Source organism: Bradyrhizobium sp. USDA 3240 (assembly GCF_054063295.1).
In genome coordinates, this window is record NZ_JBSSGD010000002.1 from 2,762,313 (window position 1) to 2,874,469 (window position 112,157).

The 112,157-nt window shown below is 64.9% G+C and carries 104 protein-coding genes and 5 pseudogenes (2 of these 109 cut by a window edge); 52 read left to right on the forward strand and 57 right to left on the reverse strand.

Annotated features, from left to right (window positions below; genetic code table 11):
* Positions 1-584 (forward strand): annotated as a pseudogene (locus tag ACVIGA_RS13820) (ABC transporter ATP-binding protein/permease) (it extends 1,163 nt beyond the left edge of the window).
* A 176-nt stretch (positions 585-760) separates the two neighbouring features.
* Here the strand turns inward: ACVIGA_RS13820 and ACVIGA_RS13825 are convergent.
* The 4 genes from ACVIGA_RS13825 to ACVIGA_RS13840 all read right to left on the reverse strand — a co-directional run bounded on the left by ACVIGA_RS13825 (position 761) and on the right by ACVIGA_RS13840 (position 5,302).
* The gene (locus ACVIGA_RS13825; protein ID WP_223967116.1) at positions 761-1,750 is read right to left on the reverse strand and encodes a TorF family putative porin; all 990 of its coding nucleotides are present in this window, start codon (positions 1,748-1,750) and stop codon (positions 761-763) included.
* Positions 1,751-2,135: 385 nt separating this feature from the next.
* The gene (locus ACVIGA_RS13830; protein WP_456666807.1) at positions 2,136-2,537 is read right to left on the reverse strand and encodes a histone; all 402 of its coding nucleotides are present in this window, start codon (positions 2,535-2,537) and stop codon (positions 2,136-2,138) included.
* A 213-nt stretch (positions 2,538-2,750) separates the two neighbouring features.
* The gene (gene glcF / locus ACVIGA_RS13835) at positions 2,751-4,067 is read right to left on the reverse strand and encodes a glycolate oxidase subunit GlcF (RefSeq protein WP_223967114.1); all 1,317 of its coding nucleotides are present in this window, start codon (positions 4,065-4,067) and stop codon (positions 2,751-2,753) included.
* Positions 4,064-5,302 (reverse strand): FAD-binding protein, encoded by a 1,239-nt coding sequence (locus tag ACVIGA_RS13840; protein ID WP_456666808.1) that lies wholly within the window; start codon positions 5,300-5,302, stop codon positions 4,064-4,066. Before ACVIGA_RS13840 ends, glcF begins: the two co-directional genes overlap by 4 nt.
* Positions 5,303-5,617: 315 nt before the next feature.
* Here ACVIGA_RS13840 and ACVIGA_RS13845 point away from each other — a divergent pair, with 315 nt between their 5' ends.
* The gene (locus tag ACVIGA_RS13845) at positions 5,618-6,103 is read left to right on the forward strand and encodes a putative quinol monooxygenase (protein WP_375776965.1); all 486 of its coding nucleotides are present in this window, start codon (positions 5,618-5,620) and stop codon (positions 6,101-6,103) included.
* A 164-nt stretch (positions 6,104-6,267) separates the two neighbouring features.
* On the opposite strand, the gene ACVIGA_RS13850 is transcribed toward ACVIGA_RS13845, so the two are convergent.
* Positions 6,268-7,440: an acyltransferase family protein gene (locus ACVIGA_RS13850; protein WP_456666809.1), complete on the reverse strand. Its 1,173-nt coding sequence runs from the start codon at positions 7,438-7,440 to the stop codon at positions 6,268-6,270.
* A 359-nt stretch (positions 7,441-7,799) separates the two neighbouring features.
* Between ACVIGA_RS13850 and ACVIGA_RS13855 the strand changes: the two genes are divergently transcribed.
* Complete coding sequence (locus ACVIGA_RS13855; RefSeq protein WP_456666810.1) at positions 7,800-8,213, forward strand: hypothetical protein; 414 nt, start codon at positions 7,800-7,802, stop codon at positions 8,211-8,213.
* Here ACVIGA_RS13855 and ACVIGA_RS13860 read toward each other — a convergent pair.
* The gene (locus ACVIGA_RS13860; protein WP_375776968.1) at positions 8,210-9,703 is read right to left on the reverse strand and encodes an FAD-linked oxidase C-terminal domain-containing protein; all 1,494 of its coding nucleotides are present in this window, start codon (positions 9,701-9,703) and stop codon (positions 8,210-8,212) included. The two genes, ACVIGA_RS13855 and ACVIGA_RS13860, sit on opposite strands and share 4 nt — an antisense overlap.
* A gap of 248 nt (positions 9,704-9,951) precedes the next feature.
* On the opposite strand from ACVIGA_RS13860, the gene cycA reads away from it, so the two are divergent.
* On the forward strand, positions 9,952-10,344 hold the full coding sequence (gene cycA, locus ACVIGA_RS13865) for a cytochrome c-550 CycA (protein WP_456666811.1): 393 nt from the start codon (positions 9,952-9,954) through the stop codon (positions 10,342-10,344).
* A gap of 81 nt (positions 10,345-10,425) precedes the next feature.
* On the opposite strand, the gene poxB is transcribed toward cycA, so the two are convergent.
* Together poxB and ACVIGA_RS13875 are read right to left on the reverse strand one after the other, a co-directional pair.
* On the reverse strand, positions 10,426-12,162 hold the full coding sequence (poxB, locus tag ACVIGA_RS13870; protein WP_456666812.1) for a ubiquinone-dependent pyruvate dehydrogenase: 1,737 nt from the start codon (positions 12,160-12,162) through the stop codon (positions 10,426-10,428).
* An 83-nt stretch (positions 12,163-12,245) separates the two neighbouring features.
* Positions 12,246-13,229 (reverse strand): alpha/beta fold hydrolase, encoded by a 984-nt coding sequence (locus ACVIGA_RS13875; RefSeq protein WP_456666813.1) that lies wholly within the window; start codon positions 13,227-13,229, stop codon positions 12,246-12,248.
* 364 nt (positions 13,230-13,593) lie between these two features.
* On the opposite strand from ACVIGA_RS13875, the gene ACVIGA_RS13880 reads away from it, so the two are divergent.
* Positions 13,594-13,770, forward strand: coding sequence for a hypothetical protein (locus tag ACVIGA_RS13880; protein WP_165126306.1), 177 nt, complete (start codon positions 13,594-13,596; stop codon positions 13,768-13,770).
* A gap of 116 nt (positions 13,771-13,886) precedes the next feature.
* Here ACVIGA_RS13880 and ACVIGA_RS13885 read toward each other — a convergent pair whose 3' ends face one another.
* A complete protein-coding gene (locus ACVIGA_RS13885) occupies positions 13,887-14,543 on the reverse strand; it encodes a tetratricopeptide repeat protein (protein WP_456666814.1) in 657 nt (218 codons plus the stop codon).
* A gap of 105 nt (positions 14,544-14,648) precedes the next feature.
* Positions 14,649-14,774 carry a type B 50S ribosomal protein L36 gene (ykgO, locus tag ACVIGA_RS13890; RefSeq protein ID WP_002718645.1) on the reverse strand — a complete coding sequence of 42 codons (126 nt, stop codon included), beginning with the start codon at positions 14,772-14,774 and terminating at the stop codon, positions 14,649-14,651.
* Between the two features lie 475 nt (positions 14,775-15,249).
* Between ykgO and ACVIGA_RS13895 the strand changes: the two genes are divergently transcribed.
* The 4 genes from ACVIGA_RS13895 to ACVIGA_RS13910 all read left to right on the forward strand — a co-directional run bounded on the left by ACVIGA_RS13895 (position 15,250) and on the right by ACVIGA_RS13910 (position 18,372).
* Positions 15,250-16,134 (forward strand): amidohydrolase family protein, encoded by an 885-nt coding sequence (locus ACVIGA_RS13895; protein ID WP_375776972.1) that lies wholly within the window; start codon positions 15,250-15,252, stop codon positions 16,132-16,134.
* A gap of 164 nt (positions 16,135-16,298) precedes the next feature.
* Entirely contained in the window at positions 16,299-17,141 is an 843-nt protein-coding gene (locus ACVIGA_RS13900) for a dienelactone hydrolase family protein (RefSeq protein ID WP_456666815.1), read from the forward strand.
* Complete coding sequence (locus ACVIGA_RS13905) at positions 17,138-17,881, forward strand: haloacid dehalogenase type II (RefSeq protein WP_456666816.1); 744 nt, start codon at positions 17,138-17,140, stop codon at positions 17,879-17,881. The genes ACVIGA_RS13900 and ACVIGA_RS13905 overlap by 4 nt, the downstream gene beginning before the upstream one ends.
* Positions 17,882-17,886: 5 nt before the next feature.
* Positions 17,887-18,372: a YbaK/EbsC family protein gene (locus ACVIGA_RS13910; RefSeq protein WP_456666817.1), complete on the forward strand. Its 486-nt coding sequence runs from the start codon at positions 17,887-17,889 to the stop codon at positions 18,370-18,372.
* Positions 18,373-18,432: 60 nt separating this feature from the next.
* Here the strand turns inward: ACVIGA_RS13910 and ACVIGA_RS13915 are convergent, their stop codons facing one another.
* The 5 genes and pseudogenes from ACVIGA_RS13915 to ACVIGA_RS13935 all read right to left on the reverse strand — a co-directional run bounded on the left by ACVIGA_RS13915 (position 18,433) and on the right by ACVIGA_RS13935 (position 22,675).
* The gene (locus ACVIGA_RS13915) at positions 18,433-18,825 is read right to left on the reverse strand and encodes a hypothetical protein (RefSeq protein WP_456666818.1); all 393 of its coding nucleotides are present in this window, start codon (positions 18,823-18,825) and stop codon (positions 18,433-18,435) included.
* Positions 18,826-18,934: 109 nt separating this feature from the next.
* Positions 18,935-19,038 (reverse strand): annotated as a pseudogene (locus ACVIGA_RS13920) (tripartite tricarboxylate transporter substrate binding protein); the annotation flags it as partial.
* 74 nt (positions 19,039-19,112) lie between these two features.
* On the reverse strand, positions 19,113-20,006 hold the full coding sequence (locus ACVIGA_RS13925) for a hypothetical protein (RefSeq protein WP_456671018.1): 894 nt from the start codon (positions 20,004-20,006) through the stop codon (positions 19,113-19,115).
* Positions 20,007-20,544: 538 nt separating this feature from the next.
* Positions 20,545-21,549, reverse strand: a pseudogene (locus ACVIGA_RS13930) (Nal1-like putative serine protease); the annotation flags it as partial.
* A gap of 211 nt (positions 21,550-21,760) precedes the next feature.
* Entirely contained in the window at positions 21,761-22,675 is a 915-nt protein-coding gene (locus ACVIGA_RS13935; protein WP_456666819.1) for a LysR family transcriptional regulator, read from the reverse strand.
* Positions 22,676-22,799: 124 nt separating this feature from the next.
* Here ACVIGA_RS13935 and ACVIGA_RS13940 point away from each other — a divergent pair, with 124 nt between their 5' ends.
* The 3 genes from ACVIGA_RS13940 to ACVIGA_RS13950 all read left to right on the forward strand — a co-directional run bounded on the left by ACVIGA_RS13940 (position 22,800) and on the right by ACVIGA_RS13950 (position 25,295).
* A complete protein-coding gene (locus ACVIGA_RS13940) occupies positions 22,800-23,498 on the forward strand; it encodes a pirin family protein (protein ID WP_456666820.1) in 699 nt (232 codons plus the stop codon).
* A 90-nt stretch (positions 23,499-23,588) separates the two neighbouring features.
* Entirely contained in the window at positions 23,589-24,188 is a 600-nt protein-coding gene (gene wrbA / locus ACVIGA_RS13945) for an NAD(P)H:quinone oxidoreductase (protein WP_456666821.1), read from the forward strand.
* Positions 24,189-24,347: 159 nt separating this feature from the next.
* Entirely contained in the window at positions 24,348-25,295 is a 948-nt protein-coding gene (locus ACVIGA_RS13950) for a DUF5996 family protein (RefSeq protein WP_456666822.1), read from the forward strand.
* Between the two features lie 23 nt (positions 25,296-25,318).
* On the opposite strand, the gene ACVIGA_RS13955 is transcribed toward ACVIGA_RS13950, so the two are convergent.
* Both ACVIGA_RS13955 and ACVIGA_RS13960 read right to left on the reverse strand, forming a co-directional pair.
* Entirely contained in the window at positions 25,319-26,509 is a 1,191-nt protein-coding gene (locus tag ACVIGA_RS13955; RefSeq protein ID WP_456666823.1) for a GNAT family N-acetyltransferase, read from the reverse strand.
* A 27-nt stretch (positions 26,510-26,536) separates the two neighbouring features.
* The gene (locus ACVIGA_RS13960) at positions 26,537-27,496 is read right to left on the reverse strand and encodes a cupin-like domain-containing protein (protein ID WP_456666824.1); all 960 of its coding nucleotides are present in this window, start codon (positions 27,494-27,496) and stop codon (positions 26,537-26,539) included.
* Positions 27,497-27,686: 190 nt separating this feature from the next.
* Here ACVIGA_RS13960 and ACVIGA_RS13965 point away from each other — a divergent pair, with 190 nt between their 5' ends.
* Positions 27,687-28,778, forward strand: a complete 1,092-nt coding sequence (locus ACVIGA_RS13965) for a hypothetical protein (protein WP_456666825.1) — start codon at positions 27,687-27,689, stop codon at positions 28,776-28,778.
* Here ACVIGA_RS13965 and ACVIGA_RS13970 read toward each other — a convergent pair.
* Together ACVIGA_RS13970 and ACVIGA_RS13975 are read right to left on the reverse strand one after the other, a co-directional pair.
* Positions 28,775-30,094 carry an O-antigen ligase family protein gene (locus ACVIGA_RS13970; protein WP_456666826.1) on the reverse strand — a complete coding sequence of 440 codons (1,320 nt, stop codon included), beginning with the start codon at positions 30,092-30,094 and terminating at the stop codon, positions 28,775-28,777. The two genes, ACVIGA_RS13965 and ACVIGA_RS13970, sit on opposite strands and share 4 nt — an antisense overlap.
* Positions 30,091-31,086: a glycosyltransferase family 2 protein gene (locus ACVIGA_RS13975; RefSeq protein ID WP_456666827.1), complete on the reverse strand. Its 996-nt coding sequence runs from the start codon at positions 31,084-31,086 to the stop codon at positions 30,091-30,093. The genes ACVIGA_RS13970 and ACVIGA_RS13975 overlap by 4 nt, the downstream gene beginning before the upstream one ends.
* A 405-nt stretch (positions 31,087-31,491) precedes the next feature.
* On the opposite strand from ACVIGA_RS13975, the gene ACVIGA_RS13980 reads away from it, so the two are divergent.
* Positions 31,492-32,580: a radical SAM/SPASM domain-containing protein gene (locus tag ACVIGA_RS13980; protein ID WP_456666828.1), complete on the forward strand. Its 1,089-nt coding sequence runs from the start codon at positions 31,492-31,494 to the stop codon at positions 32,578-32,580.
* Between the two features lie 73 nt (positions 32,581-32,653).
* On the opposite strand, the gene ACVIGA_RS13985 is transcribed toward ACVIGA_RS13980, so the two are convergent.
* Positions 32,654-33,622: a glycoside hydrolase family 26 protein gene (locus ACVIGA_RS13985; RefSeq protein ID WP_456666829.1), complete on the reverse strand. Its 969-nt coding sequence runs from the start codon at positions 33,620-33,622 to the stop codon at positions 32,654-32,656.
* Between the two features lie 419 nt (positions 33,623-34,041).
* Between ACVIGA_RS13985 and ACVIGA_RS13990 the strand changes: the two genes are divergently transcribed.
* The 7 genes from ACVIGA_RS13990 (at position 34,042) to ACVIGA_RS14020 (ending at position 43,213) form a co-directional block, all read left to right on the forward strand.
* Positions 34,042-34,968, forward strand: coding sequence for a DUF6492 family protein (locus tag ACVIGA_RS13990; RefSeq protein ID WP_456666830.1), 927 nt, complete (start codon positions 34,042-34,044; stop codon positions 34,966-34,968).
* Positions 34,962-36,404: a lipopolysaccharide biosynthesis protein gene (locus tag ACVIGA_RS13995; protein WP_456666831.1), complete on the forward strand. Its 1,443-nt coding sequence runs from the start codon at positions 34,962-34,964 to the stop codon at positions 36,402-36,404. The genes ACVIGA_RS13990 and ACVIGA_RS13995 overlap by 7 nt, the downstream gene beginning before the upstream one ends.
* 4 nt (positions 36,405-36,408) lie before the next feature.
* On the forward strand, positions 36,409-37,227 hold the full coding sequence (locus ACVIGA_RS14000; protein ID WP_456666832.1) for a class I SAM-dependent methyltransferase: 819 nt from the start codon (positions 36,409-36,411) through the stop codon (positions 37,225-37,227).
* The gene (locus tag ACVIGA_RS14005) at positions 37,224-37,976 is read left to right on the forward strand and encodes a polysaccharide deacetylase family protein (protein ID WP_456666833.1); all 753 of its coding nucleotides are present in this window, start codon (positions 37,224-37,226) and stop codon (positions 37,974-37,976) included. Before ACVIGA_RS14000 ends, ACVIGA_RS14005 begins: the two co-directional genes overlap by 4 nt.
* A 150-nt stretch (positions 37,977-38,126) precedes the next feature.
* Positions 38,127-40,445 (forward strand): exopolysaccharide transport family protein, encoded by a 2,319-nt coding sequence (locus tag ACVIGA_RS14010; protein WP_456666834.1) that lies wholly within the window; start codon positions 38,127-38,129, stop codon positions 40,443-40,445.
* A gap of 65 nt (positions 40,446-40,510) precedes the next feature.
* A complete protein-coding gene (locus tag ACVIGA_RS14015) occupies positions 40,511-41,617 on the forward strand; it encodes a glycoside hydrolase family 5 protein (RefSeq protein WP_456666835.1) in 1,107 nt (368 codons plus the stop codon).
* A 93-nt stretch (positions 41,618-41,710) separates the two neighbouring features.
* Positions 41,711-43,213 carry a hypothetical protein gene (locus tag ACVIGA_RS14020; RefSeq protein ID WP_456666836.1) on the forward strand — a complete coding sequence of 501 codons (1,503 nt, stop codon included), beginning with the start codon at positions 41,711-41,713 and terminating at the stop codon, positions 43,211-43,213.
* Positions 43,214-43,274: 61 nt separating this feature from the next.
* Here the strand turns inward: ACVIGA_RS14020 and ACVIGA_RS14025 are convergent, their stop codons facing one another.
* The gene (locus ACVIGA_RS14025; protein WP_223967065.1) at positions 43,275-43,874 is read right to left on the reverse strand and encodes a 3-keto-disaccharide hydrolase; all 600 of its coding nucleotides are present in this window, start codon (positions 43,872-43,874) and stop codon (positions 43,275-43,277) included.
* 215 nt (positions 43,875-44,089) lie between these two features.
* Between ACVIGA_RS14025 and ACVIGA_RS14030 the strand changes: the two genes are divergently transcribed.
* On the forward strand, positions 44,090-44,560 hold the full coding sequence (locus ACVIGA_RS14030) for a cupin domain-containing protein (RefSeq protein ID WP_456666837.1): 471 nt from the start codon (positions 44,090-44,092) through the stop codon (positions 44,558-44,560).
* 56 nt (positions 44,561-44,616) lie between these two features.
* Positions 44,617-44,958, forward strand: coding sequence for a hypothetical protein (locus ACVIGA_RS14035; RefSeq protein WP_456666838.1), 342 nt, complete (start codon positions 44,617-44,619; stop codon positions 44,956-44,958).
* Here ACVIGA_RS14035 and ACVIGA_RS14040 read toward each other — a convergent pair.
* Positions 44,932-49,047: a bifunctional diguanylate cyclase/phosphodiesterase gene (locus ACVIGA_RS14040; protein ID WP_456666839.1), complete on the reverse strand. Its 4,116-nt coding sequence runs from the start codon at positions 49,045-49,047 to the stop codon at positions 44,932-44,934. The genes ACVIGA_RS14035 and ACVIGA_RS14040 overlap by 27 nt on opposite strands.
* A gap of 402 nt (positions 49,048-49,449) precedes the next feature.
* On the opposite strand from ACVIGA_RS14040, the gene ACVIGA_RS14045 reads away from it, so the two are divergent.
* The 4 genes from ACVIGA_RS14045 (at position 49,450) to ACVIGA_RS14060 (ending at position 54,194) form a co-directional block, all read left to right on the forward strand.
* Positions 49,450-50,502, forward strand: a complete 1,053-nt coding sequence (locus ACVIGA_RS14045) for an Ldh family oxidoreductase (RefSeq protein ID WP_456666840.1) — start codon at positions 49,450-49,452, stop codon at positions 50,500-50,502.
* Between the two features lie 24 nt (positions 50,503-50,526).
* A complete protein-coding gene (locus ACVIGA_RS14050; protein WP_456666841.1) occupies positions 50,527-51,891 on the forward strand; it encodes an LLM class flavin-dependent oxidoreductase in 1,365 nt (454 codons plus the stop codon).
* Between the two features lie 12 nt (positions 51,892-51,903).
* The gene (locus ACVIGA_RS14055) at positions 51,904-52,689 is read left to right on the forward strand and encodes a fumarylacetoacetate hydrolase family protein (protein ID WP_456666842.1); all 786 of its coding nucleotides are present in this window, start codon (positions 51,904-51,906) and stop codon (positions 52,687-52,689) included.
* A 320-nt stretch (positions 52,690-53,009) separates the two neighbouring features.
* Positions 53,010-54,194, forward strand: coding sequence for a serine hydrolase domain-containing protein (locus ACVIGA_RS14060; RefSeq protein WP_456666843.1), 1,185 nt, complete (start codon positions 53,010-53,012; stop codon positions 54,192-54,194).
* Positions 54,195-54,219: 25 nt separating this feature from the next.
* Here the strand turns inward: ACVIGA_RS14060 and ACVIGA_RS14065 are convergent, their stop codons facing one another.
* On the reverse strand, positions 54,220-55,140 hold the full coding sequence (locus tag ACVIGA_RS14065; protein WP_456666844.1) for a LysR family transcriptional regulator: 921 nt from the start codon (positions 55,138-55,140) through the stop codon (positions 54,220-54,222).
* Between the two features lie 186 nt (positions 55,141-55,326).
* On the opposite strand from ACVIGA_RS14065, the gene ACVIGA_RS14070 reads away from it, so the two are divergent.
* Together ACVIGA_RS14070 and ACVIGA_RS14075 are read left to right on the forward strand one after the other, a co-directional pair.
* Entirely contained in the window at positions 55,327-55,680 is a 354-nt protein-coding gene (locus tag ACVIGA_RS14070; protein WP_456666845.1) for a hypothetical protein, read from the forward strand.
* Positions 55,681-55,742: 62 nt separating this feature from the next.
* Positions 55,743-56,249 carry a hypothetical protein gene (locus tag ACVIGA_RS14075; protein WP_456666846.1) on the forward strand — a complete coding sequence of 169 codons (507 nt, stop codon included), beginning with the start codon at positions 55,743-55,745 and terminating at the stop codon, positions 56,247-56,249.
* 148 nt (positions 56,250-56,397) lie between these two features.
* On the opposite strand, the gene ACVIGA_RS14080 is transcribed toward ACVIGA_RS14075, so the two are convergent.
* Complete coding sequence (locus ACVIGA_RS14080) at positions 56,398-56,853, reverse strand: Lrp/AsnC family transcriptional regulator (RefSeq protein ID WP_456666847.1); 456 nt, start codon at positions 56,851-56,853, stop codon at positions 56,398-56,400.
* Positions 56,854-57,009: 156 nt separating this feature from the next.
* On the opposite strand from ACVIGA_RS14080, the gene ACVIGA_RS14085 reads away from it, so the two are divergent.
* Positions 57,010-60,486 (forward strand): indolepyruvate ferredoxin oxidoreductase family protein, encoded by a 3,477-nt coding sequence (locus ACVIGA_RS14085; RefSeq protein ID WP_456666848.1) that lies wholly within the window; start codon positions 57,010-57,012, stop codon positions 60,484-60,486.
* Here the strand turns inward: ACVIGA_RS14085 and mctP are convergent.
* From mctP to ACVIGA_RS14105, 4 genes are all read right to left on the reverse strand, one after another.
* Entirely contained in the window at positions 60,457-61,947 is a 1,491-nt protein-coding gene (gene mctP, locus ACVIGA_RS14090; protein WP_456666849.1) for a monocarboxylate uptake permease MctP, read from the reverse strand. The genes ACVIGA_RS14085 and mctP overlap by 30 nt on opposite strands.
* 10 nt (positions 61,948-61,957) lie before the next feature.
* Complete coding sequence (locus tag ACVIGA_RS14095; protein WP_194458551.1) at positions 61,958-62,143, reverse strand: DUF3311 domain-containing protein; 186 nt, start codon at positions 62,141-62,143, stop codon at positions 61,958-61,960.
* Between the two features lie 149 nt (positions 62,144-62,292).
* A complete protein-coding gene (locus tag ACVIGA_RS14100) occupies positions 62,293-63,264 on the reverse strand; it encodes a Bug family tripartite tricarboxylate transporter substrate binding protein (RefSeq protein ID WP_456666850.1) in 972 nt (323 codons plus the stop codon).
* A gap of 273 nt (positions 63,265-63,537) precedes the next feature.
* Positions 63,538-64,449, reverse strand: coding sequence for a LysR family transcriptional regulator (locus ACVIGA_RS14105; protein WP_223967041.1), 912 nt, complete (start codon positions 64,447-64,449; stop codon positions 63,538-63,540).
* A gap of 142 nt (positions 64,450-64,591) precedes the next feature.
* On the opposite strand from ACVIGA_RS14105, the gene ACVIGA_RS14110 reads away from it, so the two are divergent.
* The 3 genes from ACVIGA_RS14110 (at position 64,592) to ACVIGA_RS14120 (ending at position 68,317) form a co-directional block, all read left to right on the forward strand.
* Positions 64,592-65,740, forward strand: a complete 1,149-nt coding sequence (locus ACVIGA_RS14110) for an HlyD family secretion protein (RefSeq protein ID WP_456666851.1) — start codon at positions 64,592-64,594, stop codon at positions 65,738-65,740.
* A gap of 471 nt (positions 65,741-66,211) precedes the next feature.
* On the forward strand, positions 66,212-67,822 hold the full coding sequence (locus ACVIGA_RS14115) for an MDR family MFS transporter (RefSeq protein WP_456666852.1): 1,611 nt from the start codon (positions 66,212-66,214) through the stop codon (positions 67,820-67,822).
* Positions 67,823-67,858: 36 nt separating this feature from the next.
* Entirely contained in the window at positions 67,859-68,317 is a 459-nt protein-coding gene (locus ACVIGA_RS14120; RefSeq protein ID WP_194458547.1) for a carboxymuconolactone decarboxylase family protein, read from the forward strand.
* A gap of 150 nt (positions 68,318-68,467) precedes the next feature.
* Here ACVIGA_RS14120 and ACVIGA_RS14125 read toward each other — a convergent pair whose 3' ends face one another.
* The 7 genes from ACVIGA_RS14125 to ACVIGA_RS14155 form a co-directional block, all read right to left on the reverse strand.
* The gene (locus tag ACVIGA_RS14125) at positions 68,468-69,328 is read right to left on the reverse strand and encodes a D-amino-acid transaminase (RefSeq protein ID WP_456666853.1); all 861 of its coding nucleotides are present in this window, start codon (positions 69,326-69,328) and stop codon (positions 68,468-68,470) included.
* A 208-nt stretch (positions 69,329-69,536) separates the two neighbouring features.
* Complete coding sequence (locus tag ACVIGA_RS14130; RefSeq protein WP_223967036.1) at positions 69,537-70,268, reverse strand: amino acid ABC transporter ATP-binding protein; 732 nt, start codon at positions 70,266-70,268, stop codon at positions 69,537-69,539.
* An 18-nt stretch (positions 70,269-70,286) separates the two neighbouring features.
* Positions 70,287-70,979 carry an amino acid ABC transporter permease gene (locus tag ACVIGA_RS14135; RefSeq protein ID WP_456666854.1) on the reverse strand — a complete coding sequence of 231 codons (693 nt, stop codon included), beginning with the start codon at positions 70,977-70,979 and terminating at the stop codon, positions 70,287-70,289.
* Positions 70,980-70,981: 2 nt separating this feature from the next.
* Complete coding sequence (locus tag ACVIGA_RS14140; protein WP_456666855.1) at positions 70,982-71,713, reverse strand: amino acid ABC transporter permease; 732 nt, start codon at positions 71,711-71,713, stop codon at positions 70,982-70,984.
* Positions 71,714-71,865: 152 nt separating this feature from the next.
* On the reverse strand, positions 71,866-72,783 hold the full coding sequence (locus ACVIGA_RS14145; RefSeq protein ID WP_456666856.1) for an amino acid ABC transporter substrate-binding protein: 918 nt from the start codon (positions 72,781-72,783) through the stop codon (positions 71,866-71,868).
* A 28-nt stretch (positions 72,784-72,811) separates the two neighbouring features.
* A complete protein-coding gene (locus tag ACVIGA_RS14150; protein WP_456666857.1) occupies positions 72,812-73,675 on the reverse strand; it encodes an alpha/beta fold hydrolase in 864 nt (287 codons plus the stop codon).
* Positions 73,672-74,088 carry a hypothetical protein gene (locus ACVIGA_RS14155; RefSeq protein ID WP_456666858.1) on the reverse strand — a complete coding sequence of 139 codons (417 nt, stop codon included), beginning with the start codon at positions 74,086-74,088 and terminating at the stop codon, positions 73,672-73,674. Before ACVIGA_RS14155 ends, ACVIGA_RS14150 begins: the two co-directional genes overlap by 4 nt.
* 33 nt (positions 74,089-74,121) lie before the next feature.
* On the opposite strand from ACVIGA_RS14155, the gene ACVIGA_RS14160 reads away from it, so the two are divergent.
* Together ACVIGA_RS14160 and ACVIGA_RS14165 are read left to right on the forward strand one after the other, a co-directional pair.
* On the forward strand, positions 74,122-74,430 hold the full coding sequence (locus ACVIGA_RS14160) for a hypothetical protein (RefSeq protein ID WP_456666859.1): 309 nt from the start codon (positions 74,122-74,124) through the stop codon (positions 74,428-74,430).
* Positions 74,427-75,323: a glutathione S-transferase family protein gene (locus tag ACVIGA_RS14165; protein WP_456666860.1), complete on the forward strand. Its 897-nt coding sequence runs from the start codon at positions 74,427-74,429 to the stop codon at positions 75,321-75,323. Before ACVIGA_RS14160 ends, ACVIGA_RS14165 begins: the two co-directional genes overlap by 4 nt.
* Positions 75,324-75,558: 235 nt before the next feature.
* Here ACVIGA_RS14165 and ACVIGA_RS14170 read toward each other — a convergent pair whose 3' ends face one another.
* From ACVIGA_RS14170 to ACVIGA_RS14180, 3 genes are all read right to left on the reverse strand, one after another.
* On the reverse strand, positions 75,559-76,404 hold the full coding sequence (locus ACVIGA_RS14170) for an IclR family transcriptional regulator (RefSeq protein WP_456666861.1): 846 nt from the start codon (positions 76,402-76,404) through the stop codon (positions 75,559-75,561).
* Positions 76,405-76,590: 186 nt separating this feature from the next.
* A complete protein-coding gene (locus tag ACVIGA_RS14175) occupies positions 76,591-77,880 on the reverse strand; it encodes an MFS transporter (protein WP_456666862.1) in 1,290 nt (429 codons plus the stop codon).
* Between the two features lie 266 nt (positions 77,881-78,146).
* Positions 78,147-79,526, reverse strand: a complete 1,380-nt coding sequence (locus tag ACVIGA_RS14180; RefSeq protein WP_456666863.1) for a M20 family metallopeptidase — start codon at positions 79,524-79,526, stop codon at positions 78,147-78,149.
* A 240-nt stretch (positions 79,527-79,766) separates the two neighbouring features.
* Here ACVIGA_RS14180 and ACVIGA_RS14185 point away from each other — a divergent pair, with 240 nt between their 5' ends.
* Positions 79,767-81,155 carry an LLM class flavin-dependent oxidoreductase gene (locus ACVIGA_RS14185; RefSeq protein ID WP_456666864.1) on the forward strand — a complete coding sequence of 463 codons (1,389 nt, stop codon included), beginning with the start codon at positions 79,767-79,769 and terminating at the stop codon, positions 81,153-81,155.
* 243 nt (positions 81,156-81,398) lie between these two features.
* On the opposite strand, the pseudogene ACVIGA_RS14190 reads toward ACVIGA_RS14185, so the two are convergent.
* A pseudogene (locus ACVIGA_RS14190) lies at positions 81,399-83,064 on the reverse strand (thiamine pyrophosphate-binding protein).
* 324 nt (positions 83,065-83,388) lie between these two features.
* Here ACVIGA_RS14190 and ACVIGA_RS14195 point away from each other — a divergent pair.
* Positions 83,389-84,873, forward strand: coding sequence for a hypothetical protein (locus ACVIGA_RS14195; RefSeq protein WP_456666865.1), 1,485 nt, complete (start codon positions 83,389-83,391; stop codon positions 84,871-84,873).
* A 45-nt stretch (positions 84,874-84,918) separates the two neighbouring features.
* On the opposite strand, the gene ACVIGA_RS14200 is transcribed toward ACVIGA_RS14195, so the two are convergent.
* Both ACVIGA_RS14200 and ACVIGA_RS14205 read right to left on the reverse strand, forming a co-directional pair.
* A complete protein-coding gene (locus ACVIGA_RS14200) occupies positions 84,919-85,434 on the reverse strand; it encodes a GFA family protein (protein ID WP_456666866.1) in 516 nt (171 codons plus the stop codon).
* Between the two features lie 224 nt (positions 85,435-85,658).
* Positions 85,659-86,786: an alkene reductase gene (locus tag ACVIGA_RS14205; RefSeq protein WP_456666867.1), complete on the reverse strand. Its 1,128-nt coding sequence runs from the start codon at positions 86,784-86,786 to the stop codon at positions 85,659-85,661.
* 102 nt (positions 86,787-86,888) lie between these two features.
* On the opposite strand from ACVIGA_RS14205, the gene ACVIGA_RS14210 reads away from it, so the two are divergent.
* Complete coding sequence (locus tag ACVIGA_RS14210) at positions 86,889-87,272, forward strand: winged helix-turn-helix domain-containing protein (protein WP_456666868.1); 384 nt, start codon at positions 86,889-86,891, stop codon at positions 87,270-87,272.
* 281 nt (positions 87,273-87,553) lie between these two features.
* Here the strand turns inward: ACVIGA_RS14210 and ACVIGA_RS14215 are convergent, their stop codons facing one another.
* On the reverse strand, positions 87,554-89,050 hold the full coding sequence (locus ACVIGA_RS14215; protein ID WP_456666869.1) for an aldehyde dehydrogenase family protein: 1,497 nt from the start codon (positions 89,048-89,050) through the stop codon (positions 87,554-87,556).
* Between the two features lie 266 nt (positions 89,051-89,316).
* Between ACVIGA_RS14215 and ACVIGA_RS14220 the strand changes: the two genes are divergently transcribed.
* A complete protein-coding gene (locus tag ACVIGA_RS14220) occupies positions 89,317-90,168 on the forward strand; it encodes an SDR family NAD(P)-dependent oxidoreductase (protein WP_456666870.1) in 852 nt (283 codons plus the stop codon).
* 236 nt (positions 90,169-90,404) lie between these two features.
* On the opposite strand, the gene ACVIGA_RS14225 is transcribed toward ACVIGA_RS14220, so the two are convergent.
* Together ACVIGA_RS14225 and ACVIGA_RS14230 are read right to left on the reverse strand one after the other, a co-directional pair.
* Positions 90,405-91,196, reverse strand: a complete 792-nt coding sequence (locus ACVIGA_RS14225) for a substrate-binding domain-containing protein (protein ID WP_456666871.1) — start codon at positions 91,194-91,196, stop codon at positions 90,405-90,407.
* Between the two features lie 180 nt (positions 91,197-91,376).
* Positions 91,377-91,757, reverse strand: coding sequence for a hypothetical protein (locus tag ACVIGA_RS14230; RefSeq protein ID WP_223967008.1), 381 nt, complete (start codon positions 91,755-91,757; stop codon positions 91,377-91,379).
* A gap of 177 nt (positions 91,758-91,934) precedes the next feature.
* Here ACVIGA_RS14230 and ACVIGA_RS14235 point away from each other — a divergent pair, with 177 nt between their 5' ends.
* The 3 genes from ACVIGA_RS14235 (at position 91,935) to ACVIGA_RS14245 (ending at position 93,983) form a co-directional block, all read left to right on the forward strand.
* Positions 91,935-93,344 (forward strand): aldehyde dehydrogenase family protein, encoded by a 1,410-nt coding sequence (locus ACVIGA_RS14235; protein WP_456666872.1) that lies wholly within the window; start codon positions 91,935-91,937, stop codon positions 93,342-93,344.
* A 77-nt stretch (positions 93,345-93,421) separates the two neighbouring features.
* Complete coding sequence (locus ACVIGA_RS14240) at positions 93,422-93,706, forward strand: DUF2478 domain-containing protein (protein WP_456666873.1); 285 nt, start codon at positions 93,422-93,424, stop codon at positions 93,704-93,706.
* Positions 93,633-93,983 (forward strand): DUF2478 domain-containing protein, encoded by a 351-nt coding sequence (locus tag ACVIGA_RS14245; RefSeq protein ID WP_456666874.1) that lies wholly within the window; start codon positions 93,633-93,635, stop codon positions 93,981-93,983. The genes ACVIGA_RS14240 and ACVIGA_RS14245 overlap by 74 nt, the downstream gene beginning before the upstream one ends.
* A 206-nt stretch (positions 93,984-94,189) precedes the next feature.
* On the opposite strand, the gene ACVIGA_RS14250 is transcribed toward ACVIGA_RS14245, so the two are convergent.
* From ACVIGA_RS14250 to ACVIGA_RS14285, 8 genes are all read right to left on the reverse strand, one after another.
* Positions 94,190-94,396 carry a hypothetical protein gene (locus ACVIGA_RS14250; RefSeq protein WP_024581255.1) on the reverse strand — a complete coding sequence of 69 codons (207 nt, stop codon included), beginning with the start codon at positions 94,394-94,396 and terminating at the stop codon, positions 94,190-94,192.
* 156 nt (positions 94,397-94,552) lie between these two features.
* Positions 94,553-95,548, reverse strand: coding sequence for a hypothetical protein (locus tag ACVIGA_RS14255; RefSeq protein ID WP_456666875.1), 996 nt, complete (start codon positions 95,546-95,548; stop codon positions 94,553-94,555).
* Positions 95,545-96,666, reverse strand: a complete 1,122-nt coding sequence (locus tag ACVIGA_RS14260) for a GNAT family N-acetyltransferase (RefSeq protein ID WP_456666876.1) — start codon at positions 96,664-96,666, stop codon at positions 95,545-95,547. Before ACVIGA_RS14260 ends, ACVIGA_RS14255 begins: the two co-directional genes overlap by 4 nt.
* Positions 96,663-97,862 carry a hypothetical protein gene (locus ACVIGA_RS14265; protein ID WP_456666877.1) on the reverse strand — a complete coding sequence of 400 codons (1,200 nt, stop codon included), beginning with the start codon at positions 97,860-97,862 and terminating at the stop codon, positions 96,663-96,665. The genes ACVIGA_RS14260 and ACVIGA_RS14265 overlap by 4 nt, the downstream gene beginning before the upstream one ends.
* Complete coding sequence (locus ACVIGA_RS14270; protein ID WP_456666878.1) at positions 97,859-98,734, reverse strand: HesA/MoeB/ThiF family protein; 876 nt, start codon at positions 98,732-98,734, stop codon at positions 97,859-97,861. Before ACVIGA_RS14270 ends, ACVIGA_RS14265 begins: the two co-directional genes overlap by 4 nt.
* The gene (locus ACVIGA_RS14275) at positions 98,731-99,798 is read right to left on the reverse strand and encodes a hypothetical protein (protein WP_456666879.1); all 1,068 of its coding nucleotides are present in this window, start codon (positions 99,796-99,798) and stop codon (positions 98,731-98,733) included. Before ACVIGA_RS14275 ends, ACVIGA_RS14270 begins: the two co-directional genes overlap by 4 nt.
* A 300-nt stretch (positions 99,799-100,098) precedes the next feature.
* The gene (locus tag ACVIGA_RS14280; RefSeq protein ID WP_223966994.1) at positions 100,099-100,374 is read right to left on the reverse strand and encodes a YiaA/YiaB family inner membrane protein; all 276 of its coding nucleotides are present in this window, start codon (positions 100,372-100,374) and stop codon (positions 100,099-100,101) included.
* A 70-nt stretch (positions 100,375-100,444) separates the two neighbouring features.
* Complete coding sequence (locus tag ACVIGA_RS14285) at positions 100,445-101,140, reverse strand: PspA/IM30 family protein (RefSeq protein ID WP_223966992.1); 696 nt, start codon at positions 101,138-101,140, stop codon at positions 100,445-100,447.
* Between the two features lie 112 nt (positions 101,141-101,252).
* Between ACVIGA_RS14285 and ACVIGA_RS14290 the strand changes: the two genes are divergently transcribed.
* The 5 genes from ACVIGA_RS14290 (at position 101,253) to ACVIGA_RS14310 (ending at position 104,201) form a co-directional block, all read left to right on the forward strand.
* The gene (locus tag ACVIGA_RS14290; protein WP_223966990.1) at positions 101,253-101,861 is read left to right on the forward strand and encodes a TetR/AcrR family transcriptional regulator; all 609 of its coding nucleotides are present in this window, start codon (positions 101,253-101,255) and stop codon (positions 101,859-101,861) included.
* A gap of 240 nt (positions 101,862-102,101) precedes the next feature.
* Positions 102,102-102,311 (forward strand): cold-shock protein, encoded by a 210-nt coding sequence (locus tag ACVIGA_RS14295; RefSeq protein WP_097671727.1) that lies wholly within the window; start codon positions 102,102-102,104, stop codon positions 102,309-102,311.
* 233 nt (positions 102,312-102,544) lie between these two features.
* A complete protein-coding gene (locus tag ACVIGA_RS14300) occupies positions 102,545-103,663 on the forward strand; it encodes an acyl-CoA desaturase (RefSeq protein ID WP_456670806.1) in 1,119 nt (372 codons plus the stop codon).
* 43 nt (positions 103,664-103,706) lie between these two features.
* Positions 103,707-103,874, forward strand: a complete 168-nt coding sequence (locus ACVIGA_RS14305) for a hypothetical protein (protein ID WP_456666880.1) — start codon at positions 103,707-103,709, stop codon at positions 103,872-103,874.
* A gap of 90 nt (positions 103,875-103,964) precedes the next feature.
* Positions 103,965-104,201, forward strand: coding sequence for a hypothetical protein (locus ACVIGA_RS14310; protein WP_176529167.1), 237 nt, complete (start codon positions 103,965-103,967; stop codon positions 104,199-104,201).
* A 23-nt stretch (positions 104,202-104,224) separates the two neighbouring features.
* On the opposite strand, the gene ACVIGA_RS14315 is transcribed toward ACVIGA_RS14310, so the two are convergent.
* On the reverse strand, positions 104,225-104,596 hold the full coding sequence (locus tag ACVIGA_RS14315; protein WP_456666881.1) for a cupin domain-containing protein: 372 nt from the start codon (positions 104,594-104,596) through the stop codon (positions 104,225-104,227).
* 262 nt (positions 104,597-104,858) lie between these two features.
* Between ACVIGA_RS14315 and ACVIGA_RS14320 the strand changes: the two genes are divergently transcribed.
* Positions 104,859-105,182, forward strand: a complete 324-nt coding sequence (locus tag ACVIGA_RS14320; RefSeq protein ID WP_456666882.1) for a hypothetical protein — start codon at positions 104,859-104,861, stop codon at positions 105,180-105,182.
* A gap of 235 nt (positions 105,183-105,417) precedes the next feature.
* Here the strand turns inward: ACVIGA_RS14320 and ACVIGA_RS14325 are convergent, their stop codons facing one another.
* Together ACVIGA_RS14325 and ACVIGA_RS14330 are read right to left on the reverse strand one after the other, a co-directional pair.
* On the reverse strand, positions 105,418-106,242 hold the full coding sequence (locus ACVIGA_RS14325; protein WP_456670807.1) for an amino acid kinase family protein: 825 nt from the start codon (positions 106,240-106,242) through the stop codon (positions 105,418-105,420).
* A gap of 54 nt (positions 106,243-106,296) precedes the next feature.
* Positions 106,297-106,938 (reverse strand): annotated as a pseudogene (locus ACVIGA_RS14330) (amino acid kinase family protein); the annotation flags it as partial.
* 125 nt (positions 106,939-107,063) lie between these two features.
* On the opposite strand from ACVIGA_RS14330, the gene ACVIGA_RS14335 reads away from it, so the two are divergent.
* Together ACVIGA_RS14335 and ACVIGA_RS14340 are read left to right on the forward strand one after the other, a co-directional pair.
* Positions 107,064-107,762 (forward strand): ABC transporter permease, encoded by a 699-nt coding sequence (locus ACVIGA_RS14335; protein WP_456666883.1) that lies wholly within the window; start codon positions 107,064-107,066, stop codon positions 107,760-107,762.
* A 40-nt stretch (positions 107,763-107,802) separates the two neighbouring features.
* A complete protein-coding gene (locus ACVIGA_RS14340) occupies positions 107,803-108,651 on the forward strand; it encodes a substrate-binding domain-containing protein (protein WP_456666884.1) in 849 nt (282 codons plus the stop codon).
* Positions 108,652-108,920: 269 nt separating this feature from the next.
* Here ACVIGA_RS14340 and ACVIGA_RS14345 read toward each other — a convergent pair whose 3' ends face one another.
* Together ACVIGA_RS14345 and ACVIGA_RS14350 are read right to left on the reverse strand one after the other, a co-directional pair.
* Positions 108,921-110,225, reverse strand: coding sequence for an ATP-binding protein (locus tag ACVIGA_RS14345; RefSeq protein ID WP_456666885.1), 1,305 nt, complete (start codon positions 110,223-110,225; stop codon positions 108,921-108,923).
* On the reverse strand, positions 110,222-110,884 hold the full coding sequence (locus tag ACVIGA_RS14350; RefSeq protein ID WP_456670808.1) for a response regulator transcription factor: 663 nt from the start codon (positions 110,882-110,884) through the stop codon (positions 110,222-110,224). Before ACVIGA_RS14350 ends, ACVIGA_RS14345 begins: the two co-directional genes overlap by 4 nt.
* A gap of 267 nt (positions 110,885-111,151) precedes the next feature.
* Between ACVIGA_RS14350 and ACVIGA_RS14355 the strand changes: the two genes are divergently transcribed.
* Complete coding sequence (locus ACVIGA_RS14355; RefSeq protein ID WP_456670809.1) at positions 111,152-111,907, forward strand: COG4705 family protein; 756 nt, start codon at positions 111,152-111,154, stop codon at positions 111,905-111,907.
* A 57-nt stretch (positions 111,908-111,964) separates the two neighbouring features.
* A protein-coding gene (locus ACVIGA_RS14360) for a hypothetical protein (protein WP_456666886.1) crosses the window boundary here: on the forward strand, positions 111,965-112,157 show its start. It continues 206 nt past the right edge of the window; 193 of the gene's 399 nt are visible here — the first part of the coding sequence; it begins with the start codon at positions 111,965-111,967; the stop codon falls past the right edge of the window.

Genomic DNA, 112,157 nt, shown 5'->3' on the forward strand with positions numbered 1-112,157 from the left:
CTGACGGCTTCAGCCTTCGCGACAATGAACGAACCCTTGTCACCGGTCCCTCCGGCGCCGGCAAGTCCACGCTATTCCGCGCGGTGGCCGGCATCTGGCCGTTCGGCCGCGGCGCAGTCCAGGTCCCCGCCAACGCCAGCCTGATGATGCTGCCGCAACGTCCCTATCTGCCGATCGGCTCGCTGCATGATGCGGTGGTCTATCCGGGCCAGGCTGCGAGCTACGATGCGGGACGGGTCCGCGACGTCCTCGCCGCCGTCGGACTGCCGCAACTCGCGGCGCGGCTCGAGGAAGAAGCGCACTGGAACCGGATGCTGTCGCTCGGCGAGCAGCAGCGGCTCGGCATCGCCCGCGCGCTGCTGCATGCACCGCAATTCCTGTTCCTCGACGAGGCGACGGCCTCGCTCGACGAGCCGTCGGAGGCCGCGCTGTACCGACTGATCGCCGAGAAGCTGCCCGGCACCACGGTGGTCTCGATCGGTCACCGCGCGACGCTCAACGCCTTCCACCAGCGCAACGTGTCGCTGGTCCGCGACGGCGATCGCTTCACCTTGCGCGACAAGGTCAAGGCCGCCGCGTCGTAGGCGAGCCAACTTAGCTGCGAACGCGAACAGCCGGCCCGGAAGGCAGTCGGCTCCCTCTCCCGCTTGCGGGGGAGGTGCAGCCAGTCTGCCGCTTCAGTCTCGTCATCACCCGCGCCCGTAAAACAAAAGGGGCGGCAGATTGCTCTGCCGCCCCCCGTGATCCTCGGGTGAGGAAATTACTTCAGGTTGGACATCGCGGTCAGGTCGACCGAGAGCTTGGCGATACCGGCCGCGCCGCACCAGTTGGAGCCCGTGCCGAGCGGATTGATCGGGGTCACGTTGTTGGTGCCGCCCGCGGTGTAGTCGCTGGTGAAGGCGCTGCAATTGCCCTTCGACAGGTCGGTGTCGGAGTAGCGCAGATCGAGCGTGAACACCTTGTAGGTGAAGCCGATGCCGATGTTCCAGGTGTTGTAGTCGGCATACTTGATGCCGTTCGGGAACGCCGGGACGCCGTAGAAGCTGTCGGAGGTGCCGAGCCACTGCCGGCCGAACTCACCCGACACGTACATGCCGACGCCGCTGGTGCCGAACACGGTGCTCGGCGCGGTGTACTTGCCGATGATCGAGGAGTAGTTGCCCCAGGCGCCGGTGTTGAGGAAGTTTGGCGAGTAGTACTCGTTGATGGTGAACGCCCAGTTGTCGTTGATGGTCCAGGTCGCCTTGCCGTAGACTTCGAAGAACGAGACGTCCTTCTTCATGACGTTGCCGTTCGGCAGGAAGTTGAGGGCGCACTCGGCACCGACCGCCTTGCCGGCGGTGTCGAACGGTGCGCCGAAGTAGCAGGTTCCGCCCGGATACAGGTAACCCCAGACACCGATGTCGAAGGCAAAGGCGCCGAAGGTCGGGCGGATACCGCCGTAGACGTCGACTTCAGCCGCGGCGCGGTTGGCGAAGGAGATGCTTTCGGTCGAGGTGCCGATGTAGAGCTGCAGGTCCTTGTTGACGTTGTAGCGCGGCTCGAAATAGGCGGTGACCGACGGATTGTGGTTGGACTGGGTGACGCCGCGGAACACGTAGTCACTGACGATCCCGGCACCGAAGGCGATGTCCCAGGGATCGAAGGGAGCCGGCGGCGGCGCCTTGACGGCCTTCACCGCCATGTCAGCTGCCATTGCCGAGCTCGAAATCATTGCTAGCGCTGTTGCTAACAAAGCCAGTTTCTTCATGACGATCCCCATCTACTTTTCCAGACAGCCCAGCTCCGGTGGCCCCCCAGGGCGCGCGATAACGGACTGCAACTCAATCGCGTGCGTTCAATCTGAAACGCACCCCCATTTTGGAGAAGGCGAAAAGACATGCATCTGCCGACTTTTTAGGCGTTCTGGCAGTCTCGCCATACGTTGGTTGACGGGTGTTGCATTTGCACCACAAGACTGAGGCTCAAGTTCCGGTTGAACGACGCGCCCAATCCGGAATCGCGTAACGGTTTGACGCGCTGCGGGCGGCGCCGGCGGCGAATCGTGTCTCCGCAATACTACGGACCGCCGATACGGAAAAAGCCGCAGCGGCGTCCGCTGCGGCTTCGATCAGGTGAACCGATAGAAGGTTCGGCTAGTGGTGCTCGCTGTCGGAAGTGCCCCAGCTCGGCGTCGGCTCGTGGCTCGGCGTGGCCCAGCTCTGGGCCGGCTGCGGCGCAGGCTCGGGCGCCGGGGGTGCTGCGACCGGGGCGGCCGGCTTCGGCGCGGCGGCCTTCTTCGGAGCGCTCTTCTTGGCGGCCTTCTTCGCAGCCGGCTTCGCGGCCTTCTTGGGCGCGGCCTTCTTCGGAGCAGCCTTCTTCGCAGCTTTCTTGGCTGTCTTCTTGGCGGACTTCTTCGCCGATTTCTTTGCAGACTTCTTCGCGGCCTTCTTCGCAGTCTTCTTGGCCGACTTCTTCGCGGACTTCTTCTTCGCCGCTACCGCCTTCTTGGCCTTTTTGGCCTTCTTGCTTTTCTTCGCCTTCTTCGACTTCGCCATCGTGGTCCTCCTGTTGCCGCTGATTTGAGTCCACCGCGTATTGAAGTGATCGCTTGCCGGTCAGCAGCTGAACCTCGGGGAGAGGCACCCTCCACTTCGCTTGTCGGGCATGATGGCCGCGCGATCGCTTCGCGTCTGTGGCAGGGAAGCGCCGGTCCTTCAGTTTGCGTCAGGGCAAGGCTGGGGTCCGGATCATGCTCGAATGGCAGTCGATCAATTCAATCCTGGCCGGGGACCTCCTGTCGCCCAATCGAGAAGCTCAATCGTGTGCACCACAGGAACTGACGTACCGCCGGCAATCTGAACCATGCACCCAATATTGCCCGCAGCGATCATGTCCGGTTTGACAAGCGCAATATTGGCGACCTTGCGATCGCGCAATCTGCTCGCAATGTCGGGCTGGAGAATGTTGTAGGTCCCCGCCGAACCGCAACACAAATGGCTCTCAGGCACATCTTTCACCACGAATCCATTCTTGGAAAGCAATTCTTTCGGAAGTTGAGTGATTTTCTGTCCATGCTGCAACGAACAAGCCGAGTGATAGGCAACGGTGATGTCGCCCTTCTGCGTTGAAGGCGCGAGCTCGAGAGCTGAGAGATACTCGGTGATATCCTTTGCCAGCGCGGAGATTCGCTTGGCCGGCTCGGCGAATGTTTTGTCCTCGCGCAGCAGGTAGCCGTAGTCCTTGACAACTGTCCCACAGCCCGAAGTCGTCACCAGAATGGCGTCGAGCCCGTTCTGGTCCGCTTCCCTTTGCCACACCGAAATGTTGGCGCGAGCGCGCGCCAGCGCGTCGGCGTCCTGTCCCATGTGATGAGTCAGCGCGCCGCAGCATTGCTCGTCCTTGACCAGCACCACCTCGACGCCGTGCCGGGTCAGCACATTGATCGCGGCCTGATTGATGCGTGGCGCCAGCACCTGCTGGGCGCAGCCCTGCAGCAGCGCGACGCGGCCGCGCCGCCGGCCGGTCGCCGCAAACACGGTTCCCGCAGCCGGCCCCGGCGGCGGCAGACCGCGCGGCGCCAGCGCCAGCATCGCCTTGATCCGCCGCAGCAGGCCCGGGCTCGCCGCACCGACCGACGGCGTCGGCAGCAGTGCCGTGAACGGCCGGGCGAGCCCGGCCAGGATCATGCTGATCCGGAACAGGCCCGGCCGCGGCAGCACGTAGGCGAGCACCGAACGCAGCAGCCGCTCGGTCAGCGGCCGCTCGTAATCCCGCTCGATCCTGACCCGGGCCTGGTCGACGAGGTGCATGTAGTTCACGCCCGACGGACAGGTGGTCATGCAGGCGAGGCACGACAGGCAGCGGTCGATATGCTTGACCACGTCCGCCGTCGGCGGCTTGTCCTTCTCCAGCATCTCCTTGATCAGGTAGATGCGGCCGCGCGGACTATCGAGCTCGTCGCCGAGCAGCACATAGGTCGGACAAGTCGCGGTGCAGAAGCCGCAATGCACGCAGGCGCGCAGGATCTGGTCCGCTTCCTTGATGTCGGGATCGGCAAGCTGCGCCAGGCTAAACTCGGTCTTCATGCGCCCCCGCCTCGAATCATCCGGCCGCGGTTGAGGACCGACCTCGGATCGAAACTCGCCCTGATACGTTCGCCGAGCGCGGCAAGCCCGGCCGGCTGCGGCTGGAACACGTCGACCGCGCGGCGCACGTCCTCGGTGGCGCGGATCAGGGTGGCGTGCCCGCCGACCGCCTCGACCTGGCCGCGGACCAGCGCGACCTGCGCGTCGGCGCTCTGCGGTACCGCGGCCCAGATCAGCCCGCCGCCCCAATCGTAGATCACGTCGCCGCCGGTTAAGCGCGACAGCGCCTGGCCCAGCGCGCCGCCTGAGGCCGGCGGGCAAACGATGCGCCACACCGGCGAGGCCCCGAGCGTGCCGTTCGCGGCGAACGGCACCACGTCGCGTAGCGCGCTCCAGATCAAAGCCGACGCGTCGTCAGCGAGGCTGTCAACCGATCCATAGGACGACAATGTCTGGCTCAGCGAGGCCGCGCGGTGCGCCGCCGACGCCGAAATGCCCTCGAGCCGCACCAGCGTGACCGGCTGGCCGGAGGCTGCGAGGCCGGCGAGTGCACCGGTCCCGGACCGCAACGCCGAACCGGGCAGATGCGCCGCGCCCGACACGTCGAAGGGCGAACCGAGCGCTGCCGTCATCGCCTTGTTGGCGGCGACGTCGTCGAGCCCGCGCAGCACCAGCGTGCGCTCGGCTTCCGGCTTCGGCATCACCTTGAGCGTCACCTCGGTCATGACCGCGAGCGTGCCCCAGGAACCGGTGAGCAGCTTGCAGAGATCGTAGCCGGTGACGTTCTTCACCACCCGCCCGCCGGTCTTGAAACTGTCGCCGAACCCGGACACCGCATGCGCCCCGAGCAGGTGATCCCGGGCGCCGCCGGCCTTGATGCGGCGCGGACCGGCAAGGCCGGCGCCGATCATGCCGCCGATCGTGCCGGCTCCCGCGGTGCCGAGCAGCACGGACATGTCCATCGGCTCGAAGGCGAATTGCTGGTTCTTGGCGTCGATCAGCGATTGCACGTCGGCGAGCGGCGCGCCGGCCTGCACGGTGATGATCAGCTCGTTCGGCTCATAGGAGCTGACCGCGTTCAGCACCGAGACGTCGAGCACCGCATTGGTCGCCATCGGATGGCCGATGGCGCGTTTCGATCCATGACCAATGACCTCGAGCGGCTGCTCGCTGGCGACAGCCGCGCGCACCACCTCTTCGACGTCCTGGACGTCTCTGACTTTCAGCGTTTCCACCCGCTAGTCGGTAACGAAATTTGGCTCCGAGATCAAATGCGACGAACCCCACCGTCGCAACGTCGACGGAATGGCCCGGGAGCAGGGCTTGCCGCCCGACCGCGGCGGGAACGGCGGTCGGGCCGCCCTGATCGAGGTTTTGGCCACATCGCGCATCCTGCGTAAGCGGAGACGCAACACTTCGACCAATGTCGAACCATTTTCACGACATCGACATTTCGACCGTGGCCTAACCGAGTGCGCGGCACGATCCCCTATCTGTCGCGGTGCGGTTCGGCCGGCACGACGGTTGGCGCAAATCATCTGGAGGCGATCATGAAACGTTCGGAAGGCACGACCACGACGATGATGCTCACCCGACGATCGGCCATCGGCTCGTTCGCCGCGATCATGACGATCGCCGGCGTCTCGCCCTGGGCCGGATCGCAAGCTCGATCGGAGCAAAGCAACGGAGGAATGCAAATGAAGCACTATGCGATGAGCACTCGAACCATCAGCGATGTGATCAACACGTCAGGCCTTCTGGTGGTGGCGCAATGGGAAGCCAAGGAAGGCCAGGCCGACAAGGTCGCGGCAATTCTCGACGGTTTCCTGCCGGAGGCGCAGAAGGACCCCGGCACCAAGCTGTTCCTGATCGGCCGCGGCAAGGACAATCCGGCGCAATTCCTGTTCTACGAATTGTTCCAGGACGAAGCGGCGTTCAAGGCTCACGCGGAGAGCGCCTACTTCAAGACCTACATCGCGGAGCAGGCACTGCCGCTGCTCGCCAAGCGCGAGCGGACGCAATACGTATTGCTGTGAGCGACGGCGCCGCGGGGAGGATACCAATCCCTCCCCGCGCGCAGATCAGATCGATGCGCCGCTGTTGCCGAACCTTGCGCGCAACCCGACCCGCTCGGGCGACCTGCGCCAGAAGCCGATGAACGAAATCCGAGACCGAATTCGCAGCAAGTAATGGTTAGGGGTTACCGGCCGGAAAGAACGATCGGTCGAACCGGATTGATCGGCCCTGGAGGGACGACAGCCTCTCGTTCGGCCTGCTCGGGCGACTTGCGCCAGAAGCCGACGATCGAAATCCGCGACAGCACCGCGACCTCGAACGTCTCGACATGGCCGCGGAGCCCCAGCGCGTGTTTCTCGACGAGATGCCAGGACGCGACGGCGACGCCGAAGGCGAGCGGCAGGCTGATCAGGATGTTGAGATACCAGTGCTGAACCGGCGGGCCGAACGCGGCAACGCACTGCTGGATGACGAACCCATAGAGGTAGAGCCCGTAGGAGTAATCGCCTGACGATACGATCCAGCTCCGCCGGGGATTCATCAGGCCGAGATAGCACGCGGCATAAGCGGCCGGCACCGGAGCCAGCGCATCGCCGCGACCCGTGGCCATCCCGGCGGCGCACAGCAACAGCGCGACCAGGAACGCCGTGCGGTTGAATGGCACCTTGTCGCGCCAGAGATAGAAGCCGACACCGGCAAGGAAGCAGAACACCAGAAGATGCGGGCGAAGCTGGATCGGCACCTCCTCCCAGCGGTAGACGTCGTAGCTCACCAGCGCGACCTGAACGATCACCAGGAACACGAGGTACGTCACCCTGTTGAAGCAGATCGTGGTCACCGCGAGCAGCGCCAGGATCACGTAGCACCACAATTCATACGGCACCGTCCAGAGCTGGGCATTCACCACGTCCGGCATCGGATTGTGCAGGAAGACGCCCGGCAGCTCGTAATGGATGTCGCCGACCATGTTGAGAAAATAGGCGTGGAATTTCGGGTCGGCGACGTACTGCGCCAACGGCAGTTCGGTGAAGACCGAGCCGATGATGACCGCCGACAGCGTCGTCTCGACCGCGAGCGCGGGCCCGATCCGAAGCACGCGCAGGCCGAGGAAGGAAATCAGGCTCCTGCACCGCTGCAGGCTCGCCGTCACCAGGAAGCCGCTCAACGCGAAGAACAGCGCGAGGATCATCGCGATCAAGATGCGGAACGAACCCAGGATTTCCAGCGCCCGGCCAAGCCCGAGCGTGACGTTCAGGCTGTGCAGGCAGATGATCGATACCGCCAGCGCGATCCGCATGTAGTCGAAACCCGCGGGCCGATTGCGCGAAAGCGCCAGCTGATCAGCCAGGCTGGGCATCGATGTGGTCCCGAAGACATGCATCTTGGGAAAATACCGGGGAACAGTTGAAGGTCGTGTAAACGGGTGGCCGCCGCAATTGCAGCGACGCGCAACGGCAGCCCTGGCGGCTTGCCACGGCCACCGCGGCAAGCATCGGTTAAGGTTATCGGTCGGCTAGCGCGATCCGCTAAATTGGATCGATCGGCAAGGCGCTCGCAATTTTCCCGCGTCCGCGTGCGGCCGACGCCGATGCATGTTGGCCTTGGGGCCAATAGCCGGCGCGGCACCTGATGCCCCAAAAGGGCTGGCCGGCGTTATCGCCATTCGGCGACCGGTGATTTCGATCGCGGCTCAACCGCCGCAGGAGAACCGCCGCCATGAACATCAAAACAACAGCCATCGCGCTGCTCGCGATGATCGTGGCCCAGCAGGCGCGCGCCGCAATGCTCACCGACGCCGAGGCGACGTTCCTCGACCAGCTCGCCACCGCGGCCGCGGTGCTCGAACAACGATGCACCGGCTATGAAGCCAATGGTGCCGGCGGCGTTCAGCTCGGCGCCACGCTTCTCGGCAGCCCTGACGCCGCCATGGCCATGATCGGCGCCTTTGACGCGGCCATCAAGGCCAACGATGGCAACGACTACGACCCGCGCAAATTCCGTCCCGAGGTGTCCGAAGCGGCCGGCAAGACCTTCAAGCGAGTCCGGGCGGAGTTGATAGCGGACCCCGAACGGGCCTGCGCCGCCTATGGCGATGCCAGCGCGGCGCGCGGCCTGGTGAGACGGTACTAGAACCGCGGGATATCCGGAAAGGCCAGCTTGCCGGCGTGGACATGGACGCGGCCGAGTTCGGCGCAGCGATGCAGGGTGGGAAACACCTTGCCGGGGTTGAGCAGGCCCTGGGCATCGAAGGCGCATTTCAGCCGCTGCTGCTGGTTGAGGTCGATCTCGGTGAACATTTCCGGCATCAGGTCGCGCTTCTCGATGCCGACGCCATGCTCGCCGGTGAGCACGCCACCGAGCTCGACGCAGCAACGCAGGATGTCGGCGCCGAACGCCTCCGCCTTCTCGATCTCGCCCGGCTTGTTGGCATCGTAGAGGATCAGGGGGTGCAGATTGCCGTCGCCGGCGTGGAACACATTGGCGACGCCGAGGCCATATTTCTCCGAGAGCTCCCGAATTCGCGCCAAGGCCTTCGGCAACGCGCCGCGCGGGATGGTGCCGTCCATGCAGAGATAGTCTGGCGAGATCCGACCGACCGCCGGGAATGCCGCCTTGCGGCCTGCCCAGAACAGATTGCGCTCGGCCTCCGAGGTCGAGATCTGGCAGGAGGTCGAGCCGCAGCCTTGCGCGATCGCCTCGACCCGCTTGATCAGCTCGTCGACCTCGACCTGGGGCCCGTCGAGCTCGATGATCAGAAGCGCCTCGACGTCGAGCGGATAGCCGGCGTGGACGAAGGCTTCCGCGGCGTGGATCGCAGGCTTGTCCATCATCTCCATGCCGCCGGGGATGATGCCGGCGCCGATGATGGCGGCCACGCATTCGCCGGCCGCCTCGACCTCGGCGAAGCCGACCATCAGCGCGCGGGCCGTTTCGGGCTTCTGCAGGATGCGTACCGTGATCTCGGTGATGACGCCGAGCAGCCCCTCCGAGCCGGTGATGATGCCCATCAGATCGTAGCCGGCATTCTCGGCCGATTTGCCGCCGATGCGCAGGATCTCGCCCGACATCAGCACGATCTCGCAGCCCAGCACGTTGTTGGTGGTCATGCCGTATTTCAGGCAGTGCACGCCACCGGAATTCTCCGCGACATTGCCGCCGATCGAGCAGGCGATCTGCGACGACGGATCGGGCGCGTAATAGAAGCCGGCATGGGCGACCGCCTGGCTGATCGCAAGGTTGGTGACGCCGGGCTCGGTGACAACAACGCGGTTATCGAAGTCAATCTCGCGAATGCGCTTGAACTTGCCGAGTCCGAGCAGCACGCCATCGGCGAGCGGCAACGCGCCGCCGGATAGCGAGGTGCCGGAGCCGCGCGGCACCACCTTGATGCCCTGCGCTTGGCAATATTTGAGGACCTTCGCGACCTGCTCGGTGGTATCGGGCAGCACCACGACCATCGGCGGCTGCCGATAGGCGGTCAGGCCGTCGGACTCATAGGCCAGCATTTCGGCGGCACTGTCGATCACGCCCTCCCCCGGAACGATGGCGCGCAACGCGGCGACGATTTCGGCGCGGCGGGCAAGGACGGCCTGATCGGCCGCCGGCATCATGATGGACATCGCTGTTCCCTCGGAGCGCTCTGCGCTTCGTCGATTTGTTACGACAAATCAATCGGGTCTGCACCTGTTTCAGTCACCCTGTTTCAGTCACCCGGCCGAAGGTCGGATTGCCCCGTCCCGCAAGGACGAGTTCTCTCTCGGACAAGCGGGCGGCCATGAAACCTGTCAAAGTTTCGTGGCTTGTCCTGTCCAAGCCGGACATGCCACAAACCAAACACTCCCCCTCGGGACGAAACGAAGAGAACCCCATGAACCTAAAGACCTTGAGCGCGCTGGCGGTCGTCACATCGCTGGCCACCGCATCCTCCGCGCTGGCGCAGGATGCCGCCGCCGGCAAGACCTCGTTCAACAAATGCCTCGCCTGCCACGCGATCGGCGAAGGCGCCAAGAACAAGGTCGGCCCCGAGCTCAACGGCCTCGACGGCCGCCACTCCGGCTCCGCGCCGGACTACAATTATTCCGATGCCAACAAGAATTCCGGCATCACCTGGAACAAGGATCAGTTCCTCGAATACATCAAGGACCCGAAGGCCAAGATCCCCGGCACCAAGATGGCATTCGCCGGCATCAAGAACGAGACCGAGGCCAACAATCTGTGGGCCTACGTGTCGTCGTTCGACAAGGACGGCAAGCAGAAGTAATCGGCGGTATCGGACGTCGTCCGCCCTGTGCAAATGCCAGGGCGGACGGGGATGGCTTTCTGACTTGAGCTGCCGCCGCGATCAGCGCGGCAACAGATTGGTTTTTGCGAGATCGACCACCTCGTCGCCGCGGCCGCTCATCACGGCGCGCAGCACCCACAGGCTGAAGCCCTTCACCTGCTCCAGCGTGATGGTTGGCGGCATCGACAATTCCTGCGTCGCGGTCACGACATCGAGCACCGCCGGGCCGTCATGCGCGAGCACGCCGCGGATCGCACCCTCGAGTTCGCCGGGATCCTCCACCCTGACGCCGTGAATGCCCATGGCGCGGGCCATCGCCGCGAAATCCGGGTTCTTCAGGTCGACGCCGGTCTCGATGAAGCCGGCGGCTTTCATCTCCAGCGCGACGAAGCCGAGCACGCTGTTGTTGAAGATCACGACCTTCACCGGCAGCTTCGCCTGCGTCAGCGTGATCAAATCGCCCATCAGCATCGCAAAGCCGCCGTCGCCGGACATCGACACCACCTGCCGCCCCGGCTGCGCCGCCTGCGCGCCGATCGCATGCGCCATGGCGTTGGCCATCGAGCCGTGCACCCAGGAGCCGACCAGCCGGCGGCGGCCATTCATCTTCAGATAACGCGCGGCCCAGATCGTCGGCGTGCCGACGTCGGCGGTGAACACCGCATCCTCGGTCGCCTGCTCGCTGAGCAGGCGCGCCAGGTATTGCGGATGGATCGGCTTCTGCCCCGGTCTGCCGCGGGCAAGATCGTCGAGGCCGGCGCGGGCGTCCTTGTAATGCGCGAGGCTGGCGTCGAGAAACTTGCGCTCAGTCTTGACCGTGAGCTTCGGCAACAGCGCGGCGATGGTCTCGCCGACGTCGCCGACGATGCCGAGATCGAGCTTGCAACGGCGGCCGAGATTTTCCGGGCGGAGATCGACCTGGGCGATGCTGATGCCGGTCGGGAAGAACTGCTTGTAGGGAAAGTCGGTGCCCAGCATCAGCAGCACGTCGCAGCCATGCATAGCGGCATAGCCGGAGGAGAAGCCGATGAAGCCGGTCATGCCGACATCGTAGGGATTGTCGTATTCGACATATTCCTTGCCGCCGAGCGCATGCACGATCGGGCTCTTCAGCGTCTCGGCGAGCTTGAGCAGGCCATCATGCGCGCCGGCGCAGCCGCGACCGCAGAACAGCGTGACGCGCTTCGCGCCATTGAGCAGTGCGGCCAGCGCGTTCAATTCGGCTTCGGCCGGGCGCACCACCGGCACGGGCGGCAGCAGGCCCGCATTCGGCGCAATGTCGCGCTTCGGCGCCGGCCGCATCGCGACGTCGCCCGGCAGCACCAACACCGCCACGCCGCGCTTGCCTACCGCGGCGCGGATCGCGTTCTCGAGCATGTAGGGCAGCTGCGCCGGATCCGACACCAGCTCGCAATAATGGCTGCATTCGCGGAACAGGTCCTGCGGATGGGTCTCCTGGAAATAGCCGCCGCCGATTTCAGCGGAGGGGATCTGGGCCGCGATCGCCAGCACCGGCGTGCGGCTGCGATGCGCGTCGAACAGGCCGTTGATGAGATGCAGATTACCCGGGCCGCAGGAGCCCGCGCATACCGCAAGGTCGCCCGTGATCTGGGATTCGGCGGCGGCGGCGAAGGCCGCGACCTCCTCATGGCGCACATGCAGCCAGTCGATCGTGCCGCGTTTGCGCAACGCCTCGGTCAAGCCGTTGAGACTGTCGCCGACGACACCGTAGATGCGCTTCACGCTGGCCTGGGCAAGGGTTTCAGCGATGAGGTCGGCGATGTTGTCGATCCGCATGAGGCTTGTCCTTTGGGTGAGATCTATCGGGCCGCGCAGCCGCATGATGTTCGGCAGGATGCGACTGCGCAAGCCTCACCGGATCACAGATTCGCGGGCGCAATCCTGTCCGCTGTTGCTGCCGATTGGACCAACCGGTCAGCCGTCGCCTCGATCTCGGACACCACAAGATCGGGCGCGGCATATTGCACCATGTGGCCGACACCGGGCAGCACGATGAGCTTGGCGTTCGGCGCCGTTGCTGCAAGCGGCCGCGAATGAATGCCGGTCGAGACCGTCTTGTCGACGTCGCCCGCAATGATCGTGACCGGCGCCTTGATCTCCGCATAGCGCGGCGCCTGCTCGACCACGGCGGCCTTCAGCGTGACGAGGTCCCGCGCATTGGCGATGAACTCGTGCGGACGCAGCAGGAGCAACGTCTCGCTGTCGCGGACGAAATCGTCCGGCATCGGCTGCGGCGCGAACACGCCGCGCACGCCAGATGTCGTGACGAGATAACCGAGCGGCAAGGTGATCGTGTGCGCCAGCAACGGCCCGATCAGCGGCGTCGAGATCACATCATTGTAGCGGCCGGCACCGCCGCGCCAGGGATAGGCGACGGGGGCGAGCAGCACGAGGCCCGCGACGCGGTCCGGATGATCCAGCGCGATGCGCAGGGCGAGCGCGCCGGCCCAGGAATGCGCCACAACGATCGCCTGGTCGATGCCGAGCCTGGACAGTGCCTCCACGATCATCCGGCCCTGGGTCGCCGGCGTCGAATCCGCGACACGCGCGCGCGTGCTCCAGCCATGGCCCGGCCGGTCGATCAGGATCACCCGGCGCGTTTTCGCAATGCGGTCGCCGAGCGGCCGCATCGCGCACAGGTTGGAGCTTGCGCCATGCAGCAGCACGATCGGCGGCCCCGCTGCATCGCGCGGGCCGAGTTCGACCTCATGCAGCCGCCCGCCGGCCACATCGACCATGCGGCCCCGAGGCGGAAGGGCCCCCTGAATGAGGATGACGCCGATTTGCGTCGCCAGGGCCAACGCGAGCCCGGCGGCCGCCAGCGCAATGATTGCGGTCAACATCGAGGGGATCCGAAAGGTCTTGGGTATTTGAAGTGTCTTGGGCACCTGAAAATTACGACGAAGCCGAAGCCTGGTTTCGCGTCGATTTGCCCCCTGCCCGGGCATGCTCTTGTTCGGAAAGCCAATTGTCGATTTCCGGCTCGCGCCGGGGCGCGGAGTTGTCCACAATGCCCCCAGCCTGTGGATAGCGGGTTCATCCCACCGTCATTAGTAATTCCATAGATTGCCGGTGGCAATTTCGCCATCAGAGGCGAGGCTTCATCGAAACCGGGACGCACCCGGGATGCCTCTTGGCTTGTGCACTGAATCCACAGGAACCTGCGTCCGCACGACGAGTTCAACGGGAAGTAATCGGAGGAGTACCATGATTTCCGACCCTAGCGATGCGGCCATCGATCAGATCGTGGCGAGCTGCAATGGCGACCTGCGCGGCGCCCTGAAGGCACTGTTGCTCGTGAATGAGCACCTGGAGGCGGAGCTTCAGCAATTCTATGCTGCCGTGGCCGAGGACTGCGCGTCACGCGGCAAGTTCCTGCACTAGCCTGCCCTCCTGCGCCGGGCCATATCGCGAGCAAGCATCAAGCTCGCGAGCAATGTGCCCATTCGCGGCCATCGGCCCGCGATCGCGATCAATCGCACGCAATCAATTGAAGGCGATCAGATGTCGCGGCCTTCGACCTTCTCGGTCAGCTGCTTGACGATCTGCGGCACCTTCTCGAGGTAGGGATCGACCGCCAGCGCCTTGCGGAAGGCGTCCAGCGCGCGCTTGTCGTCGCCCATGTCCTGCATGATCATGCCGACACCGGCCAGCGCGCCGAAATGCCGGGGCTCGCGGGTCAAGACCTGCTGCAGGTCTCCCAGCGAACGGACGTAGTCGTTCTTGAGATAGTAGATCGTCGCGCGCCGGTTCCAGGCCTCGACATAGTCGGGCCGCAGCTTGATCACCGCGTCCAGAAGCTTCAGCGCCACATCGATATTCTGGGCATCCAGCGCAGCCTTGGCGCGCACCATCAGCAGCGTCGCGGTATCGCTCGGGGTTTGCAGCCACAGCGCCCAGATCCGCGCCTCGACGTGGCGGGCGCTGTCCTCATCGGGCGCGGCCTTCAGCGCGCCGAACAGGAAATCCAGCCCGCGGGTACGGTCGGCCGGAACCTTCGGCAGCTTGGTCGGGGCTTCCGGCAGTTTCTTCTGGGCCTTCGGCGGCGGGATCACCCGCGGATCGTCCTGCGCGGCGGCCGCGACAGACATGCCCAGAAGTGCCGCGATCACGATCGCCAGCCGGCGGTGGGTAGGCCCAAGGAAGTTGAATCCCATGACCCGAAGTCTAGACGCACAAAGCCGCGCTGCAAAGCAGCACGGCGTCAAAGACCTGTGAAAGCGATGTGTTGGGATCGGCGCAATCAGCCGATCCGCGCCGGATCAACCCTGGCGCGCCTTGAAGCGGCGCTGGACCTTGTTGATCACGTAGACACGGCCCTTGCGGCGGACCAGACGGTTGTTGCGATGGCGGCCGCGCAGCGACTTCAGCGAGTTACGGACCTTCATGGGACAATCCTGTTACTTCGAAAGGCCCGTGTTGGAGGCCGTACCTGATCAATGCCAATCGTCGGCAAAAGCCAATAGTTGGCGAAATGGGATTATCCCGACAAGCGGCCTACCGCGCGGGACGGCCGGGTTCTAAGCCATCGGACCGTTAAATGTCAACCGAGATGGGCCGATTTTCGGCCATATCGCGGCCTGGAACCGGTGCCGGTCATCCCGCCACGCCATTGAGATCGCATCGGAAACGCCGACCGTCGCGATATCAACGCCAACGCCCGGTCGCGCCGCCGCGCCCTGATGGTGGCTTCCTGGCCGGCGAATCGTGCTCGTGCGCCGGGCTGGCGCCCACCCAAGGACGACTTCGCGGCCAACCGGGCTCTCACCGCCACCACCTTTGATCAACTCAGACGGCTTGCGAAAATTGTTATATCATATAATTATTTTCCATCACCACCAAACACGCCGCCGGGGAAGCCGAATGCCCAAGCTCAAACTGCCCGACATCGAAAAGGTCACAGCGATCGACATCCACACCCACGCCGAGGAGCCGTGCGGGATGCATGGCGACGACGGCTATGACGATTTCCAGGCGCAGATGGCCGACTATTTCAAGTCGCCGCACAAGCATCCGCCGACCGTGCCGGAGACCGCGGCCTACTACCGCGCCAAGAACATCGCCGCGGTGATCTTCCCGGTCGATGCCGAACGCGAGACCGGTTTCCGCCGCTACAAGAATGAGGAGATGCTGGAGATCGCCTCCGACCATCTCGACGTGCTGATCCCGTTCGTCTCGATCGACCCGCACAAGGGCAAGCTCGGCGTCCGCGAGGCGCGCAGGCTGATCGAGGAATACGGCGTCCGCGGCTTCAAATTCCATCCGACCATGCAGGGCTTCTACGCCAACGACCGCATGGCCTATCCGCTCTATGAGGCGATCAACGAGGGCGGCGCGATCGCGCTGTTCCACACCGGCCAGACCGGCGTCGGCTCGGGCATGCCGGGCGGCATGGGGATGCGGCTGAAATACTCCAACCCGATGTACATGGACGACGTCGCGGCCGATTTTCCCGACCTCAAGATCATCCTCGCGCATCCCTCCTTCCCCTGGCAGGAAGAGGCGCTGTCGGTCGCGACCCACAAGCCGAACGTCTATATCGACCTGTCCGGCTGGTCGCCGAAATATTTCCCGCCGATCCTGGTGCGCTACATCAACTCGATCCTGCAGGACAAGATGCTGTTCGGCTCGGACTGGCCTGTCATCACGCCGGACCGCTGGCTCGCCGACTTCGCAAAACTCGACATCCGCGAGGAGATCCGCCCCAAGGTCCTGAAGGCGAACGCGCGCAAGATTTTGGGGATTTAGAGCATGATCCGGAAAAGCGCGAAGCGGTTTTCCCTCGCGACAAACGCGGAACGCGTTTGCGCGGAGATCATGCTCAAATAAGGAGATGAGATCATGATGCGATTCCGTGGAAGCGCATCATGATTTAAGGGAGTATCATCGGCCGCACGCTTGCGGGGCGGCCGATGAACAACCGGGCCGGACTTGCCATCCTCCTCGCCGTGCTCCTGGTCGGGAGCGCGGGCGGCAGGCCTGCGGCAGCGGCCGAAGCACCTTCCGTGCTGGTCGAGTTCGAAAGCCCGCTCAACAACGCGCAACCGCTGCAGGGCCTGTTACGCCGGCCGGAGCGACCAGGCCTCCTGCCCGCGGTGGTGTTGCTGCACGGCTGCAGCGGGCAGTGGCGGGAACTCGACGAGCGTTGGGGCAAACGGCTCGCGGCCTGGGGCTATGTCACGCTTACCGTGGACCGGTTCGGTCCGCGCGGCATCAGCAACACCTGCACCGGCGATGCCCCGGCCGCAACAGTTCACGACGCCTACCGCGCGCTGAGCTTCCTGAGCCGGCAATCCCTGGTCGATCCGACACGCATTGCCGTGATCGGCTTTTCGCAAGGCGGATGGCTCGCACTGCTCTCGGTCGAGCGCGGCGCGATCGAGGTCAACGCAACGGAAAAATTCCGCGCCGCCGTCGCCTTCTATCCGCGCTGCCTCGGCATCAAGGGCAACATGACCGTGCCGACCCTGATCATGGTCGGCGAACTCGACGACTGGACGCCCGCGAAAGAGTGCCGGAACCTGGCGGAAGGCCGCGACGATGACGGCATCTCCCGGCAGCAGGGCCTTGGCTATCCGATCGAGCTGATCGTCTATCCCGGCGCCCATCACGATTTTGACGAGCCGCAATATCGCATACCGGGGCGGCTGCTCGGTCATCACCTCGAATTCAACGAGCAGGTCCGCGATCAGTCCATCGACGCTCTCAGGAAATTCCTGTATGCGACCATTGGCGGGCAAGAGAAAACTCAATGAGCATCAAAGCAATCGTCTTCGACGCCTATGGCACGCTCTACGACGTCCAGTCGGTGGCCGAAATCACCGAGGATGCATTCCCCGGCTATGGCGACATCATCACCCAGGTCTGGCGCATCAAGCAGCTTGAATACTCCTGGCTGCGCACGCTGATGCGGCGCTACCAGGATTTCGCCACAGCGACCCGCGATTCCCTCACCTACACGCTGCGCTGCCTCGGCCTGCAATATGACGAAGCGACCTTTGCGCGCATCATCGACAAGTATCAGCATCTTGCGCTGTATCCGGATGCCGTCGCCGCGCTCGAGGCGATGAAGGACAAGAAGCTCGCGATCCTCTCCAACGGCAGCCCTGACATGCTGAATGCGCTGGTGCGCAATTCCGGCCTCGACCGCCTGCTCGATGCGACCATCAGCGTAGATGCCCACAAGGTGTTCAAGCCGGCGCCCGAGGCCTACACGCTGATCGAGGAGGCGCTGAACGTGCCGCCCGCGGAGGTCCTGTTCATCTCCTCCAATCCGTGGGACGCCTGCGGCGCCAAGGCGTTTGGACTGAATGTCGCCTGGATCGAGCGGGTCACGCCGGAGGCGATGGCGCTGGCCTGCGTCGAGAGCGAGACGGTCGCCCCATTGACGATGTTCAAGGCCCTGCGTACCCAGATGGACGAGCTCGGCGTGGTGCCCGATCACCGGATCCACGGCCTGTCCGAACTTCCTGCCCTGGTGTCTGCAAGGTCCTGAACGTCATGAGTCTCGAGTCCGTCCGCGCCTTCTTCGCCGAGAAGGCGCCCGAAATCTCCGTGATCGAATCCGCTGTGAGCTCCGCGACCGTCGCGCTGGCGGCGGAGGCCTATGGCGTCGAGCCGGCGCGGATCGCCAAGACGCTGAGCCTGCGGGTCGGCGATCGCGTGGTGCTGATCGTCGCTGCCGGGACGTCGCGGATGGACAACAAGAAGGTGAAGGCGGCGTTCGGCGGCAAGCCGAAGATGCTCGGCCTCGACGAGGTCGCCGACATCACCGGCCACGAGGTCGGCGGCGTCTGCCCGTTCGGGCTGAAGACACCGCTGCCGGTGTATTGCGATGTGTCGTTGAAGGCATTCGACATCGTGGTGCCGGCCGCGGGCTCGACCCATAGCGCGGTGCGCATCACGCCGGAGCGGATGGCCGAGCTGACCGCGGCCGAATGGGTCGACGTCTGCGAAGTCAGGTCTCAGGTAGAAGTTAGTCCGTAGGATTTTTGTTCTGACGCGTTTTCTTCATGCGAACCGGCATCCACTTCGCTTGAAAACGCTCTAATCCTCATCATCATCGGGCCGCGGCGGCGCAACCGGGGCCGGCTGCATCTGCGGCGGCGCGTGCGGTCGCTGTTGCATCTGCGGCTGAGGTACGCGTCCCTGGGTTTGCGCCTGTTGTTGCGCATTCGACTCGAACACCGCACGGCAGGAACTGCCAAGCAGTGCCGTGTTCTGCCGCAGGCAGGCGACGATCCGATTGGTGTCGGGAATTTGATCGCTGCATAGCCGCATCACGTCGGGCGTGCACGCCATCTGCTGTTCCCATGTTCCGCGATACTCCTGCGACAACGCAGGCGCCGCGGCGCCAAGGCCGCCGATCGCGATCGCTAAGCTCAGGACAATTCGCTCCGTCTGCATGCCCGTGCCTTTATTCAATGAGTTCGATTGCATCTGCGCACGCGGGTTCCGCGCGACGACTTGCTTCAAAAATGGCAAATGAATGCGGCCAAGGATCGTTCGTGCAGACAACTAAATGTGAAAGCGAATGAAACCGAGTTCCTTATTCGACTTCGCCGATCTTCTTCACAGCGCCGATCAAGCGCGCGCTGTCGTCTGCAACAAATTTTGAAAACTCCGGTGCGTCCGGATAAGCGACCGGACGCCCGCGGTGTCCAAGGCCCTGATCATCTCCGGCGCCTTCCGCAGCGCCGTCGCGGTCGACCTGGTCTCGTCGCGCCTTAGCGCCGACGCGCCGCCTTGCGCGTCTTTCCAAACGAGCGCTTCTTCGCCGCGCCGCGCTTGGTTGCGGTCTTTTTGCTGGCGGCTGCGCGGCGGACCGGGGCGGGCGCTGCCGGACGCTTGCGCGCCGCGGCCTTCTTGACCGCCTTCCTGGCCGAACTCTTGGCTGCTTTCTTCGCCGCCTTCTTCGCGGCCTGCGGGCGCGCGCGCCGTGCCGTCGACACACTCCGGCGACGTGCGCCGCCTCCGCCGATCGGAACGATGTGGTCGTCGGCATCGAGCGTGAGCTGCTGGAGCTGATATGCCGGCAGGAAGCTCGGATCGTTGTAGAGCTTGCTCAAACTGCCCTGATCGAACTTGCCGCCCTGCCCGCGATCCTCACCTGCGCCGGCCCGCCAGGCCGCTTCCCAAACCCGAGCCAGGGTCTTGGCGCCGTCCTGCATGCAGGCCGCCGTGGCATCCTTCAGCTTCGACCACAGCACGTCGACCTGGCCGCTCCCCATATGCGAGTTGAACAGATTGACGATCGTCATCGGCGGCAGCCGCTTCACGGTGCGCTGCATCAGCGCGACCACGGCGACCGCAGCGTCGCGGCCGGTCGGCGTGCCGCCCGCAGCGATCTCCGCGACGTCGCTGGTGCGGGCGTCGGGGATCATCTTGATGAGATCCTTGCCGTGGCGGCCGATCATCGTGGTCTCGTACACGCTGTGCACCTTGGCGTGCGACTTGTCGTTCGGATCGAGACCATGGTGGAATTGGGAGATGTGCAGCGGCTGGCAGGCATCGCCGATGTAGTGCGCGACGATTCCCGCGGCACAGACGAATTCCAGCTTCTTGTTGGCGGCAGCATATTCGACCATCTCGTCGAAGATCTGCCAGACCCGGAACGGCAACGCGCCGCGCCTGTCCTCGCCGATCCCTTCGTAGTAGTCGTTCCAGACTTTTGGATCGACGTTGCGCGTGGACTCGGCGCACAGATCCAGCAGCGTCTTTGCCGTCCTTGCCCGGCTTGTCCATGTCGGCGAAATGGTTGCTCTCGTCGGTGTGCCGGGTGAAGCGCCAGACCAGATCGGCGACGTCCGCCAGGGGCGCGAATGCGCCGCGCTGATATGGCTTGAGGTCTTGGAGCAGCTTGTCGTCGAGGCCGATATTGTCGGAATTGGCGTCCATCATGGCCGAGAGCTTGGGCAGCTTCGCATCGATCAGGCCGGTCGCGTAGGCGCCGATCTTGACGTGCCCCCATTCACCCCAATACTCGGTGTGGCCGGCGTTCCAGTCGCCGATCAGCTCGACATCGAGCTCGCGGCACAGCGTCGCCATGCAGATGCCGAGCGCGACCTGCATCGGAATCTTGCCGCCCGATCCGAACAATTCCTGGCCGCCCCATTCCAGCGCGAGGGGACTGAGGATGCGCGCGCCGCCAGCGTTCTTCTTCGCATCCGGATCGTCGAGAAACCAGACCGTGCCGGAATCGCCGGGATAGTTGTTGAGCGGCGTGTCGCTGTCGCGAGGACCGATCACGAAATCGCTGACATATTCCATGCCGCCGACGGTCTTGTAGCGATAGAAAAGTCCGATGATCTTGCCCTTCATCAATCCGCTGGTCGCACCGAACGCGATCAGCGGCTGGTTGATGATCTCGAGGCGGAAGGTGCCGACATTGAGATCGACGACGTCGCCGACCTGGCCGACACCGTAGACCTGCGCGGTCCATCCCTTGACGTCGTCGACGCGGATCAATCCGGCATCGAGATTGGCCACCACGCGCGCGCCGGGCCAGCCGGGATAGACGTCGCTGAAGGCGCGCTTGCCGAGTTGCAGCGCATCGCTGACGCCGAGACGACGCTCCGTGTTCTTGAAGCCCGCGAAGATCTCGCGTCCGGCTGCGCCGACCACGTGGCGGTTGGAGAGTGCAAACACGGTCTCGCCATTGGTGACGAGACAGCCGATCGAGCCGCGATGGATCTTGCCCTGGATCATGGTCTGGACCGGAAAGCCGCCGCCGACCAGATCGCTCTTGAACACCGGCGGATCGACGACGCCGGGGCTTTCCTCATTCGGATCGACCTTGACGACGCAGGTGGGCACGACGCGCCCGTCAGGTAGATACAGGAACGGAGGCACCAGCTGGTCCTGCTTCTCCGGATGGTTCTTCAAATCGGAGCGCTTCATCCAGTCCCGCACGAAGACGAGGATACAGGGCCACGACCAGTCCTTGACCGACGAATTGAACAGCGTGCGTGGTCCGAGCGCCTGCGGCTTGGAATGATGCCGCCGTTCTGTCGCGTTGCGGTCGTTGTCCCGGATCAGATAGCGGCCGATCGCCGTGGCGTAGACCGATTGCAGATGGGCCAGATGCACGTGATAGGCCTCGCGGGCATCGAGCAGATCCTTCACCGACAACGACGTGAAATCGTGCTTGGTCAGATCAATCATCTGGTTCCTCCGAAAATGCGCTTGGCGGCAACAGGTTCAGGACACAGAAATAGACGATCGCGGCAGCCCACGATCATGGGTTAGTTCACACAACTTATACAATTTAAAAGGGATGACACGAATGTGACGGGCCGCGCGGCGTTCAGCCTGCGTGTGCGGTGCCGACGACTTCCGGTGAGCGCGGCTCTCTATTTGCGCTGGGCGCGGCCTTTTACTTCCGCTGGCCGCGGCCTTTGGCGAAATGGCTGGCGAGGAAATCCGCCAGCACCTCGACGCGAGCGGGCCGCGGGCCGCCGGGCGGCGTGACGAGATGCACGGCGCCCTCCGGCTGCTTCCAGCCTTTCAGGATCACCTCGACCTCGCCGCGGGCGATCGCGTCGCCGACGATGAAGTCGGGCAGATCGGCGATGCCGAGACCGGCGAGCAGCGCGGGCATCACGGCCTCGCCATTGTTGACGCGCAACTGGCCGGCGGGACGCACGCTCGCCTGCTCCCCTGACGCGTTGGTGTAGTGCCAGACGCCCTGGGTCGAGAGATAGGCGTAGCCGAAGCATTTGTGCTCGGCGAGATGCATCGGATGGGTCGGCTGGCCGTGGCGCTTCAAATAGGACGGCGCCGCCACCGTGTAGCGCGGCATGCCGCACAGCCGCCGCGCTATCAGCGAGGAATCCGGCAGCCGCGCGATGCGCAGGCCGGCATCAAAGCCTTCGCCGATCAGATCGACGGTGGCGTCGCTCAGATGCAGATCGATCGCGACCTCCGGATAGGCCTCCATGAATTCCGGCAGCAGCGGCGCCACGGTCTTGATGCCGAAGCTCATCGGCACGGCGAGCCGCACCAGGCCGCGCGGCGTGGTCGATTGCGCCAGCGCCTCGTTCTCGGCCGCCTCGCCATCGGCCAGCAGCCGCGCGGCGCGCTCCGATAATTTCTGGCCGGCATCGGTCAGCGCCAGCCGCCGCGAGGTGCGGTTGAACAGCCGTGCGCCGAGCCGCTCCTCCAGGCGACTGACCGCCTTCGAGACCGTCGCCTTGGACAGCGAGAGCTCGGTCGCGGCCGCCGCAAACGACCGTAATTCCACGACTTTTGCGAAGATCGCAAGCGCCTCGAAGTCCGGCAGTTTCGACATGGCATCTGTCCCGATCACTCAATTTGGAAACAATGAGTTTCAATAGTTTCTATTTCTATACCACAGCCGGAGGCATATCCAAGGGTCAACGAGATCGAAACCAACCTATCAAACGGAGCACCACATGATCGAACTCAGACCATTCGCAGAGCTTGGCGGCGCCGACCACGGCTGGCTCAAGGCCAAGCACCACTTCTCGTTCGCGAGCTACTACGATCCCGCCAATGTCAGCCACGGCGCGCTGCGCGTGTGGAACGACGACGAGATCGCGCCGAACTCCGGCTTCCCGGCGCATCCGCACGCCAACATGGAGATCATCACCTATGTTCGCGAAGGCGCGATCACGCACCAGGACTCGCTCGGCAACAAGGGACGCACTGAGGCCGGCGACGTGCAGGTGATGAGCGCCGGCAGCGGCATCCGCCACTCGGAGTACAATCTGGAGCCGTCCAAGACCAAGATCTTCCAGATCTGGATCGAGCCGACGACGAAGGGCGGTCACCCAACCTGGGGCTCGAAGCCATTCCCGAAGGCGGACCGCTCGGGCAAGCTCGTCACCATCGCCTCCGGCATCGACGGCGACAACGACGCGCTGCCGATCCGCGCCGATGCGCGGGTGCTCGCCACCACGCTGAAGGCCGGCGAGAGCGCGGAATACGCCGCCGACAAGGCCCGTCACCTCTATCTGGTGCCGGCGGCCGGCAGCATCGAGGTCAACGGCGTGCGCGTCAATGCGCGCGACGGCGCCGCGATCCGCGATGAGGCCAAGCTGAAGATCACCGCGCTCGAGGATGTCGAGCTCGTGCTGGTCGACGCGGCCTGATCACCACTCACCCTGCATGCGCGGACCGACGTCCGCGCATGCCCCTCCCCCCGAAATCATCTTCCCCCGCAAAACCCAAAGGAGGCCATCATGGCCAAGGTTCTCGTTCTCTATTACTCCGCCTACGGTCACATCGAAGCGATGGCGAATGCCGTTGCGGAAGGCGCGCGCGAAGCCGGCGCCACCGTCGACATCAAGCGCGTGCCCGAGCTCGTGCCGGCCGAAGTCGCCAAAGCCTCGTACTACAAGCTCGACCAGCCCGCGCCGGTCGCAGAGATCAACGACCTCGCCAACTACGACGCGATCATCGTCGGCACAGGCACCCGGTTCGGCCGCATGGCCTCGCAGATGGCCAACTTCCTCGACCAGGCGGGCGGGCTCTGGGCCCGGGGCGCGCTGAACGGAAAGGTCGGCGGCGCCTTCACCTCGAGCGCCACCCAGCATGGCGGCCAGGAGACCACGCTGTTCTCGATCATCACCAACCTGCTGCATTTCGGCATGACGGTGATCGGACTGAACTACGGTTTTGCAGGACAGATGAAGCTCGACGAAGTCACCGGCGGCGCGCCCTACGGCGCCACCACGATCACCGGCGGCGACGGCAGCCGCCAGCCCAGCGAGAACGAGCTCGCCGGCGCCCGCTATCAGGGCCGCGCGATCGCGGAAGCCGCCAGAAAACTGCACGGCTAAACTGCGCGGCTGGGCTCCACGTCCGGCTCGATACGTGCGCGATAGGGCGGCACTCGGTGACGATTGCCGCCCTCGCTACTGCAACGGTTTCCGAGGTCATCGGGACCATTTTCGTGATATGCCGCAAGGCTCCTTGTCGGCGCAGCCCTGAGGTTTGCCATGACCAACGCACCGAAGACCCGCTGGCCGGAACTGCCGACCGCGGCGTGGCGCGACAGCTGCGCCACGCTTCAGCTCTTCACCCAAATCGCCGGCAAGATCCGGCTGGCGAAGTCGCCCTGGCTTAATCACTCCTGGCACGTCACGCTCTATGTCACGGCGCGCGGACTGACGACCTCGCCGATCCCGGATGGCGACCGCACGTTCCAGATCGACTTCGATTTCATCGATCATTTGCTGCGCATCTCGACCAGCGACGGCACCGAGCGGCAATTCGCGCTGGCCGGACAATCGGTCGCGAGCTTCTACGCGGCGATCATGGCGAACCTGCGCGAGCTCGGCGTCGACGTCGTCATCGACGAAACGCCGAACGAAATCCCCGACCCGATCCGGTTTTCGCAGGACACGCAACATGCCGCCTACGATGCGGACGCTGTGCGCCGCTTTCACCAGATCCTCGTGAACTGCGACCGCGTATTCAAGCAATTCCGGACCGGCTTTCTCGGCAAGGCGAGCCCGGTGCATTTTTTCTGGGGCAGCTTCGATCTCGCCGTGACGCGTTTCTCGGGCAGGACGGCACCGCGGCACCCCGGCGGCGTGCCGCATTTGCCCGATGAGGTGGCGCACGAAGCCTATTCGCACGAGGTCAGCAGCGCCGGCTTCTGGCCGGGCGGCGGCGCGATCGATTATCCCGCATTCTATTCCTATGCTTATCCGGAACCCGCGGGCTATCGCAGCACGCCGGTGCGACCTGATGCTGCATTCTTCAGCGAGGCGCTCGGCGAATTCATCCTGCCCTACGACGCCGTGCGAATGGCTGCGGACCCGGACAAGGCGCTGCTCGAGTTCCTGCAATCAAGCTATGAGGCAGCGGCCATCAATGCGAACTGGGACCGTGCTGCTCTGGAGTGCGCACCGGGCCAGCCGGGCGTGGTCAGAGGGGTCTAACGCCGGCGCGCCGTACAAACGGCTCAGTCATCTTCGCGCGAGGGGGGCGACTTGCCGAGCGCCAGCTTCAGCCGCGCGGTGAGCTCCGGATAGCGACGCAGCGCCAGCAGGGCGCGATCGCGCAGCGCGTGGGGTTGTCCGCGCCAGCTCAAGGGTGCGCCGAGATCGACCAGCGGCGTACGCTGCGGTCCGAACCGCCGCTTGTAGCTGTAATTGCCGATCGAGAAATCGAACTCCCGCACACCATCCTTGTGCAGCGCTGCGATTGTGCGATCGATGATCAACCGGCCCGGCGAACAGGCCGACCATTTCTCGCCCGCATTGCTGATGCGGATCATGACGTAGCGCGAGCCGGTGCGGATGCCGAGCAGCGTCGCCACCACTTCGTCGTGGGTTACAAGTGCGGTCATCACGGCATAGCCGCGACTGGTGCCTTCGCGCACGAGATCGCGATAGAAGGCGGTGCAGTCCGCATTGTCGAGTACGTAATTGAGTCCAAGACCATTCAGCCGCGCGCCCTGCTGCATTTCCGTGGTGGACAGAAGGTCGAGTGCCTCGCCGGTATCTGTGGCGACCCTGAACGCCGCGGACGGCTCGCGCGTGAACACGCGCCAGCTCCGCCCCAATTCCTTGCGGACCTTGCGGTCCAACTCGTAGCGCCAGGCATTGTGGTCGTCGCCGATGGTCAAGAGATTGCCGTTGACGACCGATGGTCCGACGCCATCGAGCAGCGCCAGCGGGTTGGGTCGCGTCGCGAGCTTGACCGGCATCTTGCGAAACCGGATGAGATCGGCCCCGCCGTGCGCCTTGCGCAGCGCGGCCTGCAAATCCCGCCAGAACTGCCATGCGGCGACGTCGTCGCGCGGCGCGGCGGGGCCGAGGATCGGCGCGTTGAAATCGGTAAGGTTGAGGTCGGCGAATTCGACGATGCGCAGGCTGCCTTGCCGGTGACAGATCAGCGGCAGCAGCGCCGCCCGCTCACCGGTCGCGGCATCGCTGACAAGGGCGATCAGCGGCTCGACGCCGTCGGTCGACGCGAAGGCGCGGTACCATGATGCATACCATTGCGGATGCTGGAACGCCGTGAGCGGCTCGAAAGTCCCCCAGCGGGCAGCCGCCTGCGCCCAATCGGAATCCAATTCGACGCGATAGCCGACCGCATAGGCGCCGACCCGCGCCCCGAATTTCTCAACCGCTGTCGTCAAGACCGTCATTCCAGCACCTGCTGCCGGCAAGCTCGCTTACGCCGCTTCCAACGCCGCCTTGGGCGAGTCCTTGGGCAGGTCGACGATCTTGCCGAGATCGCTCTCGTCGAGGCGGAAGTCGATCGTGCGCCGCACCGCGCGTTCGCGCTTCACCCACTTGCCGTCGCGTAGCAGCTTCTGCATCACCTGCTTGGCGAAGAAGGTCGGGCCGCGGATGCTGCGGCTGCGCGGCGTGTAGCCGAAGCGATGACGCAACATGCCGTTGGCGAGATGCAGGATCTGGGCGCGGCGGATGTCGTCGTTGACATTGGAGATCGTCATCGAGATGTTGACGGTATCGAGGTTCTCGACACGGTGCGGCGCATTGAGCGGCCAGTTCAGCATCTGGCCCGGTTCGAGATCGATCACCTGTGCATGCCAGTCGTACCAGGGCTCGTAGGGGATATCGACCTCGACGTCGAACAGCGCGATGTTCTCGAGGTGCTCCGGCCGGATGAACGGCTGCGTGCTGGGATAGATGTAGACCCGCTTGCGGCCGGCGATCTGGACCAGGCCCTGCCCCGGCAGATCGGCGTGGTAGTAGACCTGCGCATCAGGCGACGAGATGAGGATACCGGCCTGATGGGTCGGCGCATCGAAGCCGGGAACCTTGGCCGCGATCTCGCCGAACATCCGCTCGATCATGTCGCGGTAGCGGCGATCGATCGCGGTGACGTTGCGCAGGTTCAGCCACAGGCCGCCGCGCGAAATCGCCTCGATCACCTGATGGCCGCGCAGCCTGCCGATCTCGCCCTCGCGCCAGACCCGGCTCGATCCCTTGGCGCCGGTCTTGACCAGGCTGTAATGCTCGCGCGGATAGTGCTCGATCAGCTTGGCGAGATCATCCATCGAAAACGCCGGCTGCTTGTGCATGGTGTGCTCGAGCCGGATCGGCTGATGGCTCCAGAGCCTGGAATGGTCGTCATCCCAATTCGTGAAGATCTTGCCCGTCGTCATGGTCGCGCTCCTGGCTGCGCCGTTTCGCTTCATCCGATGTCCCGTTCCGGGACGAGCCGGCAGCTCTTGAGCAGGGATTGGCAAGAACGGTGCCGTCGCGTATGCGCGCGGGGTTACACAACGCTAATGTCTCGCCGATATGGCTAACCGCGACGTTTCCGGAGCCGGCCGCCGTGGCCGACAGGACTGAATGACTGAACCACCCCGATATCGCGCGCTGTTTCTCGGCGCCGGGCCGCAGATGCACTGCGGCGTCGGGCAATTCACCCGCCTGCTGCAGGAGACGCTCGACAAGATCGAGCCCGGCGCCAGCACGGCGTTAACCCTGACCCAGACCGACGGCACCATCGCCGAGACCTGGCGCGCGGTCGGCAGCGCCGACAGCGTGGTCTGCAACTTCCCGATCGTGGCCTGGAAGCGCGTGATTGCACGCCCGCTGCTCGCGCTGCTGTTTGCCCGGCTGCGGCGCCGCAAGGTTGTCTTGATTCAGCACGAATGGGCCGGCCTCAACGGCATCCGCCGGCTGACCTATATCCCCGCTTTGTGGCTCGCCAACACCATCGTGATGTTCTCGCCGCTGGTGCGCCGCGAACTCGCCGACGATCGCATCATGCGCGGCATGGTGCGGAAATGCGTGCTGGCGCCGCTGCCGCCAAACATCGCCGCGCCCGCCGGCTTTTCGGATTCGATGCTGCTGCAGCGGCTCGTTGCGGCACGCAGCAAAGGCCAGCTCATCGTCGGGCATTTCGGCTCGATCTATCCCGGCAAGCAGCCGAACGGGCTACTTGAGATCGGCGCGATCCTGAAGCAGCGGGGCCTGGAGCCCTTGATCGTCTATGTCGGCTCCTTCATCCGCGGCACCGACAACATCGAGCAGAAGTTCTATGCCCGCGTCGCCGAGCTGGGGCTGAAGGGCGACGTGATCGTTTCCGGCTATGTCGCGTCCGATCACGAGGTGTTCGGCCTGCTCGGTGAGATCGACGTGTTCTGCTACTCGCTCGCCGAGGGCCTGACCGCGCGACGCTCCAGCATCCTCGCCTGCGTGCAGTCCGGCCGGCCCCTGATCGTCACCGGCCCGGCGCTGCCGGACGAATTCGACCATCATCCACGCTTCAAGGAATTGATCGATCGCGGCGCCATCCTGCTGGTGCCGCGCGACGCCGACAGTGCGGCCTATGCCAACCGGATCGTCACGGCGCTGAAGCGGCCGACCGTGCCCGTGCCGTTCGATTTCGACGCCTGGTGGACGGACGTTGCCAACGCGGTCCGCGCACAGCTCTAGATCTCGCCGCGCATCCGGAACCGGGCCAGATAATGCAGCCCGAATACAGCGATCAGGAACGTCACCCAGATCGTGTCGGCGCGATCCAGGAAGAAGCTCTCCATCGACGACAGATAAAGCCCGAACAGCCAGATGCGCAGGAACAGCATCGTCAGCGGGGCATCATTGCCGCCGCCATCGGCAGCCTGGAAGTCGCGCAACGGCTTGACGACAACAGCCGCGATCAGCAGCACGAGACCCGGCAGACCGGTCCCCAGCGCGGTATCGAGATAGCCATTGTGGCTGTGCGAGGCGTAGCCCGCCCACTCCTTGCCTTCCTGCAGGTTCTGGATCGCGCTGGTGCCCCAGAACGACTCGAAGCCGTAGCCGGTCCATAGCCGCTGATGCAGCGATTCGAGGGCGAAGGCCCAGATGTCGGCGCGGCCGGTGAACGACGTGTCGATCGGCATCCGGTCGGCGATCGCGGCGAGCGTATCGCTCATCACGGTGCCGACGCTGAACAGATTGAGCAGCAGCAGCGGCGTCAGCAGCAGCAGCGCGCGGCCCCAAAGCGAGCGGATCATCGGCATCAGCGCGGTCAGCATCAGCACGGCGGCACAGAGCACGATCGCGCTCTTGCCGGCGGTGAAGAACAGGAACACCGCGGCGAGGGTGGTCACGGCGATGCCCGACAGCCAGCCGCCGGCCCGCATCAGATAGATGCCAAGGAAGATCAGCATCGCCATCATCGCGGCCGCGACGTTCTTGTGGCCGAACGCGCCGCGCCAGTTGCCGGCAAGCGCCGGTTCCTGCGGATCGGTGGCCTGGTGGATCGACAGATGCGGCGCCAGGAAGACGCCGAGGTAACACGTCACGAGCAGGACCAGCGCGGCTATGCCGAACCAGCGCATCAATTCGCCCTGCGATTTCGGCAACAGCAGCAGCGTCGCGGTCACCACGATGACGAACACCGACAGCGCCAGGCGGCGCAGCGAGGTGGCGGGATCAGACGACAGCACGACGGTGACGCAGATCCAGCCGACGAACAGCAGGAAGGCCGGCGTCAGCAGCGACTTCAGCGCCGGCAGATTGTCGCGCAAGGTCAGCGCCAGCATCGCGACCATCAGCACGCCGAACAGCGCGTAAAGCACCGCATCCTTGCCGGTGACCACGTCGCCGACATAGAAGCCGCTCAGATCCGCGAACGGCCGCAGCGAAATCCAGACCAGCAGGAGGATGCCGACAAAGAATGCGCCGCGGACGATGTCCATCACCGGCCGGCGCGCAATGTCGGCGATCAACGCCCGGCTTTCCGCGGTGACGGACAACTCACTCACGACGCGATCTTGGAGGCCGCATAGGGCTGCGGCTCGATGCCGAGCACGGCAAGCGCGCTGCCGACCGCGACCACCATCGGATGCATCGCAATCACCGCCTGTTGCTCGCGCAGCACGATGCGCGTGAAGCGATACAGCGAGAACGGCACCAAGCCGAACATCTTGGCCTTGACCGCCGCGCGCGACCACATTGTCTGCGCCGCCTTGCGCTCGATGTGATAGTTGATCGCGCCGATCCGCAATCCGCGCCGCACGATCCAGCCGAGATTGGTCCGGGTCGAGGGAACGGTCTCGCTGATGGCGGCGTCCGTGACCCAGAAGAAGCGAAAGCCGGCGCGGCGCGCCCGCGCGAAGAAATCGTGGTCGCCGCCGCCGAGGAAGTTGAAACGCAGGTCAAAGGCGGGCTGCCCGAGCTTGTCGAACACCGCGCGCCGGATCAGGCAGTTGCCGCAGCCATAGATCACCGGGACCGGACCGCTGGCGTGATAGGCCGGCGCAAACGCTGGATGGCGCTTGAGGCCGCCCTTGTGCTTGTCGTCGAAATTCGGCCACACGGGGCCGCCGACGATCTCGGCGCCGGAACTCTCGGCCGCCTGCAGCATCCGCTCCAGCCAATCGGGCGAGGCAACCTCGTCGTCGTCGATCATCAGGAAGTTCTGCGCGTTCGGAAACGTCTCGAGCGCGGTCTCGAATGCCGCGTTGATCGCCTGGCAATTGCCCTGCCGCGGCTCGACGATGCAGACACCGCGAAGCTTGCCGGAATTGAGGAACTCGGCTGCGACCGGCGCGCTCTCGCACCGCGCGGCATCGTTCTCGACCACGACGATCGCAAAGCTGCGCTCGGTGCGCTGCGCCACAATGGACTCCAGCGTCAGCCGCAGGTGCTTCGGCCTCCGGAAGCTCGGGATGCAGACGACGGTCTCAATGGAGCAATCCAGCGCGGGCGAGGTGGTGACCCAGGCGCGGTCCGCTACAGCAAGCTCAGTCGACATCTCCATGCCCTCCTGGCAATCGCGATCCGCACGAAGCACCGTCCCGGCACGGATCGGAATGGGACATGGCCGTCCCAAAGTGACCGGCGCGGGCAGCGATACGGCCGCGGATCGAACGTTACGGCGACCTCATGGCAAAATCCGCTCCAGGCGAGACCCGCGTTACCGCAACTTCGTCGCAAGGTTAATTTGAAGTCGAACGAAGCGATTCTGCTGGAATGAGCGGCCGCGTGGGAGTGAGGCCTCGCGATCGGCGTCACGCCGTTAGCTGATCCTTAGGGTTAAGAGCCGTCGCGCGCGCGTGCGGCGTACCTCGCGCTCCAGTTGGCATTCAATTTGCTGATCACTCCATAAATCCTCGATCGATCCGGTCGCAACAACGCAAAACACTGCCTGAGGTTCACCTTGAAAGCGCTCGACCTCGTCTCGCTCGGCACCAAGCACGTCCGCAACGCCCTCTCGGAAGAGCTCTATTTGCGCACCGGACGGGACGTCACCCGCCCGGCCGCGATCTTCGCCGAGGTGGTCGAACGCTGCAATTACAAGTGCCGCTACTGCGACTACTGGCGTCGTCCGAACTATCGCGACGAGATGTCGATCGACGAATGGCAGCGCGCGCTCGCGAGCCTGAAGGAATTCATCGGCGCCTATCACGTCGAGTTTGCCGGCGGCGAGCCCTACATCAAGAAGGGCTTCCTCGACCTGCTGCGGTTCTGCCGCGACAACGACATCCACTGGGGCGTCACCACCAATGGCGGCGCCTACCTCAACAAGAAGATCGTGGTGCAAACCGTCGAGGCGCACCCGTTCAACATCAACATCTCGATCGACTCAACCGATCCCAAGATTCACAACTACTCGCGCGGCGTCGAAAACTCGCTGAGCGACATCGTGCAGGGCATCCGCAACATCGCCGAGCAGCGCCGTGCCGAAGGTCTCGATTTCCCGATCATCATCAAGCCGGTCGTGCACCGTCTGAACTTCCGCCACCTGCCCGAAATGGTCGACTGGATCCAGCAAATCGGCGCCACCGCGCTGAGCTTCCAGCCGGTCGAGGAGGGCACGCAGGAGGTCGAGGACGAGCTGTGGATCGGCGAGAACGAGCTGGACGATCTCATCAAGGTCCGCGACGAGCTGCTGCGGCTGAAGCGCGAGGGCGCGCCGATCCTCAACGGCGAGGCCGTGCTGCGGGCCTGGCCGAACCATTTCCGCCGCGAGAAGGCACCGAAGGAAGTGATGCCCTGCCGCGTCGGCATGCGCAATTACTTCCTCCGCTCCGACGGTCGCCTGGAAACGTGCTGGTTCTTCAAGCCGATCGGCAACGTGCGTACCCAGACCGCACGCGAGATCTGGTACAGCGAGGAAGCCCGGGCCCGCCGCAAGGAGACCGTCGCCTGCGACAAGCTCTGCCTGTTCACCTGCCTCGCGCAGCGCACGCTACAGGACAAGCTGAAGATGGGCCTGACGCTGTTGACCAACACCAAGGCCGCCTGACTCAGCCAGAGAGGAACAGCAAAGCCCGGTCGGTCCGCGGGACCGATCGGGCTTTTGCTTCATCGCGTTAGGCTCAGCCCGCGAACAGCTTGCGGAACAAGCTCGCGGACTCCGGAAACTGGCCGCTATCGATCTGCGTCGGCCACAGGCCGTCGACATCGAAATAGGCCGCGTAGGCGATCGCAGCCTGATTGGTGGCGAACCAGTCGTGCATCTGCTGCACGAAAAACGCGTTGTCGCCGGATTGGCCGACGCCCCATTCCGGGTAGCTTATCAGCTTGCCGTGCTTCGCTGCGAACGTCCGCTGCCATTCGAGACCGAACGGCGCCTTGAGACAGGAATTGGTCCAGCGCTCCGCGGCGCTGCCTTCGGATTTGAAATCGTAGACGTCGAGACCGATGAAATCGACGACGTCATCGCCGGGATAGGCGGCGTCGGCCGGCATGTCCTGCGCTCCCCAGCCCGGGCACCAGTCGAATTTGAAACTGCGGGAATGGCGACGGAAGATTCCGACCACGCGGCGAAACGCCCTGATGTAATCGTCCTCGTGGCCCTTGGCGAACCAGCCCGAGTTGGAGATGTTCATCTCCCAGCCGAGGCGGATGATCGCCTTCGGATGCGCTCCTGCAATCGCGCGCGCGGCCGCCTCGAACTCGGCATCGTTCAGGCCGCCCGCGACATCGGTGAGCGGCGTGCCTGACATGGTGAGCGGTACCGACCACACCAGATTGCGCGCCGGATTGAGCTTCTTCCAGAGCCCCGGCACCCAATCGAGCTTGTGAAAGTCGTCCCAACTGCTCTGGCCATAGAAGTCGACGCCGAGCACTGACGACCGCGGCCGATTGAGCCATGTCTCCCAGGTCTGCAACACATGCTCGCGGCCGATCTCGCCCCAATTGACGAAGGCACCGGCGAACCGCGCCGACCCCGTCCCGAGCTGCGATCGGGCTGACGGCGCGGCCCGCGCGGTCGACGGTCCGCCCAGGGCAAGCGCCGCGACTACGAGGGCACCGCGCCGCGTGATCCCGCGATCAGTCGGCATCGTGCGCTCCGGCCGGCTCGCTTAAAGCGCGCGTGCCAAAAACACACAGCGCCGACAGTGCGGATGTCTCGAAATGGACTGATGGTGCAGCCCGCCGTTCGGCCGTGCCGCTTACCCACCGGAAATACCATCGAATCTGCATGTGCACCCGCCTGCGCCGACCACGTCGGCATTCGAGACGCCAGCACTGCAATATCCGGGCAACATCCCGGTCCAGCGTCAAAATCGCGCAGCCGGACGATGATTTGCAATCCGTTAACGGCCGCGGCGGGCCGTCATTTAGCAATCGTTAACCATCAACGCCGTCGATAAGGTCATCAAATTTCTCCGGCACCGATCTTGCTGAACTGGGGTTCAGGACAAAGTCCGGCGGCCACGATGTGCCGCCGTGAAACGGTGTCGCCGGAGAGAGTTACGAGATGAACCCTGTCGCGTTGCTGACCCCGACCTACGGGCGCGATCTGGAAATCTGCACGCTGCTCTGCGAGAGCGTGGATCGTCACGTCACGTCGTTCTCCAGGCACTATCTGCTGGTCCCGGATTGCGACCTGCCGCTGTTCGCGCCGCTGGCCAGCGAGCGCCGCATCATCATTCCGGCCTCCTCCTTCCTGCCTGACTGGCTGCGGCCGCTGCCGCGCATGATCCAGCGCAAGCGCCGCCAGTTCTGGTGGTCGCTGCGCGCCAAGCCGGTGAACGGCTGGCACGTGCAGCAGATACTGAAGATCGCGGCGACGATCGCGTTGCCCTATGAGCGGTTCTGCATCCTGGATTCCGACATCGTGTTCTTCCGCGATTTCGACCTTTCGCGCTTCCAGTATCCGAACACGATCCCGCTGCTGAAGATGGTGGACGCGGTCACCGCCGACCAGCCGCGCCATTCACGCTGGCTCGAGACCAGCCATCAGCTGATCGGCCTGCCGACGCCGCCGTTCCCGGCACCGGATTTCATCGGACACATCATCTTCTGGGACAAGCAGACCACGCGCGCGCTCGCTGAGCGCATCGAGGCCGTCTCCGGGATGAGCTGGATCGAGGCGCTGTGCCGGACCCGCGAGTTCTCCGAATATCTGCTGTACGGCTTCTTCGTCGAAAACGACGAGTCCGCCGCGCTGCGACACTCAGACGCACCGAAGACGCCATGCGTCAGCTACTGGGACGATCCGACCCTGAGCAAGGACGAGCTCACCCGGCTGCTGCTGCGCGCCAACCGGGACGATGTCGCATTCTCGATCGCATCGTTCTCGGGGACGCCGGTCGCGACAATTCGCGAGGTCGTGGCCGAGAGCGACGCCATCCTGGTGTCGTCGGCGGCCACAATGGTCTCGGAGATCGCCGCATCATGCTGATCGGACAGGCCAGCATCAACCTGACGGCCAACGTGCTCTCGGCGCTGCTCGGACTCTTCAGCGTGTTCATTTTCACGCGGCTGTTCGCACCGCATGACTATGGCGTCTATCTGCTCGGTGTCGGCTTCGCCTCGGTCATATCGGTTTTCCTGGTCGGCTGGTTTCGCAACCTGATCCTGAGCGGCCACGCCCGCAACGACGGCACCGACGTCCGCGGTCTGGTCGTGTCGGGTTACCTGATCTGCTGCCTCACCGCGCCGATCGCCTATCTGCTGGCCCGCCTCGTCGGCCTCGATGGCGCCGCCGCGCTCGCGGCCGTGGTCCTCGCTGTTGCAATCGGCCTGTTCGAGCTGACGCAGGATCTGCTGCGTGCGCGGCTGAAGGCGCTCTCGGTCATGAAGGCCACGCTGGTCCGCGCGGCCGCCCTGCTCGGCCTTGGCGTCGTGGTTGCGCTGGCCAGCCCGACCGGCGTGCTGCTGCTGCTCGCGGCCGCCACGGCCTATCTCGTCGCGGTGCTCGTGCAATCGCGCAGCGCATGGCGCGGCACCATCGTCAGTTTCGACCGGGCCGACCTGCGGTCGCTCGCCCGCACCGGCCAGCCGCTGACCTTGTCGCTGACGCTGCTCGCGATCTCGAGCGTGACCGACCGTTTCATGATCGCCAACCTGGTCGGCGCCGCCGATGCCGGCAAATATGTCGCGGCGCTCGACCTGGTGCGGCAGACCCTGATGATGCCGGCGATGAGCATGGCCGCGGCGTTCTTTCCGATGGCCGTGCAGATCCATGCCCGGCAAGGCGTCGCCGCAGTCACGAGCCATCTCGCCGATTGCCTCGAGCTGCTTGCCGGCGTCACGCTGCCGGCCTGTCTCGGCTTCGCGCTGATCGCCCCGCACGTCGCCAACATCATCCTCGGCGCGGACTTCCGCGCGGTTGCAAGCGAGATCATGCCGATCATCGCGATCGCCGTGCTGTTCCAGGTGCTGACGCAGCAATATCTGCATGCGAGCTTCCTGCTGTCGGGACGCAATTCCTTCTACCTGATCAACACCGCCTCGATCATCGCCGCGAATGTGATCCTGTCCTACCTGCTAGTCAGCCTCTACGGCACGATCGGCGCGGCATGGGCGCGGCTCGGCGCCGACGTCACGGGCTTTGTCTGCGCCCTGATCCTGAGCCGCTTCGCCTTCCGGGTTCCGATCCCGCTCGGTCGGCTCGCGCTGATCGCGATCGCCGCGCTCGCGATGGCGCTCACCGTCGGCGCGCTCGACCGCGCTCTCGACCTCGCCGATCTCCCCGCCAGCATCGTGCTGATCGGAGCCGGGCTCGTCGTCTACGCCGCGCTCTGCGGGCTGTTCGACATCGCGCGCCTGCGCGGCCGGCTGAAGCGGGGCCTTGTCATGTTCTACACCAGATCCGCAAACAGCAACGTTGGATGAGCCGATGAACAGATCCCTCGCGCTTGCTACGCGTCCCGCCCCGCTCGCCGAACTCCCGATGCCCGTCCCCGCTGAAATTCATCCGGAATCACTGCTGGCCTTGCCGCCCGGCGAAGCCAAGCAGAGCCTGCTCACGGTTCACAGCATCCTCGAGGCCCGGCTGCCGGCCGGTCCGCTCGCGATTTACGAGGCCGGCGGCGGCTCGACCAGCTATCTACCGCTCGGCGTGCTGCGTCGTTCGCATGTGACCGTCGTCGACATCGACGCCGATCAGATCCGCAACAACGGCTATGCGCAGGAAGCCATCCTCGGTGACATCCAGACCTATCGCTTCCCGTCGCAGCAGCGTTTCGACCTGATCATCTGCTACAACGTCATCGAGCACATCCCCGACGTGAAGGCCGTGCTGAGCGGGTTCTGCGAGGCGCTGAAGCCGAACGGCCTGCTCTTGATCGGCGCACCGAACCCGAAGTCGCTGTCGGGCGTCGTCACGAAATACTCCCCGCACTGGTTTCACGTCTGGTTCTATCGCCATGTGCGCGGCGAGAAGCACGCCGGGCTGCCGGGCGAGGCGCCGTTCCCGACCCATTTCCATCCGCTGGTGACCCTCGGCAACCTCGAGGCGTTCGCGGCCGGCCGCGGACTGCAGGTGATCTACCGGAAGAAGTACGAGAGCCCGCGCTATCCCGAGATGCGCCGGCGCAAGCCGCTGCTGGCCGCGGTGATCGACGTGGCGGCGAAAGCGATGAACGCGCTGCTACCGGGCAAGATCGACGTCCGGCACGGCGACTACCACGTGATCTTGCGGAAGCTCGGCTCATGAACGCATTGTGGTCGGAAGCCAGGGTCAAGGTCAGCCACCGGCTGGCGATGCATGTGCAGGTCGAGCGTTTTCGCCTGAACAATGCCACGCCGATGGTGACCTTCACCTTCGACGATCTGCCGAAGAGCGCGGCGACGTTCGGCGCCGACATCCTGGAATCCTACGGCGCCCGCGGTACGTTCTACGTGTCGGGCGGACTGGTTGGACTGGACGCACCGGACTGGACCACCGGCAGCGCCGACGACGTCATCTCGCTGCATCGCCGTGGCCATGAAGTCGGCTGCCACACGTTCTCGCACCGCCGCGCCTGCGATCTCGACGAGACCTCGCTGGCCGCGGAGATCGCGCGCAACCGGACCTATTTCCATTCGCTCGATCCGACCATGCCGGTCGAGACCTTCGCATACCCGTTCGGCTACGGCTCCTACGCGCGGAAGCACCAGTTGAGGTCGGAATTCCGCACCTGCCGCAGCATCGTGCCCGGCGTGAACAGCGGCGAGGTCGACCTGCAATTCCTCCGCGCCATGCCGCTGATCGACCGCCAGATGTCCCGCGACCGGATCGACATGGCCTTCGCCGAGGCGGCACACATGAACGGTTGGTTAATTTTCTACAGCCATGACGTCGCCGACACGCCGAGCCTCTATGGCTGTACGCCTGAGCTGATGACCTACGCGCTGGAGACGGCGGCGCGGCGCAATGTCCCTGTGCTGACGATGGCGGAGGCGTTCCGATGCGCCCGCGCTTAAACCCTTTGTTTGCCTTTCTGGTGAATAGTCGGCGAATGAGTATGGTTAATTTTTCGTGTTGCGTGTTTTCCGCGTCTCGTGCGCGTTGCGTGGCCCGAAAGAGTGCTCCTCAGCCGATGCGTGCGGCCATTCAGACGGAAGCTGGGGTCGATGCTTAGCTATGACCAGCCGATCAACCGGGCCAAACCGGAGCCGCGCCGGGCCGCGATCCCGGCCGGCTTCAACGTGCTCGAGCTGGCCCGGCTGCTGTGGGCGCGCAAGGTCGCGATGGTCTCAGCCGCACTGCTCTGCGCCTGCATCGCGGTCGCGGTCGGCAAGAGCCTGACACCGAAATATACCGCCGGCGCCCAGCTCTATGTCGACCCGCGCGAGCTGCAGCTGGTCGAGCGCGAGCTGACCCCGCGCGCCCAGGATGTCTCCGGCCTCTCGATGGTGGTCGAGAGCCAGTCGCGCCTGATCACATCCAACAACGTGCTGCTGCAGGTGATCCGCGACACCAATTTGGTGAAGGATCCGGAGTTCGGCGGTGGCGCCGCGAGCCGCGGCCTGCTCGCCTCGCTGCTCGGCCTGTTCGGCATCGAGCCGCGTACGACGGCGGAACAGCAACAGCAGATCGAGATGACTACGCTCGACACGCTGAACCGTCATATCAACGTCAAGAAGACCGATCGCACCTTCATTGTCGACATCGACGTGTGGTCGCACGATCCGGTCAAGGCGGCGATGCTCGCCAACGCGATTGCCAAGGCCTATCTCACCGAGTCCAAGCAGTCGCAGGCCGAGGCCGCGCGGCGCGCCACCCGCGACCTGTCCGGCCGGCTGAAGGAGCTACAGCAGCGCCTGCGCAACGCCGAAGAGACGCTCGCGACCTACAAGGCGCAGAACAACTTCGTCGGCTCGCAGGACAATCTGCTCACCGACCAGCAGCTCTCGGTCGGCAACCAGCGGCTGGCCGCGGCGCGGGCGCTCACGCTCGATGCGCAGGCCAAGTATGACCAGATCGAAGCCAGCCGCCGCGGGTCGATGGACGCGGGCGCGACCGCCGAGGCGCTGCAGTCGCCGACCATCGCCAATCTGCGCTCGCAATATGCCGATGCGAAGAAGCGCCAGGCCGAGCTGCAAGGCGAGCTCGGGCCGCGCCATCCGGCGCTGCGCCAGGTCGAGCAGCAGGTCGAGGACCTGCGCCGGACCATCAAGGAAGAGATCGACCGCTTTGCGGTATCCGCGAAGAACGATCTGACCCGGGCGCGCGACTATGAAGCCTCGCTCAACAAGGCGCTCGACGTTCAGAAGCACCAGAGCGTGCAGATGAGCCAGGCGTCGGTGCGGCTGCGCGAGCTCGAGCGCGAGGTCGATGCCAGCCGCGATGTCTATCAGTCCTTCCTCAAGCGCTCGCGCGAGACCGAGGAGCAGGAGAGCCTCAACACCTCGAGCGCGCGCGTGATCGGCGATGCGACGATCCCGCAGCAGCGCACTTTCCCGCCGCCGATGACCCTGCTCGCGATGATCGGCTTCATGTTCGGCGGCCTCGCCGCAGCAGCCTGGATCGTTGCAGCCGGTCAGCTGGCGCCCGGTGCCGATCCGATCCGTCCCAAACTCCAACCGAAACAGGATGCCGCGCCGGAGCGGCAACCCGTCATCGCCAAGGCCAGGCCGCCCGTGCTAGCGCCGCCCGCGGTACGGCCGGCCGCCGCTCTCATCGACAAGCCCGTGATCGAGAAGCCGCTGATCGCCGAGCTGCAGGAATCCGACGTCATGCGCACGCTTGGCGGCATCCTGACCGGCGACAATCCCGCCGACGTCACGCGGTTCGGCTGGCCGACGCTGCGGACCAGTTCGGCGCTGGGGCCGTTCTCCAACACGATGCGGCAGATCCATGCGGTGCTGGCGACCGGCGCCGCCCCGGAAACCGTTCCGGTGCTGGCCGTCATCGGCACCGCCGACGATTCGGACCGCAGCGTTGTCGCGCTCAACATCGCGCTCGTCGCCGCGCGCGACGGCGCCCGCGTCCTGCTGATCGACGCCGATGCAACCGTCCACGCCCTGACCGACAGGGTTGCGCATCCTGCCCAGAGCAAGCCGAGCCGGCTCGACTGGCTCACCATCGGCAACAAGGCGTCCCGCGCCATCAACACCGCAAACGGCATTGCCATCCTGCCGGCGATTCAGGGCAATCCCGCCAGGGCCAGCGAGGCGATCCAGAAGGCGATCGCACAAGCGCGCTCCGCCGGTGGCTACGATCTCGTGATCCTCGACGGCCCGCCGATGCCGTGGGGTGCGGACGAACGGCGGCTGTTCGACATGGCCGACGGGCTGATCGCGGCGCTGCCGGTGGATCGCGACATCAACGCGTCAATGGAAGACATCATCACCGCGCTCGGTGGCGCCGAGCGAAAGCTCGCCGGTGTCGTGCTCAACGAACTCCAGCCGACTGTCGCAAGTCCGCAACGCGACAAGCAGTATGCGTGAGCAACGCGCCAGCCGCGCCGCGTTCGGCGTCGCTGCTGCGACATTTATCGCGAGTTGATCCTCCAATGGCCCGGCTATCGATCCCCGCCATCATCGCCGCCGCATCCATTCTGCTGTCCGTCACCGCGCGGGCCTGCCCTGCCCTGATCGAAGGCGTGGCCCCGGACCGCATCAAGGCCTTGTCACGCGGCGTCAACGCCGATGGCTGGATCGTCGATCCGCGGTCGGCGCCGCCGCGTGGCCTGCTGCTCGAACTGCGCAAGGCCGGCCTGACCCACATCCGGCTGCCGGTGCCTGCCGACTTCGTCATGCCGCGCTTCGCCACCAAGGCGGAGATCGACAGCCGGCTGCAAACCGTCGATACCGCGCTGAAGACCCTGCTCGCACTCGGGTTTGCCGTGTCGATCGACCTGCATTCGGGCCAGCACTTCAACGCGCTGCACAAGGACGATCCACGCGGGGCGATGGCCGAGATGAAGAGCGCCTGGACCGCACTCGCGCAGGTCATGCAGCGCTATCCCTCCGATCGGGTGTTTGCGGAACTGCTGAACGAGCCGGAGGTCGATGCCGCGCAGTGGCAGGGCGAAGTCCGGAAACTGGCCGGCTTCATTCGCCAATTGCTGCCGCAGACCACGCTGATCACGGGACCGGTCAACTGGCAGCGCGCGGACTCGCTGCCGGGCTTCACCCCACTCGACGATCCGAATGTCGTCTATGCCATCCACTTCTACGATCCGATGGTGTTCACCCATCAGGCCCATTGGGATCGGAGCGAGCCGCTCCACGACGTCGTCGGATTGCCCTATCCGATCCGCGCCGACGACCCGAAGGTTCAACAGTTGCGGGAACAGCTGACCGCGCTGAACAAGCCCAAGGCGCTTGCGATGGTCGACCGCGCCGTCCAGGGCCGCAGCATCGACCAATGGCTCGAGCCCGCGGCCGCCTGGCAGCGGCAATACTCACGTCCGATCATCATCAACGAGTTCGGGGTGCTAAAGGCCGGCGCGCCGCGCGACAACCGGTTGCGCTGGCTCGCCGGCGTCACGGCCTACGCCCGGCAGCAGTGCTGGGGCTGGACCCATTGGGAACTGTCGCAGGGCTTTGGCCTGGCCGACGCCGTCACCGGCAAGGCCGACCGCGACGTGTTGAAGGCGCTGCTCGGGAGCCGCTGACCGATCTGGTTAACCGGTTCTTACACAATGCGCGGCTAGATCGGCGATTGCGGGTGTGGCACGCCACCCATCCGGTCATTTAGGTCAGAGCCTGTGCGAGCAGACATAGCCCCGCGGCCGCTGTTGGCCGGCGACCTCGTTCCTGCGCTCGGCATCGCCGTGGCATCGATCGCTTTCGCGCCGATCATGCAGGCTGCCAATGCCGGGCTCGCGATCGCCGTCGAAGGCCTGATCGGCTGCGCCATCGTGCTCGCGGCGCCGGCCTATGCGCCGTCGATCGCCATCTTCATCATCTTCTTCCAGAACCTGTTCGTCTCGATCCTGTCGTCCTACATCACGACCGAGCAAGAGATGGATTTCGTCAAGGGCTACAATTTCCTGATCTGCGCGGTGATGTGGCTGGTGACGCTGGCGCTGTATCTGTTGCGCGAGCGCAAGCATTCGCCCGAGATCGACCGGATCATGCATTGGGGGCTGATGACGCTTGCGGTGGTGGGAGTGTATTTCCTGCTCGGCGCCACGCAGGACGCGCATGCCGCCCTCGTCTATCTGCGCAACATCGCATTTCCGCTGTTTCTGTTTCAGCTCTCGCTGCTGACCGCCGCCACCTTCGAGATACGCATCACGCCGTTCCTGGTGACCGTCGCCACGCTGTTGATCGTCTGCGGCTATGTCGAACTGCTGTTTCGGGATTTCTGGCTCGAGATCACCAACGGCTACACGTTCTGGCACTTCGACGAGTTGAAGGCGACCCGCTCCGGGGCCTGGGAAGCCGAGATGCGCCAAACCGGCAATGTCCCGGTCGATCTGATCGACCGCTTCCGCTTCAGCTTTCTCAACAGCCCGTTGTTCGAGGATCTCGGACTGTCGTCGATCCTGCGCATCTTCGGACCGAACATGAGCCCGATCAGCTTCGGTTACGGGATCGCCTTCTCCATCCTGTTCCTGTTCGCGGTTGGATATCGCTGGCTGGCGCTGGTCGCGATCCCGCTGCTGATGTTCTGCAGCGTGAAGGGCGCGCTCATCCTGGTCATCTTCGTGGCGCTGGCCTGGACGGCAACCTGGCTGCTCGGCGCCACCGTCACCCTTGCCGTCGCGCTGGTCGGGCTCGTGCTGTACGCCATCGCGGCGATCCATATCGGTCTCCAGATCGGCGACTTTCACGTGATCGGCTTCATGGGCGGCTGGGATGGATTCCTGCACAACCCGATCGGCCGCGGCCTCGGCGTCGGCGGCAATCTCTCCGAAGGTTACTTCTCGATCGACTGGAACGCCGCGCAAGCGGCCGGCACGATGGACGGCGCGGTGGAGAGCGCCGTCGGCGTCCTGCTCTATCAGATGGGCATCGGCGCAGTGGTGCCGCTCGGCTTCTTCTTTGCGGTGGCGCTGAAGGCCTGGCGCCTTTACGCCTCGTCTGGAATCCTCATCCAGGGGCTCGCTGCGTTCGGCACGATGGTCGTGCTGGTAAACGGCATCTTCCAGGAAGAGGCGCTGTTTGCGCCGCCGGCGCTCGGGCTGCTCCTGTGCTTGACCGGCCTCGTGATCGGCCACCATTTGCGCACGCAAGGCGACGATCTGAAGGCTTTCGGCGGATAGCCCACGACACGCAGCCAAAAGCCCGGCCGCCGCGCGACCGGGCTCTCCTCGGCGTGGGTTGTCAGAGCGGCTTGATCTGCACCTTGCGGAACTTGACCACGCCCGAACCATACTGGAGCGCGATGTAGCCGTTGGCGTGCTTGGAATCCTGCGCGTCGACGGTCTTCTGGCCGTTCAGCGTCACGACGAAATGCGGCCCCTGCGCCGTGATCTCGTAGACGTTCCACTTGCCGGCCGCCTTCGGCATCGGATCGACCTTGCCGACGTCGACGATCGCGCCGGTGCCGTAGGTCGGATCAGGACGCTTGTCGAAGATGTTGACCTCGTAGCACACCTTCGAGTCGATCAGCTTGTTGCCTTCGCAGCGGATGAAGACGCCGCTGTTGGCGTCCTCGTCGGTCCAGAACTCCGCGCGGATCTGGAAATCCTTGTATTGGGTCTTGCTGACGAGATAGGAGAGATCCTTGCCGTCGAGCTTGTCGGCGACCAGCGCGCCGTCCTTCATGGCCCAATTGGCCTTGCCGACCTCGTCCCAGTCGCCCTGCTTGGAGCTGTCGAGCAGCGTGACCCAGCCGTCATCGCCCGATGCGGTGGTGGAAAATTGCAGCGCGGCCGCACCGATCACGAGTCCCGCCGCCAGTATCGACAGATGCTTCTTCAAGGTTATCCTCCCGTCTTTTGGTTGGCGCGCAACCTATCATCGTCTGCAGCGTCGTAAATGCGTTTTTCATATTGCAACTGCGTTGTGTCACGGCCCAATGCCGCAATCTTGAGAGCAGACATGCGCGGGCGCGTCTTGTCCGAGGCAAGCGGGAACTATTAGCATCACGCGACATACGGGCGCGGCAGTCGCCCGAACGAACTTCGGAGGATACGATGACGGCATCGAACCGGTCCTGGCGATACCTGATGATGCCGCTGGCGCTTGCCGGCACGCTGAGCGTCAGCTCCGCGGCCGAGCTCAATCCGGCCGCCGTCACCTACAAGCTGCCGGACCAGATTCCCTGGAGCGCGGTCGACGCGCGCGGCGCGCAGAACGCCGTCGTGGTCGGCGATCCCTCGAAGCCCGGCTTCTACATGGTCTACACCAAATGGACCAAAGGCAATCACTTCAGCCGTCCGCACTTTCACCCGAACGATCGCTATATCGTCGTGCTGAAAGGCACCTGGTGGGTCGGCTCGGGTCCGAAATTCGATCCCGATCACGGCACCGTGGCAATGCCGGCGGGAAGCTTCGTCACCCATTTCGGCAAGCAGGTGCACTGGGACGGCGCCAAGGACGAGGACGCCGTGCTGCTGATCATGGGCGAAGGCCCGGCCACCGCGACCGAGGTGGAACAGAAGTAGCCGCGTTGCGTAAGGTCCATGCGATGCTATCATCGCAGCCCAACGAAGGGCTTTCGATGCATCCCGCTGCCAAGCTGCAATTTGCCCGCATCGCCGACGAGTTCGCGCGCTGGCGCGCCATTGCCGAACCGGAACGGCCGCCGGCACCGGCGTGGTGGTGGGGACCGGCATTCGAGCTGCGCGATGCCCCCGAACCGCTGCCCTCCACCTTGTCCCGCCGGTTCCGCCTGCCCGACGGGGCGAGCTTTGCGGAGGCATCGGCGACGCTGCGCCAGACCCTGGCCGGCCAGGCGATCCCGTCCTGGCCCTATGATTTCTCGCGCGTGATCGCATCCACCGATTCCGACGTCCGCGACCTGCCGGTGCAGCCGTCAGACGACAGCGCGTTTCCGCCCTAGATCCGGCCCGGCCTCGCCGATCGCCTCTTCGTCGTCCAGCGACGGCTGCAACGGCGGCGACGTCAGCACCGGCGACGTCTTCAACAATTCGGCGAGATCGCGCGGCGGCAGCGGCCGGCTGAACAGGAAGCCCTGCATCTCGTCGCAGGCATGCGCGCGCAGGAACTCCTGCTGCTCGGAGGTCTCGACGCCCTCGGCGACGATGGTCATGCCGAGCGCCTTGCCCATGCTGATGATCGCCTGGGCGATCGCGACGTCCTCGGAATCATCGGGCAGATCGCGCACGAAGGAGCGATCGATCTTGATGGTGTCGATCGGGAACTGCTTCATCAGCGACATCGACGAATAGCCGGTGCCGAAATCGTCGATCGCCAGCCGAATGCCCCGGTTCTGGATCGCGTCGAGCACGCGGACCGCGCGCGTCACGTTGCGCATCACCATGCTTTCGGTGACCTCGAGCTGCAGCAGCGCCGGCGACATGCCGCTCTCCTCGAGCGCCTCGTCGATGTCGTCGAGCAGGTTCGGATCGCCGAACTGTCGCGGCGAGAGGTTGACCGCCATCGTCACCGCCTTGAGGCCGCGGTGCTGCCACGCCATGTTCTGCGCGCAGGCTTCCTTCAGCACCCAGCGGCCGATCGGCACGATCAGCCCGATCTCCTCGGCGAGCGGAATGAACTGCCCCGGCGACACCTTGCCGATCTCGGGATGGGTCCAGCGCAGCAGCGCCTCGACGCCGCTGATCTGACCGGTCGCCATGTCGACCTTGGGCTGATACTCGAGCGAGAACTGGTCGCGCTCCAGCGCGCGGCGCAGTGCGCTTTCCATCGTCAGGCGCTCGATCGACTGCGCCCTGACCTCGTTGGAGAAGAAACGGAAGCCGTTCTTGCCGTCCTCCTTGGCGAGATACATCGCCATGTCGGCGTTCTTGGTCAGCGTCTGCACGTCGGAGCCGTCGGTGGGATACGTCGCAATGCCGATCGAGGCCGTGGTGTGGCACTCGTGCCCGCTGAGCTGCATCGGCTGGCTGAGTGCGACCAGGAGATCGCCGGCGATGCGCTCGACGTCGTGACGTTCGGTGGTGTCCTCCAGGATGACCACGAACTCGTCGCCGCCGAGCCGCGCCACCACGTCGCTCGCACGCAACGATCCGCGCAGCCGCTCGGCGATCGCCACCAGCAGCATGTCGCCGGCGTCATGGCCGAGCGAATCGTTGATCACCTTAAAGCGGTCGAGATCGATGAACAGCACGGCGAGCTGCCGGCAATGGCGGTCCGCCGCCGAGATCGCGTGACGCAGCATCTCGTTGAAGGTCTCGCGGTTCGGCAGATTGGTCAGGCTGTCATGCGAGGCAAGATATTCAATCCGCTCATCGGCCTTGTGCTTCTCGTCGGCGCGGTCGAAGCTCTCGAGCGCGAACGCCAGATTGTCGGCGAGCCGCTGCAGCAGCTCGGCGAATTCCGGCGTGAACGTATCCTTCTCGATCGCGACGAAGATCATGACGCCGACGACCGATCCGCTGACGATCAGCGGAAACGAGGCACCGGACTGCGTTCCATCGAGACGCGCGCGCTCATGGAAAGCCGCAGTCTCGGTATCGGCAAAATAGTCGTTGATGATGCAGGCCTTGCCGGACCGGAACGCCCGGCCGCAGGCGCCGCGCCCCTCGGCGTGTGCCGCGCTGGTCGAGAGCGTCACCTGGCTCGCGCCGTCGGCGGCTGGGCCCGCGATCGCGACAATGCGGAGATAGTCGCTGCTCGGCTGCGCCAGCGCGATGGTGGTCGAGGTGAACTTACCGCCGGTCGCCGCCGCCTCGCAGACCAGCTGATAGAGCTCGGTACGGGACTTCGCCCGCATGATCGCTTCATTGGTCGCGCTCAGCGCCGCGAACATCCGCGACAGCCGCTCCTTCTGCTCGTCGGCCCGCGCCTTCTCGTCGGCGCGGTCGAAATTGGCCAGCGCAAACGACACGTTCTCGGTGAGCCGCTGCAGCAGCGCCATCATCTCCGGGCTGAAGGTGTTGAACTCACCGGAGAGGAACACCAGCGCGCCGATCGCCTCGCCGTTCTTGAGCAGCGGCAGGGCCGCGCCGGACTTGCTGCCGCTGTCGCGCACGACCGGATAGACATGCGACTCAGGGCCGAAGTCGCTGAGATAATCGTTGCTGATGCAGGGCCTGCGGGTGCGGACCGCAACGCCGGTCAGTGTCTGTCCCTCCGGACGCGTCGCATCGGCCGACAACCGGACTTCGCGGGCCCGTACCCGGTCGGGGCCGGAAGCAGCCACGTTCTCCAGGAAGACCTCACCCGGGCGCACCAGCCTGATCGTGGCCGAGATAAACTGACCGCCGACCGCCGCGGCATCGCAGACCAGATCGAACAGCTCGCTGCGGGACTTCGCCCGCATGATCGCCTCGTTGGTCGCGCTCAGCGCCGCGAACATCCGCCTCAGCCGTTCCTTCTGCTCCTCGGTGCGCGCCTTCTCGTCGGCACGATCGAAGCTGCCGAGCGCATAGGCGACGTTGTCGGCGAGCCGCTGCAGCAGCTCGGCGAACTCGGCCGAGAAAGTGTTGCGCTTGGCGGAGATGAACAGCATCACGCCGACCGGCTCGTCGTCGACGATCAACGGAAATGCCGCGCCCGATCGGGCATCCTCGCGGTCGATGACGTCGCGGAACGGGTTGGCGACGTCGCCCAGAAAATCGTTGTTGATGCAGGCGCGCCGGGAGCGGAACGCCTTGCCGCAAACCCCGCGCCCTTCGGGACGCGCCTCGCTGCGCGAGACGTTGAGGCGGCGCGCATTCTCGGCGGTCGGCCCCGCGACCGCCATCATCTCCAGGAAGTCGTCGCCGGGTTTTGCGATCAGGATGCTGGTGGAGTTGAACCCGCCGCCATGCGCGGCCGCGGCGCAGACCAGCTCGAACATCTCGAGCCGCGACCGCGCGCGCATGATCGCCTCGTTGGTCGCGCTCAGCGCCGCGAACATCCGCGACAGTCGCTCGCGTTCGGCATCGGCCTTGGCCTTCTCGGTGGCGCGGCCGAACGTGTCGAGCGCAACCGAGACGTTCTCGGCGATGCCCGCCAACAGCGCGATGATCTCTTCGTCGCGGGCCCAGGAGTTGCCGATGAAGAAGATCAGGACGCCGATGCTTCTGCCGAACCGGGTGAGCGGCAGCGCGACGCAGGCCATCAGGCCGCTCTCGCCGGCCTGCGCCTGCGAGGCGCCCGTCGATATCGGAATGTCGTGCTCGATGCACGGCCGTTTGGTCCGGAACGCCTCGCCGCAGATCCCCTTGCCGTAGAGATTGTCCGGATCGGTCGAAAAGCGCGTCTGCGTGATCAGGTCGAGCGCCTCGCCGGTGCCGGCGACGGGCTCGAGCCAGTGCGTGTCGGGCTCGGCCAGCAGCACCACCGTGGCGAAGGATTTTCCGCTGAACACCGCGGCGTCGCACACCCGCTGATAGAGATCGTGCTCGGTCTTGGCGCGGAGGATCGCCTCGTTGGTTGCGCTGATGGCGCCGAACATGCGGTTGAGCCGGCGCATCGCCCGCTCGCCGCTCTTGCGCGAGGCCTCATGGTCGAAATTGTCGAGCGCAAAGGACACGTTCGCCGCGATGCGCTCCAGCAGCGACACGATCTCCTCGCCGAGCGAGTCGACCTCGCGCCGGGTCACCATGAAAACGCCGACGCTGCGCCCGTTGCAGACCAGCGGCATCGCCGCGGCCGCGCCGACGCCAGCTGCCGCGAGACCGCTGCGCCAGGCCGCCGAACGGACATCGTTGAGGTAGTCGTTGCTGACGCTGGCGCTCTGATCGCGGAACGCCCGCCCGGCGACGCCCTCCCCTTCCGGAACGTTGGCGAGGATGGAAATCCTGATGCTGCGCAGACGCGCGACATCGTCGCCGCAACCGGCGGCGAAGGTCAGCCGACCGGTATCCGGCTCCAGCAAAAAGACGGTCGCGGCCAGGAAGCTCCCGCTCGAGAACGCGGCTTCGCAGACCTTTCCGTACAACTCTTCTGGTGATTTCGCGTACAGGATCGCTTCGTTGGTGGCATTCAACGCCGCGAATGTACGCCCGATGCTGGACTGCACGATCCCTGAAGGCCCCAGGGCCACCCCCTTCAATCTGCCGGGGAACATTGCCCGCGAGAGGCCTAAGTGATGGTTAGTGTATCCGGCAAGTTGTGAGACAAAGTAAACGGCTGACGAATCCCGGAGGCCGTTTTCCGGGATAATACGGACGCCCATGTGCCAGCCTGAGGCGGAGGGTTGCGGGACGCGGATTGCCGCCCCGGTTGCGCCTCCGGCGCGGCCAAATTCCGCAGCGCGACCGCGACCGTTCCATTCAGTGAAATCCCGGCCGGGAGCACCCTGCTGGCGGTATGGCGGACCGGATTTTCCGCCCTTGCTCGGCGGGCTGCGCTTTGAGACCATCAGCCTGACAACAGCAAGCAAGACCCGCGCATCACGCGGGCGCACCGCGAGGAAAATCCCATGCCGATCGTCCAGGCCGACCGTCTCACACGCATCGGCGCGGCGCTGCTCCGGGGCGCCGGCGCATCGGAGGAGGAAGCCAACGCGGTCGCCTCCGGCTGCGTCAACGCCAACCTCGCCGGCCATGACTCCCACGGCGTGATCGCGATCCCGACCTATATCGACCGCATCAAGGCCGGCCATATCGTCCCCGGCGCGAAATGGACCGTGGTGCAGGAGACGCCGACCACGACCGTGATCGACGGTCATTGGGGGTTCGGCTTCCACGTCAATGCCAAGGCGATGGAGATGACCATCAACAAGGCGAAGACCGCCAATGTCGCGGCCTGCACCGTGTTCCGGCAGAGCCATGTCGGCCGTCTGGCGCATTACCCGCTGATGGCGATGCGCGAAGGCATGATCGGGATCGCGGCCGCCGATTCCGGCCGCTCGCCGAAGCATGTCGCGCCGTTCGGCGGCCGCGAGGCTCGGCTTGGCACCAACCCGCTCTCGATCGCGGTGCCCTCCGATCTGGATGCGCCGTTCTATCTCGACATGGCGACCTCTGCGGTCGCGGCCGGCAAGATCCAGCTCGCGGTGGCGCGCGGCGAGAGCATCCCGAAGGGCTGGATCATCGATGCCGACGGGCGCGACACCACTGACCCTGCGGACTATCGCAAGGGTGGCGCGCTGCTGCCGCTCGGCGGCAGCGAAGGCTACAAGGGCTCGGGCCTTGCCGCGATGGTCGAGGTGCTGTGCGGCCTGCTCACGGGCTTGGGCTTCGGCGTCGAGCCGACCGGCCGTCACAACGACGGCTGCTTCATGGCGGTGTTCAATGTCGCGGCGTTCCGCCCCTTGCAGGACTTCAAGAAGGAGGTCGCCGATTTCGCCCGCTACCTGAAATCGACGCCGCCCTCGGAAGGGAGCCGCGGCGTGTTCTATCCCGGCGAAGTCGAACATCTGCGCGAAGTCGAACGGCGCAAGAACGGCATCGAGATCGAGGATGCGACCTGGGACAAGCTCAAGGCGCTCGCCGCCGGTTACAAGCTCACCGACGACCTCGATCTTCGCTGACGCATTCAGGTACAGGAGAACGACATGACACGGCAAATGGCGCTGGTCGGCTTTTTGCAGGCGCAGAACTGCACCAATCTGCCGAGCTCCTGGCGTCACCCGGAGTCGCGCGACGATTCGATGTCGGCGGACTACTATCAGGAGATCGCGCGCATCCTGGAGCGCGGCAAGTTCCACATGGCGTTCTTCGACGATCGCCTCGCGATGCCGGACCGCTACGGCAACGATCACGCCCACACCGTCGAATACGGCATCCGCTGCGTGAAGATGGACCCGATCGTGGTGCTGACCACGATGGGCATGGTCACCACCAAGCTCGGCCTCGCCTCGACCGCGTCCACCACCTATTTCGAACCGTTCGACGTCGCTCGCCGCTTCGCCACACTCGACCTGATGACAAACGGCCGTGCCGCCTGGAACGTGGTGACCTCGGTCAATGACGGCGAAGCGCTCAACATGGGCAAGGCGCAGCATCTCGACCACGATCCGCGCTACGACCGCGCCGATGAGTTCATGGAGGTGGTGCTCGGTCATTGGGATGCCTGGGAAGACGGTTCGCTGGTGATCGACAAGAAGAGCGGCCGGTTCGCTGATCCGGCCAAAGTGAAGCGGCTCGATCACAAGGGCCCATTCTTCACCTCGCGCGGCCCGTTCACGGTGCCGCGCTCGGCGCAGGGTCATCCCGTCGTGATCCAGGCCGGCGCCTCCGGCCGCGGCCAGCGCTTTGCCGGGCGCTGGGGCGAGGTGATCTTCACTGCGGCGCGCAACCTCGCCAACGCCAAGCAAGGCTATGACGCGATCCGGGGCGAAGCCGCCAAGGCCGGCCGCGATCCCGACCAGATGTTCCTCTGCAACCTGATCACGCCGGTCACCGGCGCGACCAAGGCCGAGGCCGAGGACCGCATGGCCGTGATCCAGAAGCTGCCGCTCGAGATCGACGCGCTGTCGCTGCTCGCCGAAGGCCTCAACTTCGACTTCGGCGCCAAACCGATCGACGAGCCGCTGACCACTGAGGAGTTGCAGGGCATGCAAGGCATGCTCGGCATCCGCGACGGCGTGCTGCGCACCTCGGGCAAGACCAATCCCTCGACCCGCGACTTCATCACCTTCTCCGGCCGCGGCCAGGTGCAGGACGCGATGGTCGGCGGCCCGAAGGAGATCGCCGACCGGCTGGAGGAAATGTTCGAAGGTCGCGGCTGCGATGGCTTCGTCATCGCGGCGAGCTATGTGCCGGGCTCCTACGCCGACTTCGTCGATCACGTGGTGCCCGAATTGCAGAAGCGCGGCCTGTTTCACAAGGACTACGCCGGCACGACGCTACGGGAAAACCTCGGACTGAAGCGCCCGGCGGCGGGCGCCTGGAAGACCCGCGCGCAGGCTGCGGAATAGAGGGACATCATCATGCGCTGGCTGAAATTCACCGCCGCGGGCACTACGTCTTGGGGCCTCGTCGAGGGCGACACCGTCATCACCGTGAACGGCGATCCGTTCGGTAAATGGAACAAGACGGCGAAGACCCACGCCCTGAAGGACGTCAAAATCGAGCTGCCGCTGATCCCGCGCACCTTCTACTGCGTCGGGCTGAACTATCTGAAGCACCTCAAGGAGGCGGCCGACAAGGCCGGCACCGTGCCGAACGTGCCCAATCGACCCGAGATCGGCTACCGCGCGCAGAACGCGCTGATCGCCCATGACGAGAACGTCGTGATCCCGGCGAGCGCGACCGAGAAGATCCATTACGAGGGCGAACTGGTCGTCGTGATCGGCAAGACCGCCAAGCACCTCACCGAAGCCAATGCGATGGACTGCGTGTTCGGATACACCATCGGCAACGACGTCTCCGAGCGCAACTGGCAGAAGGCCGATCGCGGGCTGTGGCGCGCCAAGAACGCCGACACCTTCAAGCCGATGGGCCCGTGGATCGAGACCGATGTCGATCTCGACCGCATGGAGACCGCGATCCGCGTCAACGGCAAGGAGACCGGCCGCTTCCGCACCAACGAGATGATCTTCGGCATCGTGCCCTTCCTGGTCGAGCTGTCGAAATACTTCACGCTGTCGCCCGGCGACGTGATCTGGATGGGCACCGACGGCGCCTCGCCGGACCTGAAGGACGGCGACGTGGTGGAGATCGACATCACCGGCATCGGGACATTGCGGAACAGGTTCGTGAAGGAGAGGGTGTGAGGCGGGTGGTCTGAGCCTGCGCGCGCCTCATCCTCAGTGTCGTCCCGGCGAAGGCCGGGACCCATACTCCGCAGCGGAAGTTGGGAGCAGGGCTCGTCGTTCCAGCGTCGAGAAACAATGACCAACGGTGGTTATGGGTCCCGGCCTGCGCCGGGACGACAACGAGTTTGTTGAGCGGATCGTGAGACACACATCCGCATTCTCGCGACATTGCCCGTCGGGCCATCGTGACGTCGTCACACAGCCATTTTCGTAACGTGACAGAGACAAGAGAACCGCAATACCGTGCGGGCCGCTCGCACTCATCAGGCAAGGCAACCATGCCGCTTTCGCGCCGAACGTTGCTCCAGGGCTCGCTGCTAGCAGCCGCAGGGATCGCCAGCAGGCCGTCGCCGGCCCTTGCCGACCCGCCGGCGGAGCTTCCGACATCGGAGCAACGCAAGCAGATGGCGAGCCTCGCCGCCGACTTCATGACGGAGTACGACGTCCCCGGTCTTTCCATCGCGGTTTCGATCAAGGGAAAGCCGGCTTATGTGGAGGCGTTCGGCGTTGCGGATCGGGAGAGCGGCGAGGCATTGACGCCGCAGCATCGCTTCCGCATCGCGAGCATATCGAAGCCGGTGACCTCGACCGGGATCTTCACTCTCGTCGAAGCGAGCAAATTGCGGCTCGGCGATTACGTATTCGGCGCGAGCTCCATCCTCGGCAACGACTACCCGACGACGCCAACCTTGCAAAGCCTGATGCCGCCAGGCTCATCCCGCTCGCCTGTCGAGCAGATCACGATCGAGCATCTGTTGACCCACACCACCGGGGCCTGGGGAAACCAGTCCCGCGACCCGATGTTCATGAACCAGGACTTGAAGCATCGCGAGCTGATCAACTGGACGCTGGAGCACATGCCGCTCACCAGTCCACCGGGCCAGTCCTACGCCTATTCGAATTTCGGCTACTGCATCCTCGGACGCGTGATCGAGAAGCTCAGCGGCCGGAGCTACGAGCAATACATCAAGGACGCGGTCCTGAGGCGATGCGGCATCACCGACATGCAGATTGCCGGCAATACGCTGCGCGAGCGGGCCAGCAACGAGGTCAAATATTACAGCCAGACCGGCGGCGATCCGTACCGGATGAACGTCGCCCGGATGGATTCGCACGGCGGCTGGATTGCGACGCCGAGCGATCTGACGACGCTGTTCGTCCATATCGACGGCTTCAAGGACACCGAACAGCTGCTCACCGACGACAGCCTCCGCGTCATGAGCACGCCCAGCGCCGTCAACCCCCGCTATGCCAAGGGCCTGTTCATCACCGCGAACAACAATTGGTGGCACAGCGGCCTGCTGGACGGAACGACGACGATCTCGGTCCGGACCGATGGAGACTTCTGCTGGTCCGCGTTCACCAATACCAGGTCGCGCGACGGCATGACCCGCGCCCTCGATTTGCTGGTCTGGCACATGGTCAAGACGGTGCCGGACTGGCAGCCGCAGAAGCGCGCGTAGGCCTCGACGTCATTCCGGACTGAGCTTAGCGCGCTGCCGCCGGTCTGCTCTTCACGTGATCGATGAAGGCGCGCAGCTTCGGCATGATCTGGCGGTGGCCCGGATAGTAGAGAAATACGCCCGGCGTTGTCGTCGCGAACGGCTCCAGCACGCGGATCAGCTTCTTCTCTTTCACCGCGCCGGCGACCAGCGGCGCGGGCACCTGCGCCAGGCCCACACCTTCGATGGCCGCGCCGACCAGCGTCGGGAAATCATGGCCGATGAAGGAGCCGGAGACGGCAAGCTCGATCGAACGGCCGTTGTCGTTCAGCGACCACGGTGCGAGCCCGCCGTTCGATCGTCGCAGCCTGAGGCACGTGTGTTCGCGCAGATCCTCCGGGCGCTTGGGCCGGCCGCGGCGCGCGAGATAATCGGGGCTGCCGACGACGGCGAACGGGAACGGCTTGGTCAGGCGCACCGCGACCATGTCCGGGTTGATGAACTGACCCATCCGGATGCCAGCATCGAAACCGCCGGCGGCGAGGTCGACCAGCTCTTCGCTGGCGGCGAGCTCGACCTCGATCTCGGGATACGCCTTGCAGAATGAGGCGATCAGCGGCTCCAGCAGGATCGGCACCACCGAGCGCGGCACGGTGATACGCAACAGCCCGGCCGGCTTCTGCCCGAGCTCGCGCGCCGCGCCGCTTGCAGCGACCAGCTCCTCGAACGCGGGCCTGGCGCGCGCCAGGAAGCGTTCGCCGGCTTCGGTGAGGCCGACGCTGCGGGTGGTGCGGAGGAACAGCACGGCGCCGAGCCGCGCCTCGAGCGCGCGCACCGCCTGGCTGATCGCCGACGGCGTCACCGCGAGCTCGGTCGCCGCGCGACGAAAGCTGCGGTGCTGGGCGACGGCCAGGAACGCCTCGACGCCATCGAGCGCCCCCTGCCTGACTGTGAAGTTCTGCTTCATGGCCCGTCAACATTATCGCGAATAGTCGCGCGCGGGAAGCCGCCCTACATCGGAGCCACTGGCAGCGCGACGCGCGCTGCTCCACGCGACATCACGACGGCAGTCGTGAACGGAGACCTGCGACCGATGAAAACAATCCGTCACACCCTCCTGGCCCTCACCCTCACTTCGACAGGCTTAACCTCCATGACCGCTCCCTCTCTTGCCCAAGCCCAAACACAAGCACAGCCCCCCTCCACCATCACCACCGGCGTGATGGTCATCCTGACCGTCAAGGTCGGCGTCACCCGCGAACAGGTGATGGCCGTCATGCCGGATGAAATCCGGCAGACCGTGCAGCTCTATCTCAGCGGCAAGGTTCGCGAATGGTATTCGCGATCCGACGGCCGCGGCGTCGTCTTCCTGCTCGACGCCAAGGATACATCCGAGGCGCACGCGATCATGGAGGGGCTGCCGTTGTCCAAGCTCGACATCATGGACCACGACTACATCGCGCTCGGCCCGCTGCTGCCGCTGCGCCTGCTGCTCGCCAAGCCGTGAACCCTCCGAGGTCGAACCCGATCGACGGGTTCGACCTCTCCCTCCGGATCGACAAACAGAGGATGCCGGCCGTGCCAGTCAGTCTCAACATTCCATTCCTGCTCAGCGTCGCCGGAGCATTTCTGACCAGTGCCGTGGTGGCCGCGACCTATGTCTGGCCGGCGCTCCGCACCTGGCCGCGCCATGAGGCGCTCCGGCTGCTTGCGGCCCTTCATGCCTTCCGGTTTCTCGGCATGAACTTCATGGTCACAGGCTTCGTGTCGCCGGAGGTGAACCCGGTGTTTGCCAGCGCGGTCGGCTGGGGCGATCTGACCGCTGCAGCGCTCGCGCTGCTCTCGATGGCAGCACTGTCGTGGCGCTGGCCGATCGCCATTCCGATCGTCTGGCTCTTCAACATCTGGGGCACGCTGGACCTTCTCAACGCCTACTACATGGGCGCGACGAAGAACGCGGATCCCGGCCTGTTCGGCGCCGGCATCTATGTCCCGGCGCTCTACGTGCCGCTGCTGCTGGTCAGTCATGTCATGGTGTTCATGATCCTGACGCGGGCCAAAGCGGCGGAAGCGTAGCGCCCTCCCTCGTCATTCCGGGGCTCGCGAAGCGAGAGCCCGGAATCCATCAAGCCGCATAGCTCGTGGAGGAATGGATTCCGGGCTCGTGCTGCGCACGCCCCGGAATGACGTGGGAGAGAGAGACGCGCGTGCCTCGAACGACAAACTAAAACGGCAGCGCCACGCCGGTCTTGATCTCCTTCAGGATTACGTTGGTGCGCACGTGCCGAATGCCGGGGATGCGGAACATGAACTCGTCGAGGAAACGGTTGTAGGCGTCCATGTCGCGCACGACCACGCGCAGATGATAGTCGGCATCGCCTGTTGTCGCGAAGCACTCCAGCACCTCGCGGCGCTGCGTCACGCGCGCGACGAACTCGTCGACGAATTTCGTGTCGTGCCGCTCCAGCGAGACGTGCAGGATCGCTGAGGTCGCAAAGCCGGCGTGCTCGCGCGCCACCAGCGCCGAATAGCCCGAGATGACGCCGGACTCCTCCAGCGCGCGGACCCGCCGCCAGCACGCCGAGGTCGACATCCCGACGGTTTCCGCCAGTTGCTGGTTGGTGGCGCGGCCGTCCTTTTGCAGTTCGACGAGGATTTTCTCGTCTAGCTCCTCGACCATCCAAAAACTCCGGTTTGGTAGAATCTACCGAATATCGATTCATATCATAGTATCCTACCATATTTTCGGCCTCAACCGAACAGATAGGTAAGACCTACCAAGCCCTCGGGCGTAGCCTTGTCCGGTCAGACATTGCGATTCCCGGAGGGGTCGGTCATGGGCCAGATGCCGTTGCTCGACGCCTACCAGCTGTCCGAGCGCTACAGCAGGGAACGCGGCCGCGTCTTCCTCACCGGCACGCAGGCGATCGTGCGCATCGCGCTCGATCAGATCAGGCGCGACCGTGCGAGCGGCCTCAACACCGCGGGCTTCATCTCCGGCTATCGCGGCTCGCCGCTCGGCGGCGTCGATCTCGAATTGTGGAAGATCGGCGAGCGGCTGAAGGAGAGCCGCATCGAATTCCTGCCCGCCGTGAATGAAGACCTCGCCGCCACCGCCGTGCTCGGCTCGCAGCAGGTCGAGACGCAACGGGATCGCGAAGTCGATGGCGTGTTCGGCCTTTGGTACGGCAAGGGCCCCGGCGTCGATCGCTCCGGCGACGCGCTGAAGCACGGCAATGCCTATGGCTCCTCGCCGCATGGCGGCGTGCTGGTCGTGGCCGGCGACGACCATGGCTGCGTCTCGTCCTCGATGCCGCATCAGTCCGACGTCGCCTTCATGAGCTGGTTCATGCCGACGCTGCATCCGGCCGATGTCGGCGAATATCTCGCATTCGGCGAATATGGCTACGCGCTCAGTCGATTTTCCGGCATGTGGGTCGGCTTCAAGGCGATCTCGGAGATCGTGGAGTCCGGCGCCTCGGTCGAGCTGCGGCCGCCGCGCGTCTTCGCGCAGCCGGATTTCGTGCCGCCGCCCGGCGGCCTGCATTATCGCTGGCCGGATCTGCCGGGCCCGCAGATCGAGGAGCGGCTCGAAGCGAAGAAGCACGCGGTCTACGCGTTTGCAAAAGCCAATCCGATCGACCGCCGCATCTACGACATCAGGGATGCGACCTACGGCATCGTCACCACGGGCAAGGCGCATCTCGATCTGATGGAGGCGTTGCGGCTGATCGGCCTCGACGAGGCCGCTTGCCGCCGCTTCGGCATCGACATCTACAAGGTTGGCATGGTGTGGCCGCTGGCGCTGCACGATGCGATGGAGTTCGTGAAGGGCAAGCGCGAGATCCTCGTGGTCGAGGAGAAGCGCGGCATCATCGAGAGCCAGTTCAAGGAATATTTCTACGACTATCCCGGCTCCAAGCCGGAGCGGATGGTTGGCAAGCACGACGAAACCGGCGCGCGGCTGATCTCCTGGACCGGCGAATTGTCGCCGCTGATGCTCGCCGACGTGCTGGCGCGGCGGCTCGATCCGATGTTTCCGGAATTGCAGCTCGCCCGCCGCGTCGCCGCGCTCAGGCCGGAGCAGGATCGCACGATCGCCGTCCCCGGCGCGACGCGGACGCCGTATTTCTGCTCGGGCTGCCCGCACAATACCTCGACAAAAGTGCCCGAGGGTTCGAAGGCGCTGGCCGGCATCGGCTGCCACTTCATGGCGAGCTGGATGGACCGCGAGACCTCGTCGCTGATCCAGATGGGCGGCGAAGGCGTCAACTGGGCGGCCTCGTCGAAATTCACCGGCAACAGCCACGTGTTCCAGAATCTCGGCGAAGGCACCTACTATCACTCCGGCTCGATGGCGATCCGTCAGGCGATCGCAGCCAAAGCCAACATCACCTACAAGATCCTGTTCAATGACGCCGTGGCGATGACCGGCGGCCAGCCGGTCGACGGCCCGGTCAGCGTTCAGGCAATCGCGCACAGCGTCCGGGCCGAGGGCGTCGCGCGGATCGCGCTGGTGTCGGATGATCCCGCGCAGTTCTCGCCGGCGGATTTACCCGCTGGCGTCACCATCCATCCGCGCGAGGAGATGGACGCCGTGCAGCGCGAGCTGCGCGAAATTCCCGGCGTCACCGTGCTGATCTATCAGCAGACCTGCGCCACCGAGAAGCGGCGGCGGCGCAAGCGCGGCACGATCAAGGATCCGGCGCGTTTCGCCTACATCAACGACCTCGTCTGCGAGGGCTGCGGCGATTGCTCGGTGGAATCGAACTGCCTCAGCGTCGAGCCGAAGGAGACGCCGTTCGGCCGCAAGCGCAAGATCAACCTCTCGACCTGCAACAAGGATTTTTCCTGCCTCAACGGCTTTTGCCCGAGTTTTGTGACGATCGAAGGCGGCAAGCGGCGGGCGAAGGGCGCAAGCGCGATCGATCCGCTGGCGCGCGCCGCGGCACTGCCGGCGCCGGAGCTCGCGCCGCTCGACAAGCCCTACGACCTGCTGGTGACTGGCGTCGGCGGCACCGGTGTCATCACGGTCGGCGCGCTGATCGCGATGGCCGCGCATCTCGAGGGCCGCGGCGTCTCGGTGCTCGACTTCACCGGCTTCGCGCAGAAATTCGGCCCGGTGCTGAGCTATCTGCGGCTCGCGGCTCTGCCCGAGGCGCTGCACCAGGTGCGGATCGACCAGGGCGCGGCGGACGCGCTGATCGGCTGCGATCTCGTGGTCAGCTCGTCGGCCAAGGCCTCCGGCACCTATCGCATGGGCATGCGCGCCGCGGTCAACCTCGCTGAGATGCCGACCGGCGACGTGGTTCGCTTTCGTGATGCCGACCTCGCCTCGCCGGTTCGCCGGCGCGCCATCGAGCGGGTGATCGGACCAGGCAACGTCACCGCAATCGACGCCAATGCGCTCGCGGAGCGGCTGCTCGGCGATAGCGTCTACGCCAACATCATGATGCTCGGCTTCGCCTGGCAGCAGGGCCTGGTGCCGGTGTCGCTCGATGCACTGACGCGCGCGATCGAACTGAACGGCGTCACCATTGAGCGCAACAAGCAGGCGCTGGCCTGGGGCCGGCTCGCCTTTGCCGATCCGGATTTTCTGCCGAAGGCCAAGAACGCCGACGCCAACACCCGGGAGACGCTGGAGCAGATGATCGCGCGGCGCGCAGACTTCCTTCGTGACTATCAGGACGAGGCCTATGCCGCGCGCTATCGCGCCACGGTCGACCGCGTCCGTCACGCCGAAGCCGCGCTCGGAAACGAGACGTTGACCGACGCCGTCGCCCGCTCACTGTTCAAGCTGATGGCCTACAAAGATGAGTACGAGGTGGCGCGGCTGCATATGCAGACCGGCTTCCTCGAGACCCTCAAGCGCGAATTCGATGGCGACTTCACGGTGCAGTACCATCTCGCGCCGCCGCTGTTGCCGGCACGGCTGGATGCGCGCGGCCGGCCACGCAAGCGCGCATTCGGCCAGTGGATCCAGACGCCACTCCGCTTACTGGCGCGGCTCAAAGGACTGCGCGGCACAGCGTTCGACGTATTCGGATACACGGCGGAGCGCCGCGCCGAGCGCGAGCTGATCGGCTGGTACGAGGCGCTGATCGAGACCCTGCTCGGCAAGCTCGATGCCGCGCGGCTGCCCGATCTCACAGCGATTGCAAAAGCGCCGATGGAGATCCGCGGCTATGGGCCGGTGAAGGACGCCGCGATCGAAAAGACCAAGGCGGAGGTGGCGCGGTTGACCGCGCTTCTTACCTCCGCCCCGTCAGATACGCACGACGGCTCAAGCCGCCGCGCCGTGCTTGGCGGGTGAGATCAAGCCCACCACGACGGTCGCAATCACGGCCACCACGATGTTGAGCAAGAGCGCGCCGAGGCCGACGTAGAAGCTGTAGGTGGCATCGCCGAGCGAGATGCTGGCGAGCGGCTTCAGCCCGTTGCTCCAGGCCGTGTACGTGCCCCAGCCGATGCCGACCGCCCAGCCGAGCAAGAGCGCTTCGGCGCGGAACCAGACGGTGAACAGGCCGAACACCAGCGCCGGCAGCGTCTGCACGATCCAGAGGCCGCCGAGCAGCTGCAGGTCGAGCGCATATTGCGTCGGCAGGAACAGGATGAAGGCGAGCGCGCCAACCTTCACCACCAGCGAGGTGATTTTCGCCACCGACGCCTCACCGGCATGCGAGATGTCCGGATTGACGTAGGACTTCCAGACATTGCGGGTGAACAGATTGGCCGCGCCGATGCTCATCACCGCCGCCGGCACCAGCGCGCCGATCGCGATCGCCGAGAACGCAAAGCCCGCGAACCATTCCGGGAACAGCGTCTTGAACAGCATCGGCACCACGTCGTTCGGCGACGTCACCTTGATGCCCGCGGCATAGGCCATGTAGCCGAGCAGTGCAATCAGGCCGAGCAAGAGCGTATAGGCCGGCAGCAGGATCGCGTTCTTGCGGATGGTATCCGCCGACTTCGAGGCGAAGATGCCCGTCAGCGTGTGCGGATACATGAAGGCGGCCAGCGCCGAGCCGAGCGCCAGTGTCGCATAGGGCAGATACTGCGAAGGCTTCAGCGTCAGGCCGGTGGCGCCGCCCTTCGCCGTGAAGGCGTCGTTGGCCGCCGAGAACACCGCGCCATAGCCGCCGAGCTTCGAGGGCACCACGACCACCGCCGTCAGCACAACGATGTAGATCATGATGTCCTTGACGAAGGCGATCAGCGCCGGCGCGCGCAGGCCGGAGCTATAGGTATAGAGCGCGAGGATCACGAAGGCGGCGATGATCGGCAGTTCGCCGGTCAGGCCCATCGCCTTGATCACGACCTCCATGCCGATCAGCTGCAACGCGATATAGGGCATGGTCGCGACCAGGCCGGTCAGCGCCACCGCGAGTTCGAGGCTGCGCGAGCCATAGGCGCCGTGCACGACATCCGCAGCGGTGACGTAGCCGTTGGCATGCGCCTTCTTCCACAGCACCGGCATGACGGCGAACACGAAGGGGTAGACGATGATGGTGTAGGGCAGCGCGAAGAAGCCGTAGGCGCCGACTGCGTAGACCAGCGCCGGCACCGCGATCACGGTGTAGGCGGTGTAGAAATCGCCGCCGACCAGGAACCAGGTGATCCAGGTACCGAACTGACGGCCGCCGAGACCCCATTCATCGAGATGCTCGTTGACCGGGCCGGATTTCCAGCGCGCCGCGAAGAAGCCCATCACGGTAACGAGGGCGAAGAAGAAGATGAAGACGGAGAGCGCCACCCAGGCGATATGATCGGTCATGGCTGCCCCCTCACCGCTGCTCGTCGGCGTCGGGCTGCCGGCTGCGATAGACCAGCCAGATCAAGAGTGATGAGATCGGCACCCAGGCGAGCTGGTACCAGTAGAAGAAAGGAAAACCGAACAGCGACGGCTCGAGGAAATTATAGAACGGCACCCACAGCAAGCCGATAAACGGCAGCAGCAACAGAATCCACATGGCTCACTCCCCAGCCCGAGGGTTGATCCAAACCGGCGGTGTTGCCGGCGTCCCGTCATCAACGACCCCAGGAACCATTCGTTGCGTCTAGAATCACGGTTGCGGCATGGCGATGCAAAAAGATGTGATCGCCGTGCCGGGCAGGCAGCCTACTCGGCTTTGATGCCGGCGTCCTGGATGACCTTGCGCCAACGCGCCTCCTCAGCCGTGAAGTAGCGGTCGAGCTCGGCCGGGGGCTGTGCCACCATCACGAGGCCCTCATTGACGCTGAGCTTCCTGAAGGCCTCGGCCTGCACGGCCTTGGCCGCTGATTTGTTGAGGCGGTCGATGATGTCGGGCGGCGTGTTCGCAGGTGCGTAAAGGCCGTACCAGGATTCCGCTGAATAGCCCGGCACACCGGCTTCGGACACCGTCGGCAATTGCGGGAACGATGCCGAGCGCTCAGCCGAGGTCACCCCGATCGCGCGCAGCTGACCGGCCTCGACCAGCGACGCACAGCTTGCCACCGTCGTGAACATCACCTGGATCTGGCCGCCCAAGAGGTCGGTGATGGCAGGCGCCGCGCCCTTGTAGGGCACAGTGGTCAGATTGACGGACGCCATGTGCTTGAACAACTCGCCGGCCAGATGCGCCGAGGTGCCGGTGCCATAGGTCCCGTAGGACAGTTTTTCCGGATCGGCCTTCGCAGCCGCAATCAGATCGGCGATCGACTTGATCGGCGAAGCAGGATTGACCACGACGACATTGAACGAGCGCGCCACCAGCGCCACCGGGGCAAAATCCTTGTGGGCGTCGTAGGGGAGCTTGGCGTAGAGGCTCGGATTGACCGCGTTGGCGAAGGTCGCCATCAGCAGCGTGTAGCCGTCGCCCGGGCTGGCCGCGACGCTTTGCGTGCCGATGATGGTGCCCGCCCCCGGCTTGTTCTCGATGATGACGGCGACGCCGAGATCCTTCTGCATCTCCTGCGCCAGCGTGCGCGCGACGACATACGTGCCGCCGCCCGGCGCGAACGGCACCACGATTTTCACGATGTGGTCGGGGTAGCCTGCGCGCGCCGGAGCCTGCAGCAGCACATTTGCTGCGATCGCGAACAGGATGGAGGTGAGGACACGAAGCGGCATGGCAGGTCCCGGGCGGGTAGATGAGCTGTTCCTCTCATACACGCGAACGCCATGCGTGGAGTGCCGGGCGGTCATGACAAGTGGCAGAATCGCTACGCGCTGCCGGTCCCGTCATCCTGAGGTGCGAGCGGAGCGAGCCTCGAAGGATGGACGGCCAGCAGCCGGGCCGATTCATCCTTCGAGGCTCGCAAGAGCTCGCACCTCAGGATGACGGGAATAGAATTGGCAGCGCGGCGTTAGCAAGGCGCAAGCGTGCCCACCCTGCGCACTGCCTCACGAATACGGATTGATCAGCTTCTGCTGCTCGGTGGCGTGATGCACCAGGAGATCGATGAAGACGCGCACCTTCGCCGAGAGGTGATGGCGGTGCGGGTAGATCGCGTTCATCGTCAGCTCGACCGGCCGGTATTCGGGCAGCAGCCGAACCAGCTTCCCCGCTTCGAGTTCATCCCGGACCAGGAAGCCCGCCGCGAGGAACACGCCGACGCCGGCGAGCGCCGCGAGCTTCAACGTCTCGCCGCTGTTGGAGACGAGATTGCCCGTCACCTTCACTGCTGCCGGCGCGCCCTTGCGGTCGACGAAATGCCACTCGTCGCCGAACGGATAGTTGATATGGCGAACGCAGTTGCGGGTCGCGAGGTCGGCGAGCAGCTCCGGCTTGCCGTGCGCCTCGACGTAATCATGCGAACAGCACAGCACGTGCCGCCAGGTGGCGATGCGGCGCACGATCAGCGCGGAATCGCGCGGCGGGATCATCTGCACGGCGAGATCGAAATTTTCGTCGAGCAGGTCGGCCGAGCGTTCGCCGATCATCAGGTCGACCTTGACCTCGGGATAGGCGGCGAGGAACCCGGTCACCGTCGACGACAGGAACTGGACCAGATGGGTGTTGGTGAAGATGCGCAGCGTGCCGCGCGGCACCGATTGCTGCGCGCCCGCGACCTCGTCGGCCTGCTCGATGTCGGCGAGGATCTGGATGCAGCGGTCGTAATAGGCCTGGCCGACCTCGGTGAGGCTGACCTTGCGCGTGGTGCGGTTGAGCAACCGGGCCCCGAGCCGGTCCTCCAGCGACTGGACGTGGTTGCTCACCATGGTGGTGGACATGTTGAGCTTGCGGCCGGCGGCGGAAAAGCCGCCGGAATCCACGACCCGGACGAAGGCGGTCAAACTGGTCAGGCGATCCATGTAACAAGGTCCGGATTATCAGCGCTGGCTTGATAATGCTTCCAGTTTTATCGGGATTATCACAGCGGGGAGGACATTGCATCTAAGGGCCGTATCCGGCGCCCTTTCTGGAAGGACGCGAATGTTCGGCCAGGAGACAATCATGTCGACCACGACCTATATCCCTGAAGAATCAGCCAAAATCGGCCTTCGCCCGTCGCGGCGCACGGTCAAGCGGGTGGCGCTCGGGCTTGCCGCCGTGCTCGGCGTCGCCGTGGCCAGCGACTTTGGCTACGACTACCTCACCACCGGCCGCTACCTCGAATCCACCGACGACGCCTATGTGAAGGCGGACTCCACGATCATCGCCCCGAAAGTGTCGGGCTACATCGCCCGCGTGCTGGTGACCGACAACCAGCCGGTGAAGGCCGGCCAGCTGCTGGCCGAGATCGACGACCGCGACTACCGCACCGCGCTCGGACAGGCCAAGGCCGACGTCGACGCCGCCGATGCCTCGGTGCGTAACCTCGATGCCCAGCTCGAACTGCAACAGCCGGTCATCGACCAGAGCACCGCCGATGTCGAAGCTGCCGAAGCCAACCTGAAATTCGCCCAGGAAGAGCAGAGCCGCTACGACGGGCTGATGAAGTCCGGCTCCGGCACCATTCAACGCGCGCAGCAGACCGACGCGGCGCTGCGTAGCAATACGGCGCAGCTGCAGCACGCCAAGTCGGCACTGTCAGCGGCGCAGCGCAAGGTCGATGTGCTCACCACGCAGCGCGCCCAGGCTGTCGCGCAGGCCGACCGGGCCCGCGCGGTCGAGCAGCAGGCCGAGCTGAACCTGTCCTACGCGCGGATCACCGCGCCGGTCGACGGCACGGTCGGCGCCCGCACGCTCCGCGTCGGCCAATATGTGCAGGCCGGCACCCAGCTGATGGCCGTGGTGCCGCTCGATGCGGTCTATGTGGTCGCCAATTTCAAGGAGACCCAGCTAACGCACGTGCGCAACGGCCAGCCGGTCGAGCTTACCGTCGACAGTTTTCACGGCACCACGCTGAAGGGCCATGTCGACAGTCTGTCGCCGGCCAGCGGCCTCGAATTCGCGCTGCTGCCGCCCGACAATGCCACCGGTAACTTCACCAAGATCGTGCAGCGCGTGCCGGTGAAAATCGTGCTCGACGACCACAGCCTCACCGGTCTCTTGCGGCCGGGCATGTCGGCGATCCCGACCGTCAACACCAAGGCAACCGTACTGGCCGAGCGGGAAGAGAAGCGGCGGCTGGCGGCGGCGGCGCGGCCGAGCGGCGGCTAGCGTTCAACGACCAACGTCCTGCTACGCGCGATCGATCACCCACTCGGTGGTCGATCGCGTTTTGCTGCGCCTCCCTGCTACGCCACTCCTTCGTGCCACGATCACCGGCGGAAGGGCTCCCTCCCCCCTTGTGGGGGAGGGTTGGGGAGAGGGGTGCCGCTTGCGCTGACGCTTGTTGGTTTGCGATGACGCCGCTGCCGCCGGCCACGGGTACGGCACAATTGAAGCAGCTCTCGCGAATTTCTGTCGTCAGCGCCCGGGGCCACCCCTCTCCCACAAGGGGAGAGGGAGCCTGAGAGGCGTGCTCACCTCACCAGTCGACACCGCAGACCAAGCGCAATGACGAGCCACTGGCCGCAGTTGCCGCCATCGTCCCGATTATCAATTGCCGCCGGACAATCCTTCCAGTCTTTCCCGGATTATCGAAACCGGCCGCCTAATCCATGTTGTGGGGCAGCAAGGACGCCCCCAATGACCGCATTCCAGCCCACAGCCACTCCTGCCGATCTCCCCGCCCCGGCAGCCCCCGCAGCACCCGCGATCCCGACCAAAACCTGGATCGCGGTGGTCGGCGCCACGCTCGGCGCATTCATGGCGGTGCTCAACATCCAGATCGTCAACGCTTCGCTCGCCGACATCCAAGGCGGCATCGGCGCCGGCATCGATGACGGCGGCTGGATCTCGACCTCCTATTTGATCGCCGAAATCGTGGTGATTCCGCTGTCCGGTTGGCTCGCGCAGGTGTTCTCGGTGCGCATCTATTTGCTCACCAATGCGTTCCTGTTCCTGGTGTTCTCGGGCGCCTGCGCGCTGGCGCAGGACCTGCCGCAGATGATCGCGCTGCGCGCCGTGCAGGGCTTCACCGGCGGCGTGCTGATCCCGATGGCATTCACGCTGATCATCACGCTGCTGCCGAAGGCGAAGCAGCCGATGGGGCTGGCGCTGTTCGCGCTGTCGGCGACCTTCGCGCCGGCGATCGGCCCGACCATCGGCGGCTATCTGACCGAGAACTGGGGCTGGCAGTACATCTTCTATGTCAATCTGGTGCCCGGCGCCGTGATGATCGCGATGCTGTACGTCTCGCTCGATCCGAGCCCGATGAAGCTGTCGCTGATCCGCCAGGGCGACTGGCTCGGCATCATCACCATGGCGATCGGCCTCGCCGCGCTGCAGACCGTGCTGGAAGAGGGCAACGAGGACGATTGGTTCGGCTCGCCCTTCATCGTCCGCCTGTCGGTGATCGCAGCGGTCGCGTTGGTCGCCTTCCTGATCGTCGAGTTCACCGTCGCGAAGCCGCTGCTCAATCTGCGCCTGCTCGCCCGCCGCAATTTCGGCTTCGGCATGCTGGCCAACTTCCTGCTCGGCATCGCGCTGTACGGCTCGGTGTTCATCCTGCCGCAATACCTGTCGCGCATCCAGGGCTACAACGCCGAGCAGATCGGCATGGTGCTGGCCTGGACCGGCCTGCCGCAGCTCGTGCTGATCCCGCTGGTGCCGCGGCTGATGCAGCGCTTCGACCCGCGCATCGTCATCGGCATCGGATTTGCGCTGTTCGCCGGCTCCAACTTCATGAACATCTACATGACCAACGACTATGCGGCCGATCAGCTGCTGTGGCCCAATGTGGTCCGTGCCGTCGGTCAGGCGCTGGCATTCGCGCCGCTGTCGGCGGTTGCGACGGCCGGAATTGAGGCGGAGAATGCCGGATCGGCGTCGGCGTTGTTCAACATGATGCGCAACCTCGGCGGCGCCATCGGCATCGCCGCGCTGCAGACACTGCTGACCAAGCGCGAGCAGTATCACTCCAACGTGCTGATGCAGTCGGTCTCGATGCTGGAACAGGCGACCCGAACGCGGATTGAGGGATTGACCCAGTATTTCCTGAACCACGGCGTTGCCGATCCGGCCGCCGCCGCCCACCGCGCAATCGCTGCGATCGGCAATGTCGTGCAGAAGCAGGCCTACATCCTCGCCTTCAGCGACACCTTCTATCTGCTCGGCGTGGCGCTGATCGTCGCACTGGTGGCGGCGCTGTTCCTGAAGAAGCCGGGCCAGCTCGCGGGCGGCGGAGGTGCACACTAGCCTTTCTTGTTGAACCCCCAACCAAGGAGAATGACCATGAAACCCCGCATGAATTTCTACCAGGCCGCCCCCGAGACGATCAAAGCGCTGGTTGCGGTCGAAGGCCAGATCACTGCGAGCGGCCTTGAGCAATCGCTGATCGAGCTGGTGAAGACCCGCGCCTCGCAGATCAACGGCTGCGCCTACTGCATCAACATGCACACCGAGGACGCCCGCAAGCATGGCGAGACCGAGCAGCGGCTCTATCTGCTCAACGCCTGGCGCGAGTCCCCTCTCTACAGCGAGCGCGAGCGCGCGGCACTGGCTTGGACCGAAGCCCTGACGCTGGTTGCAGAGACCCATGCGCCGGACGCCGACTACGAGGCGGTGCGGGCGCAGTTCACGGACAGCGAGCTGGTCAACCTGACCACGCTGATCGGCGCCATCAACGCCTGGAACCGGATCGCCATCGGCTTCCGCGCGGTGCATCCGGTGAAGGTGAAGGTCGCGGCGTGAGGGCGATACTGTCCGCCATACACTCCACTGTCATGCCCCGCTTCATGCGGGGCATCCAGTACGCCGCGGCCCCTCGGCTCAAGCGCCGCGGTCTCTGGAATACTGGATCGCCCGGTCGAGCCGGGCGATGACAGCGCGAATGGGGATAGTTCAAACCGCCGTCGCGCGGGCGAACTCGACATAAATCTCGCGCAGGCGGTCGGTGATCGGGCCGACCTTGCCGCTGCCGACCTGCTTGCCGTCGATCGCGACCACGCCCTGCACGAACACCGAGGCGCTGGTGATGAAGGCTTCCTTGGCGGCGAGCGCTTCCTCGACCGTGAAGGCGCGCTCCTCGATGCGAAGCTGGCGCTCCTCGGCGAGCTTGACCACCGCCTTGCGGGTGCAACCGGGCAGGATCTCGTTGCCGTTCTGCCGGGTCACGATGACGTCGTCCTGGGTGATGATGAAGGACGAGGACGAGCCGCCCTCGGTGACCTTGCCGTCCTCGATCATCCAGGCTTCGCCGGCGCCGGCCGCGGCGGCAGCCTGCTTGGCCAGCACCTGCGCCAAGAGCGCCACGCTCTTGATGTCGCGCCGCTCCCAGCGGATGTCGGGCACCGTGATGACATTGATGCCGGTCTTGGCCGACGGCGCGTTGATGATGTCCTTTTCCGAGATGAACATCACAAGGGTCGGCTTGACGTCGGCCTTCGGGAAGGCGAAGTCGCGCCCCTTGTCGGCGCCGCGAGTGACCTCGAGATAGACCATGCCGTTGACGAGGTCGTTGCGCTTGACCAGCTCCTTCTGGATCTCCTCGATCCGCTCCAGCGTCTCGGGGAGCGCAAGCTGGATCTCGCCGACCGAGCGCTTGAGCCGCGCCAGATGCGAGGCGTTGTCGATCAGCTTGCCCTCGAGCACCGCCGCCACCTCGTAGATGCCGTCGGCGAACAGGAATCCGCGGTCGAACACCGAGACCTTGGCCTCGGAGTGCGGCACGAACGAGCCGTTGACGTAAGCGATCTTTTCCACGCGAGTTCTCCTGCGGACGAAGGACGGGTTTTCAGGCCTTCGTATACGCAAATTGTTAACGGGGGAAAACCCTCACCGGACGTCATTCCGGGGCGCGCCACTTGGCGCGAGCCCGGAATCCATACTCACGATGGTGGTTATGGATTCCGGGCTCGCCTCTGCGAGGCGCCCCGGAATGACGACGGGGAGAGGTCAGCGCCTCTGCGCCTCAGTGCTGCAAGATCTTCGACAGGAACTTCTGCGCGCGGTCGCTGCGCGGCGTGCCGAAGAAATCGGCCTTCTTGGCGTCCTCGACGATCTCGCCGCGGTCCATGAAGATGACGCGGTCGGCGACCTTGTTGGCAAAGCCCATCTCGTGGGTCACCACCATCATGGTCATGCCCTCGCGGGCGAGGTCGACCATGACGTCGAGCACCTCGCTGATCATTTCCGGGTCGAGCGCCGAGGTCGGCTCGTCGAACAGCATCGCGATCGGGTCCATCGCCAGCGCGCGGGCGATCGCGACGCGCTGCTGCTGACCGCCGGACAATTCGGCGGGAAACTTCTTGGCATGATCCGTCAGCCCGACGCGCTCCAGGAGCTTCATGCCCTTGGCGGTGGCATCGTCATGCTTGCGCCCCAGCACCTTCTCCTGCGCGAGGCGGAGATTGTCGATGATGCGCAGATGCGGGAACAGCTCGAAGTGCTGGAACACCATGCCGACGCGCGAGCGCAGCTTGGGCAGGTTTGTCTTCGGATCGTTGACCTTGATGCCGTCGAGCGTGATGTCGCCGTCCTGGATCGGCTCCAGCGCGTTGACGCATTTGATCAGGGTCGACTTGCCCGAGCCGGACGGGCCGCAGACCACGACCACCTCGCCTTTGGCGACGCTGGTGGTGCAGTCCTTCAGCACCTGGAAGGTCGGCCCGTACCATTTATTGACGTGATTGATCTCGATCATGATGGCTCAGCTTGTTGTTCAGCGAACAATGGCGATCCGCGACTGCAGGCGACGGACGCCGAAAGACGCGACACAGGAAATGACGAAGTAAACCAGCGCGGCGAACAGGTACATTTCGACCAGCCGGCCGTCGCGCTGCGCGACCTTGCTGGCGGCGCCGAGGAAATCCGGGATCGACAGCACGTAGACCAGCGAGGTGTCCTGGAACAGCACGATGGTCTGCGTCAGCAGCACCGGCAGCATGTTGCGGAACGCTTGCGGCAGCACGATGTAGCGCATCGACTGCGCGTAGGTCAGGCCGAGCGCGCTGGCCGCGGCCGGCTGGCCCTTCGAGATCGACTGGATGCCGGCGCGCATGATCTCGGAGAAATACGCCGCCTCGAATGCGACGAAGGTGATCAGCGAGGAGGCGAAGGCGCCGACCGAGATCGGCCGCGACGCGCCGGTCAGCCACTGCCCGATGTAAGGCACCAGGAAGTAGAACCAGAAGATCACCAGCACCAGCGGCAGCGAGCGGATGAAGTCGACATAGAAGCCCGCGATGCGCCCGAGCACCTTGTAGCTCGACAATCGCATCAGGGCGATCAGGGTGCCGAACACGAGGCCGCCGAATGCCGCGAGCGCCGTCAAGGTCAGCGTGAAGCGCATACCCTCGAAGAACAGATAAGGCAGCGAGCGGCGGATGACGTCGAGATCGAGATTGCCGAGCATCGTTATTTGCCCGTGATGTAGCCGGGGATCGCGACATAGCGCTCGAGGAAGCGCATCGCGGTGACCACGACGAAATTGAGAAGAAGATAGAGCACGGTTGCCGCGGTGAACGCCTCGAACACCTGGAACGAGAATTCCTGCATCGAACGCGCCTGGCCGGTCAGTTCGATCAGGCCGATGGTGATCGCGACCGCGCTGTTCTTGATGGTGTTGAGGAACTCGGAGGTCAGCGGCGGCAGGATGATGCGGAACGCCATCGGCAGCAGCACATAGCGATAGGTCTGCACCGTGGTGAGGCCGAGCGCGGTCGAAGCCTGCTTCTGGCCACGCGGCAGCGAGCCGATGCCGGCCTGCAATTGCACGGCGACGCGCGCCGACATGAAGAGGCCGACGCCGACCGCGGCGGTCCAGAACGGCGCGTTCGGCAATTGCTTCAGCCACAGCCCGGCGGATTTCGGCAACAGCTCGGGCAGCACGAAGAACCACAGGAACAGCTGCACCAGCAGCGGCATGTTGCGGAAGAACTCGACCCAACAGAAGCCGATCCACGACGCCGTCCGCGACGGCAGCGTGCGCAGCACGCCGATCACCGTGCCGGAGACCAGCGCGATGATCCAGGCGAGCACCGATACCTTGATGGTGACCACCAGTCCCGCCAGCAACATGTCGAGATAGGTGCCGGTCCCCATCGGGTTCGGCTCGAGAAAGATGTGCCAGTTCCAATTGTAGTTCACGGGTCCCCCGCGCTCTCGCGCCGATCACGCATTACGCCGACATCACGGGCGGCGTCTATGCAAATGTCCGGCCATTCTCCTCCAAAATGGCCGGACACGCTTATTTTCGGGACCCGCCGCCGAACGGCGACGGGTCATGCGCAGCACTGCGATCAGTTCACCAGATACGCATCCGGATCCGGCGAGTCCGACGGCTTCGCAAACTGCTTCTTCATCTCCGGTCCAGCCGGCGAGTTGAGATTGAGGCCCTTCGGCGGGATCTTCTGGGTGAACCACTTGTCGTAGATCTTCTGGCCCTCGCCGCTGGTGTAGAGCGCCGCGGTGGCGGCGTCGACGACCTTCTTGAACGGCGCGTCATCCTTGCGCAGCATGATGCCGTACGGCTCCGGCTTGGAGAACGCGTCCTTGGAGATGACGTAGTCATCCGGCGACTTCGAGCCGGCGACGAGGCTCGCGAGCAGGATGTCGTCCATCACGAAGGCGACCGCGCGGTCGGTCTCGACCATCAGGAAGGCCTCGGCATGATCCTTGGCCGGGATGATATTGACGCTCAACCCACGCGCGAGATTGGCCTCAGTGAGCTGCTTGATGTTGGTGGTGCCGGCGGTCGAAACCACCGTCTTGCCCTTCAAATCGTCGATCGAATTGATCTTGTTCGCCTTCTTCGTGACGTAACGGCTCGCCGTCAGGAAGTGGGAGTTGGTGAAGGAAACCTGCTTCTGGCGCTCGGCATTGTTGGTGGTCGAGCCGCATTCGAGGTCGACGGTGCCGTTGGCCATCAGCGGAATACGCGTCGCCGAGGTCACCGGGTTGAGCTTGACCTCGAGCTTCTCGAGCTTCAGCTCCTTCTTCACGGCATCGACGATCTTGTAGCAGATGTCCATCGCGTAGCCGACGGGCTTCTGGTTGTCGTCGAGATAGGAGAACGGGATCGAGGAATCGCGATAGCCGAGCGTGATCGCGCCGGTGTCCTTGATGTTCTTCAGGGTGCCCGTCAGCTCCTCGGCCTGCGCCTGGCTCACGCCGAGCGCGGCGGCGAGCGCGAAGCCGATCAGATATTTTGATGTCATACGTCTACTCCTTCGTGGAAACGTCGATTTAATGCGTGAGAATGTCGGCGAGGACGGGTGCGATATAACGGCGAAACTGGTCCGGATTCTCGCTCATCGGAAAATGACCGAGCTTTTCCATGATCGTGACGCTGGCGCCCCCTATTGCCGCTGCCGTCCGCCTCGTGTCCTCAGGCGTGCAGGAGAAATCATACTCGCCCGTGAGGAGATAGAGCCTGCATACTTTAGTATCGATTGACGCGACCCGACCGCGCAGGTCGCCGTCGACACGGTAGAAATAGAGGTCGCCCTTGAACACGCCGGGGCCGCCCTGCTTGTAGGCCCACAGCGTTTCCATCCGCGCAGGCGCCGGGCTCTGCGGCGCGATCAGCCCCGACACCAGCGCGGCGCAGACTTCGCCGCCGTGAACGTCGGGGCGGTTGAGCCAGTCGGTGTCATACCACGGCGCCTGGAAATCAGCGGCCTCGAGCCCGATCCGCGCGCGGAACTCGGCGGCATGTTCGATCGCAAGGTTGAGCACGATGCGGCCGCCGATCGAGCAGCCCATCACGACAGGCTTCTCCAGCCGCAATGCACGGCAGAAGGCGCGGATGGTTTCGGTGTAGCGCGCTGTGGTGAGTTGGTATTCATCGCCGGCCCAGCTTTTCGGCGGATTCGACTTGCCATGCCAGGGCATATCGAAGGCAATGACGCGGAAATTTTCGGCAAATTGCGCGTCTACGAGCAGGTGCCGCCACTGCCGCGCGTCGGATCCCGCGGTGTGCAGGCAGACCAGCGGAATGCCCTTGCCGTTCTCCTCGAAATAGATCCGGTGCAGTTCGCTGCCGATCTCGACGTGAACGTAGCGGCCGACCATCGGCTCGATATGGCCGTTCATGATAGCGCCACTCATGCTACAGCCGCCGCGAAATGCTGCCGCGGCAGCGCCAGCAGGTCCTTGAAGTATTGCAGGTGCGCCATGAAGGGATGCAGATCGCCTTCCAGCACCGCCTCGCCGCGCTTGGTCAGCGCCAGGAGATCGTGCCAGCCGGGTTTCGGCTCGGCCTGCCAATAGGCCGCCCAGGCCTGCGGCGTCGCGCGATAGGCGAAGCGCCACGAGCGCATCAGGACCGGTGAGGGCACGAGCTCGACGATGCGGCCGCCACGGATCGCGGCGTGAAACGGCCGCGCCATCGGGCCGAGCAGGCAGTCGCAATCGAGCAGCCGCCCGCGCGAGACCAAGAGAGGTGCCTGGTCGAGCAATGCGGGAATGCCGGCAAACGCCGTCGTCACAGCGTCGTCGGTGGCGTCAGGCGATAGCGTCATCTGGCGGGGAAGTTTTCCTGCGGCGGACGTCCCATGATGACCGGAAGGGCGCGATCCCGCAAGGCGCCGATGCCCTTGGGTTCCCTGGATTATACGCTTGACCAAACGCGGCTTGCCGGTCAGGGCGCGGGGCGGCGCACCCTCCCCGCACGCCTTGTTCGCCGCGACCTCGGCAGCATAGAATGCCTGCGCCCCGCGTGGCCTCGCAAGATGATCCTGGATCAGCATCCGCTTTCGCCGTTCACACAGACGCGCAGGATCGCGCTCCGCGAGAGGGACGCGCGCTTCGAGACCGCGCGCTTCGCCCAGGCCGCAACCAGACCGAAAGAGAGCAAGTCATGACGGTCGATCACAACGCCCTGATTCTTCACCAATACGACATCTCGCCGTACTCCGAAAAAATCCGCGGCGCGCTCGGCCTCAAGGGCCTCACCTGGTGGGCCTGCAACCAGCCGTCGATCATGCCCAAGCCGGACCTGATCGCGCTGACCGGAGGTTACCGCCGCATCCCGGTGCTGCAGATCGGCGGTGACGTCTATTGTGACAGCGAGCTCATTCTGGACGAGATCGAGCGCCGCTTTCCCGCTCCGTCGATCTTTGCATGCGGCCGGGCCACCGCGGAGACCTATCGTCTATGGGCAGACGAGAAGCTGTTTCCGACCGTCGTGGGATTGCTGTTCTCCGGAGATTGGGATGTCAGCGAGGCCTTCATCGCCGACCGCTCGGCGCTGCGGGGCCGGCCGTTCGATCCCGAAGCGTTCCGCGCGGCCATACCGAGCTTGACCGACGCGCTGCATCGGCACCTGCGGCTGCTGGAGATGCAGCTCGAGAACGGCAACGCCTTTCTGGCAGGCGAGCAGCCGAGTGCGGCCGATCTTCAGGTCTTCCACAACCTCGCGTTCATCCGCTGGGGTAAGGGAGGGACGACAGCGTTGCTCGACCAGCATCCGGGCCTGCGCGCCTGGGAGGCGAGAATGCGCGCGATCGGACACGGCATACGTCATGACATCGGCAAGGACGAGGCGCTCAAAGTAGCCCGCGAAGCGCCGATCTCTGCGGCGGTTGGCGGCGCGCGCGTGAGCTACCAGATCAATGACGCCAATTCGTCGCCGATCGCGGGCAGGTTGGTTGCAGAGGACGCGCAGCGGGTGTCGATCCTACTGGAAAATCCGACTGTCGGCACCGTCGTGGTCCATCTGCCGGCGACCGGTGGTCGGCTGCATCGCCTCGATTGAACCGCTTGGTTCCTGACGAAGCGCTACAGTGATCTTGCGTGGGGTTGCCTGGTGCTCTCCGCGCCGGCGCTGTGCTCCCTCGCCCCGTTCTTACGGGGAGAGGGTTGGGGTGAGGGGCCGCCTCCGCACACGTGCTGACAGTGGCATTTGCGGAGGCTCCCCCTCACCCGCAACGCATCTGGCGATGCGTTGCGGCCTCTCCCCGCACACGGGGAGAGGCGAAGAAGAGTGCAGCTCACCCCGCCTTCACCACACGCCCGGCCTTCGGCGCCTGGGCCATCGCGCGGGCAAGCACCTGGGCTTCCTTCTTCAGCATGTCGGCGAGCTCGCTTTCGCGGCGGCGGATGCGGTCGGTGGCTGCGCCGATCGAGAGTGCGGCGACCACCTCGCCGGCATCGTCGCGGACGGGAACGCCGACCCCGCCCATGCCGGGGAATGCGGCGTCGAGCAGCACGGTGTGGCCGGCCTTGCGCGCCACCGCAATCCGCTCGCGCAGGAATTTCGGCGTGATGCGCGGCGATTTCGCCAGCCGCGGCACGATCACCTCGATCACGGCCTCGATCTCGGCGTCGGGCAGCCAGACCAGGAGCGCCAGCGCACCGGCGCCGACGCCGAGCGGACGGCGGCTGCCAATCTGCAGATAGTTCGGCTGCAACGGATGGCTGCCGACCGAGCGCGCCAGATAGAGCGCCTCGACCCCGGAGCGCACCGACAACAGCGCCGTGTCCGCGGAGCGCTCCGACAGCCGCAGCAGGCTCGGCTGCGCCAGTTCGGCGATGTCGACCGAACGCCGCGCGCCGACCGCCATCACCCGCGCCTCCTGGCCGAGCTCATAGGTCTTGGCGCCGGTGACCCGGCTGACGAAACCTTCCTCGATCAGCGAGTTGAGGATGCGCAGCGCGGTCGCCTTGTTCAGCGAGGTGGTGTCGGCGATATCGGTCAGCCGCAGCGGCGAGCGCTGCGCCAGCACACGCAGGATCGCGCAGACCTTCTGGATCGCGTTGAACTTGTCGGGTTGGCCCGGCTCCGACGGCGGCCTCTTGCGGCTGGTCCGTGCGGTCGCAGTCGTGGAGGCGTTCATGCCGTAATCTTCCTTGCCTCAATTGCAAATCCTGAACCGGGCACGACGAGGGACGTGCCCGGCGGACATCATCCTAAGACGGATGACGCGCGCCGGACATCGTATACTTTCGTCAGATGAAACTTTGATTGCGACTATCTACGCTGCTTTGCAGCAACAAGGATATTTGAATTTCGCTTCACGAAATCAAGCCAACCGCAGCCGGCGGATGGTGAACAGCGACCATAGGCTGAGCAGGCAGACACCGGTGAGGTAGTAGCCCGGAGCGAGCTCTCCGATCGGCGCGAAGCCGCCCATCCAGGTCATGATCGCCGGTCCCATGCCGCCGAACAATGTGACGCCAATATTATAGCTGAGGCCGAGCCCGGTCGCACGCGTCGCCGCCGGAAACAGCTCCGACATCAGCGCGGCGAGCGGCCCGTAGTACAGCGACTTGAGGATGCCGAGCCACAGCACGCCGATCAGGATGATGACAGGCGTCGGCCTGCCCGTGAGCAGCAGGAAGGCCGGGAAGATCGAAACCAGCAGCAGCAACGCGAACAGGATCATGTGGGTGGTGCGCCCGATCCTGTCGGAGACGAGGCCCGCGATCGGCGCCAGCAACGCGACCGCCGTCTGCGCGGCGAATGCGGCGATGAAGCCGACCGACGGCGCGAGGTTGAGCGTCTTCACCACATAGGTCGGCATGTAGACGATCAGATAGTTGACCGCGGTCGACACGGCGAGCGCGCCGATCGCCAGTATCGTTGCGAGCTTCTGCCGCGCGAACACTTCCCTGACCGGCGAGTCCTGCCTGCCCGCCGCCGGTGGCGGCGTCGCATCGTCGACATGGTTGCGGATGTAGATGCCGACCGGGCCGATCAGCACGCCGAACAGGAACGGCAGCCGCCAGCCCCAGGATTGCAGGTCGTCGGGGTTCATCAGCGAGGTCAAGAGCGCACCGAAGCCTGCGCCGAGCAGGCCGCTGACGCCCTGGCTCGCGAACTGCCAGCTCGCCACGAAGCCGCGCCACTCCGGCATGTGCTCGACCAGGAACGCGGTCGAGGAGCCGAACTCGCCGCCGGCGGAAAAGCCCTGCACCAGCCGCGCCAGCATCACCGCGATCGGCGCCAGGATGCCGATGGTCTGATAGGTCGGCATCAAAGCCAGCACCAGCGTGCCGAATGTCATCAGCACGATCGACAGCATCAGCGAAGCCTTGCGGCCATGCCGGTCGGCATAGGCGCCAAGCACGATTCCGCCGATCGGGCGGATCAAAAACGACAGGCCGAAGCTGCCGAAGGTCAGCAGCAGCGAGGTGGTCGGATCGTTGGCCGGGAAGAACGCCTTGGAGAGATAGACCGCGAAATAGGCGTAGACCGAGATGTCGTACCATTCGAGCGCATTGCCGACCGAGGTCGCGACGATCAGGCGGGTGATGTTTTTCTTGGTGGTGGCGGTCGTGTGCTGAGCGTCGGCTGGCGTTGATAGTGTCATTACATTTGTCCTCGCCTGTGAAGGCACCGGATTTTCGACTCGTCGCTACTGGTCTTCCTCATCATCCCCGTCATCCTGAGGAGCGCGTAGCGCGTCTCGAAGGATGCACGGCCCCGCTGGTGGCCGTCGACCCTTCGAGACGCCGCTTCGCGGCTCCTCAGGGTGACGGGGAAAATGTGGATGCCCGGATCAGCTCGCGAAGCCGCGCTTCACGCTTTCGCTCCCGTATGACGAAAGCAAGAATGCAAGCTCGGCGCCCTTCACCCCTAGCGCTTTGCCTCGCCGAGATCCCAGAACAGCCCGGCCATGATGGTCAGCGCCTCCTCGGTCACCGGCAGCAGGATGTGCTCGTCGGGGGCGTGCTGCGAGCAGCCCGGATAGGAATGCGGCACCCAGATCGTCGGCAGGCCGAGGCCCTCGGAGAACACGTCGTTCGGCAGCGAGCCGCCGAAGTTCGGCAGCACCGCCGGTGCCTTGCCGGTGGTGGTGCGGATCGAGTTCGCCGCCCAGTCGATCCACGGACTGTCCATGTCGGTGCGTGAGGCGCCGAAACGCTGCGCGCCCGAGACCTCGACCATCGGAAAGCCGTTCTTGTGCAGATAGTGGCGCACGCCATCGATCACTTCGAGATATTTCGTGCCGACGACGAAGCGGAGCTGCAGCACCGCGTTGGCCTTGCCCGGAATTGCATTGGCGGGCTTGTCGATATTGCCCGACGACATCGCCAGCACTTCCAGCGTGTTCCAGGCATAAAGCCGCTCGGCGGCGGTCAGGCCCTCCTCGCCCCAATCTTCCGCCAGCGCCGGTTCATCCGCCGTCGGCTTGATTTCGACGTCGGCGAGTGCGGCGCGAACGCGGTTCGAGATCGGCGGCGGTTTCAGGATCTCGAGCTTCATGCGGCCCTTGCCGTCGACCAGGCTCGCGATCGCATTGACCAGAATCGTCGCCGGATTGGCCAGCACGCCGCCCCAATTGCCGGAATGGTTGCCGCCCTCGCGCAGGTTGACGTCGAGATGGATGCGGTTGCCGCCACGGCAGCCGAGGAAGATGGTCGGCCGGTCCGCCGACAGCCGCGGCCCGTCCGAGGCAATGAACAAATCGGCCTTCAGCTCCTCGCGATGCGCCTCGCAGACCTCGCGCAGATCGGGCGAGCCGATCTCCTCACCGGTCTCGATGATGAATTTGGCGTTGAAGCCGAGCTTGCCGCCGCGCGCCTGCTTTACCGCACGCAACGCGGCCATGTTGATCGAATGCTGGCCCTTGTTGTCGGCGGTGCCGCGGCCGTAGACGCGGTCGCCCTTGACCGTGGTCTGCCACGGATTGAGCCCGTCGCGCCATTCGCCGACCATGCCGTCGACGACGTCGCCATGGCCGTAGGTCAACACGGTCGGCCGTGCGGCATCCTCCTGGTAGTCGGCGATCAGATAGGGCCCGCGGCCGGTCGGCGACTCGATCAGCCGGGTCGTGAAATCGAGCTCGGCGAAGGCCGGCTGCAGATTCTCGACCAGATAGGCGCGCAGCGCATCGGCCTTGTCGGCATTCAGGCTCTCGGTCTGGTAGCCGACCCTGCGGTCCAGCTCCTGCAAGAACTGTCCCGATTGAAAATGCTCTCGCACGCTTGCGATTGCGTCGGCCCGTGTCGCCATGATTGTTCCTTCGTCCGGTCGCGTCTTGGCATGCCCCCACTGGAACGCGACGCTTTGCGCCCCGATCATGCCTCTGGAGGCCGGCAACCTATCGGGATCGGCGCGCCACCGGAAGGGTGTGAATCGCGAAGGGGGCCTTGCCAAAACGTGGGAAGTCGCAACAAAGTTGATGTGGGACGCCCGGCATTCGACCGGGCCGCATTCGAAGCGGCGCTCAAGGTTTCGACCAAGGTTTCGACAATGACAAAACAAATCCGGCTCAACGCCTTTGCCATGAACTGCGTGGCGCATCAGTCGCCGGGGCTATGGACCCATCCGCGCGACCGCACCAAGGACTACAACAAGCTGTCCTACTGGACCGATCTGGCGAAGACGCTGGAGCGCGGCCGGTTCGACGGCCTGTTCCTCGCCGACGTGCTCGGCGTCTACGACGTCTATGCGGGCAATCCGGATGCGGCGCTGCGCAACGCGGCGCAGACCCCGGCCAACGAGCCGTTGATGCTGATCCCGGCGATGGCCGCGGTGACCGAAAATCTCGGCTTCGGCGTCACCAGCAATCTCTCCTTCGAGCCGCCCTACCCGTTCGCACGGCGGATGTCGACGCTCGATCACCTCACCGGCGGCCGGGTCGGCTGGAACGTGGTGACCGGCTATCTCGATTCCGCAGCGCGCGGTGCCGGCAAGGACAAGCAGACCGCGCATGACGACCGCTATGAGCTCGCCGACGAATATATGGAGTTGGTCTACAAGCTCTGGGAAGGCAGCTGGGAGGACGACGCCGCAATCCGCGACGTCGCGCGCGGCATCTTCACCGATCCTGCGAAAGTGCATCGCGTACAGCACGAGGGCAGCAACTACCGCCTCAACGCGATCCATCTCTCCGAACCGTCGCCGCAGCGCACGCCGGTGCTGTACCAGGCGGGCACCTCGCCGCGCGGCCGGCAGTTCGCCGCCGAGCACGCCGAATGCGTGTTCATGTCGGGACCTTCAGCAAAGGTGATCGGCCCGCGGGTGTCGGCAATCCGCGAGCTCGCCGCCGAGAAGGGGCGCAACGCCGCCGAGATCCTGATGTTCTCGATGATGTGCATCGTGGTGGCGCCGACCGAGGCCGAAGCCAAGGCGAAATACGCCGAGTATCGCAGCCATATCAGCCATGAGGGCGCGCTGGCGCTGATGTCGGGCTGGACCGGCGTCGACTTCTCGACCTATTCCCTCGACCAGGAAGTGCGTCACGTGCAGAACGACGCCGGCCGCTCCGCGATGGACAACGTCACCCGCGCCGATCCCGATCGGGTCTGGACCGTGCGCGAGGTTGCCGAGCATGTCGGCATCGGCGGCGCCGGCCCCGTGGTGGTCGGCTCGCCCGAGCAGGTCGCCGACAAGATCGAGCAATGGTTCGAGGACACCGACGTCGACGGCCTCAACGTCGCGTTTGCGATCTCGCCCGGCGATTTCGAGGATATCGCCGACATGCTGGTGCCGGAGTTCGTCAAGCGCGGCCGCTACAAGCGGGAGTATGCCAAAGGCACGCTGCGCGAGAAGCTGTTCGGCGCGGGACGAGCGAGGCTGGACTCGACGCATCCGGCGGGGCGATATCGGGTAAAGTCGCAGGCAAACGCAGCGGAGTGATTGTCTCCGTCATTGCGAGCGAAGCGAAGCAATCCATCGCTCCGCGTGTGTGGATCAATGGATTGCTTCGTCGCTTCGCTCCTCGCAATGACGGGTTACGCACAGCTGCCCATCCCGTCATCCTGAGGTGCGAGCGGAGCGAGCCTCGAAGGATGCACGGCCACCAGCCGGGCCGTCGACCCTTCGAGACGCGCTTCGCGCTCCTCAGGGTGACGGTGATGGAGGAGAGCGCGCATCGCGCACTCAATTCACCGAATTGCTCACCATCACCTCGATCAGCTTCGCGCCGGGACGGCTGAACGCGGACTTCATCACGCTCTTCAGCTCCTGCGGGTCCGTCACCTTGATTGCCTCGAGCCCGAGCGAGCGCGCGACGCCGGTAAAATCGACCGGCGGGTCGATGAAGTCCATCCCGACATAATTGTCGTCGCCGTGGAAGGCGAGCAGCCGCTGCTTGATGATGCGATAGCCGCCATTGTTGACGATGACGAAGGTCAGCGGCAGCTTGTGATTGGCCGCGGTCCACAGCGACTGGATCGAATACATCGACGAGCCGTCGCCGGAATAGCACACCACCGGGCGTTGCGGATTGGCGAGGCTGACGCCGACCGCGGCCGGCAGGCCCCAGCCGATACCGCCGGATGCGAGCGCGTGATAGCCGTAGCGGTCGCGATGCGGGCGCAGCGCGAGGATCTGCCGCGACGAGGTCAGGCCCTCGTCGACCAGGATCGCGTTATCCGGCATCGCCTCCACGACCTGCAGCGCCAGCCAGTCCGGATCGATCGGCGATTTCAGGTTCGCCTTCGCGATCTGCTCGACGAGCGCCTTGCGCTTCGCCGCCCAGTTCTTCGTCGATAGCGCCGCGAGGCCCTGCTTCGCACGCGTCTCCAGCGCGCCGCCGCCGAGCTCCTTCAATGCCGGGACCAGCGCGCGCAGCGTTTCCTTGACGTCGGCCTTCACCGCGATCTCGGCGCCGTAGTTCCTGGCGAGATCGCTGTCGATCAGGCCGACCTGCACGATCGAGAGCCCGTCCGGCAGCGGATCGACCTCGCTATAGACCGACATCCGCAGCGGATCGCCGCCGAGTGCGATCAACAGATCATGCGGCGCCAGCACATCGCGGGCGACCTTCTGCAGCCGCGCGATCGCGCCCATGAAGCTCGGGCTTTCGGAGAGGAAGTGCGAACCATAAGGCGTCGGCGATTGCCAAGGCCGGGCAGCCCAGCGTCTCGGCCAGATCGGCAGCCTCGCCCAGCGCGTCGCTCTTGACGATCTCGTCGCCGACGACGATCACCGGACGCTCGGCTTTCAAGATGCGCGCGGCCAGCGCCTTCAACGAATCTTCCGACGGCCGGACGCGCGTGTCGACCCGGGTGGAGCGGCCGAGCTCGATGCCGGCCTCGGCGTTCAGAATGTCGCCGGGCAGCGAGATGAACACCGGTCCCGTCGGCGGCGTGGTCGCGATCTTGGCGGCGCGGCGCACGATGCGCGGCAGGTCCTCGAGCCGCGTCACCTCGACCGCCCATTTCACCAAGGGCGTGGCCATCTGCACCAGCGGGCCATAGAGCACCGGCTCGGTCAGGCCGTGGCCCTGTTCCTGCTGGCCGGCGGTGAGGATCAAAGGCGTACCGGTGAAGCTCGCATTGTAGAGCGAGCCCATCGCATTGCCGAGGCCGGGTGCGACATGGACGTTGCAGGCGACCAGCTTGCCGGAGGCGCGGCTGAACCCATCGGCCATCGCGACGACCAGGCTCTCCTGCATCGCCATCACATAGGTGAGGTCAGGATGATCCTTCAGCGCATGCATGATCGGCAATTCGGTGGTGCCGGGATTGCCGAACAGATGCGTGACGCCCTCGTCCTTCAGCAGCGCCAGGAAAGCCGAGCGGCCGGTAATGCGATTCTTCATGTTCCCTCCAGGCCTGCCGGCGCGTTGGCCGACGGCGCCGGGGGAGATGACCAAACTTGCGCCTGGGGAGCAATCGAGCGGCCGGTCATGGCCGCATTCCGCTGGCGCGCGCCTGGCTCTCCGGGCTTTTCACTCCGCCGGTCAGTCCCTCGAAAGCCGGCGTTGGGCAGACGTGAACCTCGACGGCAGCCATCGAATTGCGCGGCCGACTTTAACGCTACTTTAGCCAGAGTGCCGTAAAGCGACGATGGTTTGCCTTCATCAAGCACATAGAACAGCATGCAGGGCCCGCAGTTGGCTCGCTTCGATCGCGGGGGTTCAGTCATGGACGCGCTGGCGGCCTGGAACGGAACCAGGCTCGATAGAGGACCGGGAACGATCGGGCGCGAGAAGCCGGGTCTCTATGTCTTCCTGATCGCAGTCACGTCTCTGTACTACCTGTCGAACGGGCCGCTCCTGCTCGGCCACCTTGATCTCGGATGGCACCTCGCCGCCGGAGACCTGATCAGGGAGCGTGGCAATGTCCCCTTCCAGGATCCATGGTCATTCACCCTCGGCGACAGGCAATGGTACAATCTGTCCTGGCTCTGGGACGTGATCGCCAGCGTGGTGTTTCAATACACGGGGTATATCGGTCTCACACTGTCAGTCATTGCATGTGGCGCCGTCATCACCGCATATCTTGCATCGATCTGCCTGCGCAGCGGCGCCTCGACGCTCGCGGTTGGCATTTCCGTTCTCGCCGCGTGCGTGCTCTACCCGGCGTTCGTGACCGCGCCGAATTCCTATCTCGCCGCTTCGCCGAACACCCCGACCATGCTGTTCTGCGTCGTTTTCTACGCAGAGTGCCTGAAGCGAACCAGATGGTTCCTGCTGCCGGTGATGATGGTGCTTTGGGCCAATCTGCATGGCGGCTTTGTGCTCGGGCTTTTCATCATCGGCCTCTTTGGCGCCGCGTGCGTGCTCAGGCGGGACTGGGCAGGTCTTAGGATCTACAGTTTCGCAGCAGCCGGCTGCCTTGTCGCAATCCTGATCAATCCTCTCGGCTGGCGCATCTACGACGGCGTCACCACCACGCTGGGCCATTTTGCGCAGGCGAACATCACCGAGTGGTGGTCTTACTCCGCGAACTTCAGCGTGCCCGGGAGCATTCCCGGCATCGTCTATATCGCGATATTTGCCGCGTTCGAGCTGCGCCACCCTGCTGCCTCGCCCGCTCCTCTGGAGTCGCGGCTGCTGTCCTGGCTGGTCCTGTTGCTGGGATTCTATCAATACCGGTACATGTCGTTCTTCTTCATGTTCGCAACGGTGCCGCTCGCGCTTCACATCGACCGGGTGCTGCCCAAGCAACTCAACGACCTCAAGGTCCAGGGCTCGCTCCTGGTTGCCGGCATCGTCGCAATGTGCGCGCTGCCGCTGACCTTGATGTACGTCAGACCGGCGCTCGCGATGCCGCAGCTGCTCTCGGAGCAGGATGCGCGCTATCTTCAAAGCCATTTTCCGCATGCACGGCTGCTGAACCACTGGAACGTCGGTGGCCTCCTGATCTTCTACACACGTGGCGCCGTGCCGGTGTTCGTCGACGGCCGGTCGGCCACCGCCTATCCCGATGAGCTGCTGCGCGACTATTTCAGCCTGATCAAATGGGAGATCGACGAGACCGCATGGGACGCCGTCCTCGCCAAGTACAAGATCGATACGGTGCTCTGGGTGAAGGCGCACGAACCTCTGAAGAGGTTCCTCGTGGACAAGAGAGGGTGGACTGAGGACTACGTAGGGACGGAAGAGGTCATCTACGTGAAGCACTGACGCAGCCAGAGCATCGGTCCTGATTCAATCAGCACCGAATATGCCCTAGAACATCCCCTCGCGCTCGCTGCGCTTCTTCTTTTTCGAACGCTGCCAGACCACGCCGGGATAGCCCTTCAGCGGCACCAGTGGCTCGCCGGTGTAGGCCCACTCCTGCAATTCCTCGATCGCGATGTGATAGAGCGGCTGTCGGCCGGTGCGCCCCGAAAACAGCGCGCGCGGGATATTCACCATGTGCGGCGACCGTGCGCGCTCGTAGATGATGGGCGTGCCGCAATTGGCGCAGAAGCTGCGCGCGGTCTTGCTTTTCGCGTCCTCATAGCGCGAGAGCTCGCTCTCGCCTTGCGTGATACGGAAGCGCTTCTTCCAGCTGCCGACATAGGTCGCATAGACCGCGCCATGGGCGCGGCGACTCGTGGCGGTGTGATCGTGCCAGGCCCAGCGCGCCGGCACATCGATCTCGAACCGCACCTTGCCGCACAGGCATTGGCCGGCCGCAGGCTTCGCCAGCGCCACGGGCTTTGATTTCTTTGTCGGCTCGAACTCGTCGTCCGGAAACATCGGGAGCTCTCCGGCTTTGTCCGCCGTCATTGCGAGCGAAGCGAAGCAATCCATCTATCGCGCGTGAGGAGCGATGGATTGCTTCGTCGCTCCGCTCCTCGCAATGACGAGGAAGGAAGCATTGTAGCCCGGACGCAGCGAAGCGAAATCCGGGGACGGTCGATCCGCCGACAAAAGGCCCCGGATTGCGCTGCGCCTCATCCGGGCTACGAAGCTGCGAAGACTTACGCCCGCGCCAACTCGTCGTGGGCGGGATAATCCGTGTAGCCCTTCTCCTCGCCGGCATAGAAGGTCGCGCGGTTGTACTTGGTCAGCGGATAGCCGCGCTGCAGGCGGCGCGGCAGGTCCGGGTTGGAGATGAAATAGCGGCCGAACGCGATCGCATCGGCATGACCTTCGGCGACCGCGCTCTGCGCGCTGTCGCCGACGAAATTGCCGGCCGTGATCAGCACACCGCTCCACATCGGGCGGTACAGCACCATCGCGGACGGCACGTTCTGCCAGTCGACCTCGGCGCGGCCGGTGCCCGAGGCGCGCGGCTCGATGAAATGCAAATAGGCGAGCCCGAACTTGTCCAGCGCCTTGATGGCGTGGCTGTAGAGCGGCATCGGGTCGGCCTCGCCGCTGCCATTGGCAATGCCGTAGGGCGACAGCCGCACGCCGACGCGGTTGGCGCCCCAGACCTCGGTCACCGCCTGCGCCACTTCCAGCAGGAAGCGGACGCGGTTCTCGATCGAGCCGCCATACTGGTCGGTGCGCAGGTTGCTGCGCGATTGCAGGAACTGCTCGATCAGATAGCCATTGGCGCCGTGGATCTCGACGCCGTCGAAGCCGGCGGCGAGCGCGTTCTTCGCGCCCTGCCGGTAGGCCTCGACCATCACGGCGACCTCGCCGGTCGTAAGCGCACGCGGCGTCTCGTAGTCGACCACCTTGCCGTCCGCCGTCATGCACCTGAACTCGGCGGGGATCGCGACCGCCGACGGCGCCACCGGCAGCGCGCCATCGGGCTGGAACGAGGAATGCGAGACGCGGCCGACGTGCCAGAGCTGCAGGAAGATCAGCCCGCCCTTGGCGTGCACGGCATCCACCACCTCGCGCCAGCCCGCGATCTGGGCTTCGCTGTAGATGCCGGGGACGCCGGGATTGCCGAAGCCGGTGGCGACCACCGGCGAGGCTTCCGCGATCAAGAGGCCGCCGGGCGTGGCGCGCTGCGCGTAATATTCCGCGTTCATCGGCCGCGGCGCGAGGCTCGGCCGCGCCGCCCGCATCCGCGTCAGCGGCGCCATCACGACGCGGTGCTTCAGCTCATAGGGACCGACCTTGAGCGGCGAAAACAGCGATGGAGAACTCATGCCTACCCCGATTATTCTTTGTGATGTCCCGTTATGTCACGGGTTCATCTTGTTCGCAAAAGCAGGTAGTGGCAATCTAGCGAACAGACAAGCAGGCTTGCCATGTCGAAACCGAGCGCCACATTGCTCCCCTCATTGAGCGTCCGCATCGATCTCGATGCCGAAGACCGCATCGGACCGGGCAAGATCCTGCTGCTCGAGCAGATCAGGGAATGCGGCTCGATCTCGGCCGCCGGCCGCGCCATGGACATGAGCTACAAGCGCGCCTGGGACCTGGTCGACGAGATCAACCGCATCTGCCGCCAGGCGGCGGTGGAACGCCAGACCGGCGGCAAGAACGGCGGCGGCGCGGTGCTGACCCCGTTCGGCCTCTCCTTGGTGGCGCGCTACCGCAAGATCGAGCGCGATGCGGCTACCGCCGTGCGCAAGGATCTCGAGGCCCTGCGCAGCGACATCGGCAAGCCGAAGAAGGCCGCGGGGCGGTAAGGGCAAGAGCCGACGGCCGTTGCAGGGGCGCTTACGAAAATATCGAAAACAACCCCATGCACAGTAGCCGGCGGCGGGCCGGCGTTCGACAAGGCAACTTGACGCGTCGGGCAAATCAGGGATATATTTCTAATATTCAGAAATCATGCGAGCGTTGGGGTGAGGGGGTTCCCTCCGCGAGCACGCTGAACATTGAGACCTGTACCCCCTCACCCGGATTGCATCTGTCGATGCAATCCGACCTCTCCCCGCAGGCGGGGAGAGGTGAGAAGAAGCAAGCGCTAGCCCGTCTTGATCCAGACCGCCTTGACGTTGAGATACTCCTCGACGTGCTGCTTGCCGGACTCGCGGCCGTAGCCGCTCATCTTGTAGCCGCCGAACGGCACCGCCGGATCCATCGCCTGGTAGCAATTGACCCAGACCGAGCCGGCGCGCAGCGCCTTAGCGACCTGGTGCGCCTTGCTGACATTGGTGGTCCACACGCCCGAACCGAGGCCGAAGGTGGTGGCATTGGCGCGCTTGATCAGCTCGTCCGGATCCTTGAACGAGATCGCCGAGATCACCGGGCCGAAGATCTCCTCCTGCGCGATGCGCATGTTGTCCTGCACATTGGCAAACACGGTCGGCTGCACGAAATAGCCCTTCGACAGCGCGCCCTCGGTGAGGCGGCCGCCGCCGGCCAGCGCCTTGGCGCCTTCCTTCTGGCCGATGTCGAGATAGCCGGAGACGCGGTCCATCTGCTGCTGCGACACCAGCGGCCCAATCTGGGTGTTGGGGTCGAGGCCGTTGCCGACCTGCAGCTTCTTGCCGAACTCGGCGACGCGGCCGACGAACTCGTCATAGACCTTCTGCTCGACAAACAACCGCGTGCCGGCGCTGCAGATCTGGCCGGAATTGGCGAACACCGCCATCGCAGCGCCCGGCACCGCGGCGTCGAGATCGGCGTCGGCGAACACGATGTCCGGCGACTTGCCGCCGAGCTCGAGCGAGACGCGCTTGAGGTTGCCGGCCGACGCACGGATGATCGATTGTCCCGTGACGTGCGAGCCGGTGAAGGCGACCTTGTCGACATCGGGATGCGAGGCGAGCGCCGCGCCCGCGGTCTCGCCGTAGCCCGGCACGACGTTGACGACGCCGGGCGGAATGCCGGCCTCCATGCAGAGCTCGCCGATGCGCAGCGAGGTCAGCGGCGATTCCTCGGCCGGCTTCAGCACCACGGTGCAGCCGGTCGCGATCGCGGGGCCGATCTTCCAGATCGAGGCAGTCAGTGGACCGTTCCAGGGGATGATGGCGCCGACCACGCCGATCGGCTCCTTCAGCGTGTAGGAGAAGATCTCGCCGGGCAGCGAGTTCTCGATGGTCTCGCCGTGGATCGCGGTGGCCTGCCCGGCGTAGTAGCGCAGCATGCCGAGCGCGCGCAGCTTGTTGCCGCGGGTGCGGCTGATCGGCGCGCCCATGTCGAGCGTGTCGAGCTGGGACAGTTCCTCGAAATTGGCCTCGACCAGCTCGGCGAGCTTGAGCAGCATGTTCTGCCGCTCGAACGGCTTCACCTTGCTCCACGGCCCTTCGAAGGCGCGGCGCGCGGCCGCAACCGCGCGGTTGATGTCCTCTGCATCGCCCTCGGCGACGGAGGCGAGCAATTCGCCGGTGGCGGGGTTGTGGGTTTCGAATTTCTTGCCGGAAGCGGCGTCGACCCATTTGCCGTCGATCAGCATCTGCTTGTAGGAGCCATCGGCATAAGGATGGCGCGTGATCGGAATAGCCTGCGAAACAGCCATGTTTGCACTCCCTGTAAAATGTCGGCTGAGGTGTTTTGGAAGCGTTATATCGGCGATTCTACAGCGCGGCCGCGAAACCGTAAAGCGAAGCAAGCGTTGTCGAGGGTGGCGCGCATGAAAACCTCCCATGCACCCGCGTGCATGGTGGGTGCGATATGCTAGGTAAGGGTCTTCTTGTGTGACGCGTTTTCTTCACGCGAACCGGGAACCACTTCGCTTGAAAACGCTATGCTAACCTCAGCCACAGATGTGTCCGGAGACCGACGATGCCTCACCCCGTGATATCAGCCAATCATGTTGCCGTGATCACCGGAGGCGCATCCGGCATCGGGCTTGCCGCCGCGACGCGGTTTGCCGAAGCCGGCATGAAGGTCTGCATCGCCGATCTCGGCGATGACAGGCTGAAGGCGGCTGCAGCAAAACTGTCATCTGCCGCACCTGGCGGCGCCGCCGACATCATGACGGCTGCGGTCGATGTCAGCCGCGCCGATGAGGTCGCAGGCCTTGAAGCCGCCGTCGCGAAAAAATTCGGCGGCACCGACATCCTGATGAACAATGCCGGCATCCAGCCCGGCAGCGCGATGTTCGGACCTGCGGACAATTGGCAGCGCATCCTCGGCGTCAACCTGTGGGGCGTCATCAACGGCACCCAGGCGTTCGCGCCCAACATGATCAAGCGCGGCCGGCCGGGGCTGATCATCAACACCGGTTCCAAGCAGGGCATCACCACGCCGCCGGGCGATCCCGCCTACAATGTCTCCAAGGCCGGCGTGAAGGCGTTCACCGAGGCGCTGCAGCACGAGCTGCGCAACACCGACGGCTGCAAGATCACGGCGCATCTCCTGATCCCCGGCTTCGTCTTTACCGGGCTGACCGCGCGCGGCCGCACCGAGAAGCCGGCCGGCGCCTGGACGTCGGAGCAGACCGTCGACTTCATGATCGAGCACCTCACAACCGGCGATTTCTACATCCTCTGCCCGGACAACGACGTGCCGCGCGCGCTCGACGAACGCCGCATCCTGTGGGCCGCCGCCGACATCGTCGAGAACCGCCCGCCGCTGTCACGCTGGCATCCGGACTTTGGCGACGCGTTCGCGGCGTTCGTGAAGGGGAAGTGATCGTAGGATGGGTGGAGCGCAGCGATACCCATCATGTCGCCATGCACGCGATGGGTATCGCTGCGCTCCACCCATCCTACGCGGCTATTCATCCCGTCACCCTGAGGAGCGCGAAGCGCGTCTCGAAGGGTCGACGGCCCGACTGGGGCCGATTCATCCTTCGAGACGCCGCTTCGCGGCTCCTCAGGATGACGGGACGAATAGCTTTGTAGGATGGCTCCACCCATCCTAAGCAGCTACTTGCCCGCCGGCAGCGCGACTGGAACGAAGCCGAACGCCTTCAGTGTCGCCTGCCCCTGCGGCGACATCAGATACATCGCGAAATCCGCCGCACCGGCCTGCGCCTTGCGCGAGACGGTCAGCCCGTATTCCGGTCCGACCACGAGCTCCGGCGGCAGCGCGACCGACTTGTATTTTGCGGAGTCGCGCACGATCTGCTGCGCGCCCGAGCAGTAGTAGACCAGGAGATCGATTCGGTGCTGGTCGATCGCAGCCAGCAGATCACTGACAGTCATCGTCGTGGCGGGGCCGCCGAACAATTGCTGCGCCTTCTTCGACAACGTGTCGAAAGCGCCGGGGTGCATCGCGTCGACCTTGCGGAACATCTCCCAAGTGTAGTCGCCGGACGGATCGGAGACCGGCGTCGATGTCGCAATCTTGATCTCAGGCTTGAGCATCGCCTCGACGAGATGATCGGTGTCCAGCGGACGATCGGCCGACGTGACGACGCACATCGCGTTCTTCGTGAACAGCATGCTGGGCCCGGAAATGCCCGCATCGGTGAGCGCCTGCGCATGCGGCAATGCCGCTGACGCGAACACATCGAAGGCCTCGCCCTTCTGCAACCGCTCGCGCAAGCCGCCCGAAGGTCCAAACACCGGCGCGAAGCTGTGGCCGCACTGCTTGCCAAAATCCGCGAAGACGGCAGCAAACGCGTCCTTCAGGCTGCCTGCTGCCATCACCTTGAGCTCGGCTGCCGAGGCCGCGGACGAAAGACCAATCAAGAGGGCTATCAACAATGCGCGCATCGATAAACTCCAGTCGCCGTCATTCCGGGGCAGCCCGAAGGGCTGAGCCCGGAATCCATCGCGCCACGAGGCCTGCGGCTCTATGGATTCCGGGCTCGCGCTGCGCGCGCCCTCAGGTGCGCAATCGCGCACCGGGGAATGACGATGGATGAATTTGCGCTGGATGTCACCGCGTCCGGACTAATTCGCGCGCACCCGCACCGGCGTCTCCGGCTGCGACACCAGCGCCTCGCCGAGTTCGCTCTGCTGAGCGCGCGGGATCGAGAAGCAGACGCTGAAGCCGTCCGACGTCTTGAGCGTCATCATGCCATGGGCCGGATCGGTCGACTGCTCGAGCACCCATGAATCCAGCGGATAGGCGTAGCGCAGGCTCTGGTCGCCGAAACGGGTCTGCAGCGCCTTGCTGATCAGCCCGGGCAGCGTCATGACCAGCGCGCCGACCTGGTTGATCGACAGGCGGATGGTTGCGGGCTCACCCTTGCCGTCGACGAATCCCAGCGAAATGGCGCAGCCATCGGGCGCGACCTCGCAGGTGGTGAGCTCCTGGGTTTCGATCTGCATACCGGCACTCCGGATCATTTCTTCGTTATATTCGTAAAGATATATCGCTCGGCCGGCCGCCGTCCAGCCGTTATTGGGGGACCATCTTTGGCCGTGGCCCGCCCGCCGCAATCGTGATATATGACGAGATATAGCGAGGCCCGCGAAGGGCCCGTTTGACCAGGGAGAGCAAAGCCTATGAGTGATTACAAGCTTCTCATCGACGGCAAGATGGTACCCGGCGACCAGACCATGTCGGTGCTCAATCCGGCGACCGAAGAGGTGGTGGCGCAATGCGCCCGCGCCTCCAAGGAGCAGCTCGACAAGGCCGTCGCCGCCGCGAAGGCCGCCTATCCCGCTTGGGCCGCCACGCCGATGGAAGAGCGTCGCAAGCTCATCATCAAGATGGCTGAGGCGATCGAGGCCAACACCAACGAGCTCGCACACATCCTGACCAGCGAGCAGGGCAAGCCGCTCGCGGATGCCACCGGCGAGGTGATGGGCATGGCGGGCTTCTTCCGCTACCTCGGCTCGCTCGACCTGCCGATGCGCGTGGTCGAGAATTCCGGCGACCGCAAGGTCGAGGCCTATCGCCGCCCGCTCGGCGTGGTCGGCGCGATCATTCCCTGGAACTATCCGCTGCTGATCCTGGCATTCAAGCTGCCGTCGGCGCTGCTCGCCGGCAACACCCTGGTGGTGAAGCCTGCGCCCACCACGCCGCTGGCCTCGCTGCGCTTTGCCGAGCTGGTCAAGGACATCCTGCCGAAGGGCGTGCTCAACTTCATCGCCGATGCCAACGATCTCGGCGATCACATGACCAAGCACCCTGACATCCGCAAGATCTCCTTCACCGGCTCGACCGCAACCGGCCAGAAGGTGATGGCGAGCGCGTCGCAGACGTTGAAGCGGATCACGCTCGAGCTCGGCGGCAACGACGCCGGCATCGTGCTCGACGACGTCGACCCGAAGAAGGTGGCGCCCGGCATCTTCGAGGGCGCGTTCCAGAACTCGGGCCAGGTCTGCCTCGCCATCAAGCGGCTCTATGTGCACGAATCCGTCTACGACGAGATCTGCAACGAGCTGGTCGCGATTGCAAAGAACACTGTGGTCGATGACGGCTCCAAGCAGGGCACCAAGCTCGGCCCGCTGCAGAACAAGATGCAGTACGAGAAGGTGAAGGCGTTCCTCGACGACGCCCGCAAGAACGGCAATGTGATCGCCGGCGGCGCCGCGATGGACCGTCCCGGCTATTTCATCGAGCCGACCATCGTGCGCGACATCAAGGAAGGCTCCAAGCTGGTCGACGAGGAGCAGTTCGGCCCGGTGCTGCCGGTGATCAAATATTCCGACAAGGATGATGTGATCCGCCGCGCCAACGCCACCACCTACGGCCTCGGCGCGTCGGTCTGGTCGTCCAACATCAAGCGCGCCCATGAGGTCGCGACCCAGATCGAGGCCGGCACGGTGTGGATCAACAAGCACCTCGACATGGCCCCGAACATTCCGTTCGGCGGCGCCAAGCAGTCGGGCATCGGCACCGAATTCGCCGAGGAAGGTCTTGCCGAATTCACCCAGCTGCAGATCATCAACGGCCCGCCGGCCGCCTGATCCGACAACATGCGGCCGCGACGCCTACCCCCTGGCGCCGCGGCCGCCTCTCTTCTTAACAACGAACAGAGCCCATCATGTTCGATGCCCAATGCGACCTTGCCGCCCTGGTCTATGACGACAGGGACGATCCCGACGCCGTCCTGCGCGACTTCGCCGGCGAGCTGAAGGCGCACGGCGCGCGCGTGGTCGGCATGGTGCAGACTGGCCAATGCGCGGATTCCAGCCTGTCGGCGGTGCTGGTCCACAGCGGCGAGACGCTGCTGCTGGCGCAGCCGCCCGCTCCGGGTGCGACCGGCTGCAAGCTCGACCTGTCGCGGCTGCAGGACGCCGGGCGTCCGCGTCGCCGACGCGCTCGCTGAAGGCGCCGATCTCGTCATCGTCAACCGCTTCGGCAAGCGGGAACGCGACGGCAAGGGCCTTGGCTTTGTGATCGAGCGCGCGCTCGATGCCGACATTCCCGTCGTGATCGCGGTGTCACGCCAAAGCTTTGCCGACTGGATCAAGTTCGCCGGCGGCATGAGCGTGAAGCTCGCCTGCGACCGCCACGCGCTGGATGCCTGGTGGCGCAACGTCTCGCTGCGAACCGCGGCCCGGATCGCGCCGGATCACACCACGGTCTGCGAGGCGTTCAAGTAGAGGTGCTTTGTAGGATGGGTTAGCTAACCCATCCTATTCTATTTATCCCGTCATCCTGAGGTGCGAGCGGAGCGAGCCTCGAAGGATGCAAGGCCCGGCCGGTGGCCGTCGATCCTTCGAGACGCGCTACGCGCTCCTCAGGATGACGGGACATGCAGAATCGCAGGATGAGTTAGCGAGCCCCACCATACAGACCACGGCCCCGCTTACAACGTTTCCTGCTTGTGGTCGCAGTTCTTGCAGGTGAACTTGACGCGGGACTGGCCCTTTTCCGCCTGCACACGGTTCGGCGCGCCGCATTTGCCGCAGACGGCCTCGATCCGGGTCGTGCCCTGCTTGATGACCAGGTTCCGCTTTTCCATGGTCTCGCGGATCAGGCGCTCGGCCTCCTCGCGCAACGATTGCTTCGACATTAACCCCACCGGTCATTGGTTTGCGGGCGGCGTCATAGCACGACCCCGTGAAGCTTTGACAGCAGATATCGAGCTCTATTTCTGAGTATATCCTAGAGCGTTTTCGAGCGACGTGGATACCGGTTCGCGTGACGAAAACGCGTCAATACAAAAAATCTACACGATGAGCCGATCGACCGGCAGCCGGAAATGCCGCGGTTCCAGCGGTTTTGCGGGCCGGCCGATGCGGAACACGTTGACGAGGCGCAGATCGGTGCCGATCCTGCCGAGCTTGCGCAGCCGGTCGTTGAAATCGGGATGATCGGCCAACGCCGAGATCGGGCATGCCACCAGCCCGGCGCGATCGATCTCCAGCCAGCCGCGGTAGAAATGCCGCCCCGTCGTGAGTGGATCCTCACCGACCGGACGACAGAACAGCACGATCGCCGCGGCCGAGGCGGTCTTGGCGCTGTCTGACAGCAGCGATGCGGCAAGACCAAGTCGATCGAGCGGCCTGAACAGACCGCCGAGTAGGTAGCGCGCGGCGGTGGCCTCGACCGCGTTCATGGCGAGCGCTTCGCGATTGAGGCCGTCGACCAGATAGTGCGGATGGTCGGGCGACAACCGCATCCATGCGAGCAGTTCGGCCCGATAGTCGTCACCGTGCACGAAGGAGAACTCGGCCTGGTCGGCCCAGCCGGCGATGTCGGCAATTGCCTGGCGATCGCCAATGCAGACCAGATCGTCACGCGCGACGGCGAGCTGCACCAGCGGCGCGGGCTGATCGGGCGACGCCGCAAACTTGCCGCGCCACGACATCCGGTGCGCCACATGGCCGGCCAACGGATCGGACGCGACGCCTTGCCTGATCGCAAAGCTGCAGAGCGCGGTAAATTGCGGCGACAGCGGCTGCTCGATCGTGGTCATCGCCGTGATGGCGAGGCCGCGGCGGTTGAGCGCAAGGCTCATGCCCTCCAGCGCCGCGCCGTGCGACACCAGCACGTCGTGTCCGGCGGGATCGGCGACCGGCGCGCGCACCGAGGTGTCGTCGACTAGCGCCAGCCGGCCGTCGCCGAGCGGGCGCCAGCGGGTCGGCTGGATGTTGTGGACGCTCGGCGCCAGCCGCGCCTCCGCGACCAACTCGCGCAGCAAATCCGGCGTCAGCTCGCTCATGCCGCGGCCAGCCGCTTGGTGAACAGATGCAGCCGGTGCAGCGGCGTGGCGCCCGCCTTCTCGACCTGGCGCAGCGACGGCGCGTTGATGTCGGCGATCCAGGTGCCGCCGAGCGTGCGGTAGCCGGCCTCCTGCAACGCCAGCGCGGTACGGTAGAGCATCGCGCCGTTGAGGCCGCGATTGTGCAGGTCGCGGCAGACCGACTGATAGATCAGCACGGCGCGGGTGTTCATCATGCGGTGCTGCACGAATTTGAACGGCGCCGTCAGCCCGACCCGGCCGCCGATCGCCTTGATCAGCGGGTTGAGATCGGGGATTGCGATGATCGCGCCGGCGGGCCGGCCGCGGTGATAGACCACGGTCGAAATCCGTTTGTCGATGATCCACATCATGTCGCCGGCCTGGAACAGATATTCGGCCGCGGTCGGCGGCACGAACATCGGGTTGTCGGCAAAGCCGTCGTTGAGGATCAGGCGCGCATCCTCCAGCCGCACCTTGAAGGCGGAGCGCTTGATCGGCTGCCAGACGAAATCCTTGTCAGTTAGCACCGCGCGTTGCTTGTCGCCGAGCAGCTGCTCCGGCTTGCCGCCGTCGAGCGCGATCTCGAACGTCGTCATCGGGAAGGTCGCCGCATAGCCGGCGCGTTCGAGGTGCTGCGCGATATGCGGCGGCGACCACATCATGTCGGTGAACGGCGCATGGTCGAAGCCGTCGGTCATCACCCCGATCTGCTGCATCGCCGTGAGATTGAAATTGCCGGCGATGCGGGTCATGCCGCGCGCGGACAGCCACTGCTCGGCAGTGCGCAACAGCGCATCGGCCACATCGAGATCGTCGACACAGTCGAAGAAGCCGAATGCGCCGTGGCGCGTGCCGTGCTTGCGGTTGGAGGCATCGTGGATCGAGGCGGCGATGCGGCCGACCGGGCGGCCGTCGCGATGCGCCGAGAACAGCGCAAAGCGGCCATGGCCTTCGGTGACGAACGGATTCTTCGCGGCATCGAACATCCGATCGAAATCGCTCCACAGCGGCGGCACGTAGAGGCTGTCGGGCCCATAGGCATTGAGGGCGGCGTCGAAGGCCGCCTTGCGGTCACCCTCCCGGATCTCGATCGTCATTTGGCCTCCGGGGTCAGCGCCAAGAGCCGCCGCACCAGCGCCAGCGCGGTTTCGGTGGCCGGATCGGCTGCGGTGACGGGCACCGCGAGCACGATCAGGTCGAGCGGATCATGCGCGAGCACGATGACATGGGAGGCGTTGTTGGCGGTCATCAGCGAGACCATGCGCTCGGCGGCGGGGTCGGTCGGCGCCAGTCCCCACGGCGCCTCGGAGCGGCGCAGCACGCGCCTGGTCGACAGGAAATCGCGGAGCAACGGCGGATCGTAGGGTCCAAGCTCGTCTTCGCGGAAACGCCGGGCGCTCTCGAAGATCGGATGCCGTGCGAGCTCGGCGATCAGCTGCTCCCGCGTCTGCGCCGGTGACGCCGCGACCGAATTGAGCACGCCGGGCTCCTGCGATTCGAACAGCGCGCGCAGCGCGTCGGTCATCAGCCCGATGGTGAGCACGCCCGCGATCGCAACCGCGACGAACCGGATCATCTGGGCGGCATCGACGTCGGGCGCCATGAAGGCGGCGGCGAGCCCGAGCAGGCCCGAGGAGATCAGCCGCAGCGCCATCATCGCGAGCCCATGCCGCCGCGTCTCGGCGCCGCCGCCGGCGATCAGCATCACGGTCACCGTGAGCAGCGCGCCCAGCGCGCCGAGTCGGACCGGGATGTCGGGAAATAGTGTGCGAAAATCGGTCAGGATGAACGGGATCACGACCAGTGCGCCGACCGCCATGCGGCCGATGCTGCGGTTTTCCGAAGCCATCAGCGATGCGCGGTCGCGCGTCGCCAACAGCAGTGCGCAGGTCGCAAAGCCAACGAGCTGGAACAGGGCCAGCGCGACTGCATAAGGCATCGCAAAGCGCTGCAACCCGAACAGGCCGCCGAGGCCGAGCAGGATGCCGCCCGCGAGCGCTGCGATCTTGACCGCGCGCGGTGCGTGGCGGCGCAGGATGCCTTCGGTGACGATCAGCGCGCCGAGCGGGATCAGAGCGGCCGGGATCACCGAGAGGCGGTCCAGCAGCCAGCTTCCGCTCCACCACGCAAGGCCACGGTCGAGGAACAGGGTCGCAATCACGCCGAGCGCGAGCAGCAGGCGGCGCGTCAACGGGCTCCTCGGATCGCGCCGGTAGAACGTCATCATCGCCACCGCGACGCCGATGGCGCCGCAGAGATTGACAATGGAGTCGGCGATCACCCCCGAGGTCATGCGACGCCCGTCAATTGATCGATCGCCCGCCGTACCAGCGGGCGCATCAGGGCCGCAATCAGCGCATTGCGCGGCTTCTCGATCGCCGGCCGGTGCGGGTTGAGGAACCAGCCGCGGCAATCGGTGCCGGAGGTGCGGCCGAGGATCAGCGCGACCGCCTCATAGGCCATCAGCATGCCGGTCGAGATCACCATCGGTGCGAACGACATCCGGCTGCGGCGGCCGGCCGCGACTTCGCCGGCGATGGCGAGGTCGACATAGTTGCGCGAGGAGGAATGCAGCATGACATGCTCGATCTCGGCACGCATCGCGGCGCGGCGGTCGTCCTCGGTAATCTCGGTCCAGTCCTTGGACAGGGTCGGGAAGCCGAGGCGCTCCTCGGGCCTGGGATCGTGCGGGCGCACCACGATCACCGACGGCAGCGGCGACATGTAGGCGTCGATCACGGTTGCATCGGCGCGCTTGGCGGTCCGGTACAGGTGCACGCCGGCGGCGATATCGTCCATGCCGTTAACGATGACCGGGCAGCGTTCCGCAATGCCGGCGAGCTCACTGGTCCAGTTCTCGCCAAGCACCTCGACCTCGATGGTCGGGTTGATGCGTCTGGCGGCTTCGGCGGCGACCGCGGCCTTCTCACGGCCGACCTCGTCGGCAAAGGCGAACACCTGGCGATTGAGGTTGGAGACCTCGAAGCGGTCGATGTCGGCGATCACGAACTTGCCGACGCCGGCACGCGCCAGCGCCATGAAGGCCGCGCCGCCCATGCCGCCGACGCCGCAGACGAACACCCGCGCCTGGCGCAGCAACTGCTGCTCGTGCTCGTCGATGAAGCCGATGTTGCGGCCGGTGAACGAGTAGTAATCGAAATTCATCGCGCGGTCCCGCTGTCCTGCCTGCGCGGCCGCAACGTGCCGAAGGCGCGGGTGTCGTCCATCCAGTAGACCACCGGCAGCACCAGCCGCTGCAGCGCCAGCATCGCGGACGCCGCAAGCAGCGCCGGCAGCGAGCCTGAGGGCACCTCGCTCATCAGATAGCGGCGCGCGCCGGCAAGATCGACGCGGCCGATCTGCAGCACATCGTCGCCGCGGCCGTAATCCAGCTCGCGCTCGCAAAATTCGTTGTAGACGGCATCGCGATGCTTCGGCGCGATCTCGAAGGTTTTCTTCAGCGCATCCGAGCCGCCGGTATAGGCATTGGTGATGATCGAGCGCGCCTCGTCGAAGCCGGCCTCCTCGCCGACGCCGAACACCGCGCGGTGCTTTGCCATGATGCCGCGCGCCAGTTGCAGATGCGCAAAACTCTGCCGCGCGCCCGGCAACGGAGACGGGAATACGTCCGAGAAGGTGTCGCTGACCATACCGACCACCGCCGGCACCTGGGTGACATTGGAGATCCATTTCGGCCGCAAGCCATCGCGGGCGAACAGCACCAGCGCGGTCAGGCCGTAAAGCACCCAGGACAGGCCCTGCCCGCGCACGTCGGGATCGACCATGACGAGGCCGAGATGGGTGACTTCGGTCGGCTCGCCGTCGAGTGGCACGTCCATCACCGACAGCGCGTTGAAGGCGATCGGCCGCCCGGTGTCTTCCTCTGAGATCAGCGTGATGATGGCGCGCGACAGTCGCTCGGGCTCGCCGGAGAAGATGCCGTAGGTCAGGCTCTCCTCGGGCAGGGTTTTGGCGGCGACGATGCGGAGCTGCTCGACCAGCGCGTCGAGCTCGTCCTTCGGCAGCGACAGGCCGGGCGATTCGACGATGCGGGTGCGCTGGCCGGCCTGGGTGCGCAAAGTGAGATCGATGGTCGGTTGCGACAGCGCCTTCAGCCAGAAGGCGCCATGGCTGCGCAGGCCGTCAAAGGCCGCGCGCGCCTTGCCGAGAGTCTTGGCAAAGCTCCTGCTGCCGCGCGAAGCGGGCGTGCGATTGTCCGTGGACGCCATTTCTCTGTCCCTCGGGCGCGATCTCTGCACTCTCGCCTGTTAAGGAGCCATGAGTGCAACCTGGCGCTGTTTGCCGCAGGGTAAACAAGGCCTTCCGGAAACGGAACAAGTTGGTGGTAAGCGGCCTGCGACCTATCCACCGTCATTGCGAGCGCAGCGAAGCAATCCATCCGTCCGCATATGCGGTGCAATGGATTGCTTCGTCGCTACGCTCCTCGCAATGACGCGGGAAGATCTCGCCACCCAACGAAGCGGCGGGCACAAGACACCCGCCGCTTGGCATCGGCTCAGGCCGCGTTCTCACCCCGCCTTCGACACTTCCATCAGCAAGCGCTCGGCCTTGGCGTCCTCGATCCGGTTCACGAACTTGCCGCTCTCGTAATTGTCGCGCACCGTCTTGGTCAGCGTGATGCAGGTCTGGACCAGCATCACGATGCCCATCGTCAGATAGCCCTTCATCCAGAGGTCGATCGGCAGAAAGAACACGCCGACGGCGACGAGGAAAGCGGAGGCAGCGAAGGACGCGTAGGTGAAGGTGATCCAGCTGCCGCTGTGGGGTTGGATGGTCTGGTTCATGGTCGTCTCCTTGATGATACGTGGTTTGAAGTTGGCTTGGTTTCAGGCTCGAGGTTTCAGGCTTGAGTTCTCAGGCGGCAGGCGGGCGCTTGGCTCTCAAGCGCGCCAGCACGTCGTCGGCGGTCGATTTCATCCGCGGGCCAAAGCCCTGTTCGGCGAGCCTCTCGGCGACCACAAGCGGACCCGAGGCGGTGTCGATCTCGAACAGCGCGTCATCGGCCGCCTGGATCTCCATCTGGCGCTCGCGCAGTCGCTTCAGCGTCGCTTCGGCTTCCGGCAGCGTCGACTCGTAGGGCCGCGCCGCCTCGATGCCGCTTCGGCGCAGCGAACGCACCGCTTCCGAGGCACGGGCGAGGCGCCGGCCGCGATCGAGCTCGGCAATACGCGCCTCGGCGTTGGCGACATGGCGCTTCAGCCGGGTGATCTCGGTGGCGAACAGCGTGCGCGCGGTCATCGCGGCGTCGCGTTCGGCTTCGAGGTTGGCGATCGCCTGCGCGGCTTCGCGGGCGAGGTCGTCCCGGCCGCCCTCGAGCGCCGCCGACGCCCGCACCTCGAGATCGGCGATCCGGGCATTGGTCGCCTCGAGCCGCCGACCCTCCTGGGCGTCGCCGGCAATGGCGAGCGCCAGGGTCCGTTTCGAGCGGTCGACCGCGGCGGCAGCATCGCGCATCTGCTGGTCGAGCACGACCAGCGCGGTCCGATCTTGCAGTTCCTCCTCGGCTGCCGCCACGCTGCCGCGGAAAATCGTCAAAACAGTTTTGAACATTTGGTCACTCCCTGATATGAGCATCGCTCATGAATCTCTTGTACCACATACTGAGCGATGCTCAAGATTTATTTGAGCGTCGCTCACGCATCTGGTTAACGACAGGTGAAACATGTCCAAAGCATTGGAACGACGAGCGAAACTGCGCGAAGCGCTGATCGAGGCGGCGGAACGGGCAATTGCGGCAAAGGGTCTCGGTGGCTTGAAAACGCGCGAACTGGCGCAGGAAATCGGGGTCGCCAATGGCGGCGTCTACAATCTGGTCGAGGATGTCGACGAGCTGATCCTGCGCGTCGGCTCCCGCACCCTGGCGCGGCTCGATGCTTCGCTGTCGCTGGCCGAGATCCGCGGCGCGGCCGCTCCGCGCGAGATGCTGGTCCGGATCGCGGTCGCCTATTGCGACTTCGCCGCCGACAATCTCGAACTGTGGCGCGCGCTGTTCGAGCATCGCATGCAGCCCGGCAAGCCGGTGCCGGAGTGGGCCATCAGCGAGCAGATGGAACTGTTCCGCCACATCTACAAGCCGCTCGCCGCGCTGTTTCCACAGCGCTCGCCGGCACAGCTCGGCGTCACCGCGCGCAGCCTGTTCTCCGCCGTCCACGGCATGGTCGCTCTCGGGCTGGAGCACAAGCTGATCGCGGTGCCGATCGGGGCGCTGCGCAGCGAGATCTCGACCCTGACGCGCGCGATGGTCGACGGCCTGACGGCGAAGAAGGAATAGCGCAGGTGCCCGTAATCGCACGGTGTCCCCGCCGTGCGGTCAGGCAGAGAAAGGAGGAAGGCCCCTTGCGGAACGATCGAACTGTAGTTAACTTCCTTGGATCGAGTTTCGGCCGAACGACTTGGCCTCGCCGCTCATAGCGTGCCTGACTGACGACCCTCACCCCCTAAACTTCGAATTAGCCTGCTGCGCCCTCGGGTGCGGCTCCAAACACGCATCTATACCAAAGGACGATGTTCCATGAGCATGGGAACTGTGAAGTGGTTTAACGGCCAGAAGGGCTTCGGCTTCATTCAGCCGGACGACGGCGGCCAGGACGTTTTCGTTCATATCAGCGCCGTCGAACGCGCCGGCATGAGCTCCCTCAACGAGGGTCAGAAGGTTTCTTTTGAAATCGTTGCAGACCGCCGCACCGGCAAATCTGCTGCGGACAATCTGCGCGCGGTGTAAGCTGCGGCAATTAGCCATGCTGCTTTGACCACGGATGAACTGGCAAAGCTTCAGGTTACGCGACCCCGCGACTGGTCACCCGGCCGCGGGGTTCTCTTTTATCAACACCGCGCGCAATGCCCGCCAGGATCAGGACTTGAACCGTCTGCCGGCGAAGCGGCCTGCGCATCGAAGCAGCTGAGGTCGCGAGCGTGTCCACCAAGATCGATCCAGCTCCGCAGCACGACGACATCATGTACCCGCAGGTGCTCCCGTTCGTGCTGGTCCATTTGGGGTGTCTGGCGGCGATCTGGTCGGGCGTCTCCTGGCCGGCGATTGCAATTTGCGTCGCTCTGTATTGGCTGCGCATGTTTGCGATCACGGCCGGGTATCATCGCTACTTCTCGCATCGAGCCTATTCGACCAGCCGGACGTTTCAGTTCATCCTCGCATTCCTGGCCCAAAGCAGCGCCCAGAAAAGCGTCCTTTGGTGGGCTGCGAAACATCGACATCACCATCTTCATTCGGATACCGAGCAGGATGTGCATTCGCCCCGGCACAAAGGCTTCGCGTACAGTCATCTCGGCTGGATCTTCTATCGACAGCACGATGCGACTGATCTGACGAAAGTCGCGGATTTTGCCGCGTATCCGGAGTTGATGTGGCTGCACAGATTTGAGATTTTGCCGGCGGTCGTCGTCGCAGTCCTGTGCTTCCTCATTGCCGGGTGGCCGGGGCTCCTGGCCGGTTTCTTCTGGAGCACCGTGCTGCTGTATCACGCGACGTTCTGCATCAACTCCCTCGCACATGTTCACGGTCGCAAGCGGTATGTGACGGGCGATGACTCCCGCAACAATTGGCTGCTGGCGCTGGTTACGATGGGTGAGGGTTGGCACAACAATCACCACGCCTATCAAAGCAGCGCGCGGCAGGGCTTCCGCTGGTGGGAGATTGATGCGACCTATTATGTCCTGGTGGCCTTGTCCTGGTTCGGTGTCGTCTGGGACCTCAAGGCGCCGCCCGCGCAGGTTCTGCGCAACGAGCAGCGCCTGGGATCGCGTGTGATCAAGCGGACGGCTGAGCAGCTTGCCGGCCGTTTCAACCCCGAACACATTGCGCAGGCGATCAAATCCTCAATCCACGAAACCGGATTGTCGGTGCGGGACGCGCTTTTTCTGTTGCAGCATCGTGCCGATTTGCATCTGCCCAGCATGCCAACGCGCGAGCAGTTGTTGGCTGAAGCCCAGGCCATGTTCGCGAAGACGCCATCGCTGGACGACATCGTCGACCGTGCACATGAGCTGCTGGTGGAATCGGTCTGCTTCCTTCTGGCCGTTCCGCCGCCGGTGGCCGGGGTAAACCCGAAAGCTTGAGACAGCGGTAGCATTTTGCCTCGGGCATCCCCATATAGACTCAATGACCAACTGGCAAAAACCGAGCAAGCGCGAAGCACCCAAGACCAAGGCCGAATTGCGCGAGATGCTGACCGAGGCCGTGCGTAACACGCCGAGCCCGGACCAGGCGTCGAAGCCGCGCCCGGCAAAAGCCAAAAAGACCGCGGCTGGAGCCGCCGACGTCGATTAAGCCCCGCGCGCCACGCGACCGGATCGCCTGGCTCTGGATGCGACCGAATTCCATTCGCGACGAGCGCGAGAATCTTCGTGAAGGAGCAGCATGCGCAAGCTTCCCAAGCCCACCGAACAAGAGATCAATGAGGGGCCCCAAGCGGTGTCCTTTCAGATTGCGAACGGAAACGCGCGGCAGGACTGCATCCTGCAAACCACATTCCCGACGAAGATGCAGGCGCACAAATACCTTCTCGCGAATTGGCCGACCTTCGAGAAGATGGCTCGCGATGCCCTTGCGGCGGGAACCATTGAAGGCGGCCGGATCAAGCTCGCGATGATCTGAACAGCCGACGAAGCGCCTAGACTCTACGGCTCCATCGTGTAGGCGCGCCCGGGTTCGAGCGCGTAGATCGTCAGGAAGCGCAGCGGCCGTTCCGGGTCGCAATTGCGAAACAGCGTGTGCGGAACATCGGCCCTATCCTGCAAGGTCTGGCCCGCCCGATATTGCCGTGGCGCCTCGTCGCCATAGGCAGACTCGGCAACACCTTCGACGATGAAGATCACGCCGCCGACCGGATGCCGGTGCAGCGGAGCAACCCCGCCGGGCGGATAGGTCACCTCGGCAACGACAAGCTCGCGCTGATCGCCGGACAGTTGCAGTCGCTCGAGGGTCTTGCGCGTGACACCGGCAAAGCCGGCTTGCTGAGCGTTGGCCCGACCGTTGTTGCTTTCAGTCATTGGAACCCTTTCTTGTCACGCGAGCCCTTGTGCCGATCGGATCGGGCGCGACTATGGCGGCGCTCCAACGACGCAACAAGCGCCCAGGTATTTCAACGGATGTCACACAGCTGAGGCGAGGCCCTTGCCACCCCTGCTTCCACGTTGCAGGATTTCGGCGCCGAACATCTTCAGCAGTGGGCCTTGCATGAGAACGAGCATCGTTGCGACGCGATTGTCGGGATTAGCCTCCCTGGCGCTCATCCTTGCGGCATCAAGTGTCATGCCGGCGTCTTCGGCGCAGGCCGTGCCGGAATGCTCGATGTCGGTGACATTGGCGGATTGGGGGGAGAATTCGACCGGCGATATCGACCTCGCAGCCGGCGAAAGCTGCCAGATCCCGATCGGGATCCGCGGCACGGTGACGGACTCGTCGATCTCGCAAAAGCCGGCCTATGGCAAATTGAAGAAGATCAACGCATCGACCTTCGAATACAGGGCGAAGGCGAAGTACAAGGGCAGCGATACGTTTGCCATCAAGGCAACCGGTCAGGGACCGAAGGCGTCCGGCACCTCGGTCATTACCGTGCACGCCACGATCAAGTAGCAGCAACGGCGATGTGCTCCCTCGCCCCGTTCTTACGGGGAGAGGGTTGGGGTGAGGGGCCATCTCCGCGCGTACGGTGATAGCTGGGTCCGTGGAGACTCCCCCTCACCCGGAACGCATCTAGCGATGCGTCATAGCCGAAGCTCTGCTCCGGCGTTCTTGGGGACGGCCGCCAAGGGCGGCCTATGCCTCTCCCCGCGCGCGGGGCGAGGTAAAGCGGAGTCGGCGGCGCGATTTACGCCGGCCGCGCGCCGGTGCGGATGATCGACCCGACGTGCTGGCCGCGCAGCGCTGCGGTGAGCCGGCCGGGAACCAGGCCGTTCACGACCTGCACCCGTTCGATGTGCCGCGCGTTCGCCATCACCTCGAGCAGCGCGGGATCGAACGGCAACGTGCCCTTCAGCTTGGCAAGATCGGCGAAGCTGGTCTCGCGCAGCAGCTGGGCCTTCTTGCCGTTGGGACCGTTCGGATCGTCACTGTACACGCCGTCGACGTCCTCGACGATGGTGAGGCCGGCGGCGCCGAGCGCATCGGCGATCAGGAACGCGCCGGTGTCGGCGCGGTGCAACGGGATGCGCGAGACCGGGAATTCATGATGGTGATACGGCGGGAAGGCGCTGCCGACCACCGCGCGGGCCGCGGAGAGATGGATCGCGAGCTGGCTCGCGATGGTCGGATGCTCGATATAGGACACGCCTTCCGGCGCGAGCAGACAACCGAGAATGTGGCCGTTCTGGCCGGCCTCGCTTGCGGCGAGCGGCGCGAGCGAGCCGACCGGCAGACCGAGGTCGAGGCCGACGCTGTAGAGATGGCGGGCGCGGATGCCGGCGCCGGTCAGGATCAGCATGCGGTGCTCGGGTAGCAGGGCGCGCAGCTCGGCGACAACAGGCAGGATCGCCTCATGGCCGCGATCCATGATCGAGCGGCCGCCGATCTTCACCACCTGCACCCAGGGCAGCAGCGGGATCGGGCGTCCGCCGGCGACGGGACGGGTGAGATTGCCGGGGACGAGGCCATTGACGACCTGCACCTGGCGGACATGGCGCGCGGTGGCGAGCAGATCGAGCACCGGGAATTCGAGGATCGAATCCTGCAATCCCTTCGCCTTCATCTCGGCGACCGAAATCTTCGGAATGAAGGTGGCGCCCTTCGCGGTCTTGGGGTTCGCGGTGTAGAGGCCGTTCTCGTCCTTCACATAGATCATCGACTTGCAACCGAACTGTTCGGCAACCAGGAAACATCCGGCGTCGGTGCGGTAGGGCGGGATCATGCCCTCGGTTGCGGGCCGCATCCACAGCCCGTAAGGCGGCATGCCGCTGAAGATCACCGCGTTCACCTCGGCGAGATAGAGCGGCACGGCCGAAAGCCCGGCGCCGCTGACCGCGGAGATGCCGTGCTTGGCGAGCAACTGGCCGAGCATCACTGCGTTCTGATCGGCAACCGAGGCGCCGAGCTGCGAGAGCACGCCGGCCGGCAGTCTGAGCCCGGCCGCGATCGAGTAGAGATGCCGGGCGCGGGTGCCCGCGCCGGTCCCGATCAGCATCTTGTGTGCCTTGCGGGCAGCGACGATCTCGTCGACCAGCGGATAGACCGCGGCGCGGCCGCGGTCTATGACGCTCTGGCCGCCGATCTTAATCACCGCGGCATCCGGCAGGATCCGGAAACTCGATGCCGCCTCGGCCGTCGCCAAAAGCTGCGGATCGGTCAGCGACCGCTGCATCAGGAGCGCTTCAAGCTCCGCCGTCGTGTTCGCCATGAGAAACGTCCTTTCTCCAATGCGCCTGGCATTGCTTCCGGACTGCACTGGTAGCGGTAAGCGGGGCGGGTCTCAAGACCTCGATGATTTTGCTTATTTGCCGCGGTCTGGCTTAGTAAGAGACCATGAATGATTTTACCCAAGCGCTGGAGATGGCAGCCCGCCTTATCGGCCGTTTTGATCCGGAGCTACGCCAGATCGTCGGCCTGTCGCTCGGCGTCAGCTTGACGGCGAGCCTCTTTGCCTTCGCGATCGGGGCGCCGATGGGGACGGCGCTGGCCATCTACCGGATCCGAGGCAAAGTTGGGTTGATCGTTGTCGTCAACGCGCTCCTGGGGTTGCCGCCGGTCGTGGTGGGACTTGCTGTTTACCTCCTGCTTTCCCGATCGGGGCCGTTGGGGGCGCTCGGGATTTTGTTCACGCCAACCGCCATGGTGATCGCGCAGGCCGTTCTCGGCATTCCCATCGTCATTGCGCTGGTGCACCGGATGATGGTGGATGTCTGGGCTCGCTACGGCGATGCCCTTCTCGTCGACGGCGCCTCGCGCTTGCGTGCCACCTTGCCGCTCATGGCTATCGGACGCGACGGGCTATTGACCGCGTTTGTCGCTGCGTTCGGCCGGGCGATCGCCGAGGTCGGCGCGATCATCATCGTCGGCGGCAATGTGCGCGGCTATACGCGCACCATGACCACTGCCATCGCGTTGGAGACGAGCAAGGGGGAGTTAAGCCTCGCGCTTGCGCTCGGCATCATCCTCGTCATCCTCTCGATGACCGTTAGCGCGTTGAGCTTTTTGATCGGACGCATCCTGACCAATCGCTGAAGCGCCAAACAATATTGTTGTTCCAAGGGAGATCGCTCGCATGAAGCACTGGTTCGGCTCACTTCGCATCTTCGCTATCAACGCGCTTGTCGCGCTCAATGCACAGACATTCACCCATCCGGTTCGGGCGGAAGACCAATCGATCGTTGTGGCGTCGACGACATCGACGCAGGACTCCGGTCTGTTCGACTACCTGCTGCCGGTTGTGAAGCAGAAGACAGGCATCGAAGTGAAGGTACTGGCACAGGGCACCGGCCAGGCGCTCGACACGGCACGCCGCGGCGATTCCGACGTGGTGTTCGTTCACGCCAAATCCGCGGAGGAGAAGTTTCTTGCGGAGGGATTTGGCGTGAAGCGCTATCCCGTGATGTATAATGACTTCGTCGTCATCGGTCCGAAGGACGATCCGGCGGGCATCAAGGGCAAGGATGTCCTCACGGCGCTGCAGACCATCAAGACCAGAGCCGCGCCGTTCGTCTCCCGCGGCGATCATTCCGGCACCCATATTGCCGAACTGAAGCTTTGGAGGGAGGCCGGCATCGACATCGTGAACGACCGCGGCTCGTGGTACAAGGAAATCGGCCAGGGCATGGGTGCGGCGCTGAACATGGCCTCGGCGTCAAACGCCTATGTGCTGTCCGACCGCGGCACATGGCTGGCGTTCCAAAATCGCGGCGACCTGACCGTCCTGGTTGAAAGCGACAAGCGGCTGTTCAATCAGTACGGGGTGATGCTGGTAAATCCGGTCAAGCATCCCACGGTGAAGAAGGAAGCCGGCCAGCGCTTCATCGACTTTCTGATTTCACCGGAGGGACAGAACGCGATCGCCGGCTACAAGATCAACGGCCAGCAGCTGTTCTATCCCAATGCGAACGATCCCAATGCTTGAGGGGACAAGGAACGGCCCGGTCGCGTTCCGTAAGCACACGCCGGGGCTGACCCACCGCGGGGGCGGAGCCTCGGAGCGGCCGGGTGATTGCAAGTATGCTCCAACCGATGATCAGCTTAAAGCTATTCAATTGAGAACCGACGTCATCAACAGGGCGATTGCAACGGCCCGCATCCGAGCTACGCTGGTAGCGGTAAGCCGGCGGGTCTCAAGATGCAATGGCGATGATGCCGTGCGGCCGGGCGCCGATTTTGCCGGCCGCCAAGGCCTCACCCGTCGGTCGCCGGCAGCTTGACGGTCACTCGCAGGCCTGAACGCCCGGCACCGGTCACATTTTCGAACAGAACCGAACCGGCGGCGTGATCGACGATGCGCTTCACGATCGAGAGCCCGAGCCCGGCGCCCTCGCCGCTCGGCTGGCCGCCGCGAAAGAACGGCTCGCAGATCCGCGCCAGATCCTGCGGCGGAATGCCCGGTCCGGTGTCCTCGATCTGGATGACGGCCATTCCGTCCTCCCTGGCGACGGCAAGATCGACGGCCCCTCCGTTCGCCGTGAACTTGATTGCGTTCTCGACCAGGTTCCGGACCGCCGAGATCAGGGACAGCTCATCACCGCTCACCGTGATGGGTTCGACCGTCGTGAAGCCGAGATCGATGTTGCGCGCTGTGGCCTCCGGCAGCAGATCGGCGACGACGCCTTTTGCGATCTTGTCCAGCTCCACCGCTGCACGCACGACAGACGGCGCAGCGTCCTGACGCGCCAGCGCCAGAAGTTGCTCGAGCAGATGCTTGGTGCGCCGCATGCCGCTCTTCAGCGCATCGAGCCGGTCGCGCGTCTCCGCCGGCATGTCGAGGGAGGCGAGATTTTCCGCCTGCAGGCTGAGCGCGGTGACCGGCGTACGAAGTTCATGGGCCGCGTCGGCGATGAAACGCCGCTGCTGGTCCATCATGACGCGCACCCGCCCCAGCAAGCCGTTGATCGAGCCGAGGAACGGCTGCAGCTCGCTCGGCGCGCCCGTCGCCGGCAACGCACCGACGTCATCCACCCTGCTCGCATCGAGATCGCCGGCGAGGCGCAACATCGGTCGGAACGATCGGGCGATCACGAATGCCGTCATCAGCAGTAGGCACGGCACCAGCGCGGCAATCGGCAACAAGGTGCGTACGGCCATGTCACCCGCGATCTCGGTGCGGATCTCGGTCTGCTGCGTCACCGCAAAGCGGCTGCCGTCCGGCCGGGTCCGAAGCAGCACGCGCACCGGCTGGCTGTGATAGACATCATTGTGCAGCCCATCCGTCAGTCCCCAGAGCCGGCGTTCATCGGCGGCGCCGCGCGGCACCTCGCCGAGCTCGACGACGGCGACCTCGGCTTCCGCGTCGATGCCGGTGACCGGGCGGCTTTGCCGGATCGGAGCGCTGAGCGCGAAGCTGCCGATCTGAATCAGGACGGAGTCCTGCATCTCGATCGCTTCGCTGTAGGCCCATCGGTACGCCAGCAGTCCACCGACGGCGCCCGTCAACAGGATGATCGCGGTGAGTCCGACGAACAGGCGTCCACGCAGCGATCTCATCATCTCGAACGATCCACCATCCATCCGACGCCGCGCACGTTCCTGATCGCCGTGGCGCCGAGTTTTCTGCGCACGGCGTGGATCAGGAATTCGACCGCGTTGCTCTCGACCTCCTCGCGCCAGCCATAGATCTGGCGTTCGAGCTCGGCACGGGACAGGATCGTTCCCGGCCGCGCCAGCAGCGCCTGAAGCAGGGCGAACTCGCGGGCGCTGAGCACGGCTTTTTCTTCGCAGAACGTGGCTTCCCGCGTGGCCGGATCGAGATGAAGCTCGCCGTTGGTCAGCACCGGCGGCGCTCCGCTGCCCTCGCGCCGCAGCACCGCGCGCATGCGCGCCAGCAACTCGGCGATCTCGAACGGCTTGACCAGGTAATCGTCGGCGCCGAGATCGAGTCCCCGGATGCGATCGTTCAGCGCATCGCGCGCGGTGAGAATGATCACGGGAAGGCGCGAGGCGCGCTCCCGGATCGCCTTGAGAACGTCGAGCCCGTCAGTCAATGGCAGGCCGAGATCGAGCAGCGCGATGTCGTAGGTCTCGCTGCGGCTGGCTTCGATGGCGAGATCGCCATTGCGCACCCAGTCGACCGCATAGGCCGCATCCCGCAGCGCCTCGACGACGGCGGCGCCGATCATCCTGTCGTCCTCCACCACGAGCACCCGCATCGCCTGGCAATCCATCCCCGATCCGCACCGCGATTAGGTCCCGGTGAAACTGCGTCCACCGATCAGCCGGCGACGCATCCGCGATCATATCAGCTTCGACTTAGCCGCAACTTAGGGGCTTTCGGCTCCCAAATGGCGGCCGCACCGCCCGCCTAAGCCGGGGCTAAGTCTCGCCGTGCAGGCTCGCTTTCGAACTCGGCGGAACCGCCGACCCTCTCAAAAGCGGAGCTTTACACCGTGCTGGATATCAGACCCATCGGCCGCAGCATGCTGAACAAGGTCCCCGAAGTCACCCTCGTCTTCTGGCTGATCAAGATCATGTCGACCACCGTCGGCGAGACCGGCGCCGATTACCTCGCCGTCCATGTCGGCCTTGGCACCAGTGTGACCGGCCTGCTGATGATGACGCTGCTGGCCGCAGTGCTGGCCATCCAGCTGCGGATGGACCGCTACGTGCCATGGGTCTACTGGCTGACGGTCGTGCTCGTCAGCATCGTGGGGACGCAGATCACCGACGCGCTGACCGACAAGCTCGAGATCAGCCTCTACGTCAGCACCGCCGCCTTCGCGATCGCTTTGGCCGCGACCTTCGCGATCTGGTGCGCGGTCGAGCGGACGCTGTCGATCCACAGCATCGTGACCAAACGGCGCGAATTGTTCTACTGGGCCGCGATACTCTTCACATTCGCGCTCGGCACGGCTGCGGGCGATCTGGCGACCGAAGCGCTGGGCCTTGGCTTCAACATCGGGGTGGTCGCGTTCGCGGCACTGATCGCTGCGATCGCGGCGGCTTACGCACTCGGCGCCAATGCGGTGCTGACGTTCTGGCTCGCCTACATCCTGACCCGTCCGCTCGGCGCATCGTTCGGCGACCTGCTGTCGCAAGCCCATGAATACGGTGGCCTTGGCTTCGGCACGATCTACACCAGCCTCGCCTTCCTGACCGTGATCGTCGCGCTGGTCGCGTGGCTGTCGTTCGAAGGCGACGCCGGCGGCAAGCCCGAAGCGTCGCCCGGCGCGTGAGTTCAACTGCACCCCAATGGAACATCAATCGAACCAACCCCACACAGGAGAACCACGATGAACAAGACGACACTCAGCTTGGCGACGGCGATTGTTGCGCTCGCAGTGATCCAGCCGCTCCCCGATGCCAACGCAGGTCTCAGGCTGCTGCCGCACACGCAGACGGCGGCCGCCAGGCTCGGCGACCTGACACCATTTCGCAGCATCGCCGCCGATGTCGCGGCACTGGTCGACAAGGGTGACCTCGTCG

Bases quoted from the DNA above. Each gene is read 5' to 3' on its own strand.
- ACVIGA_RS14310 (WP_176529167.1), top strand. From the start codon at position 103,965: ATGCGCAAGCTTCCCAAGCCCACCGAACAAGAGATCAATGAGGGGCCC.
- ACVIGA_RS14355 (WP_456670809.1), top strand. From the start codon at position 111,152: ATGCTGAACAAGGTCCCCGAAGTCACCCTCGTCTTCTGGCTGATCAAG.
- ACVIGA_RS14290 (WP_223966990.1), top strand. From the start codon at position 101,253: ATGTCCAAAGCATTGGAACGACGAGCGAAACTGCGCGAAGCGCTGATC.
- ACVIGA_RS14200 (WP_456666866.1), bottom strand. From the start codon at position 85,434: ATGTTTCCGGACGACGAGTTCGAGCCGACAAAGAAATCAAAGCCCGTG.
- ACVIGA_RS14175 (WP_456666862.1), bottom strand. From the start codon at position 77,880: ATGACACTATCAACGCCAGCCGACGCTCAGCACACGACCGCCACCACC.
- ACVIGA_RS14135 (WP_456666854.1), bottom strand. From the start codon at position 70,979: ATGCTCGGCAATCTCGATCTCGACGTCATCCGCCGCTCGCTGCCTTAT.
- ACVIGA_RS14345 (WP_456666885.1), bottom strand. From the start codon at position 110,225: ATGATGAGATCGCTGCGTGGACGCCTGTTCGTCGGACTCACCGCGATC.
- ACVIGA_RS14155 (WP_456666858.1), bottom strand. From the start codon at position 74,088: ATGACGCTATCGCCTGACGCCACCGACGACGCTGTGACGACGGCGTTT.
- ACVIGA_RS14110 (WP_456666851.1), top strand. From the start codon at position 64,592: ATGTCGACCACGACCTATATCCCTGAAGAATCAGCCAAAATCGGCCTT.
- ACVIGA_RS14120 (WP_194458547.1), top strand. From the start codon at position 67,859: ATGAAACCCCGCATGAATTTCTACCAGGCCGCCCCCGAGACGATCAAA.
- ACVIGA_RS14085 (WP_456666848.1), top strand. From the start codon at position 57,010: ATGGGCCAGATGCCGTTGCTCGACGCCTACCAGCTGTCCGAGCGCTAC.
- ACVIGA_RS14115 (WP_456666852.1), top strand. From the start codon at position 66,212: ATGACCGCATTCCAGCCCACAGCCACTCCTGCCGATCTCCCCGCCCCG.
- ACVIGA_RS14080 (WP_456666847.1), bottom strand. From the start codon at position 56,853: ATGGTCGAGGAGCTAGACGAGAAAATCCTCGTCGAACTGCAAAAGGAC.
- ACVIGA_RS13950 (WP_456666822.1), top strand. From the start codon at position 24,348: ATGACCAACGCACCGAAGACCCGCTGGCCGGAACTGCCGACCGCGGCG.
- ACVIGA_RS13955 (WP_456666823.1), bottom strand. From the start codon at position 26,509: ATGACGGTCTTGACGACAGCGGTTGAGAAATTCGGGGCGCGGGTCGGC.
- ACVIGA_RS13915 (WP_456666818.1), bottom strand. From the start codon at position 18,825: ATGCAATCGAACTCATTGAATAAAGGCACGGGCATGCAGACGGAGCGA.
- cycA (WP_456666811.1), top strand. From the start codon at position 9,952: ATGAACCTAAAGACCTTGAGCGCGCTGGCGGTCGTCACATCGCTGGCC.
- ACVIGA_RS13900 (WP_456666815.1), top strand. From the start codon at position 16,299: ATGAACAACCGGGCCGGACTTGCCATCCTCCTCGCCGTGCTCCTGGTC.
- ACVIGA_RS14285 (WP_223966992.1), bottom strand. From the start codon at position 101,140: ATGTTCAAAACTGTTTTGACGATTTTCCGCGGCAGCGTGGCGGCAGCC.
- ACVIGA_RS14210 (WP_456666868.1), top strand. From the start codon at position 86,889: ATGTCGAAACCGAGCGCCACATTGCTCCCCTCATTGAGCGTCCGCATC.
- ACVIGA_RS13935 (WP_456666819.1), bottom strand. From the start codon at position 22,675: ATGTCGAAACTGCCGGACTTCGAGGCGCTTGCGATCTTCGCAAAAGTC.
- ACVIGA_RS14220 (WP_456666870.1), top strand. From the start codon at position 89,317: ATGCCTCACCCCGTGATATCAGCCAATCATGTTGCCGTGATCACCGGA.
- ACVIGA_RS13960 (WP_456666824.1), bottom strand. From the start codon at position 27,496: ATGACGACGGGCAAGATCTTCACGAATTGGGATGACGACCATTCCAGG.
- ACVIGA_RS13825 (WP_223967116.1), bottom strand. From the start codon at position 1,750: ATGAAGAAACTGGCTTTGTTAGCAACAGCGCTAGCAATGATTTCGAGC.
- ACVIGA_RS14055 (WP_456666842.1), top strand. From the start codon at position 51,904: ATGCGCTGGCTGAAATTCACCGCCGCGGGCACTACGTCTTGGGGCCTC.
- ACVIGA_RS14270 (WP_456666878.1), bottom strand. From the start codon at position 98,734: ATGAATTTCGATTACTACTCGTTCACCGGCCGCAACATCGGCTTCATC.
- mctP (WP_456666849.1), bottom strand. From the start codon at position 61,947: ATGACCGATCATATCGCCTGGGTGGCGCTCTCCGTCTTCATCTTCTTC.
- ACVIGA_RS14305 (WP_456666880.1), top strand. From the start codon at position 103,707: ATGACCAACTGGCAAAAACCGAGCAAGCGCGAAGCACCCAAGACCAAG.
- ACVIGA_RS14260 (WP_456666876.1), bottom strand. From the start codon at position 96,666: ATGACGATCGAGATCCGGGAGGGTGACCGCAAGGCGGCCTTCGACGCC.
- ACVIGA_RS14255 (WP_456666875.1), bottom strand. From the start codon at position 95,548: ATGAGCGAGCTGACGCCGGATTTGCTGCGCGAGTTGGTCGCGGAGGCG.
- ACVIGA_RS14095 (WP_194458551.1), bottom strand. From the start codon at position 62,143: ATGTGGATTCTGTTGCTGCTGCCGTTTATCGGCTTGCTGTGGGTGCCG.
- wrbA (WP_456666821.1), top strand. From the start codon at position 23,589: ATGGCCAAGGTTCTCGTTCTCTATTACTCCGCCTACGGTCACATCGAA.
- ACVIGA_RS14005 (WP_456666833.1), top strand. From the start codon at position 37,224: ATGAACGCATTGTGGTCGGAAGCCAGGGTCAAGGTCAGCCACCGGCTG.
- ACVIGA_RS14205 (WP_456666867.1), bottom strand. From the start codon at position 86,786: ATGAGTTCTCCATCGCTGTTTTCGCCGCTCAAGGTCGGTCCCTATGAG.
- ACVIGA_RS14075 (WP_456666846.1), top strand. From the start codon at position 55,743: ATGCCGGCCGTGCCAGTCAGTCTCAACATTCCATTCCTGCTCAGCGTC.
- ACVIGA_RS13880 (WP_165126306.1), top strand. From the start codon at position 13,594: ATGATTTCCGACCCTAGCGATGCGGCCATCGATCAGATCGTGGCGAGC.
- ACVIGA_RS14300 (WP_456670806.1), top strand. From the start codon at position 102,545: ATGTACCCGCAGGTGCTCCCGTTCGTGCTGGTCCATTTGGGGTGTCTG.
- ACVIGA_RS14335 (WP_456666883.1), top strand. From the start codon at position 107,064: ATGAATGATTTTACCCAAGCGCTGGAGATGGCAGCCCGCCTTATCGGC.
- ACVIGA_RS14130 (WP_223967036.1), bottom strand. From the start codon at position 70,268: ATGATCGAGATCAATCACGTCAATAAATGGTACGGGCCGACCTTCCAG.
- ACVIGA_RS14180 (WP_456666863.1), bottom strand. From the start codon at position 79,526: ATGGCGACACGGGCCGACGCAATCGCAAGCGTGCGAGAGCATTTTCAA.
- ACVIGA_RS14100 (WP_456666850.1), bottom strand. From the start codon at position 63,264: ATGCCGCTTCGTGTCCTCACCTCCATCCTGTTCGCGATCGCAGCAAAT.
- ACVIGA_RS13830 (WP_456666807.1), bottom strand. From the start codon at position 2,537: ATGGCGAAGTCGAAGAAGGCGAAGAAAAGCAAGAAGGCCAAAAAGGCC.
- ACVIGA_RS13885 (WP_456666814.1), bottom strand. From the start codon at position 14,543: ATGGGATTCAACTTCCTTGGGCCTACCCACCGCCGGCTGGCGATCGTG.
- ACVIGA_RS13895 (WP_375776972.1), top strand. From the start codon at position 15,250: ATGCCCAAGCTCAAACTGCCCGACATCGAAAAGGTCACAGCGATCGAC.
- ACVIGA_RS13995 (WP_456666831.1), top strand. From the start codon at position 34,962: ATGCTGATCGGACAGGCCAGCATCAACCTGACGGCCAACGTGCTCTCG.
- ACVIGA_RS13940 (WP_456666820.1), top strand. From the start codon at position 22,800: ATGATCGAACTCAGACCATTCGCAGAGCTTGGCGGCGCCGACCACGGC.
- ACVIGA_RS14195 (WP_456666865.1), top strand. From the start codon at position 83,389: ATGGACGCGCTGGCGGCCTGGAACGGAACCAGGCTCGATAGAGGACCG.
- ACVIGA_RS13875 (WP_456666813.1), bottom strand. From the start codon at position 13,229: ATGTTGACCGCAATCATTGCGCTGGCGGCCGCCGGGCTCGCGTTGGCC.
- ykgO (WP_002718645.1), bottom strand. From the start codon at position 14,774: ATGAAGGTCCGTAACTCGCTGAAGTCGCTGCGCGGCCGCCATCGCAAC.
- ACVIGA_RS14225 (WP_456666871.1), bottom strand. From the start codon at position 91,196: ATGCGCGCATTGTTGATAGCCCTCTTGATTGGTCTTTCGTCCGCGGCC.
- ACVIGA_RS14070 (WP_456666845.1), top strand. From the start codon at position 55,327: ATGACCGCTCCCTCTCTTGCCCAAGCCCAAACACAAGCACAGCCCCCC.
- ACVIGA_RS14065 (WP_456666844.1), bottom strand. From the start codon at position 55,140: ATGAAGCAGAACTTCACAGTCAGGCAGGGGGCGCTCGATGGCGTCGAG.
- ACVIGA_RS14165 (WP_456666860.1), top strand. From the start codon at position 74,427: ATGACGGTCGATCACAACGCCCTGATTCTTCACCAATACGACATCTCG.
- ACVIGA_RS14170 (WP_456666861.1), bottom strand. From the start codon at position 76,404: ATGAACGCCTCCACGACTGCGACCGCACGGACCAGCCGCAAGAGGCCG.
- glcF (WP_223967114.1), bottom strand. From the start codon at position 4,067: ATGAAGACCGAGTTTAGCCTGGCGCAGCTTGCCGATCCCGACATCAAG.
- ACVIGA_RS14275 (WP_456666879.1), bottom strand. From the start codon at position 99,798: ATGGCGTCCACGGACAATCGCACGCCCGCTTCGCGCGGCAGCAGGAGC.
- ACVIGA_RS14035 (WP_456666838.1), top strand. From the start codon at position 44,617: ATGCATCCCGCTGCCAAGCTGCAATTTGCCCGCATCGCCGACGAGTTC.
- ACVIGA_RS14030 (WP_456666837.1), top strand. From the start codon at position 44,090: ATGACGGCATCGAACCGGTCCTGGCGATACCTGATGATGCCGCTGGCG.
- ACVIGA_RS13965 (WP_456666825.1), top strand. From the start codon at position 27,687: ATGACTGAACCACCCCGATATCGCGCGCTGTTTCTCGGCGCCGGGCCG.
- ACVIGA_RS14010 (WP_456666834.1), top strand. From the start codon at position 38,127: ATGCTTAGCTATGACCAGCCGATCAACCGGGCCAAACCGGAGCCGCGC.
- ACVIGA_RS14050 (WP_456666841.1), top strand. From the start codon at position 50,527: ATGACACGGCAAATGGCGCTGGTCGGCTTTTTGCAGGCGCAGAACTGC.
- ACVIGA_RS13860 (WP_375776968.1), bottom strand. From the start codon at position 9,703: ATGTCCATCATGATGCCGGCGGCCGATCAGGCCGTCCTTGCCCGCCGC.
- ACVIGA_RS14280 (WP_223966994.1), bottom strand. From the start codon at position 100,374: ATGAACCAGACCATCCAACCCCACAGCGGCAGCTGGATCACCTTCACC.
- ACVIGA_RS14215 (WP_456666869.1), bottom strand. From the start codon at position 89,050: ATGGCTGTTTCGCAGGCTATTCCGATCACGCGCCATCCTTATGCCGAT.
- ACVIGA_RS14185 (WP_456666864.1), top strand. From the start codon at position 79,767: ATGACAAAACAAATCCGGCTCAACGCCTTTGCCATGAACTGCGTGGCG.
- ACVIGA_RS14350 (WP_456670808.1), bottom strand. From the start codon at position 110,884: ATGCGGGTGCTCGTGGTGGAGGACGACAGGATGATCGGCGCCGCCGTC.
- ACVIGA_RS14045 (WP_456666840.1), top strand. From the start codon at position 49,450: ATGCCGATCGTCCAGGCCGACCGTCTCACACGCATCGGCGCGGCGCTG.
- ACVIGA_RS13850 (WP_456666809.1), bottom strand. From the start codon at position 7,440: ATGCCCAGCCTGGCTGATCAGCTGGCGCTTTCGCGCAATCGGCCCGCG.
- ACVIGA_RS13905 (WP_456666816.1), top strand. From the start codon at position 17,138: ATGAGCATCAAAGCAATCGTCTTCGACGCCTATGGCACGCTCTACGAC.
- ACVIGA_RS14105 (WP_223967041.1), bottom strand. From the start codon at position 64,449: ATGGATCGCCTGACCAGTTTGACCGCCTTCGTCCGGGTCGTGGATTCC.
- ACVIGA_RS14235 (WP_456666872.1), top strand. From the start codon at position 91,935: ATGAGTGATTACAAGCTTCTCATCGACGGCAAGATGGTACCCGGCGAC.
- ACVIGA_RS14230 (WP_223967008.1), bottom strand. From the start codon at position 91,757: ATGCAGATCGAAACCCAGGAGCTCACCACCTGCGAGGTCGCGCCCGAT.
- ACVIGA_RS14240 (WP_456666873.1), top strand. From the start codon at position 93,422: ATGTTCGATGCCCAATGCGACCTTGCCGCCCTGGTCTATGACGACAGG.
- ACVIGA_RS14000 (WP_456666832.1), top strand. From the start codon at position 36,409: ATGAACAGATCCCTCGCGCTTGCTACGCGTCCCGCCCCGCTCGCCGAA.
- ACVIGA_RS13985 (WP_456666829.1), bottom strand. From the start codon at position 33,622: ATGCCGACTGATCGCGGGATCACGCGGCGCGGTGCCCTCGTAGTCGCG.
- ACVIGA_RS13855 (WP_456666810.1), top strand. From the start codon at position 7,800: ATGAACATCAAAACAACAGCCATCGCGCTGCTCGCGATGATCGTGGCC.
- ACVIGA_RS14320 (WP_456666882.1), top strand. From the start codon at position 104,859: ATGCCGGCGTCTTCGGCGCAGGCCGTGCCGGAATGCTCGATGTCGGTG.
- ACVIGA_RS14015 (WP_456666835.1), top strand. From the start codon at position 40,511: ATGGCCCGGCTATCGATCCCCGCCATCATCGCCGCCGCATCCATTCTG.
- ACVIGA_RS14060 (WP_456666843.1), top strand. From the start codon at position 53,010: ATGCCGCTTTCGCGCCGAACGTTGCTCCAGGGCTCGCTGCTAGCAGCC.
- ACVIGA_RS14145 (WP_456666856.1), bottom strand. From the start codon at position 72,783: ATGACATCAAAATATCTGATCGGCTTCGCGCTCGCCGCCGCGCTCGGC.
- ACVIGA_RS14160 (WP_456666859.1), top strand. From the start codon at position 74,122: ATGATGACCGGAAGGGCGCGATCCCGCAAGGCGCCGATGCCCTTGGGT.
- ACVIGA_RS14315 (WP_456666881.1), bottom strand. From the start codon at position 104,596: ATGACTGAAAGCAACAACGGTCGGGCCAACGCTCAGCAAGCCGGCTTT.
- ACVIGA_RS13845 (WP_375776965.1), top strand. From the start codon at position 5,618: ATGAAACGTTCGGAAGGCACGACCACGACGATGATGCTCACCCGACGA.
- ACVIGA_RS13910 (WP_456666817.1), top strand. From the start codon at position 17,887: ATGAGTCTCGAGTCCGTCCGCGCCTTCTTCGCCGAGAAGGCGCCCGAA.
- ACVIGA_RS13990 (WP_456666830.1), top strand. From the start codon at position 34,042: ATGAACCCTGTCGCGTTGCTGACCCCGACCTACGGGCGCGATCTGGAA.
- ACVIGA_RS13975 (WP_456666827.1), bottom strand. From the start codon at position 31,086: ATGTCGACTGAGCTTGCTGTAGCGGACCGCGCCTGGGTCACCACCTCG.
- ACVIGA_RS14265 (WP_456666877.1), bottom strand. From the start codon at position 97,862: ATGACCTCGGGGGTGATCGCCGACTCCATTGTCAATCTCTGCGGCGCC.
- ACVIGA_RS14250 (WP_024581255.1), bottom strand. From the start codon at position 94,396: ATGTCGAAGCAATCGTTGCGCGAGGAGGCCGAGCGCCTGATCCGCGAG.
- ACVIGA_RS14295 (WP_097671727.1), top strand. From the start codon at position 102,102: ATGAGCATGGGAACTGTGAAGTGGTTTAACGGCCAGAAGGGCTTCGGC.
- ACVIGA_RS14150 (WP_456666857.1), bottom strand. From the start codon at position 73,675: ATGAGTGGCGCTATCATGAACGGCCATATCGAGCCGATGGTCGGCCGC.
- ACVIGA_RS14340 (WP_456666884.1), top strand. From the start codon at position 107,803: ATGAAGCACTGGTTCGGCTCACTTCGCATCTTCGCTATCAACGCGCTT.
- poxB (WP_456666812.1), bottom strand. From the start codon at position 12,162: ATGCGGATCGACAACATCGCCGACCTCATCGCTGAAACCCTTGCCCAG.